We start from the raw sequence: 114,778 nt of genomic DNA, 5'->3' as shown, positions 1-114,778 counted from the left end.
GTGTCCCGTCGTCTGCGGATCGCTCCGGACACGGTCCGCACCTGGCGGCGGCGCTTCCTGGAGAACGGCTTGGACGGCCTGTGTGACGAGCCCAGGCCGGGTGTCCCGCGGAAGATTACCGACGCGGATGTGGAACGAGTGATCGTCAGGACGCTCGAGGAGACGCCGAAGAACGCAACGCACTGGTCGACCCGTTCCATGGCCGCAGCCACGGGCATGTCGCAGTCGACGGTCTCAAGGATCTGGCGGGCGTTCGCCCTGGCCCCGCACCGCTCGCAGACCTTCAAGCTTTCGACGGACCCGTTCTTCATCGACAAGGTCCGCGATGTCGTCGGCCTCTATCTCGATCCGCCGGAGAAGGCCCTGGTCCTCTGCGTGGACGAGAAGTCGCAGATCCAGGCCCTGGACCGGTCACAACCGGTGCTGCCGATGATGCCCGGCGTTCCAGAACGCCGCAGCCACGACTACATTCGCGCCGGCACCACGACGCTCTTCGCGGCACTCGAGGTCGCGACCGGCAAGGTGATCGGATCACTGCACCGCCGCCACCGGGCCATCGAGTTCAAGAAGTTCCTGGCCAAGCTCGACAAGGAAGTCCCGGCCGGGCTCCAGGTGCATCTGATCCTCGACAACTACGCGACCCACAAAACACCCGAGATCAAGAAGTGGCTGCTGGCCCACCCGCGCTTCCACCTGCACTTCACACCCACAAGTGCGTCGTGGCTGAACCTGGTCGAGCGGTGGTTCGCCGAGCTCACACAGAAGAAACTCAAGCGCGGAGTCCACCGCTCCGTCCAGGCCCTCGAACGCGACGTCCGAACCTGGCTGGCCGACTGGAACGACCAACCCCGGCCCTTCATTTGGACGAAGACCGCTGACGAGATCCTCGACAAGGTCGCCGCCTACTGCCACCGAATCTCTGACTCAGGTCACTAGCGGGACATCGTGGTATGCCAAGACCGGCCGCACTCTCACCCCAGCACAAGGGCCCGCGCCACACCGGGCGGGGGAGGCGCCGCCCGTCCGGGCGTTCATCGACTCGCTACGGCCGTACACATCGGCGGAACCAGGCCGCCCGGATTCGGGATGGCAGCGATCCGCCACCATACGAGGGCGGCCTGGCCGCCCACCCATGCCAGCACGCACGCCTCCGTGCTCGACCGCCTGGTGTACGCGCTGGACCGGGCCATCACCGGTGGCTGCCGGCCATGGTGCGCGCGTACGGGAAGGTGCCGCCCGAGGTGCGCCGATCGGCGCAGTAGTGGCTCGACCGGCCCCCCATCACAGCTGCCGACGTGGTCCCTTGACGGCGTGGTGGCCCGTCCACCTCGTTCCCGGCGAGAACGGCCCAGCAGCCCGCCGACCGGGCAGCCGAACCGATGGACGGCAGCGCCGATGGCGCGCGGTCCAGTACGTAGGTGTTCGCGGCGTCGGGGTCGCTGAAGAGGAAGAACAGCTGCACCTGGTGGTGCTGGTCGCGGCGTACGAAGAAGTCCCATGTGTAGCTGGTGGGCACTGCATCGGCAGGGGTCGTCGCGGGCATCCGTCGGTCGACGCGGGTGCGGGCGGTCAGCGCCAGGTGGAGGTCCTGCCCGTCGGGATCGTCGGTCAGTCGCCAGGTTCCCGTACCTGACAGGCGCCAGCCGTCGTCGAAGGCAAAGCCCTCACCGTCGAGGCGCTCGACGAGGGCCGTCCCGTCCGGACGGAGCACGACCCGGGTGCCCTCGGTGCCGTGCCAACTCCCCGCCACGTCAGCGGCCGTGGCGTCGTGCAGCCCGGCCCCCGCGTCGTACCGGCCGGCACACCCCGTCAGCCCGGACACCGCCATCGCCAGGGTCCCCAGGGCGAACCCCCACCCGCGCCACCTGTTCATGCCCGGCACCTGATGCTCCCGCCCTCAGCGGCCGACCGGTACCGGTGGGCCGTGGGCAACACTCTGGCAGATGAATTGAACGCGTTCAACTCTGGGGCGGCAGGGATCGACCTGGTGCTTGCCAGGAGCTACGGCATCGGGGCGGGAAGACCGGGCGGATCCCGCTGCCGGGCGCCGTGCGGGCGTGCCAGGCGAGGGCCTTGCCCGGAGGTCTGCGTACCAACCCAGGGGCGTGCACAGTCGTCTGCACGCCCTTGGGTCGCCAGTCGAGTTCCCCATGGGTGGCCAGTGGGCAGGGATCGAACTGGCCGCGGACGGTCACTCTGCGGCGAGCGTGGCAGCGCGGGGGCGAGCGGGAACCAGCGCGGCACCGGCCGGCCGTGCAGGAACAGCGTCCAGCGCGGGAAGACCTGCCCCCATGGGCGGACCAGGCCCCAGAGCAGGGAGACGCCGAGCCCGGACAGCAGCGCGGTGGAGTCCAGGCCCCAGGACTCCAGGGTGAGGAAGATCCCCGAGGCGCCGTTCCACTGCGAGACAGCGAGCATCTCCTTACCGGTGATCCCCCGCGAACGTGCCGCCCAACGCCCAGACCAGCTTCATCGCCACGTACGGGACAGAAGCCGGCGTTCCTGCCCAGGCGCCGTATTGGGCCAGCTGCGGTGCAGCGGACGGCACCCGTACGGCATCACCGGCGGACGGGCCGGTCGGACCCCGCGCCGTGGCCGCGAGCAGGACCGTCCCGAGCGCCGCCAGAGCCCTATTCGCAGCGGCAGCCCGACTGTCCACTCCCTGACCGAACATCAGCGCGATCACATCGATCAGCAGGCTGAACGAAGTGAGACCGGCCAGCCCGCAGGCCACCCCAAGCAGCACCCGCAACGCCGGCCGCAGCCCGTACCGCACCACCGCCCCGCTGACCAGCGTCGCCAGCACCCCACCGCCATGACCGCCCCAACCAGCTCGGAGGCCCAGCGTCACCGCCGTAGTAAAGCAAGGAGGTCCCCGCTCAGCGCGCACACCAGGCCGAAACCGGCATACACCACCGCCCACAGCATCGTCGCCCAGGCCACCCAGCGCTGCCACCATGCGCTCCGGAGCGCCTTCATCATCCGTTCAGCACTGGTCATGTTCGGAACCTCCCATCGACCGCGGCGGGTGCCTTCAGCCGCCGGACCGATCTCCCTCCCCCAGCCAGGTGAGTGCCCCTGCTGCAAAGGTATGAGTTGCGGGGCGTGACGTCCCAACTGGCCGTCCGTGGACAATCTGGAGGGTCTCGCAAGATCGTCATAACGAGGTGGCCGTGATGAGGTCACGTGAGCAGGATGCGGTGGCGCAGGAGTTGGTATCCGGCGGCGTGTCCGTCGAGGATCGCGGTGCGTTTGTCTGCGGCCCAGCTCTCCGCCGCGCGGCGGCCGAGCCGGGTGGAACCCGTGGGCCGTGGCCTCCAGCTGCGGCACCGGGCCAGGCAGCGAGACCTCACGCACACCAGGAGGGGATGGCCGCCAGGGATCCAAAAGCCCGACGTCGAGAGAGGCCCCGCGCGGCCCGTCGAGGCCGAACGGTCATCCGATCTGGCCGACCAGGTAGACGGTATCGCTGATGCCTTGCGGCTCGATGACGACCGAGAAGCGCAGCGAGGGAGAGGCATCGGCGACACCCCAAAGCCACGTCTGGCCGCTCCGGTCGAAGCGCCAGCCATATCCGCGGGCCATGTCGCCGGTGAAGGCGTAGTCGACGCCCCAATCGGCGGGGCCGCCGCGCTTCAGGTCCGCGCCCATGTGCAGACCGTGAAGGAACCCCGCCAGGTCGCCCACCGGTATCTCGAAGCGCAAGTAGAGCGTGCCTTCACTACCCACGAGGCTCTCATCGTCATGGAAGCGCAGTTCCGCAACATCGTCAGGCAGGCGCACCTGGTAGCGGGTCAACACAGTCTCGAGGGAGCCGTCCCCGTACGTCACCATGGCGAAGCGGTCGTAGTCACGTGTATCCCCCCACCACAGGTACACGGCAAGCACCGCGAGCAGCAGCACGGAGAGGCCAGTCACTGCTGCTATCGCACAACCGGCGCCCCGGAAACTCTTCTTCGACACACTTCCCCCTTGCTTTCCGCATGCGGTCCCGCGGCCTCCAAGTGGAGTGCATGCTGCGTGGGGCACGGCAGAGGCCATGGGCGCGCCTCGCAGCCATCGCCATCCGATGCGCCGCTTGCTCCGCACCCTCGCCCTCTCACGGCAGCCGAGGACCACGACGTCACGTATTTGAACACGTTCAGCTTTCGAGAGTCAATCAGCGATATCCCACCCTGCCGAGGCCCAGGCCCCCGTGAGGCCGGCGCATCGGCCGGAGGTACCTTCCGTGCCAACCCGGTGCTGGACCTGCACGTCGCCGCCGAGCACCAGGAACAGGTGGACGACTGGCTCCGTCAGCTCGGCCTGGACGCTGGCCTGACCGGCATGGAGGCCTTGGTGGAGCGCTACCGAGCCGCCCCGACGGCGTAGGAGACACCGATGCGAGATCCCTGATGCCCGTCAACTCCCCTGGAGGCGGGCACCATCGAGCAGATACGGAACGGGCCTGTCGGTGCTGCGTGACACCGCCTTCGGTTGGACGGCGGCGGGCGCCGGGACCAACTCCAGGGCCGGGCCGGTGAACGAGCAACGGGCATCCCTCCCCCGCATGCATCGGCGACCGCTGGCGCTGACTCCGACTCTCCGCTCATTTCGTGCCCCGGATTCGCCTTTGGGCTCGTAACAAGATCTTGTTGAGGTGTCCTGGTCGAGCGTGGCAGGGGGCTGATGCAGCCGCTCGCGGCCCCTTTTTGCATCCAGTTCACCGGGCAAGACCCCCCGGGGCGTCCTGCCCGGTACCGATCCCACCGGATGAACCAGGCATCATGATCCGGGCTCCTCGCCGTGCTTGGCACACTGCGGAGAGCCTGGAAGGCTCGCCCCTGGCAGGCGATGCCAGGTGTGAATGACGGAGGCAGATCATGGAAGCAGACGCGGACGCGGGTTCGCTGGACTGGGCGAGGGCCTGGATGTGCGCTACTTTCACCCGCGGTCTCGCCCCCGAGGAGGTGTTCGCCCGCTACGGGGCCGATCCGGAGCAGGCGCGCATGCTCGGCTGGGATGCAGCCTCGGACCTACCCTCGGGTGAATCGGGTGACGGGATGGTCTCGCTGCTGCGGGCCGGCAGGATCGGTGAATGGGCTTTCTGCGTCGAGGAGGACGGCGGCATCGGCTTTGGGGAAGAAACGCTCGCGGAGTTGTCTCGGGGAACTGAGACGTACAGCGTGGCGACTACCGAGGGAATCGACGTCTTCCAGTACTGGCGCGACGGCGAGTGCGTCGAGTACTTCGAGCCCGGCATGGAGCACAGCCGGTCCGAACCGCTCGGCCCCTGGTGGGATCGAGTGGAAGAGGCGCTCGCCGCACACGAGGGTGAGGGCGCCGGGATGGCGCCGGTGGTGGCCCTCGTACTCGATCACCTCGGCATCACTCTGGACGATGCAGCCCTCGCCGGGCCTTGGCCCAGCCTGACACTCGCCGAGGACGATGCACCAGCAGCACCGCTGAGCAATACCTACGCGGGTGAGGGACCGGTTCCGCCCGGGACCATCCTGGATTTCGGGCCTTCACGTGGACTGTCCTGAATGGCCGGATCGCCTTTCGCCGCCCTGGGCCACGACCAGCGCCTGGCCAACGTGACGGGTGGCGACCGGAGAAGGACAGCGACACGATGACCGATCTGAGGGCAAGGCCAACGCGTATCAGCCCGGAGAGTTCGTGACGCGATCAGATCTGGCCTTCTTGAGTCGCCTCCAACAGATAGTGCTGCAGGCCAACGCGAGGAAGGCGTCGTGGAGCTCAACTCGCCGTTCCCAGCGCACGGCCAGGCGCCGGTGCACGGGCGGGCTGTGGGGGGAATCGCTGTCTTGACGCAGCAGTCCGCAGGTAAGAATTCTGGCTCAGGCTTGGATCCGCGCGGGTTCGGCCGGGTGCGGGAGCATTGCGCCCGGACATGCCTGCGCCCGGGAAGGGAACCCGATGATCAAAATTTCGCGGACGCTCACGGCGATCGTCCTGGCCAGTACCTTCACCATCGGCGCCGCCTCGGCCGCCTCAGCCGGTCAGCAGACTCCCGCCGGTGCGAGAAGCTGGGCCCAGTGCGAGTCCGGCGGCTGGTGCATGTGGGACAACGACAACGCGGGCGGGGACATCTACGACGACCAGAACGCGGTGAAGTACAACCCGAATCTGGCGGCCCCGGGCTACGGCTGGAACGACCGTGCCAACTCCGTCGCGAACATGAGCACCAGGTACGTCTGCGTCTTCTGGGACAAGAATCTGGGAGGGAACTACGTGCGCATCGCCCCCAACGGCCGGGTGAACCTCCCCGTCTCGTGGAAGAACAAGGCGAGTTCCTACCGGAGCCTGCCCGCCGACATCAGCAGTTGTGTCTTCGACTGACAGCTGCCCATACATCCACTGCTCGGCAGCCACCGACATCCGACGCACACCTCGACACCGCGCCGCCCTTCCCTGCGGCCTGCAGATATCATCCGGCCAAGGGACCCTTGGATCTCAGACCCACGCAAGGGCGCAGCCAAGAGGCCGAGCTGATCCGGCACGAGCAGGACCGACGACGGTGCGCAGAACAAACAGCAACGCAGAACGTGGCCAGCCCACTGCAGCCCTCCGGTGGGTACAGCTCGTACTGCTCGCTGTCGTGGTCGTGCTGGCCGGGCTCCGTGTCTGGGACCGCGACCAACTCGGCGATTGGAATGCCACCGTCTTCGGGGTGATGGCCGCGTCCGCGCTGTCCATCGGAGTTCTGGAACGATACCGGGCACGCGCTGCCAGAGGTCCCCGGTAACGCGCCCCCGGGCAGTACCGCCCCAGGAGGGTGCCGCACCCCTTGCCAGCTGAACGCCGAAGCTCACTCTTCGGCTGTTCCGGGGTCAGTACGGTCCGCCTCACGTGCTCGCCGACGCTTGGTCCTGGGACGGGTGTACCCCACCAGCGCAAGGCCCGCCTGAACCACGATCAGGACGAACACCACGATCGAACCCACCCGCCCCGCGCTGCCACTGCGCAGCGCGTGCACGCCGAACCACACCAACGCACCGCACCACCACAACACCAAACCGGCCCGGCGCACCCACCCAGGCACTCGGCTCACTGCCGGCACCGACCCCGGGCGGGGAGCAGTGCGGTGAAAGTCGCCGTCACCGCCGCCCCGAACAGCAACCCACCCCAGGACAATCCCCCCACAGGCCGGTGCGCGAACAACCCATACGCCACCATGCCCAGACCACCCCCCACGAAGAAGAACCCACCGCTTCGAAGAGCCAACCACCACCGCGGACGAACTATCCCTGACGTCACGACGCACATCATCCACCCCCGGGCAGCCCCGCCATCTCCGACCACAGGACCGGGCACCCTCAGCACCCGGGAACCTGGCATGATCATGCCCCGACATGCACGTCGGTTCAACGCCGGGGAAGGATCGCCATGCGCGGCGCTCTATGGGTTCTCCTCAGCGTGTTGGCACTCCTGGAGTCCAGCTGCGGCATCGCTGCTCTCGCCACCGGCCGCATATGGGTGCCCTGGGCCCGGCACCGAGTACTGCGGCCCAAACCGTGGGGATGGGCCCAACTCCTGGGAGCCGCCATGCTCAGCCTCTCCCCCCTGCACTTCGGCCTGGGAGTGAACATCCCGGTGATGGCCGTCCTGGTCCTCTCAGTGATCCTCATGATCGCCTCCACCGTGCTGAACCACTTCGCCCTCAAAACTCCCCGCACCCCGCCCGGCTGACACCCCGCACCACCACGCATCACCTGACCCAGCTGCTGAGCCCCAGTGTCCTGAGTCGGTAATTCGTCGACAGTATGAGGCGAGGGATTCGAGGATCTGGTCGGCTGTCTTCGTCCAGACGAAGGGCTTGGGGTCCTGGTTCCAGGTGGTGATCCAGGTGCGGATGTCCTTCTCGAGTGCCGGCACGGATTTGTGCACTCCGCGCCGTATCTGTTTGTTCGTCAGCTCTGCGAACCATCGCTCGACGAGGTTCAGCCAGGAGGAGCCGGTGGGCGTGAAGTGCAGGTGGAATCGGGGGTGGGCCAGGAGCCATTTCTTGATGTCTGCGGTCTTGTGGGTCGCGTAGTTGTCGCAGCCGAGATGAACGTCGAGTTCGGCCGGGAGCTCTCTATCGAGCTTGGACAGGAACTTCTTGAACTCTGCGGCGCGGTGGCGTCGGTGGAGGGATCCGATGACCTGGCCGGAGGCGGTGTTGAACGCGGCGAAGAGGGTGGCGGTGCCGGCCCGCACGTAGTCGTGAGTGGCCCGTTCCGGCACTCCGGGCATCATCGGGAGGACCGGCTGGGACCTGTCCAGGGCCTGGATCTGCGACTTCTCATCCACGCACAGCACCAACGCCCGTTCCGGCGGGTCAAGGTACAGACCGACGACGTCGTGGACCTTGTCAACGAAGAACGGATCCGTGGACAGTTAGAACGTCTCCGAGCGGTGCGGCTGCAGCCCGAAAGCACGCCACACACGCGAGACCGTCGACTGGGAAAGGCCCGTCCTTTTCGCCATCGACCGAGTCGACCAATGCGTCGCGTTCTCCGGCGTCGATTCCAGCGTCCGTGCGATCAGATCCGCAACCTGCTCATCGGAAACGGTACGAGGCCTGCCGGGCCGCGGTTCGTCCTCCAGGCCCGCCAGCCGATCCTGCAGGAATCGCCGGCGCCATTTGCCCACCGTTTCCCGCGTCGTCCCCATCCGATCTGCGACCGCGGCGGTCGAAACGGGGAACCCGCCCTCACCCACCGCATCACACGCCAGGACGAGACGGGCTCGAAAGGCCATGTCCTGGGCCCCCTTCCGCCGCCGCACCCACCGCTCCAACTCGCCACGTTCAGCATCAGTCAGGTTCAGCGGCGCAAGCTTCGGACCAGGACGAGTCATACAAGAACACTAGGCCAACTACTGACTCAGGACACTAGTCCTGAGCCCAGTCGAAGGGCATGGGAGCACCCTGCGGGATCACCCACGGGTGGGGATAGCGGGCCTGGCATACGGTACAGCGGGCGATGAACGGGCCAATGCTTGGATTCGTCAGCATGCTGTAGCTCTTGGCGGGTGTCGCCGGCAGCATGTGACCGTTGGCGGTTGTCTCCAGCCCGGGCCACTCGGGAGTGCACTGGCAGGGCTGATCGGAAGCAAACGGAGTGTCGCCGGGGACCTTGCCCGTCCTCTCGAAAAGGCGGGACAAGCTCTTGGGTATGGACACGGCGGGCTCACGTTTCGCTGGTGACTATGGTGCGGCGAGCATACCCACGAGGGTGGTGGAGCGGCTGGCCGGCGCCCTCGCCACTACGCTCCCGGTTCCATCCCGTCTGCCGTCGTCCCACACTCTGTGGAGCGGGCGTGGTTCAGGGCGTCAAAGTGGAGCGCGCCACTGTACGAACGACCTTGACGCCCTGGGCCGCGACTGCTCGGCTCTGCCTGGGACGACGGCAGGCGGCATGGCAGCCCCCACCCCGACCACGTACGACCCGAGGTCGCCGAGTTGCTCCCATCCCAGAGTCGGAGCGCTCCCGCCGGAGGCCGTGCCTTCACGGCTGGCAACCGCGTCACCGCCCCTGACCCAACCCCGACCTTGTGATTCCCCCACTTGTGGGCGCGGACGGCGACCGGCGCGGCCAGCCGGTGGCGCAGACGTGGAGGCGAGGACGCGCCGGGCGACGGCCGGCGCCGCCACGCTGTGCGCGGCCCTTTCGATGCCCGAGAAGACTGCTTTACAGACTCTGAGAAGCCCGAGGCGACGGGCCAGCGGCAAGCGGAGCGAGTCGCCTTGATCTAGTAGAAACTCTGTCCCCAAAGCCAACGGGCCCCCTGTCACCAGCCGTTGAGAGCGTCCAATGGCTTGGATCGCCACGCGATGTTGCCTGCAACGAATCAAGTGAATCCCGCCCCGAAGGGGCCCTGACTTGCGGAAAGACGGCGGCGCAGTGCGCCTCTCACAAGCTCTCACATTTGAAATCCGACAATACAGACACCAGAGACCGCCCCCGCAATGCGGAGACGGCCTCTGACCTGCGTAAGCACCGTCGGGACGACAGGATTTGAACCTGCGACCCCTTGACCCCCAGCGTTCGTCATAGCCTGACGGACTGTGTCTGGTGGTCCGGTGCAGTCCAGATCGCCCAGGTCAGGTCCTGTTGCACGACCGCCGCCATGACGACCATTCCGGCTCCATGACGCCCCGTCCGTGAGACGCCTGTGAGAGACACCTGGATGTGGCGCTCGCCGTAGCCCTTGGCTGGGACTGCGTGGCCGACGTTGCGATGCCGCAGGCGGAGCCGCCGTGTTCGGACCGGCGGCCTGCGATCCAACCGTCTGCCGCCAGGTCGACGCCCTCGCCGCGGGCTGCCCTCGCGCACTCCGGCGATCTGTGGGGCGCGGTCCGAAGTCCGTGAGCTGACCCGACGGTTGACCGGCGAGGAGGCTCCGGACGCGGGCGGCGAGGTAATCGTGGACATCGACGGAGCGCTGGTCCCGGCGCACCAGATGTCTCTTCCCCGGTATCCACCCCGGCCACCTCATCTCCGCTGGCCGTCCTCGGTCGCAAGCTGGCGGCCCATCACATCGCCCACCCGGACGGCTCGCACCACAACCCTCATCGCTGGGGCTGAGCTGGGCCGCTGGATCCAAAATCCGTGCCTCGTCAAGCCGAAGGGTGAGACCGGCAACGCCCAGGCGCGCAGTCCGCGCCGATCTCACCCGTCAGTGGCCGTCCTTGTCGTCCTCCCCGCACCGGAACACCTTGTCGTCACCCTGCTTGTGGGTTGGCGCCTACGGGAACCGGGGTGGTGGGCCGGCCGAGGCCGGGATGGGGAAAGCGTTCGAGAGCGGCGAGGTACGGCAGATGTTCCAGGGGCTCGTCGAGGAGGAATCTGCGGGTCAGGTCGAGGTGTTCGCGGGTCCGGGTGAGGAAGACCCAATGGTCGGCTTCTTGGAGGGTGGCGAACACCGCTTGGGACGACATTGCGGCAAGGGCCCGGCTGTCGGTGGGGCGGATGGCGATGTCGTGTTCGCCGGTGACCACGAGGAGCGCGGCTGACAGTCCGGTGGGCTGGGGTGCCTCGCAGAGCATTTGCAGGCAGCGGATCCACTGGTTGATGTGGCTGTTGTCCGCGCCGTTGAAGAGGTCGTTGAGAGCCCAGTGCATGGTCGCGCGGCCGCGTACGGAACGCCTGGGGTCCAGGCACAGCACCGAGGAGATGATTTCGTCGACGACCTCGTGCCGGGCAGAACTTCTTGCGCGGGTCGCCAGGGCGGCGAGGGAGGTGTCGGGGGGCAGATGAGGGCGGTGTCCGTTGGCGCCTGTGAGGACGAGGTGATCGATGCGGTCGGGGTGACGGACCGCGAAGCGGTAGGCGATCTCTCCTCCGTGGGAGGTCCCCAGGACATGCACCCGCGGCAGGCCGAGTTCGTCCACGACAGCAGCGAGGCCGTCCGCGAGATCGTCGAGGCCGCAGTGCGGGGGTAGCGTCCCGGGGCCGGACACACCGGCGATGCGTACACCCACGATGTCCGCTACGGGCAGCAGCGCCTTGGCCTGAGGGCGGATGGTGGCCTCGCCCTCGGCGGCCGCGCGGACGACGAGAACAGGGGCGGTGCGCGGTGAAGGGCTCGCGCGGCTCTGGACCTGAAGGACCAGCCCTCGGCTACGGATCGCTCGGGTGGTGACATCGCCTTGCTCCATGGGTGCGCTGCTCCTCCAACGGTCGTGCGTGGGGTTCGGTGAGCCGGGAGCACATTCGGGAGAGGTGCTGGTGCCGTTCGAAGGCAACCACGGCGCAGCCCGGTCGCCCTGGACGGTGACACCCGCCATCGAGGCCGGTCGTTGCGGCTCCTTTGTAGCAGGCGGTGTGGTCGCGAATGGGTTGTGCTCATGCAGACGGGTGAGTCCGAAGACGATCGGCGGCCGCCGTGCGACCGCTTCTTGCTTCGCCCGGCCGCGGGCTCACACACGGCATTGCCTGGTCGGCAGTCCGCAGCAGCAGCCAAAAGCGGGAAGCTGTCACCGCCCGTCATTGCAGGTCGTGTTGCGACCGGACTGGGTGCCAGCGCACCGCGTTTTTCTTCCGTCGCCCGTGTCTCTTTGATCATTTCGGAAGTTGCTGTGACGTGACGACGACGTCGCAATGCGCGTGACGGCCTTCATGCCGCCACTTGTCGGAAGGTGAGTGATGACTGGCATGGTCTACGACACCCTGGTCGGCATCCTGGACGAGACGTTTCAGGTCGAGCCGGAGATGATCCGGGCTGACGCCACTTTGGCCGATATGGAGTTGGACTCCCTGGATGTGGCCGAGCTCGCCGCCATCTTGGAGGACCGGTTCGGGGCCAAAGTCACCGGCCGGAACATGGGCAAGGGCTCAACGCTCCGCGAGGTGGCCGAGGTGATCGACGGCGGTATCGACGGTGAGAGGGCGTCGGTGGCTTCGGCATGTCAGTGAGGGGGAAGCAGATCGCGGTCACGGGGCTGGGGATAGTCACCCCTGCCGGGTATTGAGTGGACGCGACGTGGCGCAGGGTGCGCGACACTGACTCCACCGCGGCTGCCACCCACCCCGAACCTACGGGCATCCTGGCGATCCAGCAGTCGATGGTTCCGCGCACGGACAATCTCGGGTACCCCGCCCCCGGCATCGAACTGAACCTCGTGACCAAGACTGCTTCCCGCCGGCCGGTGCGGGCCGCACTGTCGAACTCTTTCGGGTTCGGCGGCCACAACGTCGTCTTGGCCTTCTGTACCGCATAATCCCGTACCGCTCAGGGCACTGCCCCACGACAGGAGCATCCCGCTCATGGACACTGCCACCGCACCCTCGGCCGCCCCGCCCGCTCCGCGTGGCGTCATCCGCCGGCTCCAGTCCCGCCAGGGCCGCGAGGACCCCTTCCCCCTCTTCGAGGAGATCCGCAGCGCCGGGCCGGTCGTAAGCCACGGTCCGCACGCGCTCCTGGTCACCGGCTACACCGAATGCCTCCAAATCCTCACGGACCGGATCTGGCAGGTGCCCGATCACAAGTGGCGCGCCGCACGGGGCCTCGACACCGACGGCCTGAGCGCAAAGGTCCTGATCACCCTTCCACGACTCAACCCTCCTCTGCACGGCCGGATGCGTCGCCTCCAGTCCGGCCCCTTCACCCCCGCCGCGCTGGAACGCATCCGTCCCACCGTCCGCACGCTCGTGCGCATCCACCTCGACCAACTGGACGCCGAGCTCACCCGGTACGGCCAGGCGGACTTCGTCGGCAAGGTCGCCCGCGCGCTGCCCGTTGCCGTCATGTGCGAAATCCTCGGACTGCCCTCCGAGGACCGGGCCCTGGTCGCCCGGTACAGCCTCGATACCGCAGCACTGACCGAACCCTTCGCCACCCCCGCCCAGACCGTGGTCGCCGATGCGGCAGCCGCCGAGTTCCACACCTACGTCATGGCCCTCCTCGACGAACGCGCGCGCACCCCCGGCACCGACCTGATGTCCCAATGGCTCACACACGAACGCCTCGGCACCGAGCGGGTGCCCCGCGACGAGTTGGCCGCCCACATCGTTTTCCTCGTCGGCGCCGGAGCCGAGACCACCTCGTCCCTGTTCGCCACCGCTGTCCAAGCCTTCGAGCAGTACCCCGGCCAGGCACGGTGGCTGGCTGCCCATTCCGAGGCCCTGCCCCAGGCCATCGAGGAACTCACCCGGTGGGACCCATCCGTCCAGAACGCCGTCCGTGTCCCGACCCGGGAGACCACGGTGGCGGGCACCCACGTCCCTGCCGGCACCCTCGTCCACGCCCTCATCGCCGCCGCCAACCGCGACCCCGCACACTTCCCCGACCCCCACACCCTCGACTTCCGGCGCCCCCCGCGCCGCAGCCTCGCCTTCGGCGCCGGGATCCACTACTGCCTCGGCGCGCCCCTCGCCCGCTTGAACGCAGCCGAATTCCTCCCCGAGCTCCTGCGCCGCTTTCCCACCCTGCACACGGACGGACCGGCCACCCGCACGCCCGGACTCAACCTGCGGACCTTCCTGACCCTCCCGGTCAGCCGCCGCCCCCGCCCAGTGCTCACCCACTGACGGCAGGCCCAGGCAGCCATCGCATTCACCGGTGACGCGGCGTGTCCTGGCAGATGCCGGAGCCGTTGAACCCCGGACCCGAACCGAGCGCCACCCAGAGGAAGGAACATCATGCAGGTCAGAGGCTTGTCCCACGCCTACCGCCGACGTGCTGTGCTACACGGCATCGACCTGGACCTACCCCCCGGTGTCCTGGCCGGAATCGTCGGGGAAAACGGCGCGGGAAAGTCGACCCTGCTGAAAATCATCTCCGGCGAACTGCGTCCCACGCGGGGCACGGTGACCCACCGCGGCCGGTTCGGGTACTGCCCCCAGGACGTGGTCCTCAACGACGCGCTGACGGTGCGCCAGCACCTGAAGTTCTTCAAGACTGCCTACGGGCTGGCGGACCTGCGACGCGCCGAGGAAATCATGGCGGCGCTGCGGCTCGACGAGTACGCAGACACCCGCACCGGGGTCCTCAGCGGCGGTACCCGGCAGAAACTGAACCTCACTCTCGCCCTCATGCACGACCCGCAGGTGCTGCTGCTGGACGAGCCCTACCAGGGCTTCGACTGGGACACCTATCAGCGCTTCTGGGACCTCGCCACCCAACTGCGCGACTCAGGCCGCTCCGTGCTCGTGGTCTCCCACCTGGCCTATGACGCCGAACGTCTCGACCTGCTCTATCGCCTGAACGCCGGCCGTCTGCACCCCCACACTCCCACCCTCGCACACACCGCAGAAGGAACAACGGCATGAGCAACGGCGCCAGAAGGCATCTGATCTGGTTCACCACCGCCGTCCGCTACAACGTGATCGAACACTCCCGCAACAAGTTCGCCATGCTCTTGGTCGTGGCCTTCGTCCCCACCTGGACGGTCCTGGCCTACCTCGTCATCCCCAAGACCCCCATCCCCTTCCGCCTGCGCGCCACCGGGCAGCTCCTCGCACCTGCCGGCAACCAGATGACCCAGCTCACGGGTGCCCTCAACGCCGTCGCGCTCATCACCGGGTTCATGATGTTCGCCGCCACCTTCACCGGCGGGCGCTTCGACAAGCGCCTCGCCCTGGCGGGTTACCCCCGCCCCCACCTCGTCCTGGCCAAAGCCGCCACCCTCACCCTGGCCTCGGCCCTCGTCGCCGCCTACGCCACTGCCGTCATCTGCATGGCATGGTCCCCCAAGCAGCCGCTCCAACTCGCGACCGCACTCTTCAGTAGCGCAATGACCTACGGCGCCCTCGGCGTCGTCTTCGGATCCGTGCTCCGCCGCGAGGTCGAGGGCATGTTCGCCGTCGCGATGACCAGCATCGTCGACATCACCCTGCAAAACCCCACCCGCAGCTCCAGCGCGGGGAGTCCCCTTGTGCACTTCCTGCCCTCCCACGGAGCCATCCAGACCGCCACCGCCAGCGGCTTCTCCACTACTCACACCCCCGATTACCTCGCTCTACAGGCCCTCTGGTTCACCGCCACCGCACTGCTGGCCCTGCTCGCCTTCCATCGGCGCACCCGCAACGCCCTCCCCCCGAAGGCCGCCGGCGTAGGGCTCGCTCACGTAGGTACTGAGGCGTCCACAGTTGGTATCGACATCACCACGACACCACCGAAGCAATCATCGGCACCGTCTCTGGCACCCTGACCCGCCCACAACTCCTCGGTCTCGGCCGCCACGACGCCAAGGGCCGCCTGCCAGCAATCGGCGGACCGGACGCACGAGGTGGAGAGATGCCAACCCGGTGGGGGCGGCTATGCCTAGGGTGTCCGCGGCTGGTGGAAATGCAAGAGTGGGAAGAAGACCGCCCACGGCACGAACCTCTGCATGAAGTTCAGCGTGGCGGGGGAAGCCGTACGCAGCGGCACCTCACGGGTACGCCAATCGCCGGAAGGCTGACGGTCATCGACCTGTTGGCTCGCCCCTGGCTTGCGAACGGCCAACGTGCCCGCACCGTACCGCCGTCGAGCTGTTCGACGATTTTGCTGTCAGCCAGGTAGGTCGACCCCCGCCGCTGCACAACCCGTTGCCGCCCACTCGCGCCGACCTCGGCCTGCAGGTCCAGAGCCCGGGCGCCGGCTCGCGGTGTTGGCCACCCGCCCGCGACGCCGCAGGCGCCGTACGCCCAGCACCCGATCGTGGCATCAGCCAATGAGCGTCAGCGCTGAGAAGTTCCGTGATGGTCACTTGCAACGAATCAAGTGAATCTCGACCCTAAGGAGATCTGACCTGCGGAAAGACGGCGGCGCAGTGCGCCTCTCACAAGCTCTCACATGTGAAATCCGACAATACAGACACCAGAGGCCGTCTCCGCAATGCGGAGACAGCCTCTGACCTGTGCAAACACCGTCAGGACGACAGGATTTGAACCTGCGACCCCTTGACCCCCAGAGGGCGAGTCAAGGGTTTTCGCAGGTCAGCGGGTACGTGATGCGCGCTGCTCTGTTCCCATGAGCTGGCACTGTTCGGCTGCGTGCACAGCGCGTGGTCCCAAGTGGTCCCAGGGATCCATCTCTGGAGACCCTGGGCTGATGACGACGAGCAAGCTGGCGCCCATTGAAGAGAGACCAGTTGTTGCGAGTCCTCCAGGGCTGATGACGATGCTGGCGTTCGCGGCTCTGGCAGATGAGTGGGCCGTGTTGCAAGCCCTCCAGGCTGATGGCGTTTCGGAGCCGAGCCGCCTCGCCAGACTGCGCGCCGTGTTGCGAGTGTCGGTGTGAAGTCTCTGGACATGCTTGACAGTTCGTTGCCATGAGACGCTCGACGTACTGGTGTGCGTCTCAGGAGATGCTTGTCTGCTTCTGACTGTCCTCACGCCTGGACACAACCCTCTGATCCGACTGAGCGGTCCGGGGTTCCAGTGGCTCCAGCCTGCTGTCACCCATAGGCCACAGCAGACCGAAGCCGGCCGGCGTCCGTCAGCCGAACCTGTAAACCGGTACGGAAGACGACTCATGTGGTGCTGAACGAACTCCACCAGCTCACTGGCCGACGGGGCGGTGGTGCGCCCGGGACTCGGGCCCTGCGGCGACTACATCGGGCCGCCTGGGAACCGCGGTTGGACTTCGTTGAGTTCGGTGAGGGCATCGGCGATCCGCTGCCGGGGACTGTCCGTGGGGCAGTATTCCTGGAAGCGCGCCCACAGACTCCAGCCCTGGGATCCGTCGAGTCTCCTCAAGGCCCGCTCCACCAGGTAGGGGTCCAGGTCGTGCATGGCCAGCAGACCGGTGTACCCGTAGACACCGGCGAACTGTTCGGCCCACCCGAGTGCCGGGTCCTCCCAGGTACGGAAGAACACATGATGGATGTGCACCGCCTCACCGAGCGTGTCCCACGCTTCGGAGAACGCCGCGTCGGCCGGTCCGATCGCGTCGGCGGCGACGTCGAACGGCGCGGAGAGGGCCTGCTGCCGCTCCGCAAACGCGGCGTCGGACACCAGGCGCAGCGCACGGTCCGCTGTGTCGCTGACCCGCCGGATGTCCACCGCCGCCCGGGCGGCGGCGCGGGCCGCGAGCGCCGGGCCGGTCCACGCCAGGAGCAGTGCGGGGCGGTCGGCGGCTGCGATCCGGGCTTCGAAGGCGTCCGCCTGGGCGATCCGGGCCAGTAGCGGGCCGCACACGGCCGCCAAAGCGGTGACCTTACGGGACCGGAGATCCTCCAGCTGGACCGCGCGGGCGACGAATTCGGCCAACTCCGCATCCACGGCCACAGCCAGCGCGGTCAGATCCTGCCCCACTTCGGTCGCGGCGGCGAGAGCGGCGAGCGCTTCCAGGCCGGCCGCCGTCGGACGGACCAGGTCCTCGCCCGTCAGGCGCGGTTCCCTGCTCCGCAGGATCTCCAGTACCTGGCCGGTCGCCTCGGCGCGACGAGGTGCCGCGGCCTCCGGGAAACGGTGAGTGCGCTGGTCCGCGAACCCCCGCAGCACCTCTGCCCACCACGACCGCCGGGGTCCCTCCGGCACGGCGGCCAGGGCCTGGTCAAGGCCAGGCCGCGCGGTCCACCGGTCGCGCAGTGCCCGGCCGGTCTCGTCGATCCACCGTTTCACCGCACGCTCGGCGGCCTGCCGCAGCTGTGCGTCGGTGGCTGGAAGCGGAACCGGCACGTTGTCTCCCCCAAGCCCGCGTTGTCGGCGTAGACGACCCGTCCTGTGGAGTGTGGCAGCCCGGTGGCTCCGGGGGAACGAGAGTAGGGAAAGTCCGCTCCGCGGGTGTGCGTGGGTTGCGGCCAGCGTTGTTCCGCAGCACCGCCCCGCGCCCTACCCGGTAGCGCCGGCCAGGAGCCACTGCGCGGCCGCGCCGACCATGGTCCTGACGCCACTTCGATCGTCGGGTCCATGACCGGCGCCAACAGCGGTGGTTGCCCGGGGATCACCACGAACCGGGAGTGGTCGTCGATCCCGGTGACCATCTCGCATTCGCGCCCGTCCGCGACCATCACGCCCGGTGCGGGGTTTGCGAACCCTTCAGAGCTGATGACGACGGCGATGCCGACGCAGTCGGGCGGCTGCTAGGCCCTCATTCGCTCGCGGATGATGACACCGACAACGAGAACGGCGACTGGGCCGGCCACAACGGTTACCAGTGCTGACCACTCCCCCACGAGATCGCCTGGGCCGCCGCGGAGAACACCAGCGCGTGCGAGGACAAGACCCCCGCACCACTCTGGTCTCGTGACGTGTCCCCTCTCCGGCGGCCCGGACCCGCCCACTTCCGCCTTTCAGCAGGCCCGATCGCCGTGGAGATCTAGGTACAGCTGCCGGGCCTGACAATCGAGACAACCAGTGCGCCATGCCCGGCGAATTATCCGATCCGAGCAGGAACGACCCCATTTCCCAGCTGTTAAGCGGCTTGGATGAGTTCTGCGCGGCCGAACAAGAGGGCATAACCAGGGGGGAGTTGGGCGAGGATGCGGTCGAGGAGGTTCGTGCCGGCCAGTTCGGCGACGGTGGCGAGGACGGCGCCGGCGTCCCAGCGCGCGGTGGCGGGGCTGCCGCCGGTGAGGGCGGCGAGATTGCTGACGAAGCCCCATCCGTTACAGGGTTCGAGGGTAGGGAGCTGGGCGGTGAGGGTGAGTGCCGCCTCGACGGGGAGGCACGCGGCCAGGTCGACGCGTTCGTCGCCGATGAGCTGTTGCCCGAGGACCGTCAGCACTGCGTGCAGGGTTTCCTCGGCCCGCTGCCGAGTGGCGTACGCGCCTTCGTACCTGATCCGCTCCAGCATCAGGTCGAACGTCGTGCCGGGCATGGCGGGGCCGGCGATGATCCCGGTTCGGGGTGGTGGAACATCGGTGCTTGCCTTTCTCGTCCTGAGACGTTCTCGGGGGTGAATACGGCCTGTCGCTGTGCAGTTCGGCCGTGGCGGCTCAGCAAGGAAGGTGCGGGGCCGCCCTTGGGGCGTCAGGTGTGGTGGGGGCGGCCGAACAGCAGGTTGTAGCCCGGAGGTAGTTGCAGCAGGACACGGGCGGTGAGGTCCTCGCCCGCTGCGTCGGCGCTGACGCTCAGTACCGCGCTGACGTCCCAGGCGGCTGTTTGCTCCGTGGCGCCCTCGATCCAGGCCGCGACGGCCCGCACGAACCGCTCGGGAGACAGCGGTTCGGCTGCCTGCAAGGGATTGAGCAGGATGACGGCGAACGTTTCCGGGAGGCGGGTGGCCAGCTCGGCCCGGACATCACCGACCAGGTGCGCGCCCAGCAGAGCCAGAACAATACGTGCGGCCTGTTCGGCCTCCTGGCGGGTGCGGTACTCGCCGCGGTCCTGGACCTGGTCGAGGAACGCTTCCCATCGCATGACCACCACGGCCCCCTTCGCGTGGGTGCTTCTACGGGTGTAGGTGCAACTGGGCGATTCGGAGGACGGGACGGGAGGGACGAATCGCGTCCCGTCCTCCGCTCGCTGGACTGTCGGGGACGACCGGGTCAGCTGCTGATCTGCTGGTGCGTGGCCTGGATCTGCTGGTGCGTGCTCTGGCCGCCGATGGAGATCTTGCGAGGCTTGGCGCGCTCGGCGATCGGGATGCGCAGGGTCAGGACACCCGCGTCGTAGTCCGCCTGGATGTGCTCGGTGTCCAGGGTGTCGGCGAGCATCACCTGGCGGGAGAAGACGCCCAGGGGACGCTCGGAGAGCTCCATCTGCACGTCGCCCTTCTTCGCCACCGGTCGGCGCTCCGCCCGTACGGTGAGCATGTTCCGTTCGACGTCGATGTCGATCGCGTCCTTCTCCGCACCAGGCAGATCGAAGGCGATGACGTACTCGTCGCCGGCGCGGTAGGCGTCCATCGGCATGGCGGTCGGCTTCGACCAGGTCCCGGTCGTTCCCGTCAGCTGCTGGACGATCCGGTCCATCTCGCGGAACGGGTCAGTGCGCATCAACATCGCGAAACACCTCCAGTTGGTTCAGGCAGAAACTGCCAATGCGCTTCAACGTGCTTCCGTTGTAGCATGTCATCCAAACGATGACAAGCACGATGTCATCAGAAGGGTGACACGTACGAGAGGAACGTCCATGACCGGCCCCGGACACCCCACCGACCCCGCCTCCCTCCTCGCCGCCTCGATCGCCTTGGACGCCATCAATGAAGCCGTCCACACCGCTCAGACTCCTCAGCCCGGACAGCCCCCGCAGACCAAGGACGCCAGTTCCGGGCAAGCGCTGGCGGCCCTGCTGTTGCTGCGTGAGCTGCGCGACCAGCTCGCCGGATGGGAACCGTCCCTCATCGAAGCGGCACGCGACGCAGGTGCGAGCTGGGCCGAACTCGCCCACCCTCTCGGCGTCGCCAGTCGCCAGGCAGCCGAACGCCGCTACCTGCGTGTCCGCTCCGGAGCTCCCGGATCCACCGGCGAACAACGCGTGCAAGCCACCCGCAACCGCCGCGCGGCGGACCGCAACATCACCACCTGGGCCCGGGACAACGCCGCCGACCTGCGCCAGCTCGCCGGACAGATCACCGCGCTCACCGACCTCCCCTCACGCGCCGATACCCCCCTCGCCGCATTGGCCGACGCCCTCGCCCACGACGACGCCACCCACCTCCTCGACCCACTGACGGCAACACGCACCCACCTCCAGGCCGGCCACACCGATCTCGCCACGCGCATCGACACCGTCACCCGCCACACCGACCAACTCCGCCGCGACAGCGGCGACCATTGACCCGCCACGTCCGGCATCAACACAGGTCCACCCGGCTCCGGCGCTGCGGCGGCCCGACCGCTCTCCGAAAGGTGCGAACCATGGACCTCCCCAGTGCTCCTTCACCTGCACGTCATCAAGCACCGCGAAGCCGGGTACGCCGGCAGCGACCATGCGCGATGCAGGCCCCCTACCCGCATAGACCGGTCGTACGGGTTTGAACCAAGGAAGCCGGGCGAGGGTCAGGCACACGGCATGCGGCCTGTCCATCGGGCCACCGCCGTCCGTGGAGCCGACCACCGCAACCGGCACAGAGCGCTCTTGGAGTGCGGCGCGCAGGAATCGAATGTTGCGGGTGTGTGCTCTGGCCATCCGGGTATGTGGCGCTTGCCGAACCGGCCAACAGGATGAGGAGCAGTCATGACGATCACCACGGCAGCACAGACCACCATCACCGCTCCTGCTTCGCCCACCGGGGCGCTGCCGTGGATCGAGGATGCGGGCACAGTCGCCCCAGCCGACGCACGGGAGTTGTCGAGGCTGTTCTTCGACCGGTTGCAGTCGCTGGAGGAGGGCACCCGGGAGTACCAGTACGCCCGCAACACCCTCATCGAGCTGAACATCGCCGTGGTCACGTTCGTCGCGCGGCGCTTCCGCAACCGCCCCGAGCCGCGCGAGGACATCATCCAGGTCGGCACGATCGGCCTGATCAAGGCCATCGACCGGTTCGAGCTGAGCCGTGAGGTCGAGTTCACGACCTTCGCCATCCCCTACATCTCCGGCGAGATCAAGCGGTTCTTCCGCGACACCAGCTGGGCCGTCCACGTACCGCGACGACTCCAGGAACTGCGGCTCGAGCTCGCGAAGGCCACCGAAACACTGTCCGACCGGCTGGAACGGGACCCGACCACCGCGGAGCTCGCGGCCTTCCTGGAGATCACTCCGGAGGAGGTCACCGAGGGCCTGGTCGCATCGAACGGCTACACCGCCGGAACCCTGGACCTGCCCCTCGGCGGCGACGACAGCGGCGACAACGACAGCATCCTGGCCGACCGCATCGGCGACATCGACCCGGCCATCGAGGGGGTGGAGAACCTCCTCGCCCTCAAGCCGCTGATCGCCGCCCTGCCCGAACGCGACCGCCGGATCCTGAACATGCGCTTCGGCCAGGAAATGACCCAGGCCCAGATCGGCGCCGAACTCGGCGTCAGCCAGATGCACGTCTCCCGGCTCCTCAACCGCACCCTCACCCACCTGCGCAACCACCTGACAGCTTCCGCCTGAACGGGCCGGGGAATATGGAACGGTCCCACGCCCACGCCCCCGTCGCGAAACGCGTGCGCGAATCGGCGCCACCAACATCGGCGGGCGCACCGCTGCCAATGGCCGAGCGGGGATGGGGCGGGCTCAGCCGGGCAGCCGGCCGAGGAGTCTGTTTGCACCCTGCTGGTTTGGAGTACCGACCTCACCCGGTCTGCACAACTCCCGCTCCATTGTGCCTGCGCCGGCGGAATGCCTTGAGTTGACGGGCGAGCTCGACTTCCGCACCGCTCCCGTATTGGCCGCCGCACTGGACCAGATTCCGTTCCTGCGGGGAGGGCTACTAGTTCTCGACGTCTCCCGGCTCAACCAGGCCCTCCTCGACCGGCCCGCAAGCCACGGAACCGGATTCGTCACCGTGATCTACGCCCCCCACCGGCGACGGCCTGGACATCACCTTGATGCGAGCCGGCCACACCCTTCCACTTCTCATCGACGCGGAGGGCACACGCACCTTCGTCCACAGCGAGGCACTGGGTGGCTGGATTGCCTGCACCCGCGCGGCTGACCTGCCGTTCCTGCACTCCTTCGCTCACAGCCTCGAACGCGACCGTGCCGCCGTCGATGCAGCCCTGACCCTGCCGCACCACAACGGCCGCACTGAAGGCGTCAACAACAAAATCAAACTCCTCAAGCGCCAGACCTACGGCCGCGACGGCCACCCACTCCTTCGCCAGCGGATCCTGCTCAGCTGACAACCGGACCGAGACGATCAACGCCTACGAAAGTCTTGGAAGAGCCGTCCTTTTACAGTCCCAACAGCCACCGCAGGTGCGAGGTTATGGCGATGGTGAGGCTGGGAGTGTGGTCGCAACCTGTTGGCCGGATAGCCCGGCCGGGTCGGCGGGCCGGCTTGCGCACCGGGAATGTGATGCGGTGCGCAGCAGACGACGTGTGCGGTCGCCGTACTCAGGCGGCGGGATGGTGGGCGTCGGTGCGGAGTTGTTCGTTGAGTGCGAGGGCTTCTTCGAGTTGGTCCTGCAGCGCGACGATGCGGCACGCGTCCTCGATGGCGGTGTCCTGGTCGACGAGTTCGCGGACTCGGGCCGCGATGCGCAGTTGGTAGCGGGAGTAGCGGCGGTGTCCGCCCTCGGAACGTAGCGGGGTGATCAGGCGGGCTTCGCCGATCGCGCGGAGGAAGGCCGGGCTGGCGCCGATCATTTCGGCGGCGCGGCCGATGGTGTAGGCGGGGTAGTCGTCATCATCGAGGCGGGCGAAGGAATCGTCTGCTGTCATCTCACCTCACTGGGAAACACGCGAAGGACGAGTAACGAACGTGTGGAGGGGCCCTGGCGCTGTAGCGCCAGGGCCCCGAAGGACGGAAAACACCACCGGCCGGCCCTAGTACTGCGCCGGCCTACTGTGTCCGCACTGCCGACCGTGGTCGGGGGTGCGGGGATCGCGAATGCGTGACCGGAGACCACCTCACTATCGATGTCCTGCGGTACCCGGGGTTCAACACTCGACCCGGGCGATCCCGATGGCGCTCAACCCCTCCGTTCCCTCTGAACCGAATCACTGACCGAACCGGAACTGCGAACTACTGGTCTGCTCTCACTACGAGTACTGCGAACTGCTGGTGGCCTTGACTGCACCACCGTCCGGCAGCCAGCCCCGTCGCCCGTCCTGCAACTGCCCTGGCTTAGAACCCCACTGCCGAACCTCTCGGCACGCGCGCCCGCAGCCCGACGCCTTCACCGAGAAACCACTGAACCCACTGCTGGTACTGCAACTGCATCCGGTACTGCTGTCCTGCGTGATGCGGTACTGCTGAACTGCGGTTACTGCGTGTCAGACCTGCACATTCCGTACTGCGGTCTTGCGCGGCGGCCCCTCCCGGGGCGGCCCGGCCCGGCAATCAACCCTGCGACCCACCAACACTGCACTGGCCGCCGGATTCCATCACCGTGCCACCTACTCTGCGCGGCAGTTCATGTCTGCCGCGCCCTGCTTCCTTCTTGGCTACGAGAGGAACATTACCCACACCCAGGAGCGAATGTCTACTTCACACGCGATAGATTTTCGGGGCAGCAGCCGACAGGCATCCTGACCCCACCCAGCAGGCACGGGGGCACGACACGGTACGGAAAGGGCAGGAGAACCGCATGCGACCCGACCAGTCACCGCCCCTCCCGCAGATGGACATCTGCGACGTGTGCGCCCGGCATCTCACCGACGGATGCCACCTGGGCGTCGTCCGGGACTCCTCCGCGATCCACGCCCGCGACCCGGCACGCGACGGCCTCCGCCTGACGAATGGTGGTCGGTGGTGACCGTGCAGCCTCCCGATCAGGCGGCGTACGGGGAGCTGACGGTGCGCGTGCAGGCGGCCGGACCGGCGCGGATGGCGGCCCGTGCGTCGAGCGCGGGGTCATGGCCGGTGAGCAGGTGTTCGGTGACGGTTCAGGACGGGGGACTCACGCAACCCAGCGGATGGTGGTGGGAGGTGCGGGGCACAGTGCATACCTCCACCTATCCACAAGATCGGGCCCGGTGGTATCGCTCGTCCGGGTGGGAACCCGCTCCTGCAGTGGGGTAGCTTGCGTCTTCGTGCCTGCCCGGAGTGTCGCTCGGCCGGGTCTGCATTGGGGCAGGTGCGGCAGCGGGGAGAGAGCTCTTATGCGGGACAGCGGAACCGACGGACTGGGTGAGGCGCTGGCCGCAGCGGAGGCCGCGCCGCCGGTGGAGTCCGTCGACGTCATCGCCACAGCACTGCGAAGACAGGTCGGGGCCCGTTCGGTGTCGTTCCTGATCACCGACTTCACCGGCGGCGCCGTCGTGCGCCTGGCGCCGCTGACGACATTGACCTGAACCGTCCCGCTGACCCGATTGCCGTGTCCGGGACCGTGTACCAGCAGGTGATCCGCACCCAGCAACCGCATGTGGAACGTGTCGGGGAGGGTGCGTGGACGCGGGTGATCGCACCGGTGACCAACCGCGGGGACGCCATCGGGCTGCTGGAGCTCTACCTGCCCCACCACTCAGGCCCGAACACCCTGGAGAAGATCCGCCGCAGCGCGCACGCCCTGGGGTAGATCGTCATCGCGAACCGGCCCTTCACCGATCTCTATCAATGGGGTCGCCGCACCGCGCCGCTGAGTTTGGCTGCCGAGATCCAGCATCGGCTGCTGCCCGCTTCCCTGGCATGCGAAGCCGCCCAGTTCGCGGTCGCCGGCGCGCTGGAGCCGGCTGAGTTCGTCGGCGGTGACACCTTCGACTACGTCATAGACCGCGACCACGTCCAGCTGTCCGTCACCGATGCCATGGGCCACGACGTGGACGCCGCCCTGCTGGCCACTCTCCTGGTCGGCGCCCTGCGCCTGCGCGCAGGGAAGGTCGAGCAGATCGTGCCGGCCATCGACATGCCCTTCGGCTTCCTGGCCCCGCACACCTACACCGTCCAGCACCTGGACCTGCGGGCCGGGGACCGGCTGGTCATGCTCACCGACGGCATGCTGGAACGCAGCGCCGCGAACCTCGACCTGCCCGCGCTCATCGAAAGCACCCACCACCTGCACCCGCGCGAGGCCGCCCGCGTCCTGATCGAGCACATCGTCCAAGCCCACGACGGGCAGGACGACGCCACCGTGACGTGCCTGGACTGGTACGGCACCGAAGACACCCGACGCCACGCCGACCATGGCGCCGACCTCACCGAAGCCTCCCCCAGCACCCACGCCTCCCCCACAGCCTAGGTGTATGGACCACGACCGACGCTGAGAGCTGTCCCACCCCCGGCATCGGTGATGGGACGGCTCTCGGCGGCGGCGTGGGCTGTGGTGTTACGCAGCGAGGGTCACGCGGGGGGCCGGGCGTTCGCCTGATCCGGAGCGGCGGGCCTGGGCGAAGCGGCTGCGGCGGCCGCGGGTGGCGGAGGCGCTGCGCTTGGCGCGTTCCACGACCGGTGCGGCGATGACGCACGGGATGCCGCTGGGGGCCTGGGCGCCGGTGATGCGGGTCAGTTCGGCCTCGTCGGGGCGGACCTGTGCGGTCTGCGGGGTGATGCCGGCGTCGCGCATCAGGCGGATCATGTCGCGGCGCTGGTTGGGCAGGACCAGGGTGACGACGCTGCCGGACTCGCCGGCGCGGGCGGTGCGGCCGCCGCGGTGGAGGTAGTCCTTGTGGTCGCTCGGGGGTCGATGTTGACGACCAGGTCGAGGTTGTCGACGTGGATGCCGCGGGCGGCGACGTTCGTGGCGACCAGCACGGTGACGTGTCCGGTCTTGAACTGCTCCAGGGTGCGGGTCCGCTGCGGCTGGGACTTGCCGCCGTGCAGTGCCGCGGCGCGCACTCCGCTGTTCAGCAGGTGGTCGGTGAGCTTGTCCACGGCGTGCTTGGTGTCGAGGAACATGATGACGCGGCCGTCACGGGCGGCGATCTGCGTCGTCACGGCGTTCTTGTCGGCGCCGTGCACGTGCAGCACGTGGTGCTCCATCGTGGTGACCGCGCCGGCCGACGGGTCGACGGAGTGGACGACCGGGTCGTGCAGGTAGCGGCGCACGAGCAGGTCGACGTTGCGGTCCAAGGTGGCGGAGAACAGCATGCGCTGCCCGTCCGGGCGCACCTGGTCCAGCAGCGCGGTGACCTGCGGCATGAAGCCCATGTCGGCCATCTGGTCGGCCTCGTCGAGCACCGTGATGCCGACCTGGTCCAGGCGGCAGGAGCCACGGTCGATGAGGTCCTTGAGCCGGCCCGGCGTGGCGACGACGACTTCGGCGCCACCGCGCAGCAGGTGGATCTGCCGTCCGATGGACATGCCGCCGACGACGGTGGCCATCCGCAGCCGCAGCGAGCGGGCGTACGGGGTCAGGGCGTCGGTGACCTGCTGGGCGAGCTCACGGGTCGGGACCAGGACCAGGGCGAGCGGCTGCAGCGGCTCCGCGCGCTGTCCGGCGGTCCTGGCGAGCAGCGCCAGACCGAAGGCGAGCGTCTTGCCGGAACCGGTGCGCCCGCGGCCCAGGACGTTGCGGCCGGCCAGGGCGTTGGGCAGCGTCGCGCCCTGGATGGGGAACGGCACCGCCATGCCCTCGTGCGCCAGCGTCTGCAGCAGGGCGGCCGGCATGTCCAGCGCGGCGAAAGTCTCCACCGCGGGCAGCGCCGGAGTGAGAGTGACCGGCAGGGCGAACTCACCCTGGACGGACGGGCGCCGGCTCGAACCGCCGGAACGGCCCGACCCCGCATAGCCACCGGAACGGCCGGAGCCACCGGAGCCCGCGTAGCCGCCGGAACGGCTCGGCGCACCGGAACGGCTCGGGGCCGAACGGCCGTAGCCGCCGGCGCTCGAAGCACCACCGCGACCGCTGGAACCTGAGCTGGAACTGGAATACGAGCGGTTGGAACGTACGGGGTTCACAGAGAACCTTCCTGGATACGGCGCGCACCCAGGAGGCCCCAGCAGCGAACACGCCGCGCGAAGGCATCGCAAGAACGAACCGAAAGAATGAGAAGAACGAGGCGGGACCGAAGCGGCGCGGAATCAACCGCGCGAACACACTTCGCCACGAGCGGCACTGCCAAAGATGCAGGCCGGGAGCGGGACCCGCACAGGGCGGGTCCGGGGCAGTGAGCACATCGCGGTCGTGGACCGCGGAGCCGCCTGCCGTGCGGCATGGGCACTGATGTCCGCAGCCGCCCCGATCCGCGATGAGAGGAGCGGGGAGACTTGCGAGCGACGGTCAGGGCCCGCGACCTTGCGGAGCGGGCCCTGACCGTGTGATGCGCGTCAGTGCTTAGGCGGGAACGATGTTCTCCGCCTGCGGGCCCTTCTGGCCCTGCGTGACGTCGAAGGAGACCTTCTGGCCTTCCTGCAGCTCGCGGAAGCCCTGGGCGGCGATGTTCGAGTAGTGGGCGAAGACGTCAGCGCCGCCGCCGTCCTGCTCGATGAAGCCGAAGCCCTTTTCCGCGTTGAACCACTTCACGGTGCCAGTAGCCATGTATGTCTCCTTAAGACAGGGGGCAGAACCGAAAACCGCACTGTGCGGAGTCCGCGTCGCCGCAATGAGCCCATCCGGAGATGACCGGCAAAACAAAAAATGCACCCGCGGGTCACGCCCGTCGAGTGCACACAAAGTTCATGGGTACCACAACTGCAACTGGCAACAACGTAGCACGAATACTGGCCCTCGGGCCGGATTTCCCATCGGCGGGTTGATCTTCCCGCCGGAGGTCCGGATGTGGGACTCTGAGGGATCCGCCATCCCTCTCTCTGCTGAGGTCCTATGCGTTGCATCATCGCCGGCTTCCCGTTCGACCTGGTCAAGAGTGAAGTCCAGGACAGAATGCGGGGCATCAAGCCGGAAGCGGTCACCGGAGAATCTGTGATCATCAGCCGCCGCACCTACCCCGTGAAGCAGGTCGGCCAGATCCTCACCCGACAGGACCGGCGTGACTTCACCGCCGAGCAGATCACCCGGGCCATGACCCGACTCGGCTTCACCTGCCGCCCCGCGCCCACGGTCGCCGCAGTGACTGCCACCGCTGTTCTCAGGCCACTCCAGGCCGCAGTAGCGATGCTGGGCACACCCGCCTACAGCTGACTGGCCACCCCTCACCCCCTTTGTGCCTGCCGGAGAACCGCAGGTCGATCTCCCTCCCATTGGTGTGCAGCGTTCTGGCGGCTACGCGGTCGGTCCGGACCAGGGTTCCGTCGAGCAGGAGCTGGGTGAGGCCCGCCGCCTGGCGCATTCGATCACGGTGCGGATGTCGGAGGCCTGGGCGGCGAGGTCGACGGCTTCGTGCAGGCGGTACCTTGTCGGGACGGGTACGGCGCTGTCACGGTCGAGTTGGGAGATCCGGGTGCGGTCGAGAAACCAGCGTAGAGCCAGTACAGCCTGCTTGAAGCAGCCCGGCGAACGGCGGTCCCGACGGGTGCCCCGGGCCAGGCGCTCGCGGAGCAGGGCAGCCAGGTCCAGTGTCACGTCACGCGGGTGGTCGAGGGCGGCAGAATAGGCGATCAAGTGGAGTCCCTCGGTGTGGTCGAACTGTCGCAAGATCAGTCCTACCAGGGGCTCCAAGCCTATTTGATGCCAGGTCAGGCGCCGCGCATTCAGCCCGCTGGTCGCCACGCCCTGCAGGCGTTGGTCACTCAAAACACTCGCCTGTCCGCACAGCGTCTCCCTGCCTGGAAGGCCTCCGCAGGCTGCGTCCTGAGCCTCATCAGCGCGTGTCCGCCTCAGCGGGGTTGCGGGCCGCGGACGACGAGGACAGGGCAGGTGGCGTGCTGGGTGAGGTGCTGTCCGACGGAGCCGAGCAGGGCTTCGGAGAACCCGCCGTGCCCGCGGTTCCCCACAACCAGCAGCGCGGCGTTCCTGGCTTCGTTCAGCAGCACGGCAGCCGGGTGACCCTGGACAACTCGGGTACGGATCTCGACAGGATGATCGGGCCCAGTGGCTTGATCGATGGCTTCGGTGAGGATCTTGCGGGCGCTGTCCTCCCAGTCGAACGAGGGGTCCCCAGGCGGGGGCCAGCCGGTCCAGTTGCGCGGGAAGTCCCAGGCGATCACCGCCACAACCGCGTCACCGGTCAGTTCAGCCTGCCGGACGGCCCACCGCAGGGCAGCTTTCGAGGGCTCGGAACCATCGACGCCGACCACGATCCGTGCGGCCTCTACGACGGCCACGTCGCTCATCGCGCACCTCCTTGTCCGCTGGGAACGTTCGTCACTTCGTCCTGCGTGCTTTCGACTGCCTCCGGCAGCGGGTGAGACTGCCACTGCACCGGGTGACGCCATCCAGGCAGGTGCACTGCCCGCGATGAGGGCACGCTCGGCGCTCGATCACTCCCCATCCGTGTTGTCCGGCGGACACCGTGCCCAGGCGATCCGCCGCCGATCGCGATGGGGTCGGAGTCACTGCTCGTCCGTCTGTCTCCTGCGCCTTCGCGGCCGTGACGTGCGGTGCCTTTGCCGTCGCTTGGACTCCCGGTCATCGGGAACTTCTCGCTGCAGGCGCTCACGAAGGCAACTCGGTTCCGGCCTGCTCGCGCACCATGTAGTCCGCGTACCAGTCCGGCCAGTTCGGATCCGGCGCACCGGTGCGCGCCTCGTGCTCGCCGTGTGCGGCCGCGGCGCGGCGCAGCGCGGCCGCGAGGTCCGGCGAGGAGGAGAAGGTGGTGGCCGAGGGGTCCATTCGTCCCGGGAGCCGGGTGGTGATCTCCTGCAGGATCCAGCCGTTGCCGTCCGGGTCGCTGAACGACAGGAACGAGCCGTAGCTGCTGCGTCGCGGATCCGGGCCCGGTACCCGGGCGTCCGTTCCTGCGTGGTGGAAGACACCGCCTGCATCGTGGAACACCTCGCTCGGGTCGGCGCCGAGTTGCTTCAGTTGGTCGTGGGCGGCGTCGATCGCGTTGACGATCAGGTGGAGTCCCTGAGCCGAGCCCGGTGCCTGGGACGTGACCGAGGTGCCGAAGATGACCGACGCCGGCGAGCCGGGCGGGGTCACCTGCACCACCCGGAAGTTCTCGTCGGTGGCGAGGTCTGCGTCGAGCCGCCAACCCAGCCCTGTGTAGAAGTCCTTGGCCCGGTCGACATCGGCCACCGGCACCACGACGACTTCGAGTTTCATGTCCATGACCCGCGCCTCCTGCGCTCGTCCGAAACTGCCGACATGGCGAGACTCGCACGGCCCGATAGCCGGGGCACCCCCAGGGAATCGCATGGAGCGATGTGGGCCAGGGAAGGCGAGCCGGCCGCGGTGAGGGGGGACCGGACGGCGTCGCGATCGCAGCCCGCCGAGCGCCGGCCGGGTCTGCAGCGTCGGGCGGTGTGGGTTCGGCGCCAGCCGCACGCCGAGAGCGCGTTCGAGCGCCTTGATCTGCTGGGGCAGGGGACCTACAGGGTGAGCTCGACGAGAAGATCCTGGACACCCTGCCCCTGCGCCCGTGGATGCCCCTCGGTCACTGCCCTCGAGTACTACCTCAAGAGTCACCCGTCCGGCCCATCCGCGGTCGTGGTCACGCACGTGCTGGCGTTCGCTGGTGTGTAGGGACCGGTGCGCCATGCCTCAGAGAGCAGGGCCCGCTGGAGGTCATCGAACGCCGGCCGGGCCGGTCGAGACCCGCGCATGTGTGCGCCCAGCAGGCGTAATGTCGGCTTCGCGCTCGTACGGCGGCCGCGCCCAAGGGGAATGGATATCGTATGGCCACTCTGATCGCCGTGAACGTCGGCATGCCGAAAGACGTTGCCTGGCATGGCAGGACCACGCATACCGGCATCTGGAAGCACCCTGTCGCCGGACCCGTGATGGCGCGGCGGCTCAATCTGGACGGCGACGGGCAAGGCGACCTATCTGGGCATGGCGGCGAGCAGCGTGCCGTACTGGTCTACCAGCTGGACTCCTACCGCCACTGGCAGGAGCACATGAAGCGGGACGACTTCACGTACGGCCAGTTCGGCGAGAACTTCACCGTGGAGGGACTCGCCGACGATGCGGTGTACATCGGCGACCGCTACAGGATCGGCGGTGCGCTCTTCGAGGTCACGCAACCCCGGGTGACGTGCTACCGAGTGGGGTTGCGGCTGGGAGAACCTCAGATGCCCGCCCTGCTCGTGTCCCACCGCCGCCCGGGCTTCTACCTGCGCGTGCTGGCAGAAGGGCAGGTGCAGGCCGGCGACGAGATCGTAAAAGTCGTCTCCGGCCCCGAGGGGATGACGGTCGCGGAGATGGACGCGCTGCTCTACCTGCCCGGTCACGCCCGGCCGCAGCTCGAACGCGCCTTGCGCATCCCAGCACTGAGCCCTGGGTGGAAGACGTCGCTGCGAGCCTTGCTCGACGACGCGGATCGCGGCCCTGGCGCCGTCGGCGGCAACAGTGGGCTCAGTGCCACCAGCCCGCCTCCGGCATGGCCCGGGTTCCGTCCGCTCAAGGTCGTCCGCATCGAACCGGAGAGCGCGAGTATTTTCTCGCTCACCCTGGGCTCAGTTGACGGTGAACCGCTCCCAGCCGCACTGCCGGGGCAGTTCCTCGGAGTCCGTTTGCGGCCGGACCCACAAGCCTCCCCAGTCATCCGGAACTACTCGCTGTCCGGCCGACCGGGCGCCGAGACATACCGCATCAGTGTCAAGCAGGAACCACACGGCCTCGCCAGCACCTACCTTTCCCAGCACGTGAAAGCGGACGATGTTCTCGATGTCGCGGCCCCGCGCGGTACGTTCCTGCTGGCGGACGCGGACAGTCCTGTTCTGCTGCTGTCCGCCGGTGTCGGCGCCACTCCGGTCCTGGCCATGCTGCACGCTCTGGCGGCGAAGCCCTCACGGCGCCCGGTGTGGTGGCTGCAGGCGGCTCGAGACGGCGAGAACCACCCCTTCGCCGACGAAGTGCACGCGCTGCTCTCCCGGCTACCCGCAGGCCGGTCATTCGTCTCCTACAGCCGTCCGCGCAGCGTTGACCGCCCCGGTATCGACTACACGATAGAGGGGCGGCTCGGCGTCGAGCGGATCCGTGCCCTCGAACCGCCTCCGAACGCGGACGCCTACATCTGCGGTCCGGGCGCGTTCATGCAGGACGTGTCAGAAGCCCTGGAGGCCTGCGGCCTGTCGTCCTCGCGGATCCACACCGAGATCTTCGGAGCCGCGTCCGCCGTCACCCCCGGTGTGGTGGCGGGATCCGCCCGGGCACCGCACCAGCCGGCCCATCTCCCCAGCGGACAAAAGGGGCCGTCCGTGTCCTTCGCTCGCAGCGGGCTGACCGTCCCCTGGCACCGCGACTACGGGACGCTGCTCGAACTCGCCGAGGCATGCGACGTGCCCGTGCGCTGGTCCTGCCGCACCGGGGTCTGTCACACCTGCGAGACGGGGCTACTCTCGGGCCACGTCGACTACTCCCCCGAGCCCGTGGACCTTCCCGCCGAGGGAAGCGCCCTCATCTGCTGTTCGACACCGCCTGCCGACCTGGTCCTGGACATGTGACCGGCTTGCGTGCGCGTCCGCGGCCAAGGGCGTCACGCTGCTGCGCAAGTAACCGTTCCCGGCGCGGCACCGTGCTCGTATCAGGGCCGACCCGCGGGCTGCCCCCGCGCCGGCAGTGCCATGCCCGCGCCTCGCTCCAACGCCCAGCCGGCGCCTACCGCAGCTCGGCGGCACCACCGCCGACAGCGACACGCATCCGAGGCAGCCGAGGCTCCTCGCGAGCGCACAACCCTACTGAGTGGCGAATACGACGACGCCCACCAGACGGTCAGCTGCAGCGGAGAGAGCATCCGGGTGCGCATGGTCGCGGGCGTGCTTAGAGTGACACAAGGGGGATATCCGGCGGCGGCGAGTCGGTTTCATGGGTCATCCCACCGAACCCTGGTACGCGGCCGAGAGGAGATCTTTGCCATGGCCAAGGTGCTTTTCATCGTGAGCGGGGCCACCTACTGGGTGTTGAAGGACGGCACGAGGTACCCGACGGGCTACTGGGCCGAGGAGTTCGCGAACCCGTACAAGATCTTGACGGACGCCGGCCACGAAGTCGTCGTCGCGACACCGAACGGCGTGACCCCCAACGTCGACATGATGAGCCTGCGCCCCGAGATGGTCGGCGGAAACGACAGAGCCCTCGAGTTGGAGGCCATCATCCGTTCCGCGGAGGTGATGCGTCGGCCGCTGCAGCTGTCGAACGTCCGCCTCGAGGACTACGACGCGGTGTACCTGCCGGGCGGTCACGGTCCGATGTCGGACCTGGCCTGGGACGCCGATGCCGGACGGCTGCTGACGCAGCAGCTGACCTCGGGCAACCCGCTGTTCATCGTCTGTCACGCCCCCGCCGCGATACTGGCCACCAGAATCCACGGCGAGTCACCGTTCAAGGGCTTCAACATCACCTGCTTCACCGACGAGGAGGAGGAAGGCGTCGGGCTGGCCTCCAGGGCGCCGTGGCTACTGGAGACCGATGTGAAGGAGAAGGTCGGGGTCAACTTCAGCCGCGGCCCGATCTGGAAGCCTTACATGGTCGAGGATCGCAACCTGGTCACCGGGCAGAACCCGGCCTCGGCCGCGGTCCTGGGCGACCGGATGCTGGAGATCCTCAAGTGACACCGTCCCGGAGCGATCCGGCCCCAGCGCGTGCCCGCGCACGCAGGCTGGGTCCGTGAGGTCGCCACCCGCTCCGAATCCGCTGATTCCCGCATTCGCCGGGGCCCCAACTGCACCACTCCGCCCGGCGGGTGCCGGAAACGGTCACCTGTCGGCCGGGCCATGGCTGTGGCCGCACGAGTCCCGGCGGGTGTGCCGGGATCGGTCACCGGCCTGAGCCGTCCCGATCAGGCGAAGGAAGTGAGGGGTGAGCATGAACGACACGACGGCTGCGGACACCGCCCAGAAGGTCGCGCTCATCACCGGCGCCAACGGGGGCATCGGCTCCGCCATCGTCACCGCCTTGTTCTTGCCGACAACCTCATCTGCCCTGGTCAGAGCCAGTGTGTCGTGATCTTCGAGCTGCTGGGTACGGAGGCTGATCCGGGACTCCGGCGGGGATGACGTTCACTTCGGCATGATGATCGTTCGTGCTGTGGAAACTCGCTTACCTGGGCGTGGCGAATGCCTTCGCGCTATTGCGCCTGCTGCCGATGACCGACCGCGACAAGGACGTTGAGATCCTGGCGCTACGCCATCAGATCACCGTGCTGGAACGGCAACTGGGTGGGCAGCGAGTCCAGCTCACACCGGCCGATCCAGCGTTCTTGGCAGCCCTGCTGCACCATCTCCCGAAAGACGTGCTGCGCCGTATGCGGCTGCTGGTGCAACCAGACACGATCCTGCGCCGGCATCGGGACCTGGTAGCCCGACGGCACGCCGCCCAGTCCCGGCCCAGCCGCGGAGGCCGACCGCGCACGATCCACTCCATCCGGGCCCTGGTACTGCGCCTGGCCAGAGAGAATCCCAACGGGGGCCACCGTCGCCTTCACGGCGAACTGCTGGTGCTCGGGGTGAAGGTGGCGGCGTCCACTGTCTGGGAAATCCTGAAGGAAGCCGGCAACCCACCAGCGCCCGAACGAGCGTCGGGAACCTGGGCGGACTTCCTGCGCTCCCAAGCCGACGCACTGCTGGCGTGCGACTTCTTCGAGACGGTCACCCTGTCCCGAACCCGGCTCTACGTATTCGCCGTGATCGAACACGCCAACCGGCGCATCCGGATCCTGGGCGCCACCGCACAACCCACCGCATCCTGGATGACGCAGGCGGCCAAAAAAACTCGTCATGGAACTCGAAGACGCCCAGAGCCGGGCGCAGTTCCTGATCCGGGACCGCGACGGGAAGTTCCCCGCACTCTTCGACGCCATTCTCGCCGACGCCGGGATCGAGGTGGTGCGCAGCGGCGTACGAGTACCGCGCATGAACGCGATCATGGAACGCCGGGTCCGTACCTGCCGCCGCGAACTTCTGGACCGCACCCTCATCTGGAACCACCGGCACCTGCTCCACGCCTTGCGCGAGTTCGAGCAGTTCTACAACGGGCACCGGCCGCACCAGGGCATCGCCAACGCCCGCCCACTGCACCCCCTCCCCGCGCCAATCACCGAACAGGCTCAGCGCTTGGCAGAATGGGCACAAGCGATGGCATCAGATCTGCTCGATGAGTCACATTGTTGGGGACCGACCTCCATATGTCCGAGGGATCCATGCCGCCCTCGGCGGTCGGGTCGGACGCCACCGGATCGGACAGGGCGGGTTCAGCCCGAAGTCACCACGTCCGACAAGCAATCGTCACCTGGCGCAGCCGTCAGCGCGAGGTCCAGCAGCGCCTTGCCCGAATCGTGCACCGCCCGCGGCCTGCGCCACGGCGCCAGCGACGTCGATATCGCCGTGTCAGGGCCGCACTTGCGGATGGTCTCCCTCAGCAGGACCCCACCGGGGATACGACCCAATACACTTGCTCATTGGGAAAGTGCCTTTGCCCGGCAACCAATAGGATCCTGAAACAAGCCCTATCGTCCCAGCTCCGTGGCACTCAAAGGGGGGCATGCCACTCAGTGGTGGATCGGATCGCGCGCCGGATGAGGTCGGTGACGGCCCCCGGGTCGGTCACTGCAGCGGCGTGTGGTGCGCGGATGCTGACGGTGTGGGCGCCGGCTCGCTGGGCCATCCACTGCTGCGCTGCCGGGGGGATGTTGCGGTCCTCGGTGGCCACCAGGTACCAGCTGGGAATGGTCTTCCACGCGGCCTCCTGGGCCGGTTCCTGGAGCGCGCTCAAGGTGATCGGTCGCTGGCCGGCGGCCATCACCCGTGCCGTCTGGGCGGGGACGCCGGCTGCGAACTGGTCGTGGAACAGGTCCTGCTTGATGACCAGTTCCTCCCCCTGTTCTCCGCCAGGCAGGGGGTAGGTCTGCGTCGAGGTGGCCTGGGGCAAGGTCGACCCGGGGAATTTGCCGGTCAGTGCCAGCGCGCTCTCGCCGATGTCCGGGACGAAGGCGGCAATGTAGACCAGAGCCTTGACGTCCGACAGCCCACCTGCGGCCTGGGTGATGACGGAGCCGCCGTAGGAGTGGCCGACCAGGACAATCGGTCCGGTGATGCTCTGCAGGACGCTGCGGATGTACGCAGCGTCACTCGCCAGGCCGCGCAAAGGCAGTGCAGGCGCCAGGATCTGGTGCCCCTGGGCCTGAAGGAGTTCGACGACGCCCTGCCAACTGGAGGCATCGGCGAAAGCGCCGTGGATCAGCACCGTTGTGGGCCGCGGGTGGTGCTGCTGCGGGTCGGTACCAGCTGCGGTCGGCTGCGGGCCGGCGGCAGCCAGTCGGCTGGTGCCCAGGGTGGCCACTCCTGCCGGAAGCGAGGCGGTGACGGTGGGGCGGGAGATATCGGAGCTCACGATGCGCATTCCCTTTCGGTCGGACGGTGTTCGCGGTGGAGGTGATCTGTCAGCTGGTGTCGTCCACCGCATCACGGATGAGGGCAGCGACTGCTGTCGGCCGGGACAACGCGACCGGCTGCAGACCGCCCTGAAGGCGTCTGGGCGGATGGGTTGGATGGAGTGGAAGGAGAAAGCCGGTGCTCAACGGTGAGACCTTGATCGGACAGGGCGCGGCGGAGAATGAGGTGAGCCGGGGTTGCGCTCAGACCGCGGTGGTTGCGGTGAGTGAAGTCTCGGAGAGTGGGGTAGCGCTGCCGATCCGTCAGACTGCCCCGGACGCGCGGCGTTCATCGTCCCTCGGGCAAACGCAGCGCACTGTTCGAGCACCAGGCAGGTCCGGGATGGATACCTGCAGGGCCTACCGCTCCCAGGACGGGGACGTTGCCGCCTTCACCGGCGGGGTGAGCAGAACACAGCGGAGCCGGTCCCGGGCAGGCCGCACTGGTTCGTCGCTGCCGAGATTCCGGAAGCGGGAGGAGGGTATTGGTTGTCACCATTGTCTCCCGTGTGGATCACAGGCGAGCCGAGGGCCCGTTTGCCAGCCCGGCCCCGGCATGCCGGGGGTGTGGCCGTCAGGCGCGGCCGGCCGCTCGCGCGGCGTCGAGGATGACGTTGGTGACCGTGCCGGGGCGGGTGATCAGCGAGAGGTGGCCGGCTTTGACCTTGGTGATGCGGGCGTCGGCGCGGGTGGCCATGGCGAGCTGTTCGGCCGGGGGGATGACGTGGTCGGCGGTGCCGACCACGGCCCAGGAGGGGATGGTCTTCCACGCGGGCACCCCGGAGGCCTCGGAGCCGGCGCTGACTGCGAAGGGACGCTGTCCGGCGGCCAGGAGCTGGGCCTGGGAACGGGGGACGCCGTTGGCGAAGCAGTCGGCGAAACCGGTGTAGGCGCCGTTGGGTGCGGTCTTGAGGTAGGCGTCGACGTCGCCCTGGGGGGAACCTGGGTAAGGCACCAGGTTGAGGAAGATCGAGGGGTCCAGCGTGACGCAGGAGCCGGGCTTGGCAGCGTTGATCTGGAACACGGTCTCGCCCTGAGCCGGAATGTAGGCGTCGTCGTAGACCAGGGCCTTGACGTTGGGGTTGCCCGTGGCGGCGTTGGTGATGACCATACCGCCGTAGGAGTGGCCGACCAGGACGATCGGTCCCTGGATGGTGGCCAGGTAGTTCTTCAGGGTCTGCGCGTCGTAGGCGACTCCGCGCAGCGGGTTGGGGGGTGCGGTGACGGTGTAGCCGTCGCGCTGCAGTCGGCCGATGACCGCGTTCCAGCTGGATGCGTCCGCCCACGCGCCGTGCACCAGCACGATGGTCGGCTTGGGGGCGCCGGACCTGTCGGTACTCGCCTGTGCTGCTCCCTGGGCGGCTGGGACGAGGGCGCCGGTGGCGGCCAGGACGCAGGCGGCGGCCAGCATGCGGGACATGCGCAACCGTATTCCGCGGACGTTCATCGTGGATTGCTCCTTTGCTGACCCTGTGACGGATCGTTGAATGGGCACGTCGGGCGTCACTGCGGCACGCACTTCGGTGAGGCGTCGTGAAATCGCCGGTGGGAAGTGCCTGCCTGCCCGTCAGGACAGGCTGCTGTGTGACACGGGTAGCCGACTGCACTGCGGGGCAGGTCGCCGGCGGGGCAGGCCGTGGTGGCGGGCGGGCGGGAACCCGGGCGGGCGAGGGCTCGGGCAGGGGCCCTGCTCCGTGAATTCAGCCGCGGACGAGCGGGGTGTCGACGAGGTGCTCAGCCAGGAACCAGGTCTGGGCCTCGCCAGTACGGATGACCTGGGAGACGAGAAGGTCGTTGGTGCCGTCGTCGCCGAGGGTGGCGACGCGGGCCGCGGCGTCGTGCGCGTCGACCAGGATCGTCTCGTGGGCCTCCAGCAGCCGTGACAGCATGGCCGGTACTTCCTCGATGCCGTCGGGGGCCGGGGGATGGTGGTGATCTCGGCGGCGTGCCGTGGGTCGCCCACGGCCACGCCGCCCAGGCTCTGCACTCGCTCGGCCAGTGCGTCGACCAGGGCGAGCTGCTGCTCGGCGTGGGCGTCGAGGAGCAGGTGGAGCTGATAGAAGGTGGCTCCGCGCATCAGCCAGTGGTGCTTCTTGTAGAGCGCGTAGAGGAACTGGCTGTCCGCCAGAGCCTGGTTCAGACGCTGGCAGGAGTACATCCGGGCGTCGTGGGACAGCCCGAGCGGGAACTGGTTGAGGGTTCCGAACGCTCGGACCTGGTGGCCCCTTTGGTGCAGCAGTGGCTGACCGCTCATGGAAACTCCTGAAAGAGGTGGGCCGGGGCTGCTGCCGCCCCGCCGGGGCAGGCCGGGCGGCAGCAGTTCGAGTTCGGGACGGCTCTGTGGTCAGTGCGCCACGCTCTGGGCCGCCTCGCAGATGAGCTCGACGACCTTCTTCGGGTGGGCGAGCATGACCAGGTGCGAGGAGTCGACCTCGGTGGTGGTCATCCCGGCGCGCTGGTAGCCGAAGCGCTCGACGTCGGGGTTGATGGTGTGGTCGGCGGCGGCGACCAGTCCCCAAGAGGGCTTGGTCTTCCAGGCCGCGGCCGGAGCCGCGTCAGCGAAGGCTTGAGCGGCCAGCGGGCGCTGGGAGACGGCGAGCACCGCGGCGAGTTCCGGCTCGACGTCGGCAGCGAAGATCGCGGGGAACTTCGCGACGTCCACCGTCACGTCGGTACCGCCCTCGGTGGAGCCCTCGATCGGAAAGGGCGTGTACACCAGGGCCGAGGCCAGGTCGGAGTCCGGGAAGCGACCCTGAAGCTCGCCCAGGCTCTCGCCCTGCTCCAGGGCGTAACCGGCCAGGTACACCAGGGCCTTCACGTTGTCCTCCACGCCGGCAACGGTGATCACCGCGCCGCCGTAGGAATGGCCGACCAGGATCACCGGGCCCGAGATCTGGCGGATGACCGAGGCGGTGTAGGCGGCGTCGCCGATCAGGCTGCGGTTGGGCACGGCCGGGGCGACCACGTTGTAGCCGTGGGCCAGCAGCTCCGGGATGACCCGGGCGTAGCTGGCGGCGTCGGCGAACGCGCCGTGGACCAGGACGATGGTGGGAGTGGTCGGCTGGGTCACGGAGGCTTTCCTTGCTGGGTGAGGGGTGGGGGTGATGGTGAGTCAGGCCGGGTGGAGTGCGGTGCGCAGGGTGTCGGTGGCCAAGGTGATGGCGACCTGGGCTCCGTGGGTGGGGCGCAGGGCGTCGAGCATGACGAAGTCGTGGATGACGCCCTGGACTCGGACGGCGGTCACGGCGACGCCCGCGGTGCGGAGCTTGGCGGCGTAGGCCTCGCCCTCGTCGCGCAGGACGTCGGCCTCGCCGGTGATGATCAGGGCCTGGGGCAGGCCGGTGAGCTGCTCGGTGGTGGCGCGCAGCGGGGAAGCGGTGATCTGCGCCCGCTCTTCCTCGCTGGTGGTGTACTGGTCCCAGAACCATTGCATGCCGTCGCGGCGCAGGAAGTAGCTGGTGGCGAACTGGTGGTAGGAGGCGGTGTCGAAGTTCGCGTCGGTGACCGGGTAGAACAACACCTGCTGGAGCAGGGCCACGTCGGCGCGTTCCTTGGCCATCAGGGTCAGCGCGGCACTCATGTTTCCGCCGACGGAGTCGCCGACTACGGCCAGCCGCGTGCCGTCCAGGTCCTTGGCGGCCCCCTGGGTGACGATCCACTGGGCGACGGCGTAGTTCTGCTCGATCGCCACCGGGTATCGGGCCTCGGGCGACAGGTCGTACTCGGGAAAGACCACCGCGGCGTGTGCGCCGACGGCCAGCTCGCGTACCAGGCGGTCGTGAGTGTGGGCGTTGCCGAAGACCCAGCCGGCGCCGTGGATGTAGAGGATCACCGGGAGCGGGCCGGTGGCGCCGGCGGGCCGCACGATCCGCGCGGGGACGCTGCCCGTTGGACCGCCCGTGACGGTGATCCACTCCTCGTCGATCGCGAGCAATTCGACCCCACTCGTCTGGACCTCGTTCACGGCCTTGCGGCCCTCGGCCGGATCCAGGTCGAACAGGTACGGCGGGTTCGCCGTGGCCTCGGCGAACGCCTGGGCCTCGGGTTCGAGGACGGGTCGGACCAGGTTCGTCGTGTCGGACATCTGAGCTCCTTGCATGGTGGAACTGCTTTCCTGATCACTACGCTATGGGCTGTCGCCGTCGGTCACTTGTCCGTCAGTGCACCGCCGGTGTTCCCGTAGCGTGCTTCGGATCGACCGTGGAGCTGCCACTCGCGGGGCGTGTTGCCGTAGGCCGCGCGAAAGGCCCGGCTGAAGTGACTGGGATTGACGAAACCCCACCGCCGGGCGATCGCAGCCACCCCCACCTCCTGGGCCATGGGCCGCAGGAGATCCCGGCGGCACTGTTCCAATCGCTGCTTCCGAATCCAGCCGCTCACGGTCGCGCCTTCGAGTTGGAACAGCTTGTGGAGGTACCGGACCGACATGAAGTGCGCTTCGGCGATCCTGGACGGCGACAGATCGGGATCGTCGAGGTTGCGCATGACGTGCTCCTTCACGCGATCGAGGGAGACGGCGGTAACCGGCGGCCCCTCGGAGGCCAGGCGGCCGTGCCGTTCGTCTATGAGCAGCACCAGCAGATCGAGCGCGGTAGTGGCGACCCGGCGGCCGACACCCTCGTCGAAGGCCTCGGCTTCGCGCGCCATGCGCGCGAGAAAGGTCGCCACGAGTGCGGCGCTGCCCTCCTCGCCGGTGAACGTGGTGGCGGTCAGTGCCCGCAGATCCTCGTCCCGCACCTGCAGCTCTTCGCGCGGGAAGTGGAATGAGGTGAAGGAGAATTCTTCTTCGATCTTGATTCTGAACAGCCGGGACGAGTCGCTGATGGAGAATTCTCCCGGCTTTATCACGGATTCTCGCCCGTCCTGCTCCTTAATCGTGGTGCCCCGCTGCTGCAGGCTGACGATCAGCGAGTTCCGGTCGTCACGGGAGATATGACGCTTGGAGCGCTTCACCACTTGCGGTCCCGCCTGGACGCGAGAGATCTGCACCGAGCCGAGCCGATTGCTGACGATCGTTCCGGGCGACGGCTCCTCCTCGAGCAGATGCACATCCATCGGCACGAAGGTCCCGGAAACCGCTTCATGCCAGCGCTCCGCCCGGTCGGCAGCGGACAGCGGCGCTGTGGAGAGGACGGTGGGCACAGGCTTCCTCCGTGGACGTCGTGGGCGCTCGGAGGAAGATCTGTGGATGAATCCTCTGCCTGCGCTGCCGAAGTGGATCCCGCTGATCGGGCGCCGGGCAGCACCTCGGATCTGCCGGTGTCTCAACCTGCCCGCACCCGGACGCGGACGCATCAGTCGGTCGACTGGTCCGCCCCCATTGATTCTCCTCGCCGGCTATCGGACGCCTGCCGCACTGCGACGCCTTGGCGTCGCATCGGCGCGTTTAGCTGATCGTTATCAACTGCCGTACAAGGAAGCTGGATTCGAACGCTCAATGCGCAGTAGGTTCATCGTTCATTCCCTCGTCTCCGCACCGTCGACCGGCAGTGAACTTGCTGCGGAACTTCCTGTCCCCATGCAGGCCCGCCCATTTCCGCTGCGCAAGGCGCTACGCGCCGATCGGCCATGCCACATGTCCCGGAAAAGCTGACTGGAGTCCCGTGAGCATGCCTTTCTGCCCTCGATGCGCTGACCTCCTGCGGTGTGCCTGTGCCGCCGCACACGGCGCCGCCACCGCAGACCGGACCACTGCTGCGCAGTTCGACCAGGAGTGGGTCCGTCCGTACCTCTCGCTGCCCGAATCCGCGCCGGGCGAGAAGCCGCCGGCCACCACGGACACGTTGACGTGGGTCGTACCGCGGGTGGGGCGCGAGAGCGACCTGCCGTCAGGACGCCGATCTCCCGGCCCGCCCGTGCGCGCGTCCAGGACGGCAGGGCACCGGGCGCCCAGACGCACAAGGCGACGGCGTCCCCTCCGGATCACCGCGGTCCTCGCCGGTCTGATCGGCTCCGCGGCGATAGCGGGCACGTACGCGCTCTCCCGGGGCCAGGACGCCCGGGACGTGTCGTCGCCGCCTCCCGCGAGTCGGCTCGATGTCCTCCAGGTGGAGGGGACGCCGGAGACGACCGCCCCGCCGGCCCGACCCCGCAGGTCGCTCCCGAGCCGGACGCCAGGGACGGCGTCGCCCACCGTGCGGAAGCCAGTGGGTGCCTCGACACATGCCGGCCACGCTGCGCCGTCCACGACCACAGCTGCCAGTGGCGCTCCGGCCGAGGGGCTGCAGCAGGACGGGCCAGGTACGACTCCATCCCCCGGTACATCGGCGCCCTCCGCCGAGAGGCCGACACTGCGGCGCTACGACACGGGGCCCGAGGTTCAGGAACTGCAGCGTCGGCTCGCGGAGATCGGCCTCTGGAACCTGGTCCAACGCGGCCGATACGACCGGCACCTGCAGGACGCGGTTGCGGAGTTCCAGGCGACGCACCGCGTCCGAATCGACCCGCCCGGGGTCTACGGCCCGGCCACGCGACGGCTGCTGGAGACCCTCACGTCCTCATAGCCACCTGAGTCGGAGGTTCGGTCGTGACCAACTCCGATTCGTCGAGCGGCAGGTCACCGGTGACCTCAACCGCTTCAAGGAGTACATGAGGACCCGTCGACCAACCGTCGCGCCAGGCAATCGAGAACCACGCGACGGGCCGTCCCGGTCGTTTGTCCCTTCCGGGGCCGGCAGTGTCCCACTCAGCTCTCGTCCGTCCCATCTCATCCGAGGCCTCGCTCGATCACGTCCCGCAGCTGATGGCGGCTGCTGATGCCGAGTTTGGGATAGACGTTGTACAGGTGCGTGCCGATGGTACGAGGGGACAGGAAGAGCTGTTCCCCGATCTCACGGTTGGAGAGGCCGTTCGCGGCCAGTCGGACGATCTGCTGCTGCTGAGCGGTCAACTCTGCCAGCGGGGCGGCAGCCTCCCGAGCGGCTGTCTCCGGGGCGACCGCCGCGCCGCTCGCCCGCAGTTCGGCGCCGGCCTGCGCGGCGAGCCGGTGCGCGCCGAGACGGGTGGCGGCTTCGATGACGGTCGCCAACTGCTCGCGTGCCTCGAGGGACCGTCGTTTCCTGCGCAGCCAGATCGCGTAGTTCATGCGGGCCAGGCCCCGTTCCATGGGCCACTGGTCCGCTCCCGGGTTGATCACGGCCAGGCGGAAGTGCTTTTCGGTGTCCGCGTCCTCGTCCATCAGGGCTGCCGCGTGGTGCATCAGCAGCGTGATCCGCGTGGTCGGCCGGCTGCCCTCGGCCTGTCGCACCGCCGCCAGGACGTGTGCTGCTTCCTTCTGTCGGCCGAGCCGCTGGGCGGCTGCGGCGAGGTCGGCGACGGACCGGCTGGAGAGGAGCCTGTGCACGGGCGTGCCGTCGTCCGCGAACAGAGACCGCAGGTGGCGGAAGGCGCTCTCGTGGTCCCCTCGGGCCAGGGCGGCGAGCCCCCTGGCCCGGAGCATCCGGGCGAGCGTCGCACGGTTCTCGTCGAGGCTGACGGAGTGCCAGTTCGGTCCGGTGAGTTCCACTTCCGGCTCGCTGTCCCCTCGCAGCGCGCGCAGGGTCACGTACAGGGCGTCGAGGTCCAACTGGGCGTATGTCATTCCGCGGACGACGGAGAAGCTCCGCGCCTCCTCGATCAGTTCCTCCGCCTCGGACCATCGCCCGGTGGCCAGCAGCACGTCCACCTGCACGGCCAAGACGTGCGCGGTGGGGCCCATGGCGCCCGCCGCCCGCAAAGGCACGAACGCCTGCCGCAACAGATCCACGCACCGGTCCGACTCGTCCGCGTAGTAGGCGACTACTCCGGTCGCGACCATCCGGTGCAGCGTCGCCAGGTCCCGCGGATCGGCCGGCCGGGGCAGCGAGGTCAACGTCTTGAACAGGTCGGAAGCGTATGCGGCGGGGCCGCGCACGGCCTGCACGACGGCGCGAAGAGAGGCGGCGACATCCTCCCGGGCGAGGTGGGGGCATTGCAGTTCCGTCGTCCTGGTACTGGGTTCCCGCGCCCGTTCGGTCCGGGTGACCTGGTCAAGCATCCCCGGCAGCACCCGCAAGTGCTCCTCGAGCCCCGACTGGTGCGCGATTCCCCCGGCGATCGCGACCATGGCGGTGGCGGTGGTCCCGTCGAGTGGATGATGGTGCTCCCACGCGTCGGCCAGCAGGGAGAAGGCCTCGCGCTGGAACGAGAACAACGACAGTGCCCAGCCGGTGGCGCAAACGGCGACGCCCAGCAGTTCCGGGTCACGGTTCACCGCAGCGAAGCTCGCGTACAGTTCGCGGACCCAGGCCGGGTCTCCGAAGTCGTTCGCGGCTGTCAGAGCCTTGGCGAGGCGGCGGGCTCGGTCGTCGTCGCAGGGGCTGAAGCGCGCAGCCTGCTCCAAAGCCTTCACCGTGGCGTACAGGCCACCACGTCGCTGGGCCAGCAGGGCGGTGGCTTCCAGCGCCGCGGCCACCGACTCGTCCGGGCCGATCGCCGCGCCGGCCAAGTGCCAGGCCTGACGCGACGGTTGCTCGCCGAGCGCCGCCACCAGGTCCCGGTGGGCCTGCTGCCGTGCCCGTACCGGCTCACGGTGGAACGCGGCGGTGCGGATCAACGGGTGCCGGAAGACCACGTGTCTGTCCGTGACGGCGATCAGGCCCGCGCGCTCCGCCGGGGACCACACGGACAGGTCGCCCCCGGCATCCAGGGCGTCCATGAGCGTGGTGAGTTCCTCGTGCGTCGATGCGGCGGCGGCGTACAGCAGCGCGCGCTGTGTCGCCGCCGGCAGCGCGTCCAGCTGGGCGGCGAACATCTGCTGGATGCGCGACGTCTGCGGCCGGCCGTCGTCCGACGGTGGCTGCGCGCCATCGGTGCGCAGAGCGCGGCACAGCTCGATCACGGCCAGCGGATTGCCCTCCGCCCGCTGGAGCAGGTCCAGCCGGGCGCCTCCGGTGGGCGCGCCCGGCTGCACGTCCAGGAGCTGGGCCGCCGCCTGCGGTGCCAGCGGCCCGAGCAGCAGCACCGCCAGATCTGCGGGGACGCCCGGCGGGGGAACCTCACCGCGCGCCGCGAGCAGCACCGTCACGGGTTCGCTGCTCAGGCGCCGGGCCACGAAGAGCAGGACGTCCAGGGAGTCCCGATCGCAGCTCTGGATGTCGTCGACGGCCAGCAGTACCGGGCTCGTCCGCGTGGCCTGCCTGAGCAGAGTCAGCACCGCGACGCGGAAGGCCATCGGGTCGGCCGGCTGGATGGCCGGCGCGAGTCCGAAGGCCCCTCGGAGCGCGTCACGCTGGCGCTTCGGCATCCACGCGAGCTCGTCCAGCAACGGGAGCACTAGTTGGTGCAGCGCCGCGAAGGATTGCTGCATCTCCGTCTCACAACCCTGGGCAAGCAGCACACGCGTGCCGGACCGACTCGCCCGCTCCACCGCAACCCCTACCAGCTGGGTCTTGCCGGTACCGGTTTCTCCCAGCACGACCAGGGACTGGGGCCGGTCGCGACCACGCTCGACGCATTGCAGGATCCGGCCGATCTCCGCCTCCCGGCCGACGGGGAGCGTGTCACCCGGCGCTGGGCCGCTGAGCCTGGCGACAGTCGTGCCGGGAGCGGCTTTGTCGATCACGGAGATCCTCACCTTGTCGCGGCCGAAGGGGGGCCAACTTCGGCACGGGTTCCGACCTTCTCCGCCCCCTGGCTCGCAAGAGCTTCGGGGCCGGTCGGCCATCGTGGACGTATGTACACATGTTCGAAGATGTTTATATCCGCGAAGGCTGAAGCGTCAACAATTACTGCCGCGTAGTTGTCGCAGGCGCTGCGGAGCAACGTCTACGGGGCCGACGCCCTGTGCCCCGGGATCGCGGCCGCTCTGTGCGGCAGCTGGGTCCCGCCGCACGCGCATCCGGGTCGGCACTCGGAACTGCTGAACCAGGCCCCCGAATCCACCTACGTCAACCACAGTCGACACCGCTCCTGGGCCCGAGCGGTGGCCTACCTCCTCACCGTCGCACGGGTCGACCGTTACGCTGTTGACGCGCGCCGAGGCTGTGCCCGTACGCGATGCGTCGGCAGCGTGCCGTCAGGCACCGACCGTGGAGATGCATGCCCAACTGCGCGTTCCGTGCGGGTCATGATGGCAGCCGGAGGACATCGAGAGAGCCTCTATCAGGAACAGCCCCCGGCCGTTGTCGGCCATGCCGTCCACCGCGGGATCGGCTGAAGCCTTTCAAGTCCCCGTATCGACGACCTCGGCCCGAAGGTGCCGTTCATGAAGGGTGACCCGAACAGTCATGCCGGGGCTCCCGCTGTGGAGTACGGAATTTGTCGCCATCTCGCCGATGACCAAGCAGGCCACTTCGGCGATTTCGGATGCGAGCTTCCAGCGGCCAGCCAGCTCTCGCATCAGCCGCCTCGCCTCGGCCACAGTAAAGAGCAGGCACGGCAGCATGCGCTCGGCTGCCCTGTGCTCTCGCTGCACGTTGCCAGCGAGACCGGGTTGCAGGACGAACGAAGGAACAAGGGAGGTGGTTTGCATGGCGGTACTCCGGCTGTTGCCAGGGATTCCGGTGAGGTGATCGCGACGAGTAGTACATCGAACAAGAACCCACACGAACAAACGATTGGGAACATTATTACATCGCTAGAAGAAGCAGGTCTAGTACCAACCAGGGAGGATTCCGACCATTCTTCGCGCGTATCTGGACAACTACTTCGAGTAGCGCTGAGCGACCGTGTCGACCACCTGGGGCTGGACACTTGAGGAGATCGATACGTCGGCCCCGGCCCCGAGCCTCACGTGTGCTCTCGAGGTGCTGAGCTCTGCCGCAGCCTTGTAGTTGAAGGGAACGTACTCACCCCGCACGAAGTGCTTCCGTAGGAGACATTCGAGCCGCCCGCAGCGCCGGGTACAGCCCTGCCAAGGTGCCCACCACCACGGCAACCGAAGGACCCGCTACTACCCAGGCCGCGGGGACTGCGGCAGGCCATCCCTGCACGGCCGCATACACGTACACCACAGAGGCTCCCGCAGCCGCGCCGGCCAAACCGCCGAACAGGCCGAGCAAGACCGCCTCGATCAAGAACTGCACGGTGATCTGCCCCTGTCGCGCCCCCAGCGCGCGCCGCAGCCCCACCTCCCCACGCCGCTCCATGACACCGACAACCATGGTGTTCGCGATCCCGACGCCTCCGACGATCAACGCGACCCCCGCGAGGGAGAGTACGAGACCGGTAAGGGCGGTGCTCGTTTCCTTGCGTACCTTGAGCAGATCTGACGGACGGGATACGGCAACCACAGAAGGCTGGGCCGGGTTGGCCGTGGCCGCCGCCACCTCCTGAACATCGCTGACCCGTTCCGGGTGGACGCGGAGGTAAACGGTGGACGGCGTGCGTCCGCCCCCCAGCGAGGCGATCGCTTGTGGCGCGCCCACGAATACGGAGTCATCGATCGCCGGCACGAGTTCGTTCGGCTTCAATGTGCCGATCACTCCGTACCAGGCACCGGCCAGCCCCTCGCCATCCAGCCAGACCTTCTTCCCCGGAGCCGTCACCCCCAGCCGCTCGGCAGCGCTGTGGCCCAGGACGACGACGGGGAGATGCTCGGTGGCCCGGTCCAGCCAGCGTCCGGTGTCGAGCTCGCCTCGCAGAGTGTCGAGCAGGTCACTCTGAGCTGACAGTACGCGAAGGCTGTTGGTCTGATTCGCCGGGACGAGATCACTGCGGTAGATGCGCGCCTTGGTATCACCGGTACTGCTGACCTGCTGGACAGGTGCGATGTTGCCGAGCATCGCGACTGCTGTCTCAGGTAGATCGGCCGGTGTGCCGTCGATGTTCTGCCCCGGCGACACCATGATCAGGTTGCTTCCGAGGTTGTCCAGGCGCTCCAGCAGGTGAGCTTGGTTGGACGCCGAAATTCCGGTAACGGCCACCACAGCCGCTATTCCCAACGCGATGCCGAGGGCGGACAATGCCGAGCGCAGGCGCCGGGTCCGAGGGCCGATCAATCCGAGCCTGAGCAGGTCGACGGGCCGTAGGCGTGCTGGTCGTGGCAGAAGGTCGGTCATGACGGGCTCCCCTGCACGACGTTCCCTGCGGCGTGGACGTCCGAGTCGCTCATGTCGAAGGCGATTCGCCCGTCGTGCAGACCGATGCGACGGGGCAAGGACGCCGCCAGGTCCCGGTCGTGGGTAATGACGACAACAGTCGTGCCCTGTGCGTTCAGTTCCAGCAACAGATCGATGACGCCCTTGCCCGAGACGGCGTCCAACGCGCCTGTTGGTTCATCCGCCAGAAGGAGTCCCGGCCTGCCGACCAATGCCCGGGCGATGGCGACCCGCTGCTTCTCTCCGCCGGAAAGCTGGTCGGGACGATGGCCGAGCCGGTGGGCGAGGCCGACGTCGCGCAGAGCACTCTCCGCCCGTTCCCGCCTTTGTCCGGCGGCCACCCCGGTGTACAGGAGGCCGGTAGCGACGTTCTCCACGGTGGTGAGGCCGGGCAGCAAGAAGAACTGTTGAAAGACGAACCCGATCCTTCGGGCACGCAGTGCCACGACCTGTCGGTCACTCAGTCCTGTCAGGTCGTGGCCTTCCAGGTGAATTCGTCCTGACGTCGGGCGGTCCAGGGTCCCGACGAGTGACAGAAGGGTGCTCTTGCCCGACCCGGAAGGACCGACCACGGCGATGAGTTCTCCCTGGCTCACCGTCAAGTCGATGTCATGAAGGACTCGCACCGGCGGGCGACCCTCGTACAACTTGGTCACCTTCTCCAGCAGCAGGACCGGCGTTCGCTGTTGACCGTGATCGCTCATTGGGGAACCACCACCTTGTCGCCCTCTTTGAGCTGCCCCCTGACCTCGGCCTGGTTGGCGACGATGAGTCCCACCTCTACACGGACCAGCTTCGGGTCGGTGGCTCCTGGCTCGACGACTTCGACGCCATAACCGTCCCCGGACATGGCGAGCAACGCAGTAACCGGGACGACCAGCACGTCGGCCGCCTTCTTCTCCGGCACGGTGACCGTAGCGCCGCTTCGTCCGCTGTTCAGAGCGGCAGCAGCACTCTTCTGATCCATGAGAAGGATCAACACGGCCGGCTTGGCGCTGCCATCTGGCGTCTTCGACTTTTCGCCAAGCCCGTCCGGGCCGGTGTCACGGATGATGGAGGTGATCTTGCCAGGGATACTGCCTCCGACATCCAGGGAAACAGAGACTTTGCTTCCCGGAGCCAACTGGGGAAGCTCCTCCTCGTTGGGCTTGATGGTGGCGTACACGTCGGGTGGCGTCACCTTCAGCACGGGTCCCCCGGAACCTACCGCCGTGCCGAGTTTGGCACCGACTTCCTCGACCCGCGCCTCTCCGTACGGGAGCACTGCGACTCGCCCCATCTCCACCCTGCCGGTCTGCGGCACGCCGAGTGTCTTCTGCCACCGTTTGACGGCCTCGGCGGTTGCATCGGTGAAGTGGTCATCGACGGCCAGATCAGCTGCCTTCGCGTGTCCGAGATCAGTGAGGTTGCGCTCCAGAATCCTGACATCCGGCCCGTCACTCATGCCCTTCCCCACTACGCGCCAGAAGGGGCGTGAACCACGGAAGAGCACAACTGGTTGCGCATCGACTTCGTACAACGGCTTGCCGGTCCTCACCTGATCACCGATCTTCGGCAGGTCCGTGAAGGTGCCTGCGCCCTGTGCCGCAATCTCATCGGCCGCCGCATGTCCCAACTTGCCGTTGCTCTTCAGCCCGGAAGCCAAGGTGGTGCGCTGCACAGTCGCCGTCGAGTAGCGTCTGGGCTCTGCTGAGGGATTCCCTCCGCCGGCCGGCCACTGGCTGAAGGCGAGTGCTCCACCGGCTACCACGAGGACGCCGGCGACGACACCGTCGGAGACCCTCCGACGCGTGCGCTGTGCCCTAGGGCGGGGTGTTGGCCGAGAGGCAACTGCCGCTCGTTCTTCATCCGGTTCGCCGGTGCGAAATGTCACTGGGACCCTGCCGTGTCAAGAGGGACGTTGGGGAACTTCTTGCCGCACATACCCATGGCCTTGTTCCACGCATCGCCCGCGTCCGCGGGGATGGAAAGTCCTCCATCCTTCGGGTCGGGGTCGGACACGTTGGGAATCCCGTTCTCGCGAAGGCACTTGGCCAGGCCACGAGCTTGTTCCAGGCCCTCCTTGTCATCCTTCTCCATGACCTGCTTCATGCCGGGCACCTTCGCACGACACGCATTGGCGGCCGCCGGCAGCCCTTTTTGTATCAACAGATTTGGATTGTCCGGACCTGGGTCCTTGAACCGGCCTGATTCATCGATCGAGACGATGAAACCCTGCTCATGCAGACACTTCTCGTAGGCCTGAACTATCTCCTTCTGGCTCGCCGGCTTGTCCTGCTCCTGCTCGTCCTTGGCTCCCGCAACTCTGGGGGCATCGTCCTTGGTCGACGCACAGGCTGTCACCGACAGGGCGGCTCCCAGCGTCATCACTGTCATCGCCGCCCAAGGCATGAACCTTCTTCGCATGCTTCCTCCTACCGGTCCTACGACGCTGTCCGGCGCCGCCGAAACAGGTGTACGGGGTTGCTGGTTAGCCGCCGGTCAGGTTTGGCTAACCGCCGCTTAACCATCAGTCCGTCAAAATGCCGAAAGACGAGCGAGCGGTGGAAAGGGAACAGACATGCGTGTGCTGGTTGTCGAGGACGAGGAGGAACTGGCGGGTATGATCGCCGCGGGATTGCGTTCGTCGGGCATCGTCGCCGACGTGGCCCTGGACGGCGGCCAGGCCATGGAGATGACCGCGGCAGCCGACTACGACGTCCTGGTCCTCGACCGTGACCTGCCCGGCATCCACGGTGACGCGGTGTGCCGCATGCTCACCGGAGCCGGATACCCGGCGCGCATCCTGATGTTGACCGCGGCCGGATCACTGCGCGACCTCGTCGACGGCCTCGGCAAGGGCGCCGATGACTACCTCGCCAAGCCCTTCTCGTACGTCGAACTGGTGGCCCGTCTGCAGGCCCTGGCTCGGCGTGGGCCGAGTGGCACCCCGACCGTGTTGGAGCATCAAGGGCTACGGCTGGACACCCTCCGTCGTATGGCCGAGCGCGATGGGAGCCTGCTACGGCTCACTCCGAAGGAGTTCGGCGTCCTGGAGGCACTGATGACCGCTGATGGGGCCCCGCTACAGCCGGCAGACCTACTGGAGATGGTTTGGGACTGCCACACGCCCCCCGAGAGCACCACCGTCAAGGTCACCGTTCACCAACTGCGCCGCAAGCTCGGCCCGCCGCCCCTGATCACGACGGTGCCCGGGTTTGGATACAGGTTGTGACAGGACTCCTCGGACGGCTGACGATCCGGACGCAGCTGGCCCTGCTGAATGCGGCTGTGCTGGCCGTCGGGGGGTCGGTTCTCCTCGCCTACGTCTGGGCGAGTGTCAGGGACATCATCGAACACAATGGCCCAACAGTGGCGCCGTCGAACACGGTGCCGTCAGTTGACGCCGCATCGGACGGGACGGTCTATCACTACGGAATCGACAGCGACGCAGGCCTGACTCACGCCCAGCGTTTCGCGGCTTTCGAACAGGAGGTCATGGATGAGCTCATGAAACGGTGCCTCATCCTCTTCGCCCTTGTCTGCCTTTCTTCCCTTCTCGCGAGCTGGTGGATGGCCCGAGGTGGACTGTCCCGGATCAGCCGGGTAACTGCAGCGGCCCGGGACATCGGTGACCGCAACCTGGATGCACGGCTTGCTTTGATCGGGCCGAACGACGAGGTCAAGGAGCTGGCAGACACGTTCGACGCCATGCTCGACCGCCTTGAGCGCAGTTTCGCCGACCAGAGGCGTTTCACTGCTCACGCCTCCCACGAGCTGCGTACCCCCCTGACGCTCCAGCGGACCGCCCTGGAGATCCCGCTGTCGCAGGGACGGATACCGTCGGATCTGCTGCCCGACATCAGTCGCGCCTTGGCGGCCACTGAGCGGAGCGAGCGTTTGATAGCCGCTCTGCTGGCGTTGGCCAAGGGCGAGAGCGGCGTGCTCCTGCCTGTTGCGACCGATCTGGCCGATGAGGCACGAAGGGCGATCACCAATGCGCTGGTCGAGGCACGAGAAGCAGAAGTGTCCGTGGACGCCCAACTGCAGACCGCTCGCGTATGGGGAGACTCGTCTCTCCTCAGTCAACTTGTGGGGAACCTGGTGACGAATGCCGTGCGGCACAACAGACGGCATGGATCGGTCCGCATCGAGACCGGGCCGACCGATGAGGGAGGAGGTTTCGTCGACGTGGTCAACAGCGGTCCTGTCATCCAGGAGTCCGACCTGCCCATGCTCTTCGAGCCCTTCCAGCGGGGCAGCGGGCGCCGCAAGGGTGCAGGCCTCGGCTTGTCGGTAATCCGCGCAGTCACCGCCGCGCACCGTGGAACGCTGGAGGCCCGAGCCAACCCAACTGGCGGGCTTCGCATCCGAGTGAAATTGCCACCCCAGCATCTGCCGGCGCCCGACACGCCATCTCAAGAAACTCCGAATTAGCAGCTCAAGGCGAAGGCCCTATGGGGCCTTCGCCTGAGACCGTGCAGGCCACGCACCCCGCGACTTCCGGCCTCATCGAGAACCAGACCGCCCTTCCTCCCGCGCCGCCGGCGGTCACCGCGCTCGCCGACCTGTGGCTCCGCACTGCGGAAGGGGTGTCCGGCACGATGGCGCCGGCGAGTGGCGCCGGCGCATCCTGGCTCGCATCCACCGCCACCGCGACGCCTTCCTCACCCAGATCAGCCACGGTCGCAAGCGGACCCTGCCCAGCGCAGAGGAGTACCCGGGCCTGCGACGAGAGGCTAACGGCATGCCAACCCGTCGACCGGTTCGAAGACCTGGCCGTCAATCCCCTGCGGTCACCCCAACTGCGCAAACGCCTACACACACGCGCGCCGATCAGGGCTTCCCCGGGCCGGGCGCACGCCACAGGCCCGCCCGCCCAGCACCCGCTCGCGACGTCGACCAAGTAGCGCCGGCGCTTCGAAGCACTCGCTACATGCAGCGGGTCAAATACAACCTTCCCGAAGGAGGCCATGACCTGCGGAAAGACGGCGGTGCGGCGCGCCTCTCACAAGCTCTCACATTTGCAATCGGACAATACAGACACCAGAGGCCGCCCTCGCAATGCGGAGACGGCCTCTGAACTGCGTAAACACCGTCGGGACGACAGGATTTGAACCTGCGAGCCCTTGACCCCCAGCGGTCGAACAGGCTTGACGGCCCGTCATTACTGGTCCGCTGCAGTCCCGAGAGCCCAGGTCGGGTCCCCGTTCTACGGCCATCACCATGACGACGTGTCCCGCTCCGACTACGAAGTCCCGTATGTCGTTCCGGACTTCGTCGGCATCCCAGCGGGCCCGGCTGAGAAAGTGCTGCATGCCGGCCGGACTGGCGTCACCGGCGTGCTCGGCGATCGCCCAGCAGTTCTTCCTCGGCAGGTCCGCGAGCAGCCCCAGCACGAACGCCCTCGCCCGGCGGCGCGGTTCCACCCGGGCGAACCGGCCCGCCACCTTGCCCATCAGGCCATCGAATACAGATTGTCACCGGGCAAGGTTTACGCTGTGGCCCACGGCCACCGGCTGATCTTCGTTTGTCGGCACAACTCAAGATGATCAACGGTGGCTGCCTCAGAGGAGACCGACCTCACTCAGCACGATCAACGCCAGCGTCGGACCGGCTGTCCGCTGTCACAGGGTGGCAGCACGCAGCACGATCAGGGCGACGGAGGCCATGGTGAGGACCACCGCCGGAGACGCGCCCTTGCGGTCGCCGACGCGCAGGTGGAAGGCGACCGCCCCGGCGAAATAGAGCGTCAGGCCGATCGCGGCGGCGATTCCGATGGGTCCCCACCAGAGTCCGGTGATCGCACCGGCCGCGCCCGCGATCTGAGCGCCGATCAGGAAAGCCATCATGCTCTGCGGCACTCCGAGTGTGGACATCTGCTCGGTGATGTGCCGCGTCCGCAGAGACTTTGCCCCAGCCGATACCAGGAGAAGCGCCGACATGAACACGGTGACGACGACAAGGGAGACGAACATGGCTGAAACCTCAATCATGCGAGATGCGAGTAAGGGGGGTGCGCACCTCGACGACGATAGGCGGCCACCAGGTACCTCCAGGTAACCTTCGGGGCATGAGCCTGCGACCCGGAATTGCCTTCCTCGCCGACTGTCCCGCTCTCCTGGCCATGGAGATCATCGCCAGCAAGTGGTCCATGGTTACGCTCTTCGCGCTGACCGACGGCCCGGTGCGCCACGGCGAGCTGGTCGAGCTGAGCGGTGGCATTTCGCGCAAGGTACTGACCCAGACGTTGCGCCGGCTCCAAGCCAACGGGCTCGTCGAGCGGCACGCTTACGCCGAGGCGCCGCCGCGCGTGGAGTACGGCCTGACCGATCTCGGGCGAACCCTGGAGGAGCCCATCAGGATGCTCACCACATGGGCGCGGGAGAACGGCGAGGCGGTCGTCACCTTCCGGGAAGCAGCCGAGGCGGCCAGGACCATCGAGGCGGATCAGGCGACCCCGGTGAAGACCCCACCGGTTGATGAGAACCCGAGCCGTTTCTGATCAATGGAAGAGGCTGAACCTGTAAGACCCTGCCGTCGCCAGAGACCTGGCCATCCTCGTGATCGGGGCCCTCCTGCAAGAGGCCAACGACGACCGTCACCTCAGGGTCAAGCCCCTGGTCCTGAAGGAGCTCCCGCAACCGAACCCAGAGGGCGCTCGTACCAGTCCGCAGATACTCGGTGTACTGGACGACGATGCTCGAAGCCATGAGCTCAGCCTTCCAGTCCGCCTGGCGCAGCGGAACAGCTGAGGCCACCCACGATCGACGACGGGCGGCGGCAACGACAGGTCGCTCCGCAACAGTGATCAAGAACGACAGCTGGAGTACTAGTCCGGGGGCTCGGCGTGAAGACGTTGATCGTCCCCCAGGGCACCGCAAACGAGCTCCTGCCTCGGCACCCAACGTTGGGTCGTGGAGCGCGCCTTCGCCCACTTTCGCTGGTTCCGCCGCCTAGGGATCCGCTGAGAGATACGCGACGACATCCACGAAGCTCTCCTCAGTCTGAGCTGTTGGCTGATCTGCTGGCGTCGACTGGTCCGTTCACTGCCAGTAGCTCCCTGACCGCGGCGCCACGGCGGTTGCGGGCCGTCCAGCGCCAGCACCCTCCGGGCCCTGTGTGGATTTGACGCCATCCACATGTGAGTGGTTAATTACTTCCATGGAAATGAGGGCACGGCAGCGTTCTACGGCCGAGGAGCGCCGGGCGACGGTGATGCGCACGGCGATCAAGGCGTTCGCTGAGCGTGGGTACTACGGGACCTCGACGATGGACGTGGCCAAGGCCGCCGGCATCTCGCAGGGGTATTTGTACCGGTTGTTCAAAGACAAGCAGAACCTGTTCGCGGCCCTGGTCGACCACTGCTCGGATCTCCTGAGGGAGGCGGCCGCCTCGGCGGCGGCGTCGGTGCGCAGCACCGATCCGCAAGCAGTCCTGGACGCGATGACGACCTCCTACGGCGACGTCATCGCGGACAGGGACGTCCTCATGATCCTCATGCATGCCCAATGCAGCGCGAGCGAGCCGGTCATCGGCGAGGCGGTGCGCACCTGCTACGCCAAGCAGGTCGAGTATATCCGCGCCGTCTCCGGCGCTTCCGACGAGCAGATCCGGCGCTACTTCGCGGAAGGCCTGCTCGGCCAGGTCATGGTGGCGATCGACGCCGCCTCGGCTGATGCTCCCTGGGTCCGCGCGCTGCGCGCCTAAGCGAAAGTGCCGAACCGGGCCGCCTTGTACGGCCCTTTTCTTTGACCCAACTTGTAAGCGGTCAACCGCTTACTTCTGAGAGGCTAACGCTTCATGTCATCCCCCACCACGCGCCGCGGGACCGGGCTGCTGCTTGCCCTGCTGGCCTTTGCCCAGTTCATCAGCGCCATCGACTACAACATCGTCTACGTCGCACTGCCGGAGATCGGCCGCGAGGTCGGCTTCGACGCGCACAGTCTGCAGTGGGTCGTCAGCGGCTATGCCGTGGCCTTCGGCGGCTTCCTGCTGCTGGGCGGCCGTGCCGCCGACATCCTCGGGCAGCGCCGCATTTTTGCCACTGCCCTGACCCTCTACGGCCTGTCCTCGCTGGCTGGCGGACTCGCCACCGACCCTGGACTGCTCGTGGCCGCCCGCGCCGTCCAGGGCCTCGGCGGCGCGCTTCTGCTCCCTGCCACGCTCTCCCTCATCGCCACCACCTTCACCGAAGGTGCCGCACGTAACCGGGCCCTCGCGGTCTGGGGCGGTGCGGGCGCCGTCGGCCTGGCGCTCGGCTCCCTGCTGGGTGGCGTCCTGACCAGCTACTTCGGCTGGGAAGCCGTCTTCTACGTCAACGTCCCCCTCGCCTTGGGCGCCGCCGCCGTTTCCTTCGCCGTCATCGCCAAGGACGCACCGCGCGAGCGGGGCCGCAGCTTCGACCTGGCCGGTTCCCTGACCGCAACGGTCGGCCTCACCGCTCTCGTCTTCGGCGTCGTACAGGGCCCTGATGCCGGCTGGACCTCCGCTGAGACTCTCTGCGCGCTGCTGGGCGGAGCCCTGTTCATCGGGCTGTTCCTCCTCATCGAGGCTCGAACCGCGCACCCGCTGATGCCGCTCCGCCTGTTCCGCAACCGCAGTCTGGTTGCCGCGATGGGCATCACCTTCGTCTTCATGGGCACCTTCGGCGCCCAGTACTACTTCTTCACCGTCTACCTGCAGAACGTCCGCGGCTACGGCGCCCTGGCCACCGGCCTGGCGTTCCTGCCCTCGGCCCTGGTGGGCATGGTCGGAACCCAGCTCAGCGAGAAGCTGCTCGGCAGGGTCGGCACCCGTACCACCATCATCGCCGGCCTCATTCTGGGCGCCGCCGGCATGGCGGTCCTGGCCCTGGCGATGTCCCCGGGCGGCAGTTACCCGGCCCTGCTTCCCGGAATCGTCCTGCTCAGCCTCGGCCAGGGCCTCGCCTGGACCGCCATGTTCGTCGCCGCCGGAACGGGAGTAGACCCCCACCACCAGGGCATCGCCTCGGCCATGGCCTCCACCACCCAGCAGATCGGCTCCGCCGTCGGCCTGGCGATCCTGGTGGCCATCGCCAACTCCGGCCTTCGGACCTCCACCGGGCCCGACCTCATCCCCGGTCTGCGCACCGCGGGCCTCACTGCCGCTGCCCTCACCCTGCTCGGCGTCGGCATAGCCCTCACCCTGCGCCGCCCCGCTGCCACCCAGTCGGCGCCTGTCGCGGGCAACGCGAAGCAACGGACGGAATCCAACATCGCGGCCTGAGCCACGACATCGCCGATCGCCCGCGCACCTCGCCCGGGCGAGCGGCGATCTCCGTCGTGGGCACCCCACGTCGAGGCGGCTTCACACGGGGCCGACACATAGCCGTCCGCACTCCGTAAGGTTTCACCGCCACCCACGCAGGCCTGGTCGGAGGTGAGATGGAGTCATGGCACCCACTCCTCCTTCAAGCCCTCCGGGTCCCCGAACGGAACAAGGTCGCGACCGCATGCCATCTGCACAGCCGATACGTCGACCCGTACCCGTGCCGATCGGCAGAGAGCGCGAACTCGACGCCGTCAAGGCCCTGCTCGGCGCACAGGCCTCGTCCGGCAAGTCCGTCCTCGTCCACGGGGACGCGGGCAGCGGCAAGAGCGCCCTGTTGCGGGCAGCCGTGGAGGAGATCCGCGAAGAGGGCGACACCATCCTGCCTGCCTCGGGGGATGCGATGGAGAGCCGCTTCGCCTTCGGCGTGGTCCGTCAGTTGTTCGGACGCATCGTCCGGGCCGCGGGAGACGGGCCGGACTCGCCGCTCTCCGGGCACGCCTCAGTAGCAGCAACACTGCTGGTCGGCCCCGCGCCGGGACAATACATCGGTGCCCCGCCCGTCTCCGGGCACGACGAGGAACTCTTGCACGGCCTGTACTGGCTGGCAGTCAATCTCACCGCGAACGGGAGACTGCTACTGGTCATCGACGACCTGCAGTGGGCCGACACCCACTCACTGCGCTGGTTGCACTTTCTGCTGCGGCGCGCGGACAACCTTCCCCTGGTCCTCCTCGCCTCGCTCACACCGGAACCCGTTTCCGACGACGCGGACACGACCGGCGCCGTGGCCCGGTTGTTCCGGCGCCGGCTCGCCCTGCAACCCCTCGACGAAGACGCCGTCGCCTCCGCCGTCGAGCACGCGTTGGGCGCGGGGATGAACACGTCCTTCCTGACCGCCTGCCGGGCCGCGACAGGCGGGAACCTGTTCCTACTGAATGCCTTGCTGCGTACGCTGCACGCGTCAGGACCGCCCTTCGAGGACCGTGCCGCGGCCGAACTCACCCACCTCATGCCCCCGGGAGTGAGGCGGGCCGTACACGGTCTGATCAAGAACTGCGGGCCCGACTCCCTCGCCGTGGCCCACGCACTGGTGGTGCTCGACGGATCGGCGGACGTCGCCCTCCTCGCTGGTGTCGCCGAACTCGTCGAGGGCAGGGCCCTGGACGCCGTACACGGACTCGTACGAGCTGGCCTGATGACCCGTACCGACGAGACCGTGGTCTTCGCGAGTCCGCTCGCGGCCGCAGCCTTCGCCAAGGAGATCGTCCCCAGTCGGCGCCAGCAGTTGCACGCTCGCGCGGCGCTTCTGCAGCTCGCACAGGACGCCCCGCTCGAGGTCACGGCCGCACACTTCCGCCAGGCGCCTCTCGGAGTGCCCGGCGCGGCCGAGGTCCTTTACGCCGCCGCGTCGCAGGCCAGGCAGAAATCCCGTCCCGAGGACGCCATCGCCCTCTTCCAGCGCGCTGTGCGCGAAGGGCCCGACGACGACCACCGGGCCACCTCGCTGATCGGCCTCGGCAGAGCAGAGCTCACCACCAGCCTGCCTGACGCAGTGCGCCACCTCCAGCGGGGACTGAAGCTGTCCCGCGACACGACGGAGCAGACCGCCGCCGCGCGCGCTCTGTCGCGGGCGCTGTGCACACTCGACCGTTATGCGGAGGCGCTGGCCGTACTCCGCGACACCAGCGCCGCCTTGTGCACAGTGAACCCCGTGGACGCACTCCGCCTGGAAGTCGACTTCCTGTACGGCGGCGTCTGCCTGCCCGGTTCAGCCGCGTCCGTGATGCCCCGTCTCCACGAACTCCGGCTCTCTGACGCCCACGACAGCAGCGCGAAGCGACCGCTGGCCGCATTGCTGAGTCTGCGGGCCGTGATGATCGGTGAGGACCCTCAGGACGTCGTCTCCCTGGCCCGATCGGCATGGGATCAGGGTCTGTGCCCCGACGAGGAGTCCACCGTGTACCTGGGCGCGATCATCGCCCTCGGGGCCACCGGGCAGGCGGAGTTGGGCCTCTCCTACGCGAACACCGCCGTGCACGAGGCCCGTAGGCGGGGGTCTGCGCTCGCCTACGCTTACGCCGTCAGCGCCCGAGCAGCCATGCGGATCCGGCTGGGCCAAGTGCAGGAGTGCCGGGCCGACGCGCAGGCCGCGCTGGAAGCGCTCGGGGAGATAGGCGTAGGCCGCGATAGCGCCCGCAGTGTCGCCGCCGCCGGTGCTCTCCTGGACTCCTTGACGAAACAAGGGGAACTCGACGAGGCCTCAGTGCTGGCACAAGGCCGGCTCGCCGGCGACCTCGACGGTCACTGGATCAACGACCATGTCCTGCTGTCGCGTGGACGGCTACGGATGGCCCAGGGCCGCACACGCGAGGCTCTGGCCGACTTCCTGCTCTGCGGCCACCGGGCCGGTGCTCGCGGGCTAACGGGTGCGGGTGTTCTGGCCTGGCGCTCGGAGGCGGCCCTGGCGCACGCGGAACTCGACGAGCCGGAGCCAGCCCTGGCCTTGGCCCAAGAGGAACTCTCGCTCGCCCGCCACTGGGGTGTTCCCGAATTCGAGGGCATCGCACTGCGGGCGCTGGGCCTGGTCACCGGCGGCGCCGAAGGACTCGCCATGCTGCACTCCGCCGTGGAGATCCTCGAGGGCACGACCGCGCGGTACAACTACGCTCAGGCGACAGCCGATTACGGCGCCCAGGCCCGCGCGACCGGGGACCTCGCGCAGGCACGTCCCCACCTCCAGCTGGCCGTCAGCGTCGCGCACCAGATCGGCGCGACCGTGGTGGCCGAAGCAGCACTGGCCGAGCTCCGGGCCATGGGCGACCGTCCGCGCACCCATTCCTTCCGAGGCGTGGATGCATTGACACCCACCGAACGGCGTGTGACGGATCTGGCCGCCCAAGGCATGACCAACCGGGCCATCGCCGGTCACTTGTTCGTCGGTCTGCGCACGGTGGAGGAGCACCTCACCAACGCTTACCGAAAGCTCGACATCGACGGCCGACCGGAGCTCGCAGAGGCGCTGGCCCGGCCGGTCTGACTCTGTGGGTCCGGTACTTCCGGTGGAGGCCCGGCGTCGGCCCGCCGCCTGTCGAGGAGTGCCGGTCCCGGGCCCAACCCGCCTTCCACCCGGCCGCGGTATTCCACTCCGCCGGCCGGAAACTGGGGCCGATGCGAGGTGGCGTGCCACGCCTGGATTTCGGGAACGTCCTCACGGAACACGGAATGCTGCCCCCAGCGGTGGTTCTGGGGCCAGCATTCCGTGTTGTGGGAGTTAGACCAGGCCTTCCCTGTCCAGCGCGGTGCAGCAGGTGTCGACGATGAGGCGGGTGACGATGTAGGGGTCGACGTTCGCGTTGGGGCGACGGTCCTCGATGTAGCCCTTGCCGTCCCTGTACACCTGCCACGGAATGCGGACCGAGGCCCCGCGGTCGGAGACCCCGTAGCTGTACGCGTCCCACCGCGCGGTCTCATGGGAACCTGTCAGACGGCCATCGATGCCCGCACCGTAGTTCTTCACGTGGTCGAGCGGCTTGGAGCCCTCCCCAGCGACTCGCACGCCGCGACGATCGCGCCGTAGTTCTCACGCATCGCCTTCGTCGAGAAATTGGTGTGCGCGCCCGCACCGTTCCAGTCACCCTTGACCGGCTTCGGGTCCAGAGTGACCGACACACCGAACTCCTCCGCCGTGCGATACAGCAGCCAACGCGCGATCCACAACTGGTCGGAGACCTCCAGCGGACTGACCGGCCCGATCTGGAACTCCCACTGCCCCGGCATCACCTCGGCATTGATCCCGCAGATGTCCAGACCAGCCGCCATACAACGGTCCAGGTGCTTCTCGACGATCTCACGCCCGAAGATCTCATCCGCACCGACACCGCAGTAGTAACCGCCCTGCGGCGCCGGGAACCCGCTCTCGGGGAAACCGAGCGGCCGGGCACCATCGAAGAAGGTGTACTCCTGCTCGATACCGAAGAGCGAATAATGCTGCGCGAACTCCTCGGCGACCGGACGCAGCGCAGCCCGGGTGTTGGAATCGTGGGCGGTGCCATCGGTGTTGAGCACCTCGCAGAGCACCAGCACGTTGTCACCGCCGCGGATCGGATCCGGGCACATGAACACCGGCTCCAGCACCCGGTCCGATGCAAAACCCTCCGCCTGATTGGTACTGGAACCATCAAAGCCCCAGGTCGGCGGAGTAGCACCCACCTCCACGACCTTCGTCTTCGAACGCAGCTTCGCGGTCGGAGACGTACCGTCGATCCAGATGTACTCAGCGCGGAAACTCATTGCGTGTCCTTCTATTCGTGACCGGACGGGGAGAACCCGTTCCGGTGATGGTGGGTCGATGACCGGCCCGGGTCGCCGGCACCGTTGGTGCGGCGCATCGTCCGGGGCGCGGTGGGTCGGTGATGTGGATGGGGCGTGCGGCTGCCCGTGGTCGGACGGCGTGCGGCAGGGGATGGCCGGCCGGGCCTGACGTCAGGCCCCCTTCTTCCCTGCGTCAGGCACCGATACGAGGCCTCCGGTCAGCGGCTTCAGGGCTTCGACGACGGCGGTGTGGCCCGCATGCTCCGCATCGGAGAGGGGAGTCCCGCCCCAGCGGTCGGTGGCACGGACGTCGACGCCGTGTTCCAACAAGTGGGAGACGACCGCGAGATGTCCCTCGGACGCCGCCAGGTGGAGCGCGGTGCGCCCGTCGTAGTCAGCGGACGAAGCGGCGACTCCGGACGCCAAGACGGTGCGTACGCCGTCGACGTCGCCCTTGCTCGCCGACCACAGGAGCCGCATCGTTCCCTCGATCGCCGTCTGGTTCCTCTTCAACCTCGGGTCGCGCTTACCCTCCTGCTCACTGGCCACGAGCGAGTCGTACACGTGGAAGTTGTACTTCTTGACCAGTTCCTTGCAGAACTCGATGCCGCGAACGGAGTTGCCCAGCGCATCCAGGCGGGGCGACCAGATGGAGATTCCCATGACCTGCGGAATGACCAGCATCAGAGCGCCCGAGACCCCGCTCTTCGCCGGCAGGCCGATGCTGAAGGCGAACTCGCCCGAGTAGTCGTACATCCCGCACGAGGACATGAGCGAAAGGCATTTCTGCACAGAATCCGTGGAGAAGACACGTTCGCCCGAGAGCGGCACCGTTCCGCCGTTGGCCAGTGTGGAGGCGACCGATGCCAGGCCTGAGGCGTCCAGTTCGACCGAGCAGCACTGGAAGTAGAACTCCACCGTCTCGATCAGTTCGGTGTCCTTCGGGAAGGCCCCATGTTCGCGCATGAAGTATCCGAGCGCGAAATTGCGGTCGGCCGTGTGCCGCTCCGAGAGGTAGACGGAATTGTTGAACCCCACGGGACTGCCGGCCGCCAGCCGTCGCCACGTCTCCGCGACGTAGTCGAATCGGTCGGCCACGTCGAGGGACGGCTGGATGAGCGCACAACTCATGATGGCACCAGAGTTGATCATCGGGTTGTGCGGAAGGCCCTTGCCATTGACCGTCAGTTCGTTGAATCCGAGTCCGCTCGGTTCCCGGCCTACATGACGGTGGACGACATCGGCACCATGCTCCTCCAGCGTGAGGCAGTAGTTGATCGGCTTGCAGACCGACTGCACGCAGAAGCCCACTCCGGTGTCACCGATGGAGAAGCGCTGGCCGTCCACCGTGCATACCGAGATGGCCAACTGGTCCGGCGGTACCCGCTTCAACTGCGGTATGTAGTCGGCGACCGCACCGCCCCTCTCGGGCAGCAGCCGCTCGTAGATCTCGGTGATGTCAGCGATCAGGGAAGGAAAGTCCGGGATGATGAGCTCACCGGTGATCGCGCGGGCCATCAGCCGCCCGTTCCGCTCGCATAGGCTCGCGAACTGGGTGAGGCTCACTCGTCCGCTGTCAACCTCGGGGCCCTCGATCGACGCCCAGGCGTCCCTGATGCGCGGGTCGTCGGGAGTGATGCCGGCCTGCTGGAGCCGCGCCGCGATCTCCACTCGCGAGATGCACCCTTCGGCGTCCTTCTTGAACGAGTCGAACAGGTCCCGGACCCCACTCATACCGCCGACCGGCCCAGCCACGCTGCTCCGCACGGTTCCAGTAGCGGTGCGGGTCACGTTTCGCTCCGCCCCTCCGCTCCCCGTTTTGGCCATGGCGGTACCTGCTTTCGTGTGCATTCGGTGGTTGCTCCCCGGAAAGGCAGCGACGGATGGTCGAACCCGGTGGCAGCAGAAGGACCAGGCAGATCGCTCGCAGTCCCCCGGTTGGCGGGCCTCCGTCGAAACGCGGGCGGTGGAGCCCGGCTGAGGTCCCGGCAAGCCCCCAGGGGGGACGCTGCCTTGGGTCCAACTCCATCAATTCCGCCAGGTCGTTTCAAGCTGGGAGGTCTGATCTCACCAAACCCTTGGGTACCCCGACGGCTGCCCCCCGGTGGGCACTTCGGTGCTACGGGCACTCCTTACGGCGAACGGCCCCACAGCGCCTGCCGGACCCTTCGGGACCGCCGCTTGGCCACATCGCTGAACAGTCTCCGGGGCACATCGTCGCCCGTGTCAGCTGCTCTTCCGTGCCGGGGCAGTGGGCGTATGGCGCGGAGCCGGCCGCGGCCCGACGACAGAGCGCCTGGGGAGGACGGACCGGTGCCCCTCCCGGCACTCGCCCAGCTTCTTCCACCGGGACATCGCGGGCCCGTCGTCCGGACCTGACGGTGCGGACCCGGTGCAGCTTTTCCGCTGCCCGTTCACCCACGGCCCCTACCTGGAGCGCTGTTACCGGCTGCGGTAGCGACGGGCTGTGGAGAAGACCCTGCAAGCGGGACGTGTCGGCTGGGCATGGCCGTACCTGTGGAAGCCTCAGCGGCCGCGAGGCGGCTCGCCGGCATCGGTCACCCCATCGGCGAGCCCGACTGCGCCCGAGGTCAGACGCGCGATCCTGCACGCTGTGCGACCTTCAGGGTGGAAGGCAGTAGGAACGGCGCGGGGTTGCCGACCGCGCCCAGATGCCACTCGGGTCCCATCCCCCACCACCGGCTTCTCCCCGGCGCTGTTCACCACGCGATCGATGGCTTGTCAAAGGCGGCGGACAGGGCGACCTGTCCGTCTCAATGGCGGATCAGGCCTGCCGAACGGAACAGGCAGTACTGGGAAGGCGAGTGACGGTCTCCAGGAGTGGCCGGCTGGACGTCGGGCCCACCCTCCTGGGGTCAGTCCGTCCGGGACAGTGCTTCCGCCAGGGCCGGACGGCCATCGATGTCGAGTTTGCGGTAGGCGTTGGTGAGGTGCACTTCCACCGTGCGCAGACCGACGAACAGGTGCTGGGCGATGGCCTTGTTGGTCAGGCCTTGGGCAGCGAGGTCTGCCACACGCCGTTCGGTGGGCGTGAGGGAGTCCACGCCGCAGAAGGCTCGCGTGCGGGGGCGGTCCCCCAGAGCCCGGAGTTCGGCCAGTGCCGCTTCGGCCACCGCCGTCGCGCCGATCTGGTGCGCGATACTGACGGCGTGCTGGAGGTGGATCCGCGCCTCCGGCAGATCTCCGGCCTCTCGGGCTCGGGCGCCGAAGTCACCTGTCGCCTGAGCCAGTTGGTACTTCGCCGCCGTGCCCTTCAGGATCTCCACGGCTTCGCGCAGCAGAGCAAGTCCTTCTGTCCCACCGGTGACCAGCCCCAGGGCGCGCAGGGCGCCGCCCTCGATCTCCGGGACGCCCCAGCGGCGGGCGTGCGCCAGCTCGTCCTGGGCCAGTGCCAGAGCTGCGTCCCGCTCGCCGAGTGCCGCGTGCGCCAGGGCCGCTTCCGAGCGCCAGGGCAGTACGCCGGCCCCGGGCAGTTTGCGGGCGCAGGTCCGGTGGCCGCTCATGAGGAAGTCGGCCAGGGCCTCTCGCGTCCGCCCTTGGGCCATCCGTAGCCGTCCGCGTGACAGAAGGACGTAGTCGTTGATCCAGTGGCCGTTCAGGTCGCCGTCGAGCCAGCCCTTCTCCAGCAGCACGGCTGCCTCGTCGAGCTCCCCTTGTTTCGTCAGCGCGTCCATGAGGGCGGCCGTGGCGGCGAGGCTGCGGGTGCAGTTCCGCTCGACGCCGATCTCTCCGAGCACCTCCAGCGTGAGCTGTGCGTCGGCCTGACTCTCCAACACCTGGCCCAGTCGGGTCCGCATTGCTGCGCGGGCGCTGAGGGCGTAGGCGTAGGCGAGCGCCGATCCCTGCGTGCGGGCCTCGTCCACAGCGGCGTCGACGTAGGTGAAGGCCAGCTCGGACTGCCCGGCAGCTCCGAGGGCGATGACGGCGCCCAGGTACACCAGGGATTCGTCGTCGCCGGGGTGCAAGCCGTTGCTGAGTGCCCGCTGGGCCATGCAGACGACCTCCTGGGGATCCCTGTTGTCCATCAGGGCTCGCAGGCTGAGCAGCGCGGCCAGCGGTCGCTCCGCGCTGGTGCCTTGGGCGTCGGAGAGCTGGAGCTCCCTTAGGCGGGGCATCACGGCCGAGGCCGAGCCGGGATGGCACACGCTGCCGTACAGGAAATCCACTTCCAGACGGAGAGCGTTCGCGCTGTCCGTGGGCCGGAGAGCGGCACTGGTGCTCCGGAGCACCGCCAGCCCCTCGGGGTAACGGTCGAGGGTGAAGAGCGCTCGCGACAGGGCGCGTGCGGTGGCGGTCCGCTCGGTCGTGTCCTGGGACAGCTCCAGCCCCCGCTGTAGGTGACGAATGGCGTCCGGGATGTGGGTGGCGAGTTCCACCCTGCCGAGGCTGATCAGCAGCGTCGCCCGGCACTCATCGCTCACCATCTCGCGCAAGGCGCGCCGGATCAGGACGATGGCGTCCTCGGGACGGGACTTCTGCGCGGCCTGTGCCGCGGCGGCGCGCAAGGTCTCGGCGGCACCGGGCACTCCCAGCGGCGCCTGCTGGAAGTGTGCGGCGACATTCTCCAGAGGGGCATCCTGAGCGAGCAGCAAACGCGCCGCCCGTGCGTGCAGTTCCTGGCGCCGGCTGGGGACGACTTCCTCGGCGAAGGAAGCGGATACGAGCGGGCTCGCGAACGCCACGATGTCATCGGTACGAGTCATCAGCCCGATCCGTACGAGCCCGTGCACGGCGTCCTGCAGGGCGCCTTCGGCGAGTCCGGCCACCCCGGCGAGCAGGACGACGTCAGCCGACCCATCGAGCACGGTCAAGGCCTGGGCCACGGCGAGGGCATGAGGACCCGAGTTCTTGATCAGACCGTGCGCGGCCCGTCCCACTCCCGCGGGCGCGTAACGGGTGAGTTCGCTCGCGGTACGGGCATCGGGAGTCGCCCCCGACCTGCGGAGCGTCCGCAGCAGGGCCTGCAGCAGGAACAGATTGCCGCCTGTCGCAGAGCGGCAGGCGGCGGAGAATGCGGCGTCTGCGGTGGGGCCCAGGGTGTGCTCGACGACGTCGGCAACGGTGTCGCACTCGAGCGGGCGCAGGACGAGTTCATGGCGGAACAGCTGCAGCTCGGCGCCCGTCGTCTCCGTGCCGTCGGGGATCGGTTCCATTCCGAGTGAGGCGAGGACGACCAGGGGGAGGTTGCTCGCGCGTCGCAGCATGAAGTGCAGCCAGCGCAGAGAGTGACTGTCGGCCCACTGCAGATCGTCGATGACCACGATCAGCCTGCCGTTTGTGGTGAGGTTCGACGCCAGCCAGTACAGGCTGCGGAGGAGTTCCTCTTCCTGCCCTTGGAGCAGCGGACCACCGCAGTGCTGGTGCCCGGGGGGGCCGAGGAGCAGTGGCACGACCCCGGCCGCGTGCCCGGAAAGCGGCGAGTCCGGCCCTTCTCCCGCGGCTCGGGCGAGGTGCTCGAACAGCTGGCGGACCACGCCGAAGGCGAAGCCGCTCTCCATCGCGTCCCCTGAGGCCGACACGACGATGTCGGCCTCCCCGCGGATCTCCTCAACGGCTGCCCGCAGCAGGGCGCTCTTCCCGCTGCCTGCATCTCCCTGGACGAGGACGGAAGTGCTGATCGCGGGGCGTGCAGAGAACAGATCCTTGATGGCGTCGAGTTCGCGCTCCCTGCCGATCAGCCGAGGAACAATCCGGCTTTTCGGCTGCCCAGCGGGCAGAGTGTCCGCATTTCGAACATTTTGCCGGAGGGGTGCACGTCTTGGGGTAGCGTGCTCGACATCGCGCCCAGTGGAGCGGTGACCGCCGGGGCGGCGCGGCGCCGGCGCGAGCGAGGGAACGAATTTCGGGGCTATATGCGACAAGGTCACTCAGAGATGTGAGAGCGGACGGTTGGCTTCGGCGCACCTCCGACTGCGATCCACCGCACTCGACATTCATCCGAGCGGAACGGCGTCATGGAGAGACCATGACCCCGCCACGGCGCACTGCAGGCGTCAGGACACTGCACGCGGTGCGACGCCGACTTGGTTCGAGTGTCCGGCCGGGATCGTTACTCGCGTAGATTGAATCTCCCACGTCGGCCGCAAAACGCCCGTAACTTCGCCGTAAGTCACGTTCTGTACAAATTACGTCACGCTGTGGGGCCCGAGGTCGCAGTGTCAGGGACAGGAGTAGCAGGAACGTGGATGGACTGAGGATCTCGGTGCTGGGTCCGCTGCGGGCATGGCGAGCCGATCGCGAGTTGGATATCGGTCCCGCGCAGCAACGAGCGGTACTGGCTGCCCTGGCGTTGCGCGGAGGCCGGGTGGCGCTGGTCCAGGAACTCCTCGACGACATCTGGGGATGGGACCCGCCCGCCAGCGCCGCGGTGGCACTGCGTAACCACGTCTCCCGACTGCGGACCGTGCTGGAGCTCGATCCGCGTGCGCCGACAGTCCTGGTCTCGGTCGCCGGCGGCTACGCACTACGCCTGGACGAAGCGGCCCTGGACCTCAGCCGTTGCGGACGGTTCTCCACCGACGCAGTACGTGCCGCGGAGGCGGGGGACCCGGAGCGAGCCGTCCGGCTTCTGAACGAGGCTTTGGCCTTGCGAAACGGCACACCGCTCGCAGGTGTGCCCGGAAAGTACGCCGAGCGGGAGCGAAGCAGGATCACAGAGGTCAAGCTGATTCTGCTCGAGAAGCGGCTGGGCCTGGAGCTGCAGCTGGGACGGCACGCCGATATAGCGGCGGAACTCTCCGCCCTGGCGGATGAGCACCCCGTGCGCGAGGGACTCCGCGCACTGCAGATGCTCGCCCTGTACCGCTGCGGACGACAGGGCGACGCGCTCGCCGGATACAGCAAGACACGCCGCTTCCTGTCCGAGGAGCTCGGAATTGAGCCGGGCCCCGACCTGGCCCGCCTGCACCAGCGCATCCTGCAGTCCGACCCGGAGCTGGCGCAGCCCTTCGAGGCCGCACCTACGACCGCGCAAGGCGTACCCCACGAGGAGGGCACTCCTGCACCGATCTGGATATCCCCGGCCCAGCTCCCCCCGGACGCACCCGACTTCACCGGCCGCCACGAGACTGTCGCCCACCTGCGCCGCATCCTCGCCGGAGCCTCGAGCCAGCCTGAGATGGCCGCGACCGTGTGCGTCGTCCACGGCATGGGCGGCGTCGGCAAGACCACCGTCGCCGTCCACGCCGCGCACGCGGCGCGTGAGCACTTCCCCGACGGCCAGTTGTACGTCGACCTCCGCGGAGCCAGCCGGGATCCGGCGAATCCGGACGCCGTCCAGCAGTCGTTCCTGCTGGCTCTTGGCGTCTCCCCCAGGAACATCCCAGCCGATTCCGTCGAGCGCACGGCGCTGTATCGGTCCCGGCTGGCGGGCCGACGTCTCCTACTTCTCCTAGACAACGCTGTCAACGGCAAGCAGGTGCTGTCCCTTCTGCCGGGGACGGCCGGTTGTGCCGCCCTGGTCACCAGCCGCACCCCGATGGCCTGCCTGCCGGTCACCAGCCGCACCGGGCTGGAGCCCTTCCGCGAGGACGAAGCGCTCGCCCTGCTCGAGCGGATCGCAGGTCCAGAACGGCTGCCGAAGGAGCCCGAGGCGGCACGCCTCCTGGTACGCGCCTGCGGTCTCCTCCCACTCGCCGTCCGTATCGCCGCGTCACGATTGGCTGCTCGGCCCCGTTGGACGATTTCCTCACTGGTGACCCGGCTGAGCGACAGCTCGCGCACGCTCGACGAGCTCCAGGCAGGCGGGCTGGCCGTGGAAGCCGCCTTCGAACTCGGCTACGACTCCCTGAGCAGCGCCGAGGCCCGGGCCTTCCGGTTGCTGGCCATACCGGAGATTGCGGAGCTCTCGCCGGGCTCCGCAGCGGCCCTCCTGGACACCAGCGAGGACGCTGCTGAGACCGTCTTGGAGTCCCTGGCCACCGCAGGCCTTTTGGAATCGTTCGACCCGGGGCGCTATCGGTACCACGACCTGCTGAGGTTGTTCGCCCGCCACCGGACGGTGAAGAGCGACCCGGCACCCGCCCGCAAGGCCGCCCTCAGCCGCCTGGCGCGCTTCTATCTCGCCGGCATGAGCGCCGCGCTGCGTACCATCCGGCCGGACAGCCTCCTGGCCGCGGCACTGGACCCGGACTTCCCGGGCGCCCCGCGCTTCGCGGACCGCGCCAAGGCCCAGGAGTGGGTGATCAGCGAACTTCCTGCCATCCTGGGCGTCGCCGTGCAGATCGCACACCACCCGACGCGTGCGATCTCCGCCGACGACGCAAGGGACCTCGGGCGCATGCTGGTGCTCCTCATGCCCTTCACCATGCCCTTCTCCGACCTCTACGTGGCCTGGGGTTCCATGGTGTCACTCGGACAAGTGCTGCTCGACGAGGCAGAGGAGGACGATGACGCCCCCGCCATCGTCAACGCGTGTGCGGTGCTCGCGATCGCCCACGCCTGCATCGGACAGCACGAACAGGCACGGGGTTTCGCCCGGCGTGGGTACCTGACCACCGAGCCCGACGACCGGGTCTTCCGGCACCGCCTCGCCTACGTCAGGGGGACGGTCGCCGCCCTGGACCCCGATTCCCTCGACGAGGCGGTCACCCACTTCACCGACGCCGCGGCGCTCTGCCAGGTGTTGGGGGAAGCCCGCTTCGAGGCGCAGTGCTTTTTGGGGCTGGCCACGACCCACCTGGCCCGCAAGGAACCCGGACTGGCGCTGCGCTACTCCCGCGAAGCGTTCACCCTCAGTCAGGCGGCCGGGGGCGCCCTGGACAGGGTCCTCGCATTGCGCCGGCTCGGCCAGGCCCTCCATGACCTCGGCCGCCACGCCGACGCCGTGGAGCACTACACCGAGGCCTTGGTGGTCTGTGACGCCCATGACCTGCCGAACCAGCGGGCCCATACGATGCTGGGCCTTGCTCGGACTCACTTCGCGCAGGGCCATTTCGCCGAGGCCCGTACCTCGTCCAACGAGGCGCTCCCCATGCTTGCCCTGCTCGGCGACGCCGCGGGCCAGCGGCTGGCCACGGAACTCCTCCAGAGCATCGAGGCCCGCGAAGGCCTCGTGCAGGGAGCGCATTGAACCGGGAACCATCAGCACGGCGGCGGGCCCAGGCGGCCGGCGCCACCGCCCCTGACCGAGTCCGGTGCTTTCGTCGTGCCGTGGTAAGCCGTGGCCCTCGTCTGGAAGCCGACGGGACCGCAGCTACCGGCGGCTGAGTACCATCGGGGCCGTCGCACCTTCAACTGCCCAACGGGGGCGGCAGCACGATGAGCCTGAGGTCTGCCGTGTGAGCACCTCACCCTGAGACGCCGATGCCCGGTGCAAACACTCCGCACCGGGCATCCCTCCAGGTCATTGCACAGTCGAGGACGACCCCAGGGTCAGGCGCGCCAGCGCCTCACACGGGGACCTTACGGTCGTGCGACGAGCCATCCGCGTTGCCGTCCGTGCCCGAAGCGAGAGCCGCGCCGAGTCCGGCCGCCGAGCCGTCCAGGACGCTGAAGTCGTAAGCGGTCTCGGCGTGGAAGGCCTGGTCGACTCCAGAGGTCTCGTCGCGCGCAACCGCACGGAACCCAACCGTCACATCGACGAACTTCGCGAGGATCCAGGACACGACGAACGAGAACACCATCACCGAGAACGCACCGATGGCCTGCTTGCCGAGCTGTTCCATCCCGCCGACGCCGTTCACGGCCAGCACTCCGACCAGCAGCGTGCCGACGACACCGCCCACGAGGTGGACGCCGACAACATCCAGCGAGTCGTCGAATCCCAGCTTGTACTTCAGGTCGACGGCCCAGGAGCAGAGCACACCCGCGACGACGCCGATGAGGATCGCGCCGAGAGCGTTCACGTTCGCCCCGGAGGGCGTGATGGCCACGAGACCCGCCACCGCTCCAGAGGCGGCGCCCATCGCAGTGAACGTCCCGCGCCGGATCCGCTCGAAGGCCAGCCAGCCGAGCATGGCCGCGCCTGCGGCGACCTGGGTGTTCAGCGCCATGCTTGCGGCCGTGCCGTTGGCTGCGAGAGCCGAACCGGCGTTGAACCCGAACCAGCCGAACCACAGCAGGCCGGCACCCAGCATCACCAGCGGCACACTGTGCGGGCGCATGGTCTCCTGGCGGAAGCCGATGCGCTTGCCGACTACCAAGACCGCGGCCAGGGCACCGACCCCGGCGTTGATGTGGACCGCCGTGCCGCCGGCGAAGTCGATGACCCCGAGCTTGAACAGCCAGCCGTCGGACTGCCACACCCAGTGCGCGACGGGGAAGTAGACCAGCGAGACCCACAAGGTGATGAAGAGCGCCCAGGCACTGAACTTGACGCGGTCGGCGAGGGCGCCGCTCATCAACGCAGGCGTGATGATGGCGAACGCCAGCTGGAACAGGGCGAAGGCGAAGACCGGAATGGTCCCATTGCCCCCCAGCGTCTCCGGGGTGATGTCCTTGAGGCCGATGTGGTCGAAGTTGCCCAGCAGTCCGCCTCCGAGATCGTCACCGAAGGTGAGCGAGTACCCGTAGAGCACCCACAGCACGCTGACGATGCCGAGCGAGACGAAAGACATCATGAGCATGTTGAGGGCGCTCTTCACCCGCACCATGCCGCCGTAGAACAATGCCAGGCCGGGCGTCATCAGCATGACGAGCGCGGCACTGATCAAGACGAACGCGGTATCTGCGCCGTTCACAGCGGGTTTCTCCTAGTGGATCCGACCGCCCCGGACTTCCGGGACGGTGATGTGCAGCTTGCGTGCGGTCCGATAGGACCAAGGCGGACGTGAGAGCCCGCCTCGTGCACAACTGGTGAGGGCAGTCGCCTCACGGCCTGTGAGGACCTGCTTGGAGCACGTGTGGCGGCGCATGCGCGCCGGCCGAAGACGATGCTCGAACAGCCATGTGACCAAGGGCGGGCGGGACTCGACAACCCCTGGCCGCCGACCAGGACAAAGCCTTCGGTCGGACACACGTAAGCCTTCGGCCTGCTGCCCGTTTCGGAGCGAGGTCCGCAGCCGCCGATGACAGATGATGTAGGCCAGTTCCAGTAGGTCCTCACGAAGGTCGGACCGGCTCCGCAGCTGACCCGAGTCATTCGGACTGATGAAGCCGGGCAAACGAGCGCTCTGGGCAGCGTCAGCCCCGGATCAGTCTGCAGCGACGGTGCGGACCAGCCAACCGCACCGGGATTGCTAAACGGACCCACGGTCCGTATGCTCTAAATTATGCGGACTGTCGGTCCGTTTTCATGGTGGGGCGCACTGCCGTGCCGAGCCGTGCTCGCGGAGATCGACCTTCTTGTGACGAACAGCCGCATCCGATGGCCAGGGCCGCTGCGATGTCGAGCAGAACGGACTCCTTGATCATGTCAATCCCGATCACACCCGCAGAGCTCTACCGCCACAGCCTGCGACTGCTGCGCCAGAAGGACCTGCCCGCCTGGCTGGACCTGTGGGATGACGATGGCGTCCTCGAATTCCCCTTCACACCCGAGGGCTGGCCTCATCGCCTCGAAGGCAAGGCCGCGGTCAGCGACTACACACGCCGCTACCCCGACCACGTCCACATGCACGACTTCCCTGACGTGAGGATCCACCAAGGCGCCGACCCCGAAACGATCGTGGTGGATATGCGAGGTGACGGCGGACTGGCGAAAGCCGACAACAGTCCCTTCGGCGTGCCCTATATCGCCGTGGTCAAGGTCAAGGACGGGCTCATCACCTGCTACCGCGCCTACTGGAACCCCCTCGTCGTATCGCAGCCCGGTGTCGACTACGTACAAGAGCCGGGATGACCGCCACCGGCGCCCTCGCCGCTGTGGCCGTACCCACTCTCACCGGCGAACACGTCCTCACTCCCACCGGGCCGAGACCTCCCGACGTTCGCCACCGTGCCGGCCGGCACGAACCACGCCGTCGATCACAGCGCCGGGAACCGCACCCCGGACACCGTCGAGCGCCTCACCGAGCGCCCCGGAGCACATTCCGTGCCTGAGCCGAATGAGAGATGTCATGAAGCAGCTGATGTTCCACGATGATCCGGCATTCTGGTTCGAGACGCTACGGAACCTCGGCCTCGCCGCGTACGGCGGCTCGGACGTCGGCGAAGTCATCGCCACCGTCTCCCGAGTCACTCCCGGCGACTACGACGGCTGGCACGACGCCTGGCTGTCCACTGCCAAGCGCCTGGAGACCGAGGCACGAGCGGCCCACCCCGTCAGCGCACACGACGGGCTGCTGCGGGCCTCCAGTTACTACCGGGCGGCCGAGTTCTTCCTCCACGGGAACCCCGACGACCCGCGCATCGACCACGCCTACGAGCAGAGCGTCGCTTGCTTCCACGACGCCATATCGCACCTTCCTGACGTCACCCCCGTCAAGATCCCCTACGAGGGCGCGATGCTGCGCGGCTATTTCTACCGGGCAGCGGGCGAAGGTCCGAGGCCGGCGTTGGTGATGCACAACGGATTCGACGGCGCCGCAGAGGAGCTTCACTTCGTCGGCGCGCTCGGCGGGCAGGAACGCGGCTACCACGTCCTCACGTTCGACGGCCCTGGACAGCCCGCCGCAATCCATCGGGATGGGCTGGTATTCCGGCCGGACTGGGAGAACGTGATCGGGCCGGTCCTGGACTTCCTCACCCGGGACCCGGGCGTCGACCCCGCTCGCATCGCACTGCTCGGGGTCAGCCTCGGCGGCTACCTCGCGCCCCGCGCGGCCGCCTACGAGTCACGCCTGGCCGCCGTCGTCGCCCTCGACGGAGTCTTCGACGCCGCCTCCGCCCTGACCGCGCACCTCCCGCTGCCACACGAGGAAGCCGTCCGGCGCGCCGCCGCAGAGCACGACGAAGAACTGGATCGCATGCTTGCCCATGCCCGCACGCGGAGCCCGATCCTGCGCTGGGCTTTCGACCACGGCCGCTACGTCACCAGGACCGCGACCGACCGGGAGTTCCTCGCGGAGTACGCCCGCTACACCTTGAGCGACGGCAGTGCGAAGAAGATCACCTGCCCGGTGCTGGTATGCGAGGCGACCGACGACCTTTACTACTCCGCGGCCGTGGAATCCGACCCGCGCAAGCTCTACCGGAACCTCACGGCGCCCAAGACACTCCTGAGTTTCACTGAGGACGAAGGCGCCGACGCCCACTGCCACCCGGGCGCCTTCCGCCTGGCGGTAGCGCGAGTCTTCGACTGGCTCGACGACACGATCTGACCTTGCCGTTCAACGTCCGGTGATCGCCAGGATGTTGAAGGACGAGCCCACCGATCCGCCCACGCGAAGACCACGACCAGGGGTTCCACTGGTCGTGGTCTTCCTCGCCTCCGGATTCCGTCCTGGTAGGCGGCCCTGGGTTCAGGTGCGGGCGGTGCGGGCGGTGACGTTCTCGGTGAGCTGTCGGAGGGTGGCACGGGTGCGCTCGAACGCCTCGGGTTCCAGGCCCATGGCGTCGCCGATCGCGGCGGGGATGGCGCGGGCTCGCTCGCGCAGGGCCGTTCCTGCGTCGGTGAGGGCGATGCGGACCGTGCGCTCGTCATCGGGGCGGCGTTCGCGGCGCAGAAGCCCGTTCGTCTCCAGGCGCTTGAGCAGGGGCGTCAGAGTGCCGTAGTCGAGGTGGAGCGCGGCACCGAGTTCCTTGACCGAGACCTCGTCCTGGTTCCAGAGCACCAGCAGCACGAGGTACTGGGGGTAAGTGAGCCCGAGTTCCTCCAGTAGCGGCCTGTAGAGCCCGGTGACGGCGCGGGAGGCGGCATAGAGGGCGAAGCACATCTGGTCGTCGAGGAGCACGGAGAACCCCGGCTCGGACTGTTGGTCGGGATCATGGCTGGTCACCGGATGAGGGTAGCTCCAAGTGTGGGCGATGTCCACGTGCACATTTAACTTGTGCACGATCTAATCGTAGGCTAGGTTTCGGGCCATCGAGCTGGACCCTGAGCCTCATCCGAAGGAGACACCATGTCCGAGCACGTCACTGCGCCGGTCCTAGAGCCCGCGGCCGCCGCGTTCGCCGAGGCCACCGCCCAGCCCCCGTACCTGTTCGAGATCCCGCCTGCAGACGGCCGCGCGGCGGTGGACGACGTCCAGTCCGGTGAGGTCACCCAGCCGTCGGTGGACGAGGAGTGGATCACTGTCCCCGGCGGTCCGACCGGCAGCGTCAGGGCCCGCATCGTCCGCCCGGCCGGCATCGCCGGAACCCTGCCCGTCGTCCTCTACATCCACGGCGCGGGCTGGGTCTTCGGCAACGCCCATACCCACGACCGCCTGGTGCGCGAACTGGTCGTCGGCGCACGCGCCGCGGTGGTCTTCCCCGAGTACGACCTCTCCCCGGAAGCCCGTTACCCCGTCGCCATCGAGCAGAACTACGCGGTCGCCCAGTGGGTGACCACCCACGGCGCCACCAAGGACCTGGACGGCACCCGTATCGCGGTGGCCGGCGACTCGGTCGGCGGCAACATGAGTGCCGCGCTGACCCTGATGGCGAAGGAGCGCGGCGACGTCAAGCTCCTCCACCAGGTGCTCTTCTACCCGGTGACCGACGCCAGCTTCGACACCCCGTCCTACCGGCAGTTCGCCGAGGGCTACTTCCTGCGCCGAGACGGTATGCAGTGGTTCTGGGACCAGTACACGACCGATGAGACCGAGCGGGCCCAGATCACCGCATCCCCGCTGCGCGCCACGACCGAGCAGCTCACCGGCCTGCCCCCGGCACTGGTCATCACCGGTGAGGCCGACGTGCTGCGCGACGAGGGCGAGGCCTACGCCAACAAGCTCCGCACCGCCGGGGTTGCGGTCACCGCAGTCCGCTACCAGGGCATCATCCACGACTTCGTCATGCTCAACGCACTGCGCGAGACCCATGCCGCCGAGTCCGCCATCAACCTCGCCACCGCCACCCTGCGCCAAGCCCTCGGCGCCAACTGACCATCCGCCGGCCGGCCCGGGCAGCAGCGGGGGCCGCGCGTCGCGGTTGAGGGGCTCGATCTGCCGCATGGGGCCCGTCAACGCCGCCTGCTGATCGCTGAGCTGGGCTTGCCGTTTGGCGGTTCTACCCGCAGGCCACGGCGGCTGGTGCCGCGGCCGGGCCCGGGCGTCCGGGGTTTACGGCCTGTCGCGCAAGTGGATGGGGCCCCTCCAGACCAGTGCCCGCAGACCGGGTCCGCAACCCGGAGAACCGCGGTTCGCGGGGCGGAGGGCCGCCGAAGTTCGACGGAGACGACTACAAGCAGCTGCACGCGGTCGAGTGCGGGATCAACCGGCTCAACAGACACCGGGGCGTCGCTACCCGATAGGCCAAGATCGCCGTCGGCTACGAGGCGACCGTGCTGGTCGCAGCCATCAACGAGTGGCTGCGACCAGCACGGTCGCAAAAGGCCCTAGCCAGGAGCCCTGGGCAAGCCGCCCGCGCGGGTGGCTTGCCCAATCAGGTCGTGCGGGTGGTCAGAAGCCGAACTTCCAGTGCTGGAATCCGCCCCCGTTGAACTCGCGCGCGTAGGCGCCCCCCTGGCGGTTGCTGTCGAGGGCATACAAGCTGTCCGCGCCCGCGAATCGCTTCTCGAGGCTGATGTTCTCCCAGCCGCTGCCAGACGCCTCCCATTGCTGGTAATAGTCCGAGCTGTTGCACGGTTCTGTGTGAACGCCGGAGCGCGATCGGTCCATGGTGAGGCAGCGGTCGGTGCCGACGTTCCTGACGAGGACAATGTCGGAGAAAAACGCATGGCCGAGCCGTTGCGGCTCCCACAGCTGGTTCTTGTTGCTCTTCACAGGAAGGTTGCAGGGCAGGGTGTAGACCGAGCCGCCGGCGTTGCTGTCCAAACAGCGCCCGGTCTCCCAGTTCCGCAGGTAGTTGTTGCCGATGTAGCCGGTGGCGGCGTTCGCGGCCGGGGCCTGGAAGACCGCCACCGCACACAGGGCGGCGGGCACAGCGGCGAGGGCCGCTATGCGGCGAAGCGGACGACGCCCGGTTCCACCCCCGATCCGTCCCGGCGTGCCGGCAGCGGCTTGCGTGTCCGAACCCATGACCTTGTCCACCCTTGACCATCCTTCCGAAGGCGGGCCGCGTGCAACGGCCCGTTCTTTCATGTGCTTGAGGCGCGAGCCCGCCGAGCCTCATCACTGATCAGCGGCGGCGCCAGAGGAGTCATGCAACAAGCGCGGGAGCGCCCCGACAACCCAATGACTGCTGACCGGAGCAAGTCCTTCGGCAAGGCACCTTCAGCCCTTCGGCTGCGGGCGGGGAATGCCGCGGTCCGTCCCCGTCGGAGCCTTCCGGAGCACGCCCAAGCCACACCCGCGTCCACAAAAACGGCTGACAGCGTGTCAAGTACGATGCCATGTTTGAATTCGGAGGATAAAAGACAAGCTGCCACCTTGTGCGTCACGTGGACCCGGCCGCGCCTGCCTTCGCGAGGCGCGGCCGGACGCGGGCCGCCACCCCTGGGAAGCGGCTGCAAATGAGTTCCGGGGCCGCGACCGGCCGAAGACCAAGGAGGACCTGTGGCCAAGCGCCCAGAGCGCGCGGATGCCCTGCGCAACCGAGAAGCCGTCCTGGCTGCCGCCGACGCCCTTTTCGCCACCAGCAGCAGCCCCCACAGCGTGTCGATGGACGACATCGCGACGGCCGCGGGCGTGGGCAAGGGCACCCTCTTCCGCGGCTTCGGCGACCGCGCCGGCCTGATCGGCTCCGTGATCGCCTCCCGCCTCGAACCCCTGCACGAAGCCGTACGGGAAGCACAGGACGCGGCCGGGTCCTCGCCCGAGCAGCGGGTCCTGGAGCTCCTCGATGCCTCGCTGCGCTTCAAGATCGAAAATCGGAACCTGATGGCCCTCGCGGAGGACGTCGGGCTCAGCAGCCCTTACCAGGCCGAGCACTACGGCTGGTGGCACGGGACGCTGCGCACAGAGCTGGATCAGGTACCCGGCGTCCGCGACGCGTCTTTCACGGCGCACGCATTGCTGGCAGCCATCCGCGCCGACCTCGTGACACACCTGATCGACGACGAGAAGATGACACCTGACGGCCTGCGCTCCGCACTCGCGTCCTACATCGACAAAATCCTCGGCTCCGGCTCCGGCTCCGCTTCGCCCGGTGCGCGCAAGGAGGAATGAGGGTCCGGCAGGCGATAGCGCGGCGGGAGCTTGCCGCGTTCGTCCTCGTCGAGGATGGCGAGCATGTCCGCCAAAGGCTGTGCAAGGTCGATGGCCGCCTGCGGTTCAAGAGACAGCAGCCGACCCCAGCAGGCATAGGCATTGCGGGCGGTGCGCAACACGTCAGCTTCGGGGAGGTATTGGGCGGCATGGCAGCGCAACGTCGTCGTGATCAGCAGCTGTGTGGTCTCGCGCAAGTCAGTGCACTGGCAAAGGGTGAGCCACGCTCGGGCAGTGAGGACCGTGACAGCAGCCGGGTGACTTTCCCCGAGCTGCTCTGTCACCGCCGTCTCCAGCCGGTGAGCACGGGCGACAGCGATGGTCAGGTCCCCCGCAGCGCGTGAGGCCCACACCGCCGCCCACGCTTTCCGGTAGGACTCGGGGAGGCAGGCGGGAGCCGGGGGCAGGTGGGCCGGGTCCGGGACTGCGGACGTCTCTGCCAGTGGGTCGGGTTCGGCAGGCAGTGCAGGGCGCTCGGGCACATCGAGCATCGTCCCGTCGGGGTAAATGATCATGTTGAACGGTGCAGATGGCGAGGGCTCGATTCTGAGGGCGCGTAGGGGCCGTCCAGCGAGGGCCGCCCGGATGCGCAGCTCGTCTCGTCCAGCCTCGCGCAACTCGTCCAGGTCCGAGCCGACGGTGATGCGCTTCCCGTCCAGGGTGAGAGCGAGGTGGCCCTCATCGCCGGTATGGATCACCAGGAGACAACACGGTACGGCGGGGGCATGTGCGGGGTCGTACATCCTGCTCCTTTCGGAAGGAAGGCGGCGCTCCAGCGTTCCAGCGGGCGAACTGGCGGGCCTCGGACGGAAACAGGCCTGGTCCCCAGGTGTCGGTTCCAGCGGGAAGCCACAGATGTCGAGTCGCGAACCGCACTGTTACGACGCAGCCAGTCCAGCCGGCCCGCCGTGTCGCACTCGGCACCTCAGACCGTGGCCAGCGCCTCGGTGGCACGTGGTTTGGCAGTGCATAGTGTCGGGGCCCGTACTTCCGGGAAGCAGATCCCTCCGGGCCGTACGCCAGAGCCGTCCCCGCGGCACGCCGACCACCGGCAAGGCAACGCCTTCCCCGTGCTCCCCGGCCGTGTACCGCCGCATGGGCAGCTCGCCCGATGGATGGCGGCCTTCGATCCGGCCATGGTCGTGTGAGCGACTGCAGTTGAGCCACGTGGCTACGGCTGCATCACCGTCGCATCGGCAGTGCCGGTCGCCACCGAGGCGGACGGCGTGGGTGCGGGCATGGGCGGATACGGGGTGTCCGGCTTCACGTGATGAGGCTCAGGCTTTGGCCAACTCGGCCGCTCCGAAAGAGACATTGAAGCGGTCGCACCAGATGGTGACGCTGGTGTAGTCAGCGAGGTTCACATCCGCGGGAATCGTGTAGTTCTGGTCGCCTTTGTTGCCCTTGAGCTTGCCCAGGCTGACGTACTTGCCGTCGTCAAAGACGCTCCAGCCCTCCGCGCCCTTCTTCACGGGCGCATCGGTGAGCCAAACACGAAGTTCAGGACCATTGCTGGTGTCGAGGTTCTCCAGCCGCAGGATCCGGGAGCCATCAGGGAGCCGGATCAGCTTCACCGTGCCCGTGGTGTTGTGCTCGTGACTGATCAGATCGCCTCGCGCCAGCGTCTGCGGTCCCGAAGGCGCTGAAGGCGGATTCGTGGACGCCTGTGTCGGCGAGGAGCCTTTGGGCAGGCCGACCTGGACCGTCGGCAACGCCTCGCTGACTCGCACGTCCAGCCAGAGCTTCCACGGCTGGAACCAGTACAGTCCGACACCCAGCACCACTGCAGCCGTGATCAGCACCCCGGCGACCAGCCGTTTGCGTCTCGCTCTGGCCCTCACTGCTGCTCCGTTTCCGCGATCACTGTTCACCGTCTCATCGCCATTCAATGGGGTACAAAGGCATCCCAGCAGCTTTGCCGGGATGACGGATTCCTTACGAGTGGCTCAGAGGTAGCAGGCCGGACCCACATCGCAACGGTGGCGGCAGGCGCCGTGGGGTCCGACGACTTGCGCAACCGCGCCCGCGTTCAGGGAGCAGGCCTCGCCGGCTCTTTGGCCCCCGGACCCGGTCAGCGGGCGAGATGCGTCGACTCGTCCATCTCGGCCGGTGCCAGTGCGAAGCCGCGCCTGGTCGCCGCCGCGGGCTTCTTGCCGCAGAACGCCGCCTCCAGCGTGCCGCCGAGCGCAGTGTTGGCGACACCGCGGTTCGAGGTATTCGCCAGGGCAGTGAGGGTGCGTCCGCCGTCACGGGTAGAGAACGCATACGTGTAGAACCCCTGCACCGTGCCCGTGTGTCCGTAGACGGAGGTCCCGCACGACAGGTCGTAGCGGCGCAGGCCCAGCCCGTAGAAACGGGTGTTCGTCGCATCGACGGAGGCCATCGTGAGCATCTGGTCCAGTATCGGCCCGGGCACCAGCTTGCCGGTCATCAGCGCGGAGGTGAACGTGTTGAGGTCGGCGGCATTCGAGATCATCGCCCCAGCCGACTGCGCCCAGGACACCGTCTGATCGGTGGAGTCGACCAGCGGCAGCCCGGCCTGGTCGGGGGTCAGGTAGCCACGGACCTGCAGGCCTTCGATCTGCGTGCCCGGGTGCACGTACGAGGTGTTATCGAGCTTCAGAGGCGTGATGATGCGGCGCTCGTACTCCTTGGCCACCGGGTTCCCCGTGACCTTCTCGATGAGCATGCCGACAATCACGAAGTTCGCGTTCGAGTACTGGTAGGAGCCGCCCGGCACAGTCGTACGGGGCTCACTCAGCGAGAGCTTCACCAGCTCGTCGTACGTGAACACCTTGTTCCGGACGGCCTCGAAGCCGGGAACGGTGTCGTGGAACATCGTGTTGGTGTAGTCCGCGAGCCCACTGCGGTGGGTCAGCAGGTGCCGCACGGTGATCCGGTCATCCGGCAGCAGCCCTGGAAGGTAGCGGTTGACTGAAGTGTCCAACTCCATCTTCTTCTCGGCCACCAACTGAAGCAGCACGACCGCCGAGAAGGTCTTCGTGACACTGCCCATACGGAAACGGGCCTTGGTGTCCATGGCCGCGCCCGAAGCAGTGTCCCGGACACCGACCGATGCGTTCCACACGCCGTCACGGCCGCTGATCTGGGCCATCGCACCCGGCGCTCCTGCGGCCCGCGTGTCTTCCAGGGCCTTGGTGAGGGTATCGAGATCAGGCGCGGGAAGGATCGTCGCCGCCTGAGCTCCGGTGGCCGGCACGACGCCCGCCACTGAGATCAAGAGGGCAACGCCGATGGCCCGGCCACGGGTAGAGAATGGAATCACGGGGGAAGTTCCTTGGCTCAGAAGGTGCGGTAACAGAATTTCGCGCAGGGCAGTCGCCCGCCCCAGGGGACCATCGACGGCGAAGGCTCGCTACGACAGCGAACCTGTGCAAGCTCATCTGATGTCGTGCCAGCCCGGACCCAGTACTGGTGACGAGGGCCAGCAATCGGTGGTGCTGGGTGAGACCAGACCGGCCGTGTCCAGCGCGGTGCAGCAGGTGTCGACGATGAGGCGGGTGACGATGTAGGGGTCGGCGTTGGCGTTGGGGCGACGGTCCTCGATGTAGCCGTTGCCGTCCCGGTGAACCTGCCACGGGATGCGGACCGAGGCCCCGCGGTCGGACACCCCGTAGCTGTACGCGTCCCACCGCGCGGTCTCATGCGAACCCGTCAGACGGCCATCGATGCCCGCACCGTAGTTCTTGACGTGGTCCAGCGGCTTGGAACCCTCCCCCAGCGACTCGCACGCCGCGACGATCGCGCCGAAGCCGTAGTTCTCACGCATCGCCCTCGTCGAGAAATTGGTGTGCGCGCCCGCACCGTTCCAATCACCCTTGACCGGCTTCGGGTCCAGAGTGACCGACACACCGAACTCCTCCGCCGTGCGATACAGCAGCCAACGCGCGATCCACAACTGGTCGGAGACCTCCAGCGGGCTGACCGGCCCGATCTGGAACTCCCACTGCCCCGGCATCACCTCGGCATTGATCCCGCAGATGTCCAGACCAGCCGCCATACAACGGTCCAGGTGCTTCTCGACGATCTCACGGCCGAAGATCTCATCCGCACCGACACCGCAGTAGTAACCACCCTGCGGCGCCGGGAACCCGCTCTCGGGGAAACCGAGCGGCCGGGCACCATCGAAGAAGGTGTACTCCTGCTCGATACCGAAGAGCGAATAATGCTTCGCGAACTCCTCGGCGACCGCACGCAGCGCAGCCCGGGTGTTGGAATCGTGCGCGGTGCCATCGGTGTTGAGCACCTCGCAGAGCACCAGCACGTTGTCACCGCCCCGGATCGGATCCGGGCACATGAACACCGGCTCCAGCACCCGGTCCGATGCAAAACCCTCCGCCTGATTGGTACTGGAACCATCAAAGCCCCAGGTCGGCGGAGTAGCACCCACCTCCACGACCTTCGTCTTCGAACGCAGCTTCGCGGTCGGAGACGTACCGTCGATCCAGATGTACTCAGCGCGGAAACTCATGACATGTCCTTCTGGCGATAGCTGGAATGGCGAGGTCCCGATCGCGATGTTGGCGTCCGCTCCAGTGGCCCCCTCGGTGCTGTCAACAGCACGAACGAAATCATCGCCATGCTCTGCTCCCCAATTCGGCCATGGCGGTACCTGCTTTCCCGTGCATTCGAAGACTGGTCCCCTGGAGCGGCAGCTCTGAATGGTCGAGCCCAGCGGCAGCGGAAGGGCGCTTACGAAGTACCCGCGTCCTTCCGATGAAAGACCTCAGCCGAGGCACGCCGTGAAGCCCGGGTCGAGGCACGCCGTGCAGCCCGGCTGAGGTCTTAGGGAGTGTGGGGGACACTCCCCGTGGATCCGACTCCATCAATTTCCGCAGGTCGTTTCAAGCTGCGTGACCTCATCCCGGCAAATCCCTGGGTGCCCTAGCCGATACTCCCCGGTCCGCGTTTCGGTAGCTCCCACACCACCTGGGTCTGGATGCGTCCGTCGATGGCGACGAAGAAGATGTGTTCGCCGGCGGTGAACCCGCCCTTGTGCCCTCGGCCTCCGGCGGGACACCGGCGGGAGCGTCCGGCCCGTGGACCGGTGGGATCGCCGACGGTGCACCCGGGCCGAACTCTGGGCGGACGGGATGCCACTGAACGGTCGGACCCCGCGATGCCAGGTGTCACGCGAAGCCGGTACTCCCGCTGCCCGGCCCGGGTGTATCGGACGCCTCCGCCGTGACGGGCAGGCCGACGCGGCGGAGGCGGGATGTCGGCCGGGCGCGACGGGAGCGTGACGAGGACCGACAACAGGCCCTCCCATGACTCGGGATGACCCGCGTCAACGGCGTGCCGGTAGGCCTCCCGCGCCTCGGCCATGCGTCCGAAGCCGGCCCGAAGCGGTCCCAGCGCCGCGAGCGCGGCCGTGTCACCGGCCGGCGCCCCGCGCAGGTAGCAGCGCTCAGCACCCGCAGTGTGGCCGCCGTCCTCGCGCACCCGGCCCAACGCCGTCCAAGCCTCGACCGCACCCAGGTCCACTGCGCGCCGCACGGCCCGTCCGGAGCCTGAACGGTCCCCGGAGCGTTCACGCATCCACGACAGAGTGCCCCGGGCCAACGGCGATCCGTACTCGGCGGCACGGTCGGCGGCCGCCTCGAGTGGCGCGGCGGCGGACCCCCCGTCTGGCGCCCCGAACCCGGCCAGGCCTGAAGCACAGCAGGCCCGGCCGGCGCGAGCCGCCACCCTAGAGTCGAAGGAAAGCCTCTTCCTCCCGGCTATCGCGGGAGAACGGGCTCCGCGGGAGGACGAGGCATTCCGCTTCTGCCCTCCCGCGCGCCGCGACCTCTAGGTCAGGTCGTGCGGGCTGGTCAGTAGCCGAACTTCCACCTCTGGAATCCGCTCCCGTTGTACTCGCTCGCGTAGGCGTTCCCCTGGCGGTTGCTGTCGAGATCAACCGAGATGAACCCGCCGCGGCCGCGCGCGTATGTAATTTCGAGGTTGATCTTGTCCCAGCCGCTGCCCTTCGCCGACCATTTCTGGTCGGAGTGGCCCGAGTCGCACGATTCCGTGTGAACGCCGGCGAGCGATCCGTTCAGAGTGAGGCAGCGCTGGGTGGCGACGTTCTTGACGATCACAACGTCAGAGGACCCGCGGAAGACCAGTTGCGGCTCCCACAGCTGGTACTGGTTGCTCTTCACGGGCAGGCTGCAGGGCATCGTGTAGACCGCGCCGCTCGCGTTGCTGTCCAGGCAGCGCCCGGTCTCGATGTTCCGCAGGATGTTGTCGCCGATGTAGCCGGTGGCGGCGTTCGCGGGGACCTGGAAGGCCCCCAGCGCGCAGAGGGCTGCGGGCAGAACGGCGAGGGCTGCTATGCGGCGAAGCGGACGACGCCCGGTTCCACCGCCGATCAGTCCCGGCGTTCCAGTGGCGGCTTGCATGTCCGCACCCTTAACCTTGTTCATCCTTGAATACCCTTCCGAAGGCGGGCCGCGTTCAACGGCCCGTTCTTTCATGTGCTTGAGGCGCGAGCTCGCCGAGCCTCATCACCGATCAGCACCGGTGCCAGCAGAGTTATGCAACAAGCGCGGGAGCGCCCTGACAACCCAATGACGGCTGACCGGAGCAAGTCCTTCGGTAAGGCACATTTAGCCCCTCGGCTGCCGCCAGATCGCCCGTGCGGTCCGGAGGCCGGAGAGGTCGAGCGCGAGCCTGACGAACACGATGAGTGCGATCGCAGGCATCATGAAAGGGTCTCCGTGCTCGGTGGTCAGCGCACTGAGGAAGTTTCATCGTGATTCGTGCAGGTCGCCGGCCCCGGCGTGACGAGTGGTTGGGGTGCTCGCGCAGCTCATCACGGTGATCGTCTCGGGGAGATCGTCCGTCATCGCGCCACCTGGTGGTGCGTCAGTACCAGCAGGGCGCGCCCCAGCGTGGTCGCGTGCCGCGGGTGCATGCGCATCTTGGTCTGGATCCGAAAGGTCTTCAGGCTCGCGAAGCCGTGCTCGACCGGTGCCCGCAGGCTGCTGATCAGCCGGTTCACGATCCCCTTTGGTGCCGACAGGCGTTTACCGCCGGTCGCCTTGTACCCGGTGATGACCGCCGGCTGCTCCCCGGCCTCATCATCCGCCAGCTCGGCCGCTCCGCCCACCCACGTGAGGTCGCGAGCCGCTGGATCGATCGGAGCGGTCGGCCATGACTGGTTTCGTTCATGCCGACAGAGGGTCAGATCTGGGACTGACCACCGTCGATCACGAGGTCGATGCCGGTGGTGAAGCTGGAGTCGTCGCCAGCCAGGAACAGTACGGCGGAAGCCACTTCCTCCGCATGCCCCAGACGATTCAGCGGGACCATGCTCCGCATCTGTGCGCGGAGGGCATCAGCGGCCTCCCCAGCTTGTGTCTCAAAGATGGGAGTGTCGATCGAGCCTGGGCTGACCGAGTTGACCCGGATACCGCGCTCCTTGAGTTCCGCCGCCCAACTGCGGGCGAATGACCGGATGGCGGCCTTGGCCGCCGAGTAGGCGGTGTACGGCGGAGCGCCGAGCAGGTGCGCGATGGAGGCCACCAGCACGACCGATCCGCCGTCGTTCAGCAGCGGAAGCGCTTTCTGCACGGTGAAGAACGTGCCCCGGGCGTTGGTGTTGAAGGTGGTGTCGAAGTGTTCGGGGGTGGCTTCGGCCAGGGTGGCCAGCTCGACGAAGGCGGCATTCGCCACGATCACGTCGACCGAGCCCCGTTCCTGACGGACGTGCTTCCAGAGCCGGTCGAGGTCATCAAGGTTGGACGCATCGCCTTGTACGGCGGTGACGTTCGCGCCGATCTCCGCCACGGCTTCGGCCAGGGCATCGGGGCGCCGGCCGGTGATGAAGACGTGCGCACCCTCTGCCGTCAGCCGCTTCGCCGTAGCCAGCCCAATACCACTGGTGCCGCCGGTGACGACCGCAGTCTTTCCATTCAGCTTGCCCATGATCAGTTCCTCGTTTCTCAGGTGATCGAATTCATGTTGCGATCGCTGAAGCGCGCGCGTTCGCCGGTCGCCGATCTCGCGTCCGGCGATCCGCGCGCACCTCCGCATGAAATGCCAGGGGAGGCGGTCAGCCCGCCTCCCCTGGAGCCGATATGGGATCAGTCGTTGGCGACGATGGTGGAGAAGACCCCGTCGTCCTCGCTACCGCGCATCGATTCAGCCGCTACCTGCGGGTTCCAGAAGTCGACGTAGCGGCTGATCTTGCCGTCAGGGGTCTCCACGACCGAGATGTACTTCTGGTTGTAGGGGCGCCCTCGGAAGCCCAGACCCAACTGGTGCACCTGAGCGAGGGGTTCGACTTCCTGGGGTTCCACATCCAGTGGCGCCGCAAGCGCGGTACGGACAAGTGGTACGTCTACACCTTCATCGCTGACCGGCCCGTCCGGTCGGTGAAGGCGAAGATCCGTACTCTCACCCACAGAACGTCGCAGCAGGACCTGGCCGTGGTGCTGATCAATCTGAACAGGGTCACCCACGGATGGGCCAACTACTTCAGGCATGCCGTCGCGAAGCGCACCTTCAGCAACCTGGACAACCTCGTCTGGTGGCGAGTCATCCGGCTGCTGCAAGAGCGGCATCACTGGAACTGGTCGGACGTCCGCAGACGGCTCACCACCCCCACCGGGCGGTGGCTGCCGATCAGCGCGGGCGAGATCGAGTTGCGGAAGATCAGCGCGATCCCGGTCACCCGGTATCGCTACCGCGGCAACACGATTCCCAACCCCTGGGCCACTGCAACCACCTGACGGCAGAGACCGTGGAGAGCCCGTTGCGTCGAGAGGCGCGCGGCGGGTTCGGCGAGAGGTCCGGGGAAACGGGCAGGGAGCAATCTCGGCACCGCGCCCCGGGCCTACTCAGCGACGAAGCCGGATTCTCCATGACGCCGCCGCACGCGAAGACCTGGTCACAGCGCGGTCGGACCCCGGTGGTGCGGGTCCGCGGCCGCTCCCGCAGGCGGATTTCCATCGCCACGCTGACCTGCTACAAACCCGGTCACCGCTCCAGGCTCATCTACCGGCCCCGCCATGACGACGGCCGTCGCGATGGGCGCAAGAGCTTCTCCTGGCGCGACTCCCGGGACCTGTTGATCGCAGCACACCAGCAGCTCGGTGGCCCGATCGTGCTCGTCTGGGACAACCTCAACGTTCACAAGGCTGCCGACCTGCAAAGTTCGCCGAGGCCCGGGACTGGCTGACCATCTACTATCTGCCGCCCTACGCACCCGACCTCAACCCCGTCGAGGGGATATGGTCCCTCCTGCGACGCGGCTGGCTCTCCAATGTCGCCTTCAGCACCCCCGAACACCTCGTCCAGCGCATCCGGCGGGGCCTACGGCACATCCAGTACCGCAGCGAACTCATAGACGGCTGCCTTGCCGAGACCGGCCTGACAATCAGACCCACCTGAGCAACCCGGCTACATGACGAGTTCAACCTCATTAACGCAGGGCGACCGCGAGGGCTTCGGCCAGGGACACGGGCGGGCGGCCGATCAGGCGGCGCAAGTCGCCCGAGTCGGTGTACATCTCGCCGCGGTTCATACCGCGGTCAGCGTCAGCGAGGACCTCTGCCAGCTCGGCGGGCAGGCCTGCGGCGGCCAGTACCTGGGCGAAGTCGGCGACCGGGAGGTCAGAGTAGGTAACCTGCTTTCCGGCCGCATCGGTGATCGCAGCAGCGAGCTCGGTCAGGGTGAAGGATTTGTCGCCGCCGAGCTCGTACACGGCGCCGGTGTGGCCTTCAGCGGTGAGGACGACCGCTGCGGCCTCGGCGTAGTCGGCGCGGGACGCGGCGCTGATCCGCCCCTCGCCTGCGGCGCCTACGACCGCGCCGTTCTGCAGGATCTGCGGCAGTTGGCTGGTGTAGTTCTCCAGGTACCAGCCGTTGCGCAGCATCACGCTGGGGATTCCGCGGGCCCGCAGATACTTTTCGGTCTCGCCGTGCGTGGCACCGATGACGGTGGTGACCGTGTCCGCGTGCGTCGTGCTCGTGTACGCCACCAGCGACACGCCTGCGGACGCCGCCGCGTCGATCACGCGGCGGTGGTTGGCGACCCGCTCGCCCACGGGGACCGAGGCCGAGATCAGCAGCAGCCTGTCTGCCCCCGCGAATGCCTCGGCCAGGCCGTCGGTGTCCGAGAAGTCGGCGCGGCGTACCGTGATGCCGCGGTCGGCCAGGTCCTTGATCCTGGCGATGTCTCGGCCGGTCGCGATGATGTCCGCGGCCGGGATCCCGCGCCGCAGCAGTGCCTCGATGGTGAGCCTGCCCAGATGGCCGGTGGCTCCAGTGACGACGATCGACATGTTGGTCATTCCTTCCTTCCACGCGTGCCTCGCACGCTTGCTGCGGTCCGTCCGCGGCGGGTGGAACACAGAATGACCTGGACACTCTCTGTCGGGAAGTAGCCACTTCTTAGTACGGTACTTACCAGACCGAAAGCATTGAGGTGAGCCGCATGGCTGCTGTCGAGAACGTGACCGGGCCCATACCGTCATTCGATCCGTACGAGCGCGGCTGCCCGTCGCGGGACCTGCTCGACCAGATCGGCAGCAAGTGGGCGGTCCTCGTGCTGGGCGAACTCGGCCGGAACGGGACCTCCCGGTTCGGCCAGCTCCGGCAGGCTCTGGCGGGCGTGAGCGAGAAGATGCTCACCCAGACGCTGCGCACCCTCGAACGCGACGGGCTGGTCAGCCGTACCGTCTACCCAGAGGTTCCGCCGCACGTGGAGTATGAGCTGACCGCGCTCGGCCAGACGCTGCGGGAACCGCTGAAGGCGCTCACGGAGTGGTCCGTGCTGCACATCGAAGAAGTCATCAGCGCCCGCGAAAAGTACGACGACCGCACGGAGCGCACCCGGTAATCGGCGGCGGCCGACGGTCTGGTCACAAACGGCTGCCTCGCCGAGACCGGCCCGACAATCAGACCCACCTGAGCAACCCGGCGACATCACGAGTTCAACCTCAGTAACAGAGCAATGAGACACGGCCGTGTGCGACCAGCGTCAGGACCTGCCGGACGGCGACGCATGAGGCCGGTTCACCCTGGCTGGCAGGCACAGGGTGAAGACGGTGCCGCTGCCGGGCGTGCTGGCCACTGACACGGTCCCGCCGTGGGCCTCGACGAGCTTGCGGACGATGGACAGTCCCAGACCACTGCCGCCCGTCTGACGGCTGCGGGACTTCTCGGCCCGCCAGAACCGGTCGAAGACGTGGGGCAGGTCGGCCGGGTCGATCCCGGTCCCGGTGTCGGCGACCTCGATCAGCAGACCGTCTTCGCCGCGCCGGACCCGCAGGGTGATCCGATCGCCAGCGCAGGTGTGGCGTGTGGCATTGGACACCAAGTTGCTCACCGCCTGGCGCAGCCGCAGTGGGTCCGCGGACAACTTCGTACTGCCCTCGGCGTGCACTTCGAGGACGATTCCGGCTGCCTCGGCGTGGGCACGGTGGCCGGCGGCCACTTGGTGCAGGAGGTCTTCTGCGTGGAGGGGCTCGGGATGCAGGCGCAGGGTGCCCGCGTCCGCGGCGGCGAGGTCCTGGAGGTCATCGATGATGTGCTGGAGCAACAGGGTCTCCTCCAGCAGGGAGGTGTTCAGGCGCTCATCGGCGGGGATGATGCCGTCCTGCGCGGCTTCGAGGGTGCTGCGGATGTTGGTCAGCGGGGTCCGCAGTTCATGGGCGATGTCGCTGACCATGACCCTGCGCTCTTCCTCGGTGTGTGCGCGGTGCTCGGAGAGGTCGTTGAATGCCGCAGTGAGGAGACCGATCTCGTCCCGGCTGATGACGGGGACGCGGATTTCGGGTCGTGTGGGTTGGCGGGCGGCGCGGGTAAGGGCCCGCAGCGGTCGGACGAGGCGGAGCCCGACCAGGACGGTGACGCCGATGGTGAGCAGCAGGACGAGGGCCGTGACGGTGACGATGCGGCTGGTGTTCGCGGGGGAAAGGTCGAAGCCGGGGATTGCGGAGTTGGCTTCCGTGCTGACGTAGAGCAACGCCGCTGGTGCGACCGAGGAGGTGAGTTGTTCGCGTCGGCTGGTCTCGACACATTTCTGAGTGGCGGCGGCCACGCTGCCTTCCCGATTCGGCGGGAGGAAGTCGAGTCCGACTGCGACGGGTGGCAGGTGCAGGCGTTCGAGACAGGCCCCGACCAGCGTGTTCAGACCGGCCAGAGCATTGCGTTCGCTTGAGGTGGGGGTGTCCAACGCTGCCAGGCCGCAGGACTCATATGCGCCCGGCATATATGCGCCATTTGGTAGCTTTTCAGACCGACTGTCCTGGATTTTCTTTGTGAGTGATTCCCCCGGTCCCGTGACTTCTATGCGGGGGCGACCGGCTGGGGAGACGGATGAGCGGTGGCCGAAGCCGAATCGGGTGAGGCACTCGGTGGCCCGCGCTGTGGCGGCAGCCAGCTGGCGGCGATCGGTTTCGGACAGCCGGTACGGGCCGACGGCCTGCGGATCGATACGGTCGGTGCCCGATGAGGGGTCGAGGGCCGGGTCCACCCACAGAGGATCGATGACCGCGAAGGCCCGCTCAGGAAGGGAGCCGGTGTCAGGGTCGGAATCCGCCAGCGGGCGGCGGTCACGGCCCTGCGGGGTGAGGGTGATGCGCCGGTGGGTGCGGTCGCCGAGATCCCGGACGGTCTCCTCCACGTTCTCCCAGCCCGGATGCGAGGCGGCGTAGGTCATCAGGGTGCGGTAGACGACCGTGTCGTCGGCGAGCACTTGGCCCTGCTGTTGGTGGATGGCCACGGTGGTGGTGCGTACGGCCAGCCAGGCGGTGGCCGTGACAGCGCAGCCGGCGATGAGCAGGGTGGCGGCGAGAAGCCGGAACATCAGGCTTCTGCGCAGCGGGAACCTGGGTCCGGCGGGATCAGCGCGCATGACCGTCTGCTTCCCGACGGCCTGACGCCGTGCCGGGGTCGTCCTCCCAGGTGCTGTCGGAGAGCTTGTAGCCGACGCCGTACACCGTCAGCAGGTGCACCGGATTCCGGGGGTCACGTTCGATCTTCTTGCGCAGATTCAGCACGTGGACGTCGATGGTGCGTTCGGTGATGTACCGGTGGGTGCCGCGGGTGACTGCGAGCAGCTGGTTTCGGGTGAAGACCCGGTCGGGCTGGGCGGCCATCGCTGCGAGGACCTCGAACTCGGCGGCCGTGCACTCGTCCACCCGTCGTCCATCGACGAGCACGGTGCGGCGCAGCGGGTCCACCGCGATGCGTCCCGCCCGCAGGACGGGCGACTCCGTCGTGTGCGACGAGTGCTCCGCACGTCTGAGCAGACTGCGTATCCGGGCCATCAGCTCGCGTGGGCTGTAGGGCTTGGTCAGGTAGTCATCGGCACCGAGGCCGAGCGCCAGCAGCAGATCGTCCTCAGCGGACCGCGCGGTCAGCATCAGCACGGGGAGGCCGGACTCGCGGCGCAGGATCCGGCACACGTCCAGACCATCGATGACAGGCATCATCAGGTCCAGGACCAGCAGGTCCGGTGGTCTGCGCCGGACTTCGTCCAGTGCCGCCTGCCCGTCGTGAACGAGACGCGGGACGTGCCCCTCGTGCTCGAGGTACTGGCCGATGATTCCGGCCTGTTTGATGTCGTCCTCGGCCACCAGGACATACGCGCACATGGAAGGACCTTAAACGCGATCGGAGCGCGCGCAATAGGACCCTGTTATCAGCCTGACAAGACCTTAATATTCGTTGACCAGTGTGGACGCCATGCCGAACCACACATTGCGACCCTCCCCGCGCCGCGGCCGGCCAGTCGCCGCCGTCGCCCTGGGGACCGTGACCCTCATCCTTCTCACCGCATGCGGCGGTACCGACGGCAAGACCGAAAAGGACGTCGGCATCGCCTCGATCGACAGCCCGGCCGCCTCGGGCGCGACCGACAAGGGCGGTTCCGGGACGCCGGCCGCCTCCGATGCCGGCCGCCCCCAGCTCCGGCTGGACTCCTCGAAGGAGGAGGTGACGCGGTTGTGGAACGCCTGGGCGGCATGCCTGGAGCAGAAGGGGTTCCACCACTTCCAGGACGTCATCAAGGACGGGCGGCGCGTTCCCGTACAGGAGGATCCCGCCTATCCCGCCGCACGCCAGAAGTGCGAGTCCAAAGCGCCGCTCGGTCCGCCGGAGCTGGACAAGGACCGCAATCCGAAGTATGCGGACGACTGGCGCGAGTGGATCGACTGTATGCACCGGCGGAAATACATGGTGATCCCACTGCCCAACGAAGGCGGCTACAACTTCCCGGACGGCCCGATCCCGCCCAACGCTCGCCAGATCGAGGACGAGTGTCAGATGGAGGCGTTCGGTGGCAAGAAGAAGTAGGCGCAGCATCGCCGATCCGGAAAGCGCCGACGCTCCGCGCGGAGGCAGTCGTCGTCGCCGGGTGGTCGTGGCGGCCACGGTCGTGTCGGTCCTGGCCGCCGGCGGCGTCACGGTGCGGCTCGTCTTCGCCGACGACGCGAAACACGCGGCGGCAAGCGACACGGCCGCGGTGCGGACCGCGTCCGTGGCCCGGATGGATCTCTCCACCGCGGTGACCCTGAGCGGCACCCTGGGCTACGGAACGCCGTGGACGCTCAAGGGCACCGCAGGGGGAAGAGTGACCCTGCTGCCGGCGAGCGGCACCACGATCAAGCGAGGACAGCAGCTCTACCGCGTGAACGACCACCCCTCCACGATCTTCTACGGCGTGACTCCGCTGTTCCGGCGACTGGACACCGTTGGCACCGTCGGCCGCGACGTTCGGGTGGTCGCCGACAACCTGCGGGCACTCGGCTACGACATCGGTGCCCAACCCTCCGTCGGGACCTTGGTGAAGCCGACGACTCCCGGACCCACCACCGCCCCCCGGCCCACCACTGCGGCGAGCGCCGCAGCGCCGGCCACGGGCGGTCCCAAGGACACGAAGGGCGCAGAAGAGCAGGGGGCGGCGGTACCTAGCGCCACACCGCAGGGCCCGACCCGGGTCCGTGAGGGCGACGCTGTGCTCACGACCACTCTGGTCGCGGCCGTCAAACGCTGGCAGCAGACCGCGGGCATGACCGCGAACGGTGTGCTGGATGTCGGGGACGCAGTCGTGACGCCAGGGCCGGTCCGTGTCGGCGACATCAAAGCGCAGCCCGGTGACGACGCCGCAGGTGACCTGATGTCGGTCACCGGCACCGAGAAGTGCGTGACCATCCCCGTCACCGCGCAGGACTCCGTCTCCTTCCACAAGGGGAACGAGGTGAGAGTGACCCTGCCCGACGGCACCGCCGCGTCCGGCAAGATCAGCGCAGTCAGCACCATCATCCGCGCTGGTGACAGCGCGGAGGGTGACAACGCTGCACCGAAGCGCACGGTGACGGTCCAGCTGGACGACGCGGGCAAGCTCGACCGTATCGACGCCGCGCCCGTGCAGGTGCAGTTCGCCGGCCAGACCAAAAAGGGCGTGCTCACCGTTCCCGTAGGCGCCCTGATCGCGCTGAGCGAGGGCGGCTATGCCGTCCAGCCGCCCGACGGCCGGTTGATCAAGGTCACCACCGGGCTGTTCGCCATGGGCTTGGTGGAGGTCAGCGGCGGCGGGCTCACCGCGGGCCTGAAAGTGGTGACCACCTCATGACCCCCGAACCCGGTACGCCAGTGCTCGCGGTCGACCACGCGAGCATGACCTACAGCGGCGGCGTCACGGCACTGGACGACGTCTCGATCACCATCCACCGGGGCGAACTCCTGGCCATCGTCGGCCCCTCCGGCTCCGGAAAGTCCACCCTCCTCAACATCATGGGCACCCTGGACCGGCCGACCAGCGGAACGGTGCAGTGCGGCGGCCAGGACGTGGCGTCGCTCTCCGACCGCCGCCTGTCGGCTCTGCGCGGGCGCTGGCTGGGTTTCGTCTTCCAACAGTTCCACCTCACCGAGGGGCTCACCGCCGCGGAGAACGTGGCGACCGGCCTGCTGTACGCAGGAGTACCCCGCGCCCGGCGCCGTCAGCTGGCCCTGGAGGCACTGCAACGCGTCGGCCTGGCCCTCCGCAGTGGCCACCTGCCACACCAGCTCTCCGGCGGCGAGCGCCAACGGGTGGCCATCGCGCGGGCCTTGGTCCACCGCCCCGCCCTGGTACTCGCCGACGAGCCCACCGGGGCGCTCGACACCGCCAACGGCCGGGCCGTGCTCGACCTGCTCACCGAGCTCAACGACGAAGGGACCACCATCGCCGTCATCACCCATGACCGTGACATCGCAAGGAGGCTGCCCCGACGCATCGAGATCCTCGACGGAAGGCTGGTCTCCGACACCCGCGGGGAAGACCTGATATGACCGCCAACACCTCGCCGCAGGCGACCGCGCAGGCGTCACGGGGCTACGAGCCGGACACCAGACCCGTTCGCCTGGCCCCGCTCGACGTCCTGGCACTGGGATTGCTGGGCATCCACACCCGCAGGATCCGGGCAGCCCTGTCCGCCCTGGGCATCTCCCTCGGCATCGCCACCATGATCGTGGTGACCGCCGTCCCGGCGTCCAGCCAGAAGGCCCTGCTGGCGCAATTGACCGCGCTGGGTACGAACATGCTCCAAGCGGAGCCCGTGCCCAATCAGAAGCCGCCAGTCCTGCTGCCCGAGGAGTCCGTCGGCATGGTCCGGCGCATCGCTCCGGTCACCGAGGTCAGCGCTGTCGCCAACACCCAGGCCGTGGTGCACCGTTCCGACCACGTCGACGCCGCCGACTACGCCGGCCTGAGTGTCCTGGCCGCCAAGAACGACCTGCTGCCCGTCATCAACGCAAAGGTCCGCACCGGCACGTTCCTCAGCCCGGCGAACGACAAGTTCCCCACCGCGGTCCTCGGGTCGGTCGCCGCCACCCGGCTCGGCATCCCGGACTTGCCGCCGGGCGCACCGGGGCCGCAGATCTTCATCAACGACCGCTGGTTCACCGTCATCGGAATCCTCTCCTCCACACCGTTGTCTCCCGACATCGACCGCTCGGTCCTGGTCCCCTGGGAAGCCGCCCGCGCCGAGCTGCACTTCGACGGGCACCCCACCGTCATCTACGTCAAGGCCAGGGAGCCGGCCATCGAGGGAGTCCGATCGGTGCTCGCCGCCACCATCAATCCACAGATGCCCGGCATGGTCCAGATCAGCCGCCCATCGGACGCCCTGGCCGCCAAGCGTGCCACCCAGGCCAACTTCTCGGCACTCTTCCTCGGCCTGGCCGCGGTCGCCCTCCTCGTCGGCGGCATCGGTGTGGCCAACACCATGGTCATCTCCGTCCTGGAGCGACGTCGTGAGATCGGGCTGCGCCGGGCCCTGGGAGCCAACCGCGGACAGATCCGCGCACAGTTCCTCACCGAATCCGTCGCCCTTTCCGGACTCGGCGGCCTCAGCGGCACGCTGATCGGCGTACTGGCAACCCTCGGCTACACCACCTACCAGGGCTGGCCCCCGGTCATCCCGTGGGTTTCGGTCGTCGGAGGGGTGGCGGGCGCCATCCTGGTGGGCATGGCGGCGGGGGTGTACCCCTCGATCAGGGCCTCCCGTCTCACCCCCACGGAGGCGCTGGCCACGGTGTGACACGCCGGGGCGGGAGCGGCAGCCGCCCTGGCTGGTGGGTGGATGCGGGTGCATCGAGCCCGGGATGCGAGATGTGGCTCGCCAGGGTCCAGGATCCGCACGCACTCCACGTGCTGGGTCACCTCCACCGAGCCGAGGTCCTGGCGGTGGCCCTCCGCCACGCCCGCGAGGGCCTCGGTCAGAGTTGGCATGCATCGGCGCAGGGAGGACGCCTCAGGGCCGAAGTCGTCATCGACGGCGTCAACGCCTGAGTACCGAGTGATGTCGCCGGCCACGCAGATCAGCCTCAGTGAGCTCCACAGCAACGGGGCCCGGGCGCGGTCCGCGAGCCGGTCACGGACCAGGTGCCGGAACGTGGCCCCGTGGCCGATCAGCCAGGCCATGCAGAGCAGCCCCTGATTGATGAAGACGCCGGCAACGACCCTCGCTTGTACCCGATTTTCCAACCCTTCTGGAGGCAGCGAGCCCCCGATCTGGGCGTTGACGTCGCACGGGATGGGATGCTGGCACGCGGGGAGATGGTGAGGGGTTGTTGATGAGCACGCAGGACGTTGTGACGATCGCTGTCGCAGTGTTGGTCCCAGTGGTGACCGCGGCTGCCGGCGTAGCAAGCATGCTGATACAGGACCGCAGGGTGCGCAGGTCGCGCGAAGGCCGTCGCCGAATCGTCTTCGACGACGCGACCCGGCAGGTCGCCTTCGCAGCCGAGTGGTGGAAAGCGAAGCAACTGACCGCTGCCACCCCGGAAGCGCTCCAGGAACCGACCGCGGTGGTCAACGGCTGGCTGGACGAGGCGTCCGCGCGGGTGACCGCAGCCGAACTGCCAAGTATGGGCGAGGATCCGCATGTGTCGTTCAGCCGACTCCTGCTGCTCTACCGGTTCCGGCGCCGTTCGGCCACGGCTATCCGGACCGGCTTCTACGCGGTGCTGGGTCTGATGTCCTTCACCGTGCTGTCCATCCTTTTCGACCGGTCGACGCGCGAAGACACGGCCACCTGGGCGTCCATCCTGGTCCTTTGCGGAGTGGTCGCGCTGCTCCTGCGCTTCTGGGCCGTCTCCGCGGACAATGAAGAGCACTGACCTCATCCCTACCTTTCAAGAACTGACGTAGATCGTTAGTCGGCTGCGGGACAAGCGGAGGCGCGCCCAAGCCCGCAACCCCTCACCGGCGGAAGGGCTGCGCCGCACCAGGGCACCCAGAGCCCCGAAACGCCGACCGGGGGGTACCGATGGGGATACCCAAGGGTTTGCCGATATCGGGTTTCGTCGCTTGATACCACCGGCCGAAATTGATGAGGTCGGATCCGCGACGAGCCATTCCCCAAGGCTCCTCGGGGCCTCGGCCGGGCCGACTCCGGCCACCAGCGCGCCACTCCAGCCGGCGACCGGGGAAGACAGAAAGAGAACCGCAGTGGCTACACGAACACCCTCCGACGCTCGCGAAGCCGTACAGATACCACCGCGTGAGCGGCGCCGTGCGAGGCCGCTGGTCCTTGGGGGATGCCTTCTGGGCCTCGCGCTCGCCGGCGGTTTCGCGATCGTCCAGCAGGTGCGCTACGGGGACCATCAGCCTTCTGATCCGCACGGTGCCATCGCCGTGCCCGCATCGGGACCCGGCACCTTCACCACGGCGCAGGCCACCGGTCAGACGGTCGGCACCTCCGGACCGGTGCGCCGGTATCAAGTGCAGGTGGAGGACGGAGCGGGGGTTCCCGCAGAGCAGGCGGCCGCCGAGATCCAGGTGATCATCGCGGACCCGAGAAGCTGGGCCGCACACGGCAAGGGCCGGTTCCAGCTGGTCGCCGCCGATACGGTTCCCGATGTCACGGTCAAGATCGCCACCCCGAAGACCACCGACCGGCTCTGTGCCTCCGTCGGCGACACCCATGGCGAGCTGAACTGTGAGGTCACCGGTGGCATCGTCGTCAACCTCAAGCGGTGGCTGCTCGGTTCCCCGCAGTACCACGGGCCGGCCACCGAGTACCGGCACCTCATCATCAACCATGAGATGGGACACCTGATCGGCTATCAGCAGCACATGGCCTGTCCCGGAGCGGGCAAGCCTGCACCCGTGATGCAGCAGCAGATCAAGGGCCTTGACGGCTGTACGTCCAACGCCTGGCCCTATACCCGGGAGGGCGCCTTCATCGCAGGCCCACCCGCACCCTGACGGGATATCGGTCCACCCGCGCAGGCGCGCAGCACCCCCGTCGGCACCGGCCGCCGGGGGCACACTGCCCCCATGACGGGGGTCACGCCTGTATGGATCTGACCAGATGGAACACCTCGCGGGCGGCAGAGCATTTGAGGCACTGGACGATTTCGCGCCGGGTCTTGCCCTCCTTGGTGCAGCGCTCGTAGTAGTCCCGGATGCAAGGGCCTCAGCGCAGGCGGGTCCGGGCCGATGAGACATCCATCGCCGTTACCCGCGCACATCCGATGGCTTTGACGGCTACGGGGCTTACAGAACGATGACCCCAGGCCGCACCGACTCGGGCCTGCGGCCGACTGTCCTAGAATCCACGGGGACGTGGCGCCTTGGCGCCATGCCAACTAAGCAGAAATTGGGGCAATTTGTGGGACTCACAGGGGTTCCGCCTGACGAGCTGCTGATAGCGCGTCTCCAAGCGGGTGACGAGGAAGCCTTCGGACTGGTACTGGACGCCTGGTCCGCGGGCATGGCGCGGCTGGCCATGTCCTTTGTCTCGACGCGAGCCACCGCCGAGGAAGTCGTCCAGGAGACGTGGCTCGCGGTGATCCGCGGGATCGACGGCTTCGAGGGCAGGTCGATGCTGAAAACGTGGGTCTACCGGATCCTGGTCAACATCGCCCGGACCCGCGGGGCCCAGGAGCATCGCACGGTGCCGTTCACGAGTCTGCTGCCGGAGGACGAGGGGCCGGCCGTCGATCCGTCGAGGTTCCAGGCGGCCGACGATCCGCACCCGAGGCACTGGACGTCCAGCGGGAAACCGAAGCCGTGGGAGACTCCTGAGGGGCACGCGCTGCGCGGGGAGGCCCGGGTGGTGATCACGGCGGCCCTGGCCGAGCTCCCGGCCCGGTTGCGGACTGTCATCACCCTGCGCGACGTCGAGGGATACGATTCGCAAGAGGTGTGCACGTTGCTGGGGATCTCGCCCGGAAACCAGCGGGTGCTGCTGCACCGGGCGCGGGCCGCTGTCCGTGCCCGCCTGGAGGAGTACTTCGCGTCCTCACAGCCGTTGGCGCTGCGCAGCGGCAGGAGCGGGAGGACCCTGAGCTCATGAAATGCGACGAATTCGTGGACCTGGTCACGGCGTTCCTCGACGGCGCGCTCTCCGCGGAGGAAGAGACCCGCTTCGTCGAGCACCTCGCTCTGTGCGACGGGTGCGAGACATACCTCGCCCAGTTCCGTCGGACCATCGCCACGCTGGGCGAACTTCCCGCCGAGTCGATCTCGGGAGAAGCGCGGAGCAAGCTGCTGACCGCGTTCAAGGACTGGCAGCAGCAGAGCTGAGCCGCCCACCGGGCCGCCTCCCCTCGTCGGCCGAGGCGGTCCCGGCGGGGCCGGAGGTGGGAGCCGCCTAGCGGACGACCGCCAGACCGGACGTGCTGGCCGGGAGGTCGGAGATCAGAGCGGTCGGACTGCCGAGTCGACCGCCGTCCTTGAGCGGAATGGCGTTGACGCGACCCTGGCTCCTGTCCAGGACGAACAGGCTGCGGCCGCCGACCGCAGAGTCGAGCGGGGCGCCACCCGGAGTCGCCGCGGCGCCGTCCACCAGCTTCAGCTTGCCGTCCGCCGTTACAGCGAAGGACGAGACGGTGCCCGAGCCGGCGTTGGACACGTAGGCGTACCGTCCGGCCCCGTCCACGGCCACCCAGCAGGCAGCGCTCTGCCCGGTCGGGATCGCGGGAGTGGTGTTGCGTATGGCGTGCCGAGCCACCTTGTACCCGGTCACGGTGCTGCCGCCCGACTGTCCTCCCTCGGCGTTCGACACCACCGCGACTCCACCGCGTCCGAAGGCGAAGCCATAGGGTGTGGTGCCGGTGGCCGCGGTGGACTTGGCCGGGCCGGGGCGGCCGTGGGCATCCAGCGGCAGGACGTCGATGGTGTTGGTATTGCGTTCGGTCACCACGAGCGCCCGGCCGTCGGGGGTGACGGCGACCTGCGCGGGACTGGAGCCCTGGGACGACAGCGGACGGCTGCCCATCGAGGTCAGGTTGCCGTTCCGCAGCCGGTACGCCGTGACCGTGTCGTCGCCCACGACGTACACGGCGCTGCCGCGGGAGGCCACGCTGATCGGGTTCGCCCCGGTCCTGGCGGTGCCGAGCAGGCGCAACCGACCGTCCGGGCGGACCGCGAAGGCCGACACGCTCGCAGAGCCCCGGTTGACGGCGAACAGTTCGTCGCCGTCGGCGTCGGTGGTCACCGCTCCCTGGGAACCGAGCCCCGCGCCGCTGCCCGTACCGCCCGTGGCGAACGATCCGAGCGGCGATCCGTCGGACCGGAATCCGAGAACGGCATTGCCGTGGGCCGCGTTGCTCTGCACATAGATGTTCGCTGTGCCGTTCCCGTAACGCTCATGGCCCTGACCTCGCTCGGCTGCAGGTGCCGTGAACGCGGTCGCTCCGACGACCGAGGCGGCCGCCGCCGCGGTGCCGATCAGTGTGCGCAACGTTTTTCTACTGGACATCACTGTGCTCCTCAGACTGTTGGCCATGGACCGGCCGTTATGGTGCCGACAACTCGCTGGTGCGCGGACCGCGCCTGATGCGGCGCCGCTCGGCGCACCCCTTGCGACATCAGCTCAGTGTCCGAAGACGGCAAGGCGTTACAGCGCCCGCCGAGTCGTACGCGCCGGCCCCCGCCCGGGAGTGGCCACGGACCGGCGTGGACAGCGGGCGGTGCCCGGTCCGACCGGCGCCGGGCGCGAACGGTTTGAGAGTCGCTTGTAACGCTTGGCTCGCCGGCCGCACTGAGGGGCATGAGCCATGACGACCTGCGTGCGCTGTTCCTGAACTGCACGCTGAAGAAAAGCCCAGAACGCAGCCACACACAGGGCCTGATCGACCTCAGCTCGCAGATCATGAAGAAGCAGGGCGTTGAGGTCGAGCACGTACGAGCAATCGATCACGAGATTGCGACCGGGGTGTGGCCGGACATGACCGAGCACGGCTGGGAGCGCGACGCGTGGCCGTCGCTCTACCAGCGGGTGATGGCCGCCGACATCCTCGTCATCGCCGGGCCGATCTGGCTGGGCGACAACAGCTCCGTCACCAAGCTGGTCATCGAGCGGCTCTACGCCTCCTCGGGCGTGCTCAACGATGCCGGTCAGTACGCCTACTACGGGCGCGTGGGCGGCTGCCTGATCACTGGCAACGAGGACGGCGTCAAACACTGCGCCATGAACGTCCTGTACAGCCTCCAGCACCTGGGATACACGATCCCTCCGCAGGCGGATGCGGGCTGGATCGGAGAGGCCGGGCCAGGCCCCTCCTATCTCGATCCGGACTCCGGCGGTCCCACCAACGACTTCACCAACAGGAACACCACGTTCATGACGTGGAACCTGCTGCATCTGGCGCGGCTGCTCAAGGACGCCGGTGGCATTCCGGCACACGGGAACCAGCGGTCGCAGTGGGACGCCGGGTGCCGGTTCGACTTCGAGAATCCCGAATATCGCTGAGTCAGCAACGAAAGGCTGAACATGACCACCGCGCCTGTCCCCACCTGTGCCTATCCGGACTGCACCAATCCGCCCGAGCCGCCCGCACCCGACGCCCAGGGTCCGGCGCCCCGCTATTGCCGGCACCCCGACCACAACGCGCTCGGCGCGTTCAGGAAGTTCCGTGCCAAGCGGACACAGCGCAAGGAGGACAAGCACGCGGCAGCCACGGCCAAGAAGGCGGCCAAGGAGGAGGCGAAGGGCGGCCGGGCGCCGGTCGTCGAGCTTTCGTCGCACGCCGCTTTCGAGCAGGTCGCCGCTCCCGGTGCGGCGCCGAGTGCGCTCGGGCAGATGCCCGCCGCCGAGGCGTTCGACCAGGCGCCGATGGCAGCCGTAGCCGACGAGCTTTCCATGATGGGAGTCGACGGGACCCCTGCCGCGCAGTCACGCGACGCCCTCGTCGCGCTCATCAACCAGCTCGCCACCGACCTGCCCGCCTACATCGAAGAGCTCGCGATCATCACGGACTCCGCGGCAGCCGAGGCCCGAATCGAGACCGTCACCCGCGCCTGTGCGCAGCGCATCCTGTCCGCCGAGCAGCGCGCCACGCTCGCCGAGGAGGCGGGCGACATGGCCGTCGCCGAACTCGATGCCGCAGAGCGGAAGTTCACCGAGGAAGCCACTGCGATCCGCACGGCGACGGACCGCCAGATGGCAGACGCCGAGTTCGACCGGGCCGAGTTGGAGCGCCACCGCGAGCGTGTCGGCAAGCTCGAGATCAGGCTCGACGCCATCCGCGACGAGGCCGATGAGTTGCGTCGTGAGAATTCCACGCTCTCCATCGAAATCGAGCGCCTGCGCCCCGCGAAGCAGGACTGACGTCGGCGAAGTGCTCCTGCTGGATCCGGCCTCCGCCTCGACCACGACGCGAAAGCAGTCAAGGTCGAAGCGGAGGTCGACGGTGTGCGAGGTGTCGTCAGATAGCAGCTCCGGAGTGCTGGAACCGACCTCTGTAGGGGGCTAATGTCTGCTGGTCCTGAGGTAAGGAGCCGTCCCACACCGGTGTTGGGCTGCTGGGGGGCGAAGCAAGCTGACAAGAGGTGGGCATGTCGCGGGGATGGAAGATCACGGTGCTGGTGGCCGCGGTGGTGGGCATCGCATCGACAGACCCTTGACCTGCCTCCTGGCTTGCCCATCTCCACCATCCGCACTGACGGCGGGAAGAACCAGCCATCGGCGATGTCCGCCTTCACCCGCCGACGGCCCTCCGCTGGTAGGACATGTGGGGCTGTGCCGGACCGAGTTGCAGGTAGAAGGGGTCGCGAGTCCCGCCCATGGGTCTGGATCAATGTCGAGGAGTGCGGCCCGGCCGGGCGAGGGCGACCCGCGGAAGTCCCGCGTATGGGAGGGCCGGCATGCCCCAGTGCGATGAAGGGCTCGCCAACCCGGCTGCCCCACAACGGAACTGGCAGCCGATCGTGCAGCCATCCGATCCGTTTCCCGTCGCCAATCCGGACAAAGCCTTACAGTCGTCTGCATGGGGGCGAACGGTCCGGACGGACTGGAGGGAAAGTCGGGCATTCTTGCCTGCTGGCCGGATCCCGATGCATTCGTGCTAATTGAGGGCGTACTGCTGCGATTCCCTGTGGCGGCGCTCTTCGGCACGCTGTCAGCGCCGGGAACACCGGTCGAATTGAGAGCCGACGCGGAGCGGGGGCGGCTTACCGCCGTAGTCCTGGCGGCCGCGGACGACGGCCCGAGAGGACGGATGGAGCGGCCATGAGCATGGATCATGCCCAGGGTTCGGCGCAGTCGGCAGGCCTCGGCGCCGGACTCGACGAGCGGCAGCCCGTTCTCATCGTGCTGGACACCTCCGGCTCCATGGGCCGACCGGCGGAGCACCCCCGCATCGATGACCTCAACCGGGCACTGGGCACCATCTTCCGGGACATCGCCGCCGATCCAAGGCTGCGGTCACGAGTGGAGATCTGCCTGCTCTCCTTCGGCACCGACACCCAGGTGTACGACGTCGCCGGCGCCCGGATGGTGCCCGCCGACACCGCGGTGACGTCCCGCGCCTTCGCGGGGGTGGACGCGCTGGTCCCACCAACCCTGACCGCGGACGGCTACACCCGGATGGTGGACGCACTGGAGTTCGCGCTCGAGCTCGGCCGGTGCCGCCACGAGGAGCTCACGGCCCAGTGCGTCCCGGTGCTGCGCCCGCTCATCTGGCTGGTGACCGACGGCGCCCCCAGTGACGAGCACGGCCGGCCCCTCCAGGCAACGGAACTGGCACCGTTCGCGACGCGAATGCGACGGAGCGAGGCGAGTGAGGTCGGCGGCGTCCTCTTCACCGTCGGGGTGCGCGGCGCCGACCGGGACATGCTGGCCGTACTGGCGCCCCGTGGAACGGTCATGCTGGAAGGGCTGGACTTCAAACAGATCCTCAGCTGGGCCCTCGTCAGCTCGGACAGGGTCGGGGGGCAGGAGTCGGCTGAGGACATCCACAGCATGGTCGCTGAGCAGGCGGCGATGCGTGCCGAGCTGGAGGCCCTCGAGGAGGAACGGCGCTAGTGCCCGGGTCCGAACAGCAGCGCCGCAGCAGAATCGTGGTGGCGGGAGCGATGGTGCAGGGAACAGCGCACCTGGCGAACGCAACCGCCTGTCAGGATGCTTTCCGGTCGTTCCGGGTCGACGCCCGCACCGTCGTCCTCGCTGTCGCCGACGGTGCGGGGAGCAGGTCGCGGGGAGCTCTCGGCGCCCATCTCGCCGTCGACCTGGCCTGCGATCTGCTCCGGTCCGGCATCCCGGCGGCCGAGGCCGACGGATCCAGCTGGACCGGCTGGGTCAGCGAGCGCGCTCGAGCCGTGGTGGACGCCTGGAACGAGGCCGTGGACGCTCTGGGCGCGCCACTTCTGACGGACTGCCAGGAGGGTCCCGAAGCGGCGCGGTCGCCCGTAGCACACCGCTCCGCGCGCGACCAGTGCGCGAGCACGGTCGCCGCCGCGCTGCTGCGTCCGCCCTGGGTGGCCTTCCTGTCCCTGGGCGACTCATTCGGTGTCGTGCTGACGCGCGATCAGCTCGACCCGCGGGCTGTGGAACGCTGCCACCTGGTACTGCCCCCGCAGGCGTCGCCGGACCGCAGCACGGTGTTCCTGTCCTCGCCCACCGCACGGGCGCGGGTCCGATCGTTCGCCCTGCGGGACGACGAACTGAGCGGGGTGGTACTGGCCACCGACGGCTGTCTACCGCTGGCCCTCGACCATCCTTCGGTACGCGGGCTCCCCCCCGGAGCCGGACCGCTGCCCGCACCGGGCTTCTACCATTCGCTCTCCACCATGCTCCGGGCCAACGGCGGCCACGGGGAACCCCTGCGCGCACTGCTGTCAGGACCTGGGGCCGCGCGCAGCGGCGACGACCTGACGGTCCTGGGCGCGGTCCTGACAGCCGAGCCGGCGGAACCGCTCCGGTGACCTGGATCAGCACGCCCGACGGCCGCCGACTGCGGCTGGGCACACTGGTGGGCAGCGGCTCGTCGGGGCTGGTGTACCCGGTGGAGGAGCAGCCGGGCCTGGTCGCCAAACTCGTGCCGTGCTGCGGGGATCAGGTGCACTACCGGCGCCGGATCGAACGCCTGGTACGGCGTCGGCAGGAGCCCCGAACCGCACTGCTGCTGGGCCGGCCGCCGAACCGGTTCTCCTGGCCGCTGGCCCTGGTGACCACTGATCGCGGCGTGCCCGGCTATGTGATGCGGGACATGAGGGTGCACTACCGGCCCATGGACCAGCTGCTCAGGCCCGCGGCCCGGAGCGAGAGCCTGCCGGAGGCGACCTGGGCCACCGGTCTCGCCGCTGCGGCATCGCTGGCCGGACTGCTCGCCGACCTGCATCGGTGCGGCTATGTGGTGGGCGACCTCAAGCCGGACAACCTGTGGGTCGACGAGCGTGGCGCGGTGGGTCTCTCCGATGTCGACTCGCTGCAGTTCACCGACCGGGGAGAGCTGTTCCGCTGTGAGGCCCGCACCCCCGGCTACACCGCGCCGGAGGGACTCGCGGCCGTCCAGCCCGGGCCGCCTTCATCGCCGCCGACGCCCCGGTCCGACTGCTTCGTGCTGGCCGTGCTGGTGCACCAGCTGCTCTGCAACGGTCTGCATCCCTTCCACGGGTACCCGGCGGACCAGGAGCGCTATGTCTCGTTGGACGACAATCTGCGACACCGTCGCTGCCGACTGCTGGACCCGGCGTCGCTCCTGCTGTCGAGCCGGACTCCTCCGCTCGACGTGCTGCCGAGGGCGACCGCCGCCCTGATGCGGTGCGCCTTCGCCGACACGGGCCGCGGCGGATCCGCCGGGCGTCCCGACGCCGCCGCCTGGGCAAGGCACTTGAGGGAGCAGGCGGCTCCGGAGCGGATCAGGGTGTGCCCATCCTTCGACAACCACCTCTTCACCGTCGAGCGGCCCTGGTGCCCGTGGTGCGACCTGGACCAACGCCGAGGCGTGGGCTATCCCGCTCCGCGACCGACGCCGGAACCGAACGGGAGCCGAGTGCTGTGATCTTCGAGGACGAGTCCGTCTACCCCGACCTCCGGGTGAGTCGAACGCTTGAACAGTGCGGCGTGCTGGGCCCGGGGCAGCGTGCCGTGGTGTGGGTTCAGGGCTGCCCGTTGCGCTGCCCCGGCTGCCTCGCCCAGGAGACACTCGCCTTCTCCGGCGGAGAGGTGCGCTCCGTACCCGAACTCGCCGACTGGCTGGTCGGACTGGCATCGGTGCAGGGCGTCACCTTCTCGGGCGGCGAACCATTCAGTCAGGCCCGTGGTCTGGCTGATCTGCTGGACTCCGTCAGGGCCCGCCGTCCGGACTTCTCCGCGATGGCCTACTCCGGATTCCGCCTTGAGGCGCTGCGCCGCGGCACCGAGGGCCAGCGCTCGCTGCTCGAACGGCTCGACCTGCTGGTGGATGGCTCCTACCAGGCCGCGAGGCAGGGGAACATCCGCTGGCGCGGATCCGCCAATCAACGTCTCCTTGCGCTTACGGAGCGCTACGCTGAGTGGACCCGGCTGCCGGACATCGGCGCGGGCATCGAAGCGTCCCTGGACAGGGACGGAACTCTCACTTGGTCAGGGGTGCCGCCCACAGCCGGTTTTCGGGAGCAGATCGAAACTTCGTTGGCGGAAAGCGGATACGTCGTGGGGACCGTGTCCGGGGAGCCGTCCGTCGACGAACAGGGGGAGCAATGAGTGGTTCGCCGAAGTACAGCACCGTCGTGGTCGACGCGAGCATCCGACTGGCCGAGGCTGCCAGACGGGCCGAGCAGGAAGCGCTGCGCCGTCGCCGGGAGCAGGAGCGGGCGGCGCAGCGAGCCCGCGCTGCGGCGGCGCGTGCGGCCGAGCGGAGCAGACGCGACGCAGAACGCGCAGCGGCACGACAGCTCCAGGACCAGTCACGCCGCGGACAGGCGCTGCGTGAGCGCACCCGCGTGGGCGCCGCCGAATTAGCCGAGGTGACCGACCTGATCACCGGCCTGCGCGGAGTCGTGGACCCCGGCGTCGTCAGCGAACTGGAGTCGGAGGCTGCAGGCCTCGCCGAACACCTGCGCGTCGGCGGCGTTCGGACCGTCGACGGGGCGACGGCCTCACTCCGGACCCGGGTGCTGCGGCATCAGGAGGCCATGCGGGCCCGGCTCGCCCCTCAGGAGGGACCAGAGCTGATCGCCGGCCTCGAAGCACGGCTGGCCGCGGCGCGAGCGCGCGCGGCCGTCCTCGACCCGGGCGGCCACGCCGACTGCGGAAGGCTGCTCGCGGAGCTGCGGGCCGCCTTCGAGCAGGGCGCCACCGTGCGCTTCCAAGCGCTGCGGGGCACAGTGGAGCACGCCCTGCGACGTCATGCCGACGCCGTCGCACGGGCGGAGGCCGCGGAACGCGCGGAAGCCGAACGTGCGGAGGATAGGCGGGAGCGCGGCCTGGCCCAAGAGGCACTGCGGGCCGAAGCCGCCGAGCAAGCCGAGCAACACCGTGCGGAGGCGCTGGCGGAGGCGGCCGAGCGTGCGGAACTGTCGCGCCCGGCGGTCATCGCCGCCATCGCGGATGCGACCGAGGCCGGAGACCGTTCCCTGGCAGTGGAGTTGACCCAGGCCATCCGCGCCGTCGACACGGCCGCGGCGGCCGGCGACCTCGGCCAGGCGCTCGATGCCGTGGCCGGACTCGAACAGCTACTTCCCCGGGCCGAGGCTCGCCTGGACGAGCTGCAGCTCGAGCACGACCGGCGGATCCGTCTGGCCCGAGCCCTGCAGGTGGCCATGGCGAATGCCGGTCTTGAGCACATGGGGCAGCCGGACCTGGGCAATGAGCTGGTGCTGCGGTTCCAACGGAAGGGGGGCGCCGTCTACACCACCACGATCGGCAGTCGCCCCGACGGCTCCCCGCTGCTGACCTACCGCATCGAGGGCGAGACGGACGTCCCCGTTACGCAGTCGGCCGCCGAGTCCTCCTGCGACAGCACCGAGAAGCTGCTCGACCGGGTACACGCGGCCGTGGCCGACAGCGGCTTCCGCCCCGGTGAGGTGGTCTGGCGCGGCAAGCCGTTAGGGCGCGGCCCGCAGCGCCCTGTCACGACCGAGGTCCGGACCCGGAGGTCGCAGTGAGCACTCCTGGAGTACAACGTCCCTCCGTCGCACCGGACTTCATGCCCGACTGGGCACTCGGCCTGGTGTGGGAGATGCGCCGGGGCCGCCAGGTGATCATCAGCGGCCAGGTGCGGGACCGGTGGTGGCTGCGGCGGCGCCCGGCGGCGCTGCAGGAACTGCTCTGCGGCGTGCTGGCAGCCAGTGGCGCCGAGGCGGTGGGCTGGTGGACCCCGGTGGACGGCCTGACCTTTCCGGTACCGCAGCACCGCAGCCGCTTCGACGAGTTGGTGGCGTCACTACCCCCGCTCGACCACACGGACGCAGCCCCGGCCAACGCGGACGAGGAGCAGGACCTGTTCAGTGAGGGTCCGTCAGGCCAGGATCCGTTCGCCCCTGAGCCTTTCGGTCAGGACCCATTCCCGCAGGCGGGTGGAGCACCTGCGCTGCCCGGGGACGGTGCCCCGACCCGCCGCGGAGAGGCCCGTCGGGCAGCCAGGGCCGGTCTGCTCGCTGCCGCCCGTGCACCCAAACTGACCTTGCTGGAGGACGTCACCGCGGTGGTGCGCCGGCTGGCGGCCAGCCCGGACAGTGCGACGGCCTTCGTCTTCCAGGATGTCGACCTGGCCCTTCCGCCCCATGACCCCGGATACGACCTGGGCTTCCTCAGGCTCCGCGCCGCGATGGACGGGGCGGTCGTGCCGCACGCGGTCGAGGCGAAGCCCTCGGCGCCGCAGCCGCGCAACCCGGTCCTCGTGGTCACCGGCGACCTGTCCCGGCTACCCGACTGGTTCAGCAAGGAGGATCCACGCATCGCGACACTGGCAGTCGGGCGACCCGACCAGACCGAGCGCAGGCTCTGGCTGTCGATCCTCGGCCAGAGCTTCAACGGCATCGAGACGGCCACCACGGCCGAGATCGAGGCCATCGTCGGCGCGACGGACGGGATGGCGGCCTGGGACCTGGACGCACTGGCAAAGTCCTCCTACCTGCGCCGGACGCCGATCCAGGAACCCGTGAAGCTGTTGGAGTCGCACCGCCTCAATGTGAGCGTCGACCCCTGGAGCCAGCTCGACCGCGACCGGGTGGTGAAGGCGGGGGAACGGCTGAGCGAGTCGGTGCTGGGCCAGCAGTGCGCGGTGGCCCAGGTCGCCGACGCCCTGCAGTCGGCCTATGTCGGCGTCGGATTCGGTGAGTCAGGGGCGGCACGCCCCCGGGGCGCGCTCTTCTTCGTCGGACCGACCGGCGTCGGCAAGACCGAACTGGCCAAGGGCGTGGCCAAGCTGATCTTCGGCGATCCCAGCGCCTACGCCAGGTTCGACATGAGCGAGTACCAGCAGGAGCACTCGGCGGAGCGCCTGGCCGGGGCCCCGCCCGGCTTCACGGGCCACGACCAGGGCGGCGAGTTGACCCGTCGGATGCAGGAACGGCCTTTCAGCGTCCTGTTGTTCGACGAGATCGAGAAGGCCCACCCGACCGTGCTCGACAAGTTCCTGCAGATCCTGGAGGACGGCAGGCTCACGGACGGCCGCGGCCAGACGGCGTACTTCTCCCACTCTCTGATCATCTTCACCTCCAACACCGGGGCGGACCGGCTCGCCGATCTGCTGGCCTTCGAGGAGGAGGGCGGCGAGCCCTCGTACGAGACGCTGGAGACGCACTTCACCGAAGCGGTGGAAGCGAAATTCAGCGCCATCGAGCGGCCTGAGCTCTTCGGTCGGCTGCGCCCCGGCGTGGTGGTCTTCGACATGCTGCGCCCCGAGTACATCTGCGAGATCGCCGACCGGCTGCTCGCCCAGCTCGCCGCCTCCGTCCTGGAGCGGCAGCAGGTCACGGTCGGCTACGACCGCAGCAGCATCCACGCGTGGATCCTCAAGCGGATGCAGGCCCCGGAGCGGCGCGCCTACGGCGGACGGCAGATCCGCAACGAGTTGGAACTGATCAAGGGCGAGATCGTGCGGCACTTCGTTGGCTCGCCCGCTGTACCCGGAGCGCGGATCGATGTGAGCATGGTCGACGGCGCCGTCCAGGTGTCCCTGTCCGGCACCGACTCCCCTTCAGGCCACAGCTGGGGGGTCGAGTAGGCGTGCACGGCATCGATCTGGGCGGAAGCCACGGGCGGATCGCCTGGCAGGCGGACCACGAGGTGGTGGTCGCGGATCCGGCCGACAGCCGCTCGGGATGGGTCTCGGCGCGGTTCACGGCGGCCGAGAACGCGGCAGCGAGGCTGGACCGGCTGCTCAGGCTCGCTGAAAGCTACGGCAGCGAGCCGCCCCGGGACGTGGTCCTGCCCACTTCCCTCCTCGCACCCCGGGACCGGGCGCTCCGCAGAGCTGTGGAGGAGCGCGGCCTGAGGGTGGCACTGAGCCTGCCCGAACCCGTGGCCGTGGTCGTGCACTACGGCGCCGTGGTGGACGGCGGCCGGAGTGTGCTCATCGTCTGCGACCAGGGCGCCACCAGGACCGAGCTCACCCTGGTCCGGGTCGGCGCCGAACGCACCGTGTGGATCGAGGAGACGGTCGTCGTCCCGGTCGGCGGCGATACCTGGGACGCCGCGATCGCCCGGCAACTGTCGGCCCAGCTGAACCCAGGCCTGCTGGGCGCCCAGCGCGACCAGCAGATCGAGCTCGCGCCGTTGGCGGGGACCCTTCGGCGGGAGGTCGACCGCAGCGGCACGGCCGTACGCAGGGAGATCCGGCAGGGTGGTTCGGACGCGGTCGTCGAGCTCGACCCCGCGTCCCTCAGCCGTCTGCTCGACCCCTTGCGCCGCCAGACCGTCGACGCCGCCCTGGCCCTCCGGGACCGGGCCAGAGCCCGTTCCGGCGAGGAGCCGACAGCGCTGCTCCTGGCCGGAGGGCTCTCGGAGACGCCGGGTACGGCCGAGTTGTTCGAGGAGCGGCTCGGCATCTACGTGAGGACGCAGGATCCCCGTTCCGCGGCGGCTCGCGGACTGGTCCTCGCTCCCGGCCTCGGGCTGCTGCGGGTCCGTCAGGCCGACCAGGACCAGGACCGACCGTCCGGCCCGGGGCCCACCAGGGCTCAGGACCCGGAGCCGCCGGCCCCCACCGTCCCCGATCCCGAACCACCGGGGCCTGCGGCCACGCATCCGCCACGGAGAGCGCAGCCGCCGCAGCCGTCCGAACGGCCCGTGACGCCTGAGCCGCCACGGCCGGCCCCTCAGCCCCAGCCTCAGGATCTACCGCCCCGTCCTGAACGGGAGACCCCGCCGCAGCCGTGCGGGCAGGCACCGCCGCCCGTTGCCGAACCGGCTCCTGACTCGCGCGACGACGGCCGTTCCGGACTCGTCGGCTGCCCGGTGGGCGATCTCCAGGCGGTGCGCCGCGGAAACCACCTCCTCGTGCTCTGGGTCTGGCCCCAGGAGAGCCTGAGCGCGACGGTGCGCTGGCATCTCGACTCGTCGCCGTCCGCCCCGGCGCAGCCGGGATCCGGTGAGGCTGTCTGCTCGCGCCGCGTCTACGAGTACGACGGCGGATTCGAACTGGCGCTCGGCCCCGGCGCCGTGACGCTGACGGTGGAAGCGCTGGCACCTGCGCAGGACCCGGACTGGTCTCAGGAACCCTCCAGCGTGCACCTGCCCGCGGAACTGCCGCTGGTGAGCTACGAGCCCCGGGTCCGGCGCTGGGGACGGCTCGCATCCGTGTCGTTCAGCAGCGACTCCCCGTGCCGCCTGCCGGCGCTGAACGTCGTGCACGCCGTCGGCGGCTACCGCCCGACCAGCCCGAGCGACGGGACGGTGCTGATGGAGGTCCCCGCGCAGCCCTTGCGCCCCGGTCTGCCCCTGGTCGTCGAGTTCCCCTTCCCACCCACCCGTTCGACGTCCTGGCTGGTCTGCTTTCCGGTCCATGAGGAGGTCGAGGACGTCGACCTGCGCCCGACGGCGCTGTCACGTCTGAGAGTGACCTGAATGGCCAAGTTGATCGCCTGCCCATACTGCTACGAGACCTTCTCACCCCGGAAGATCAAGTTTCGCTGCAACAGCCGGTTGAGCCGCAGCAACAAGCGCTGTGCACGCGAGCACGACCCGGTACTGGCGGCGCGCCGCAGCGGGGCCACGGGCGAGACCGGCATCGTCTTCGAGGCCGACGGCCGCAGATCGACGGCTCTGTGTCCGACCTGCGACAACGAGACCACCTACCGAATCTGTCCGATCTGCCACAACACCCTGCCGGCCCAGTTCGGCATGGTGGAGAACAAACTGATAGCGATGGTGGGCGCGCGGAACTCGGGCAAGACGGTGTTCATGACCGTGCTGCTGCACGAGCTGATGAACCGGGTCGGCGAGAACTTCGGCTCCGCGCTGATGCCGGCCGACGACGAGACCACGAAGCGTTTCGGCACCGACTACGAGAACACTCTGTACCGCGAGGGCCGGCTGATGGGCGGGACCAGTTCGGCCGCAGCGGTTGGGGCGGTCGACCTGTCCGGCAGCCACGGCGCCGACCTGGACAGCAGGGTCGATCCGCTGGTCTTCCGGTTCGGGCTGACCAGGCAGACCCTCCTCGGCCCCCGGCCGCAGAACGTGGTGCTCTCCTTCTTCGACACTGCCGGCGAGGACTTCAACTCCTTGGAGAAGGTGCAGGTCCACACCCGTTACCTGGCCAACGCCGACGGCATCATCCTGGTGATGGACCCGCTGCAGATGCCGGGCGCCAGGGCACAGGCCCTCCCCGGCACGCTGCTGCCGGGCGCCGAGAACACCGAGGCGGCCGAGAACGTCCTCAATCGAGTCACCGAAATGCTGCTCGCCCGCAGCAGAAAGAACGCTCTGATCAGCACTCCGGTGGCGGTGGTCTTCTCCAAGATGGACGCGCTGTGGCACACCTTGGAGCGCGGTAGTCGACTGGCCGCCCAACCGTCCAGGACCGGGCGCTTCGACGTGGCCGACAGCCGGGACGTCCACGAGGAG

General features: G+C 68.2%; 95 protein-coding genes and 12 pseudogenes (2 of these 107 running past the window's edge). 57 read left to right on the top strand and 50 right to left on the bottom strand.

What is annotated here, in order from left to right; all coding sequences use genetic code 11:
* Nucleotides 1-936 carry the 3' portion of an IS630 family transposase gene (locus LNW72_RS32595; protein ID WP_250973875.1) on the top strand. 156 nt of this gene lie to the left of the window's left edge, so the window shows 936 of its 1,092 coding nt (coding positions 157-1,092); its start codon lies beyond the left edge, outside the window; it ends in the stop codon at nucleotides 934-936.
* A gap of 253 nt (nucleotides 937-1,189) precedes the next feature.
* On the opposite strand, the gene LNW72_RS32590 is transcribed toward LNW72_RS32595, so the two are convergent.
* The 5 genes from LNW72_RS32590 to LNW72_RS32570 form a co-directional block, all read right to left on the bottom strand.
* Nucleotides 1,190-1,873 carry a hypothetical protein gene (locus tag LNW72_RS32590; RefSeq protein WP_250978646.1) on the bottom strand — a complete coding sequence of 228 codons (684 nt, stop codon included), beginning with the start codon at nucleotides 1,871-1,873 and terminating at the stop codon, nucleotides 1,190-1,192.
* Nucleotides 1,874-2,001: 128 nt separating this feature from the next.
* Complete coding sequence (locus LNW72_RS32585) at nucleotides 2,002-2,418, bottom strand: hypothetical protein (RefSeq protein ID WP_250978645.1); 417 nt, start codon at nucleotides 2,416-2,418, stop codon at nucleotides 2,002-2,004.
* A gap of 4 nt (nucleotides 2,419-2,422) precedes the next feature.
* Nucleotides 2,423-2,806: a hypothetical protein gene (locus tag LNW72_RS32580; protein ID WP_250978644.1), complete on the bottom strand. Its 384-nt coding sequence runs from the start codon at nucleotides 2,804-2,806 to the stop codon at nucleotides 2,423-2,425.
* 41 nt (nucleotides 2,807-2,847) lie between these two features.
* Nucleotides 2,848-3,000, bottom strand: a complete 153-nt coding sequence (locus LNW72_RS32575) for a hypothetical protein (protein WP_250978643.1) — start codon at nucleotides 2,998-3,000, stop codon at nucleotides 2,848-2,850.
* A gap of 435 nt (nucleotides 3,001-3,435) precedes the next feature.
* Nucleotides 3,436-3,963: a hypothetical protein gene (locus LNW72_RS32570; RefSeq protein ID WP_250978642.1), complete on the bottom strand. Its 528-nt coding sequence runs from the start codon at nucleotides 3,961-3,963 to the stop codon at nucleotides 3,436-3,438.
* Between the two features lie 276 nt (nucleotides 3,964-4,239).
* Here LNW72_RS32570 and LNW72_RS41325 point away from each other — a divergent pair, with 276 nt between their 5' ends.
* From LNW72_RS41325 to LNW72_RS32555, 4 genes are all read left to right on the top strand, one after another.
* The gene (locus LNW72_RS41325; RefSeq protein WP_285369849.1) at nucleotides 4,240-4,371 is read left to right on the top strand and encodes a hypothetical protein; all 132 of its coding nucleotides are present in this window, start codon (nucleotides 4,240-4,242) and stop codon (nucleotides 4,369-4,371) included.
* A 491-nt stretch (nucleotides 4,372-4,862) separates the two neighbouring features.
* The gene (locus tag LNW72_RS32565; RefSeq protein ID WP_250978641.1) at nucleotides 4,863-5,525 is read left to right on the top strand and encodes a DUF6461 domain-containing protein; all 663 of its coding nucleotides are present in this window, start codon (nucleotides 4,863-4,865) and stop codon (nucleotides 5,523-5,525) included.
* Between the two features lie 394 nt (nucleotides 5,526-5,919).
* A complete protein-coding gene (locus tag LNW72_RS32560) occupies nucleotides 5,920-6,342 on the top strand; it encodes a peptidase inhibitor family I36 protein (protein ID WP_250978640.1) in 423 nt (140 codons plus the stop codon).
* A 1,047-nt stretch (nucleotides 6,343-7,389) separates the two neighbouring features.
* A complete protein-coding gene (locus LNW72_RS32555; RefSeq protein ID WP_250978639.1) occupies nucleotides 7,390-7,692 on the top strand; it encodes a hypothetical protein in 303 nt (100 codons plus the stop codon).
* A gap of 63 nt (nucleotides 7,693-7,755) precedes the next feature.
* Here LNW72_RS32555 and LNW72_RS32550 read toward each other — a convergent pair.
* Nucleotides 7,756-8,844: pseudogene (locus LNW72_RS32550) on the bottom strand (IS630 family transposase); the annotation flags it as partial.
* A gap of 1,328 nt (nucleotides 8,845-10,172) precedes the next feature.
* Between LNW72_RS32550 and LNW72_RS32545 the strand changes: the two are divergent.
* Nucleotides 10,173-10,446: pseudogene (locus LNW72_RS32545) on the top strand (IS1380 family transposase); the annotation flags it as partial.
* Nucleotides 10,447-10,711: 265 nt separating this feature from the next.
* Here the strand turns inward: LNW72_RS32545 and LNW72_RS32540 are convergent.
* On the bottom strand, nucleotides 10,712-11,647 hold the full coding sequence (locus LNW72_RS32540) for an alpha/beta fold hydrolase (RefSeq protein WP_250978638.1): 936 nt from the start codon (nucleotides 11,645-11,647) through the stop codon (nucleotides 10,712-10,714).
* A 496-nt stretch (nucleotides 11,648-12,143) separates the two neighbouring features.
* Between LNW72_RS32540 and LNW72_RS32535 the strand changes: the two genes are divergently transcribed.
* The 6 genes from LNW72_RS32535 to LNW72_RS32510 all read left to right on the top strand — a co-directional run bounded on the left by LNW72_RS32535 (nucleotide 12,144) and on the right by LNW72_RS32510 (nucleotide 16,713).
* Nucleotides 12,144-12,404 (top strand): acyl carrier protein, encoded by a 261-nt coding sequence (locus LNW72_RS32535; RefSeq protein ID WP_250978637.1) that lies wholly within the window; start codon nucleotides 12,144-12,146, stop codon nucleotides 12,402-12,404.
* 77 nt (nucleotides 12,405-12,481) lie between these two features.
* On the top strand, nucleotides 12,482-12,709 hold the full coding sequence (locus LNW72_RS32530; RefSeq protein WP_250978636.1) for a hypothetical protein: 228 nt from the start codon (nucleotides 12,482-12,484) through the stop codon (nucleotides 12,707-12,709).
* A gap of 46 nt (nucleotides 12,710-12,755) precedes the next feature.
* On the top strand, nucleotides 12,756-14,018 hold the full coding sequence (locus LNW72_RS32525; RefSeq protein ID WP_250978635.1) for a cytochrome P450: 1,263 nt from the start codon (nucleotides 12,756-12,758) through the stop codon (nucleotides 14,016-14,018).
* A gap of 111 nt (nucleotides 14,019-14,129) precedes the next feature.
* The gene (locus LNW72_RS32520) at nucleotides 14,130-14,759 is read left to right on the top strand and encodes an ABC transporter ATP-binding protein (RefSeq protein WP_250978634.1); all 630 of its coding nucleotides are present in this window, start codon (nucleotides 14,130-14,132) and stop codon (nucleotides 14,757-14,759) included.
* Nucleotides 14,756-15,640 carry an ABC transporter permease gene (locus tag LNW72_RS32515; protein ID WP_250978633.1) on the top strand — a complete coding sequence of 295 codons (885 nt, stop codon included), beginning with the start codon at nucleotides 14,756-14,758 and terminating at the stop codon, nucleotides 15,638-15,640. The genes LNW72_RS32520 and LNW72_RS32515 overlap by 4 nt, the downstream gene beginning before the upstream one ends.
* A gap of 884 nt (nucleotides 15,641-16,524) precedes the next feature.
* On the top strand, nucleotides 16,525-16,713 hold the full coding sequence (locus LNW72_RS32510; protein WP_250978632.1) for a hypothetical protein: 189 nt from the start codon (nucleotides 16,525-16,527) through the stop codon (nucleotides 16,711-16,713).
* A 311-nt stretch (nucleotides 16,714-17,024) separates the two neighbouring features.
* Here the strand turns inward: LNW72_RS32510 and LNW72_RS32505 are convergent, their stop codons facing one another.
* Nucleotides 17,025-18,095, bottom strand: coding sequence for a hypothetical protein (locus LNW72_RS32505; RefSeq protein WP_250978631.1), 1,071 nt, complete (start codon nucleotides 18,093-18,095; stop codon nucleotides 17,025-17,027).
* A gap of 231 nt (nucleotides 18,096-18,326) precedes the next feature.
* Here LNW72_RS32505 and LNW72_RS32500 point away from each other — a divergent pair, with 231 nt between their 5' ends.
* Nucleotides 18,327-18,503, top strand: a complete 177-nt coding sequence (locus tag LNW72_RS32500) for a hypothetical protein (RefSeq protein WP_250978630.1) — start codon at nucleotides 18,327-18,329, stop codon at nucleotides 18,501-18,503.
* A 328-nt stretch (nucleotides 18,504-18,831) separates the two neighbouring features.
* Here the strand turns inward: LNW72_RS32500 and LNW72_RS32495 are convergent, their stop codons facing one another.
* From LNW72_RS32495 to LNW72_RS32485, 3 genes are all read right to left on the bottom strand, one after another.
* Nucleotides 18,832-19,236: a DUF2267 domain-containing protein gene (locus tag LNW72_RS32495; RefSeq protein WP_250978629.1), complete on the bottom strand. Its 405-nt coding sequence runs from the start codon at nucleotides 19,234-19,236 to the stop codon at nucleotides 18,832-18,834.
* 152 nt (nucleotides 19,237-19,388) lie between these two features.
* Entirely contained in the window at nucleotides 19,389-19,778 is a 390-nt protein-coding gene (locus LNW72_RS32490) for a DUF2267 domain-containing protein (RefSeq protein WP_250978628.1), read from the bottom strand.
* A gap of 128 nt (nucleotides 19,779-19,906) precedes the next feature.
* Nucleotides 19,907-20,362 carry an Hsp20/alpha crystallin family protein gene (locus LNW72_RS32485; protein WP_250978627.1) on the bottom strand — a complete coding sequence of 152 codons (456 nt, stop codon included), beginning with the start codon at nucleotides 20,360-20,362 and terminating at the stop codon, nucleotides 19,907-19,909.
* A gap of 130 nt (nucleotides 20,363-20,492) precedes the next feature.
* Here LNW72_RS32485 and LNW72_RS32480 point away from each other — a divergent pair, with 130 nt between their 5' ends.
* From LNW72_RS32480 to LNW72_RS32470, 3 genes and pseudogenes are all read left to right on the top strand, one after another.
* A complete protein-coding gene (locus LNW72_RS32480) occupies nucleotides 20,493-21,140 on the top strand; it encodes a type III effector protein (protein ID WP_250978626.1) in 648 nt (215 codons plus the stop codon).
* A 399-nt stretch (nucleotides 21,141-21,539) separates the two neighbouring features.
* Nucleotides 21,540-22,403, top strand: a complete 864-nt coding sequence (locus tag LNW72_RS32475; protein ID WP_250978625.1) for an RNA polymerase sigma factor SigF — start codon at nucleotides 21,540-21,542, stop codon at nucleotides 22,401-22,403.
* 509 nt (nucleotides 22,404-22,912) lie between these two features.
* A pseudogene (locus LNW72_RS32470) lies at nucleotides 22,913-23,134 on the top strand (transposase); the annotation flags it as partial.
* Between the two features lie 214 nt (nucleotides 23,135-23,348).
* On the opposite strand, the gene LNW72_RS32465 reads toward LNW72_RS32470, so the two are convergent.
* Complete coding sequence (locus tag LNW72_RS32465) at nucleotides 23,349-23,675, bottom strand: MerR family transcriptional regulator (RefSeq protein ID WP_250978624.1); 327 nt, start codon at nucleotides 23,673-23,675, stop codon at nucleotides 23,349-23,351.
* Nucleotides 23,676-24,544: 869 nt separating this feature from the next.
* Between LNW72_RS32465 and LNW72_RS32460 the strand changes: the two genes are divergently transcribed.
* Nucleotides 24,545-24,712 carry a hypothetical protein gene (locus LNW72_RS32460; protein WP_250978623.1) on the top strand — a complete coding sequence of 56 codons (168 nt, stop codon included), beginning with the start codon at nucleotides 24,545-24,547 and terminating at the stop codon, nucleotides 24,710-24,712.
* A 346-nt stretch (nucleotides 24,713-25,058) separates the two neighbouring features.
* A pseudogene (locus tag LNW72_RS32455) lies at nucleotides 25,059-26,134 on the top strand (PP2C family protein-serine/threonine phosphatase).
* 87 nt (nucleotides 26,135-26,221) lie between these two features.
* Here the strand turns inward: LNW72_RS32455 and LNW72_RS32450 are convergent.
* Together LNW72_RS32450 and LNW72_RS32445 are read right to left on the bottom strand one after the other, a co-directional pair.
* Nucleotides 26,222-27,792, bottom strand: a pseudogene (locus LNW72_RS32450) (DEAD/DEAH box helicase).
* Nucleotides 27,793-28,168: 376 nt separating this feature from the next.
* Nucleotides 28,169-28,372, bottom strand: coding sequence for a cold-shock protein (locus LNW72_RS32445; protein ID WP_034275260.1), 204 nt, complete (start codon nucleotides 28,370-28,372; stop codon nucleotides 28,169-28,171).
* 285 nt (nucleotides 28,373-28,657) lie between these two features.
* Here LNW72_RS32445 and LNW72_RS32440 point away from each other — a divergent pair, with 285 nt between their 5' ends.
* A complete protein-coding gene (locus tag LNW72_RS32440; protein WP_250978622.1) occupies nucleotides 28,658-28,975 on the top strand; it encodes an SCO5918 family protein in 318 nt (105 codons plus the stop codon).
* Nucleotides 28,976-29,056: 81 nt separating this feature from the next.
* Here LNW72_RS32440 and LNW72_RS32435 read toward each other — a convergent pair whose 3' ends face one another.
* From LNW72_RS32435 to LNW72_RS32425, 3 genes are all read right to left on the bottom strand, one after another.
* Entirely contained in the window at nucleotides 29,057-29,428 is a 372-nt protein-coding gene (locus tag LNW72_RS32435) for a hypothetical protein (RefSeq protein WP_374117366.1), read from the bottom strand.
* 182 nt (nucleotides 29,429-29,610) lie between these two features.
* Nucleotides 29,611-30,066, bottom strand: a complete 456-nt coding sequence (locus LNW72_RS32430; RefSeq protein ID WP_250978621.1) for a universal stress protein — start codon at nucleotides 30,064-30,066, stop codon at nucleotides 29,611-29,613.
* A gap of 322 nt (nucleotides 30,067-30,388) precedes the next feature.
* Nucleotides 30,389-31,006: a VOC family protein gene (locus LNW72_RS32425; RefSeq protein WP_308402062.1), complete on the bottom strand. Its 618-nt coding sequence runs from the start codon at nucleotides 31,004-31,006 to the stop codon at nucleotides 30,389-30,391.
* A 566-nt stretch (nucleotides 31,007-31,572) separates the two neighbouring features.
* Between LNW72_RS32425 and LNW72_RS32420 the strand changes: the two genes are divergently transcribed.
* The 4 genes and pseudogenes from LNW72_RS32420 to LNW72_RS32405 all read left to right on the top strand — a co-directional run.
* Complete coding sequence (locus LNW72_RS32420; protein WP_250978620.1) at nucleotides 31,573-33,342, top strand: MOSC and FAD-binding oxidoreductase domain-containing protein; 1,770 nt, start codon at nucleotides 31,573-31,575, stop codon at nucleotides 33,340-33,342.
* Between the two features lie 411 nt (nucleotides 33,343-33,753).
* The gene (locus LNW72_RS32415) at nucleotides 33,754-34,449 is read left to right on the top strand and encodes a type 1 glutamine amidotransferase domain-containing protein (protein ID WP_250978619.1); all 696 of its coding nucleotides are present in this window, start codon (nucleotides 33,754-33,756) and stop codon (nucleotides 34,447-34,449) included.
* Nucleotides 34,450-34,702: 253 nt separating this feature from the next.
* Nucleotides 34,703-34,843, top strand: coding sequence for a hypothetical protein (locus LNW72_RS32410; protein WP_250978618.1), 141 nt, complete (start codon nucleotides 34,703-34,705; stop codon nucleotides 34,841-34,843).
* 76 nt (nucleotides 34,844-34,919) lie between these two features.
* Nucleotides 34,920-35,937, top strand: a pseudogene (locus LNW72_RS32405) (integrase core domain-containing protein); the annotation flags it as partial.
* 94 nt (nucleotides 35,938-36,031) lie between these two features.
* Here the strand turns inward: LNW72_RS32405 and LNW72_RS32400 are convergent.
* The 7 genes and pseudogenes from LNW72_RS32400 to LNW72_RS32370 all read right to left on the bottom strand — a co-directional run.
* Nucleotides 36,032-36,281 (bottom strand): annotated as a pseudogene (locus LNW72_RS32400) (IS1380 family transposase); the annotation flags it as partial.
* Nucleotides 36,282-36,364: 83 nt separating this feature from the next.
* Nucleotides 36,365-37,234, bottom strand: coding sequence for an alpha/beta hydrolase (locus LNW72_RS32395; RefSeq protein WP_250978617.1), 870 nt, complete (start codon nucleotides 37,232-37,234; stop codon nucleotides 36,365-36,367).
* Between the two features lie 605 nt (nucleotides 37,235-37,839).
* Nucleotides 37,840-38,712 (bottom strand): alpha/beta fold hydrolase, encoded by an 873-nt coding sequence (locus LNW72_RS32390; RefSeq protein WP_250978616.1) that lies wholly within the window; start codon nucleotides 38,710-38,712, stop codon nucleotides 37,840-37,842.
* 253 nt (nucleotides 38,713-38,965) lie between these two features.
* Nucleotides 38,966-39,519 (bottom strand): annotated as a pseudogene (locus LNW72_RS32385) (Dps family protein).
* 90 nt (nucleotides 39,520-39,609) lie between these two features.
* Entirely contained in the window at nucleotides 39,610-40,335 is a 726-nt protein-coding gene (locus LNW72_RS32380) for an alpha/beta hydrolase (RefSeq protein WP_250978615.1), read from the bottom strand.
* Nucleotides 40,336-40,377: 42 nt separating this feature from the next.
* A complete protein-coding gene (locus tag LNW72_RS32375; RefSeq protein WP_250978614.1) occupies nucleotides 40,378-41,349 on the bottom strand; it encodes an alpha/beta hydrolase in 972 nt (323 codons plus the stop codon).
* 62 nt (nucleotides 41,350-41,411) lie between these two features.
* Nucleotides 41,412-42,407: a helix-turn-helix domain-containing protein gene (locus tag LNW72_RS32370; RefSeq protein WP_250978613.1), complete on the bottom strand. Its 996-nt coding sequence runs from the start codon at nucleotides 42,405-42,407 to the stop codon at nucleotides 41,412-41,414.
* Nucleotides 42,408-42,874: 467 nt separating this feature from the next.
* Here LNW72_RS32370 and LNW72_RS42155 point away from each other — a divergent pair, with 467 nt between their 5' ends.
* On the top strand, nucleotides 42,875-43,768 hold the full coding sequence (locus tag LNW72_RS42155; protein ID WP_374117365.1) for a peptidoglycan-binding protein: 894 nt from the start codon (nucleotides 42,875-42,877) through the stop codon (nucleotides 43,766-43,768).
* 203 nt (nucleotides 43,769-43,971) lie between these two features.
* On the opposite strand, the gene LNW72_RS32365 is transcribed toward LNW72_RS42155, so the two are convergent.
* From LNW72_RS32365 to LNW72_RS32340, 6 genes are all read right to left on the bottom strand, one after another.
* Entirely contained in the window at nucleotides 43,972-46,947 is a 2,976-nt protein-coding gene (locus LNW72_RS32365) for an AAA family ATPase (RefSeq protein ID WP_285369847.1), read from the bottom strand.
* A gap of 498 nt (nucleotides 46,948-47,445) precedes the next feature.
* Nucleotides 47,446-47,754, bottom strand: coding sequence for an ATP-binding protein (locus LNW72_RS32360; protein ID WP_250978612.1), 309 nt, complete (start codon nucleotides 47,752-47,754; stop codon nucleotides 47,446-47,448).
* 316 nt (nucleotides 47,755-48,070) lie between these two features.
* Entirely contained in the window at nucleotides 48,071-49,282 is a 1,212-nt protein-coding gene (locus LNW72_RS32355; RefSeq protein WP_250978611.1) for an ABC transporter permease, read from the bottom strand.
* On the bottom strand, nucleotides 49,279-50,025 hold the full coding sequence (locus LNW72_RS32350; protein ID WP_250978610.1) for an ABC transporter ATP-binding protein: 747 nt from the start codon (nucleotides 50,023-50,025) through the stop codon (nucleotides 49,279-49,281). The genes LNW72_RS32355 and LNW72_RS32350 overlap by 4 nt, the downstream gene beginning before the upstream one ends.
* On the bottom strand, nucleotides 50,022-50,981 hold the full coding sequence (locus tag LNW72_RS32345) for a peptidoglycan-binding protein (RefSeq protein ID WP_250978609.1): 960 nt from the start codon (nucleotides 50,979-50,981) through the stop codon (nucleotides 50,022-50,024). The genes LNW72_RS32350 and LNW72_RS32345 overlap by 4 nt, the downstream gene beginning before the upstream one ends.
* Before the next feature lie 209 nt (nucleotides 50,982-51,190).
* Nucleotides 51,191-51,727: a hypothetical protein gene (locus LNW72_RS32340; RefSeq protein ID WP_250978608.1), complete on the bottom strand. Its 537-nt coding sequence runs from the start codon at nucleotides 51,725-51,727 to the stop codon at nucleotides 51,191-51,193.
* A gap of 154 nt (nucleotides 51,728-51,881) precedes the next feature.
* On the opposite strand from LNW72_RS32340, the gene LNW72_RS32335 reads away from it, so the two are divergent.
* Together LNW72_RS32335 and LNW72_RS32330 are read left to right on the top strand one after the other, a co-directional pair.
* Complete coding sequence (locus LNW72_RS32335; protein ID WP_250978607.1) at nucleotides 51,882-52,535, top strand: response regulator transcription factor; 654 nt, start codon at nucleotides 51,882-51,884, stop codon at nucleotides 52,533-52,535.
* Nucleotides 52,532-53,737 (top strand): ATP-binding protein, encoded by a 1,206-nt coding sequence (locus tag LNW72_RS32330; protein ID WP_250978606.1) that lies wholly within the window; start codon nucleotides 52,532-52,534, stop codon nucleotides 53,735-53,737. The genes LNW72_RS32335 and LNW72_RS32330 overlap by 4 nt, the downstream gene beginning before the upstream one ends.
* An 832-nt stretch (nucleotides 53,738-54,569) precedes the next feature.
* On the opposite strand, the pseudogene LNW72_RS32325 reads toward LNW72_RS32330, so the two are convergent.
* Both LNW72_RS32325 and LNW72_RS32320 read right to left on the bottom strand, forming a co-directional pair.
* A pseudogene (locus LNW72_RS32325) lies at nucleotides 54,570-54,759 on the bottom strand (transposase); the annotation flags it as partial.
* A 168-nt stretch (nucleotides 54,760-54,927) separates the two neighbouring features.
* Nucleotides 54,928-55,278, bottom strand: coding sequence for a DoxX family protein (locus LNW72_RS32320; protein WP_250978605.1), 351 nt, complete (start codon nucleotides 55,276-55,278; stop codon nucleotides 54,928-54,930).
* A 95-nt stretch (nucleotides 55,279-55,373) separates the two neighbouring features.
* On the opposite strand from LNW72_RS32320, the gene LNW72_RS32315 reads away from it, so the two are divergent.
* From LNW72_RS32315 to LNW72_RS32300, 4 genes are all read left to right on the top strand, one after another.
* Nucleotides 55,374-55,805, top strand: coding sequence for a helix-turn-helix domain-containing protein (locus LNW72_RS32315; protein ID WP_250978604.1), 432 nt, complete (start codon nucleotides 55,374-55,376; stop codon nucleotides 55,803-55,805).
* Between the two features lie 659 nt (nucleotides 55,806-56,464).
* Entirely contained in the window at nucleotides 56,465-57,010 is a 546-nt protein-coding gene (locus LNW72_RS32310) for a TetR/AcrR family transcriptional regulator (RefSeq protein WP_250978603.1), read from the top strand.
* A gap of 93 nt (nucleotides 57,011-57,103) precedes the next feature.
* The gene (locus LNW72_RS32305; protein WP_250978602.1) at nucleotides 57,104-58,549 is read left to right on the top strand and encodes an MFS transporter; all 1,446 of its coding nucleotides are present in this window, start codon (nucleotides 57,104-57,106) and stop codon (nucleotides 58,547-58,549) included.
* A gap of 262 nt (nucleotides 58,550-58,811) precedes the next feature.
* On the top strand, nucleotides 58,812-61,631 hold the full coding sequence (locus LNW72_RS32300) for a LuxR family transcriptional regulator (RefSeq protein ID WP_250978601.1): 2,820 nt from the start codon (nucleotides 58,812-58,814) through the stop codon (nucleotides 61,629-61,631).
* A gap of 234 nt (nucleotides 61,632-61,865) precedes the next feature.
* Here the strand turns inward: LNW72_RS32300 and glnII (LNW72_RS32295) are convergent.
* The 3 genes and pseudogenes from glnII (LNW72_RS32295) to LNW72_RS32285 all read right to left on the bottom strand — a co-directional run bounded on the left by glnII (LNW72_RS32295) (nucleotide 61,866) and on the right by LNW72_RS32285 (nucleotide 68,793).
* Nucleotides 61,866-62,884: pseudogene (gene glnII / locus LNW72_RS32295) on the bottom strand (glutamine synthetase).
* A gap of 192 nt (nucleotides 62,885-63,076) precedes the next feature.
* Nucleotides 63,077-64,639, bottom strand: a complete 1,563-nt coding sequence (gene glsA, locus LNW72_RS32290; protein ID WP_250978600.1) for a glutaminase A — start codon at nucleotides 64,637-64,639, stop codon at nucleotides 63,077-63,079.
* Between the two features lie 1,142 nt (nucleotides 64,640-65,781).
* Nucleotides 65,782-68,793, bottom strand: coding sequence for a LuxR family transcriptional regulator (locus LNW72_RS32285; protein WP_250978599.1), 3,012 nt, complete (start codon nucleotides 68,791-68,793; stop codon nucleotides 65,782-65,784).
* 314 nt (nucleotides 68,794-69,107) lie between these two features.
* Here LNW72_RS32285 and LNW72_RS32280 point away from each other — a divergent pair, with 314 nt between their 5' ends.
* Entirely contained in the window at nucleotides 69,108-71,996 is a 2,889-nt protein-coding gene (locus LNW72_RS32280; protein WP_250978598.1) for a BTAD domain-containing putative transcriptional regulator, read from the top strand.
* Between the two features lie 319 nt (nucleotides 71,997-72,315).
* Here the strand turns inward: LNW72_RS32280 and LNW72_RS32275 are convergent, their stop codons facing one another.
* Nucleotides 72,316-73,605: an ammonium transporter gene (locus LNW72_RS32275; RefSeq protein ID WP_250978597.1), complete on the bottom strand. Its 1,290-nt coding sequence runs from the start codon at nucleotides 73,603-73,605 to the stop codon at nucleotides 72,316-72,318.
* 671 nt (nucleotides 73,606-74,276) lie between these two features.
* Between LNW72_RS32275 and LNW72_RS32270 the strand changes: the two genes are divergently transcribed.
* On the top strand, nucleotides 74,277-74,705 hold the full coding sequence (locus tag LNW72_RS32270; RefSeq protein WP_250978596.1) for a nuclear transport factor 2 family protein: 429 nt from the start codon (nucleotides 74,277-74,279) through the stop codon (nucleotides 74,703-74,705).
* A gap of 217 nt (nucleotides 74,706-74,922) precedes the next feature.
* Nucleotides 74,923-76,125: an alpha/beta hydrolase gene (locus LNW72_RS32265; RefSeq protein WP_250978595.1), complete on the top strand. Its 1,203-nt coding sequence runs from the start codon at nucleotides 74,923-74,925 to the stop codon at nucleotides 76,123-76,125.
* A gap of 141 nt (nucleotides 76,126-76,266) precedes the next feature.
* On the opposite strand, the gene LNW72_RS32260 is transcribed toward LNW72_RS32265, so the two are convergent.
* Entirely contained in the window at nucleotides 76,267-76,680 is a 414-nt protein-coding gene (locus LNW72_RS32260; RefSeq protein ID WP_250980402.1) for a MarR family transcriptional regulator, read from the bottom strand.
* A gap of 186 nt (nucleotides 76,681-76,866) precedes the next feature.
* On the opposite strand from LNW72_RS32260, the gene LNW72_RS32255 reads away from it, so the two are divergent.
* On the top strand, nucleotides 76,867-77,832 hold the full coding sequence (locus LNW72_RS32255; protein WP_250978594.1) for an alpha/beta hydrolase: 966 nt from the start codon (nucleotides 76,867-76,869) through the stop codon (nucleotides 77,830-77,832).
* A gap of 516 nt (nucleotides 77,833-78,348) precedes the next feature.
* Here LNW72_RS32255 and LNW72_RS32250 read toward each other — a convergent pair.
* A complete protein-coding gene (locus tag LNW72_RS32250; protein ID WP_250978593.1) occupies nucleotides 78,349-78,939 on the bottom strand; it encodes a ricin-type beta-trefoil lectin domain protein in 591 nt (196 codons plus the stop codon).
* A gap of 465 nt (nucleotides 78,940-79,404) precedes the next feature.
* Here LNW72_RS32250 and LNW72_RS32245 point away from each other — a divergent pair, with 465 nt between their 5' ends.
* Entirely contained in the window at nucleotides 79,405-80,016 is a 612-nt protein-coding gene (locus LNW72_RS32245; protein ID WP_250978592.1) for a TetR/AcrR family transcriptional regulator, read from the top strand.
* On the opposite strand, the gene LNW72_RS32240 is transcribed toward LNW72_RS32245, so the two are convergent.
* The 4 genes and pseudogenes from LNW72_RS32240 to glnII (LNW72_RS32225) all read right to left on the bottom strand — a co-directional run.
* The gene (locus LNW72_RS32240; RefSeq protein WP_250978591.1) at nucleotides 79,950-80,798 is read right to left on the bottom strand and encodes a hypothetical protein; all 849 of its coding nucleotides are present in this window, start codon (nucleotides 80,796-80,798) and stop codon (nucleotides 79,950-79,952) included. The genes LNW72_RS32245 and LNW72_RS32240 overlap by 67 nt on opposite strands.
* Nucleotides 80,799-81,332: 534 nt before the next feature.
* The gene (locus LNW72_RS32235) at nucleotides 81,333-81,854 is read right to left on the bottom strand and encodes a DM13 domain-containing protein (RefSeq protein ID WP_285370937.1); all 522 of its coding nucleotides are present in this window, start codon (nucleotides 81,852-81,854) and stop codon (nucleotides 81,333-81,335) included.
* 272 nt (nucleotides 81,855-82,126) lie between these two features.
* A complete protein-coding gene (locus tag LNW72_RS32230) occupies nucleotides 82,127-83,338 on the bottom strand; it encodes a serine hydrolase domain-containing protein (RefSeq protein WP_308402151.1) in 1,212 nt (403 codons plus the stop codon).
* 186 nt (nucleotides 83,339-83,524) lie between these two features.
* Nucleotides 83,525-84,547 (bottom strand): annotated as a pseudogene (glnII, locus tag LNW72_RS32225) (glutamine synthetase); the annotation flags it as partial.
* An 806-nt stretch (nucleotides 84,548-85,353) separates the two neighbouring features.
* Here glnII (LNW72_RS32225) and LNW72_RS32220 point away from each other — a divergent pair.
* Nucleotides 85,354-85,590 (top strand): hypothetical protein, encoded by a 237-nt coding sequence (locus LNW72_RS32220; protein WP_250978588.1) that lies wholly within the window; start codon nucleotides 85,354-85,356, stop codon nucleotides 85,588-85,590.
* Nucleotides 85,591-85,889: 299 nt separating this feature from the next.
* On the opposite strand, the gene LNW72_RS32215 is transcribed toward LNW72_RS32220, so the two are convergent.
* The 4 genes from LNW72_RS32215 to LNW72_RS32200 all read right to left on the bottom strand — a co-directional run bounded on the left by LNW72_RS32215 (nucleotide 85,890) and on the right by LNW72_RS32200 (nucleotide 88,319).
* A complete protein-coding gene (locus tag LNW72_RS32215; protein WP_250978587.1) occupies nucleotides 85,890-86,459 on the bottom strand; it encodes an RICIN domain-containing protein in 570 nt (189 codons plus the stop codon).
* A 443-nt stretch (nucleotides 86,460-86,902) separates the two neighbouring features.
* Nucleotides 86,903-87,169, bottom strand: a complete 267-nt coding sequence (locus LNW72_RS32210) for a transposase family protein (protein ID WP_250978586.1) — start codon at nucleotides 87,167-87,169, stop codon at nucleotides 86,903-86,905.
* Between the two features lie 74 nt (nucleotides 87,170-87,243).
* Nucleotides 87,244-87,987, bottom strand: a complete 744-nt coding sequence (locus tag LNW72_RS32205) for a glucose 1-dehydrogenase (protein WP_250978585.1) — start codon at nucleotides 87,985-87,987, stop codon at nucleotides 87,244-87,246.
* Between the two features lie 158 nt (nucleotides 87,988-88,145).
* A complete protein-coding gene (locus tag LNW72_RS32200; protein WP_250978584.1) occupies nucleotides 88,146-88,319 on the bottom strand; it encodes a hypothetical protein in 174 nt (57 codons plus the stop codon).
* A 3-nt stretch (nucleotides 88,320-88,322) separates the two neighbouring features.
* Here LNW72_RS32200 and LNW72_RS32195 point away from each other — a divergent pair, with 3 nt between their 5' ends.
* Both LNW72_RS32195 and LNW72_RS32190 read left to right on the top strand, forming a co-directional pair.
* Nucleotides 88,323-88,793, top strand: a complete 471-nt coding sequence (locus LNW72_RS32195) for a group II intron maturase-specific domain-containing protein (protein ID WP_250978583.1) — start codon at nucleotides 88,323-88,325, stop codon at nucleotides 88,791-88,793.
* Nucleotides 88,794-88,924: 131 nt separating this feature from the next.
* Nucleotides 88,925-89,454: pseudogene (locus LNW72_RS32190) on the top strand (transposase).
* 31 nt (nucleotides 89,455-89,485) lie between these two features.
* On the opposite strand, the gene LNW72_RS32185 reads toward LNW72_RS32190, so the two are convergent.
* The gene (locus LNW72_RS32185) at nucleotides 89,486-90,355 is read right to left on the bottom strand and encodes an SDR family oxidoreductase (RefSeq protein WP_250978582.1); all 870 of its coding nucleotides are present in this window, start codon (nucleotides 90,353-90,355) and stop codon (nucleotides 89,486-89,488) included.
* 143 nt (nucleotides 90,356-90,498) lie between these two features.
* On the opposite strand from LNW72_RS32185, the gene LNW72_RS32180 reads away from it, so the two are divergent.
* Entirely contained in the window at nucleotides 90,499-90,903 is a 405-nt protein-coding gene (locus LNW72_RS32180; protein ID WP_250978581.1) for a helix-turn-helix domain-containing protein, read from the top strand.
* Between the two features lie 141 nt (nucleotides 90,904-91,044).
* On the opposite strand, the gene LNW72_RS32175 is transcribed toward LNW72_RS32180, so the two are convergent.
* Together LNW72_RS32175 and LNW72_RS32170 are read right to left on the bottom strand one after the other, a co-directional pair.
* Nucleotides 91,045-92,922 carry a HAMP domain-containing sensor histidine kinase gene (locus tag LNW72_RS32175; protein ID WP_250978580.1) on the bottom strand — a complete coding sequence of 626 codons (1,878 nt, stop codon included), beginning with the start codon at nucleotides 92,920-92,922 and terminating at the stop codon, nucleotides 91,045-91,047.
* Nucleotides 92,912-93,664, bottom strand: coding sequence for a response regulator transcription factor (locus tag LNW72_RS32170; RefSeq protein ID WP_250978579.1), 753 nt, complete (start codon nucleotides 93,662-93,664; stop codon nucleotides 92,912-92,914). The genes LNW72_RS32175 and LNW72_RS32170 overlap by 11 nt, the downstream gene beginning before the upstream one ends.
* A 160-nt stretch (nucleotides 93,665-93,824) precedes the next feature.
* Here LNW72_RS32170 and LNW72_RS32165 point away from each other — a divergent pair, with 160 nt between their 5' ends.
* The 8 genes from LNW72_RS32165 (at nucleotide 93,825) to LNW72_RS32125 (ending at nucleotide 101,085) form a co-directional block, all read left to right on the top strand.
* Entirely contained in the window at nucleotides 93,825-94,364 is a 540-nt protein-coding gene (locus tag LNW72_RS32165) for a hypothetical protein (protein WP_250978578.1), read from the top strand.
* On the top strand, nucleotides 94,348-95,643 hold the full coding sequence (locus LNW72_RS32160; RefSeq protein WP_250978577.1) for a hypothetical protein: 1,296 nt from the start codon (nucleotides 94,348-94,350) through the stop codon (nucleotides 95,641-95,643). Before LNW72_RS32165 ends, LNW72_RS32160 begins: the two co-directional genes overlap by 17 nt.
* A complete protein-coding gene (locus LNW72_RS32155; RefSeq protein ID WP_250978576.1) occupies nucleotides 95,640-96,341 on the top strand; it encodes an ABC transporter ATP-binding protein in 702 nt (233 codons plus the stop codon). The genes LNW72_RS32160 and LNW72_RS32155 overlap by 4 nt, the downstream gene beginning before the upstream one ends.
* Nucleotides 96,338-97,591, top strand: coding sequence for an ABC transporter permease (locus tag LNW72_RS32150; protein ID WP_250978575.1), 1,254 nt, complete (start codon nucleotides 96,338-96,340; stop codon nucleotides 97,589-97,591). Before LNW72_RS32155 ends, LNW72_RS32150 begins: the two co-directional genes overlap by 4 nt.
* 535 nt (nucleotides 97,592-98,126) lie before the next feature.
* Complete coding sequence (locus tag LNW72_RS32140; protein ID WP_250978574.1) at nucleotides 98,127-98,672, top strand: hypothetical protein; 546 nt, start codon at nucleotides 98,127-98,129, stop codon at nucleotides 98,670-98,672.
* Nucleotides 98,673-99,189: 517 nt separating this feature from the next.
* The gene (locus tag LNW72_RS41760; RefSeq protein WP_250978573.1) at nucleotides 99,190-99,762 is read left to right on the top strand and encodes a DUF3152 domain-containing protein; all 573 of its coding nucleotides are present in this window, start codon (nucleotides 99,190-99,192) and stop codon (nucleotides 99,760-99,762) included.
* Nucleotides 99,763-100,168: 406 nt separating this feature from the next.
* The gene (locus tag LNW72_RS32130) at nucleotides 100,169-100,855 is read left to right on the top strand and encodes an RNA polymerase sigma factor (RefSeq protein ID WP_250978572.1); all 687 of its coding nucleotides are present in this window, start codon (nucleotides 100,169-100,171) and stop codon (nucleotides 100,853-100,855) included.
* Nucleotides 100,852-101,085 carry a zf-HC2 domain-containing protein gene (locus LNW72_RS32125; RefSeq protein WP_250978571.1) on the top strand — a complete coding sequence of 78 codons (234 nt, stop codon included), beginning with the start codon at nucleotides 100,852-100,854 and terminating at the stop codon, nucleotides 101,083-101,085. Before LNW72_RS32130 ends, LNW72_RS32125 begins: the two co-directional genes overlap by 4 nt.
* 67 nt (nucleotides 101,086-101,152) lie before the next feature.
* On the opposite strand, the gene LNW72_RS32120 is transcribed toward LNW72_RS32125, so the two are convergent.
* Nucleotides 101,153-102,262 (bottom strand): beta-propeller fold lactonase family protein, encoded by a 1,110-nt coding sequence (locus LNW72_RS32120; protein ID WP_250978570.1) that lies wholly within the window; start codon nucleotides 102,260-102,262, stop codon nucleotides 101,153-101,155.
* Nucleotides 102,263-102,553: 291 nt separating this feature from the next.
* Between LNW72_RS32120 and LNW72_RS32115 the strand changes: the two genes are divergently transcribed.
* The 10 genes from LNW72_RS32115 to LNW72_RS32070 form a co-directional block, all read left to right on the top strand.
* On the top strand, nucleotides 102,554-103,255 hold the full coding sequence (locus LNW72_RS32115) for a flavodoxin family protein (protein ID WP_250978569.1): 702 nt from the start codon (nucleotides 102,554-102,556) through the stop codon (nucleotides 103,253-103,255).
* Nucleotides 103,256-103,276: 21 nt separating this feature from the next.
* Complete coding sequence (locus tag LNW72_RS32110; RefSeq protein ID WP_250978568.1) at nucleotides 103,277-104,113, top strand: hypothetical protein; 837 nt, start codon at nucleotides 103,277-103,279, stop codon at nucleotides 104,111-104,113.
* Between the two features lie 900 nt (nucleotides 104,114-105,013).
* The gene (locus LNW72_RS32105; RefSeq protein ID WP_250978567.1) at nucleotides 105,014-105,808 is read left to right on the top strand and encodes a hypothetical protein; all 795 of its coding nucleotides are present in this window, start codon (nucleotides 105,014-105,016) and stop codon (nucleotides 105,806-105,808) included.
* Nucleotides 105,808-106,707 carry a protein phosphatase 2C domain-containing protein gene (locus LNW72_RS32100; RefSeq protein WP_250978566.1) on the top strand — a complete coding sequence of 300 codons (900 nt, stop codon included), beginning with the start codon at nucleotides 105,808-105,810 and terminating at the stop codon, nucleotides 106,705-106,707. The genes LNW72_RS32105 and LNW72_RS32100 overlap by 1 nt, the downstream gene beginning before the upstream one ends.
* Nucleotides 106,704-107,786, top strand: coding sequence for a hypothetical protein (locus LNW72_RS32095; protein WP_250978565.1), 1,083 nt, complete (start codon nucleotides 106,704-106,706; stop codon nucleotides 107,784-107,786). The genes LNW72_RS32100 and LNW72_RS32095 overlap by 4 nt, the downstream gene beginning before the upstream one ends.
* Nucleotides 107,783-108,469 (top strand): 4Fe-4S single cluster domain-containing protein, encoded by a 687-nt coding sequence (locus tag LNW72_RS32090; protein WP_250978564.1) that lies wholly within the window; start codon nucleotides 107,783-107,785, stop codon nucleotides 108,467-108,469. The genes LNW72_RS32095 and LNW72_RS32090 overlap by 4 nt, the downstream gene beginning before the upstream one ends.
* The gene (locus LNW72_RS32085; protein ID WP_250978563.1) at nucleotides 108,466-109,872 is read left to right on the top strand and encodes a hypothetical protein; all 1,407 of its coding nucleotides are present in this window, start codon (nucleotides 108,466-108,468) and stop codon (nucleotides 109,870-109,872) included. The genes LNW72_RS32090 and LNW72_RS32085 overlap by 4 nt, the downstream gene beginning before the upstream one ends.
* Nucleotides 109,873-109,913: 41 nt before the next feature.
* Complete coding sequence (locus LNW72_RS32080) at nucleotides 109,914-111,935, top strand: AAA family ATPase (RefSeq protein ID WP_250978562.1); 2,022 nt, start codon at nucleotides 109,914-109,916, stop codon at nucleotides 111,933-111,935.
* 2 nt (nucleotides 111,936-111,937) lie between these two features.
* The gene (locus tag LNW72_RS32075; protein ID WP_250978561.1) at nucleotides 111,938-113,776 is read left to right on the top strand and encodes a hypothetical protein; all 1,839 of its coding nucleotides are present in this window, start codon (nucleotides 111,938-111,940) and stop codon (nucleotides 113,774-113,776) included.
* Nucleotides 113,777-114,778: the 5' portion of a hypothetical protein gene (locus tag LNW72_RS32070; protein ID WP_250978560.1), read on the top strand. It continues 219 nt past the right edge of the window; the window shows 1,002 of its 1,221 coding nt (coding positions 1-1,002); the start codon lies at nucleotides 113,777-113,779; its stop codon lies beyond the right edge, outside the window. It begins immediately after the preceding gene.

It is taken from the genome of Streptomyces sp. RKAG293, assembly GCF_023701745.1.
In the GTDB taxonomy this organism is placed as follows: domain Bacteria; phylum Actinomycetota; class Actinomycetes; order Streptomycetales; family Streptomycetaceae; genus Actinacidiphila.
This window is presented reverse-complemented; position numbering and strand designations above follow the sequence as displayed.

What these genes read in the sequence shown, in the direction of transcription:
- LNW72_RS32590 (WP_250978646.1), bottom strand. Translation starts at nt 1,873, where the DNA reads ATGAACAGGTGGCGCGGGTGGGGGTTCGCCCTGGGGACCCTGGCGATG.
- LNW72_RS32585 (WP_250978645.1), bottom strand. Translation starts at nt 2,418, where the DNA reads ATGCTCGCTGTCTCGCAGTGGAACGGCGCCTCGGGGATCTTCCTCACC.
- LNW72_RS32575 (WP_250978643.1), bottom strand. Translation starts at nt 3,000, where the DNA reads ATGACCAGTGCTGAACGGATGATGAAGGCGCTCCGGAGCGCATGGTGG.
- LNW72_RS32565 (WP_250978641.1), top strand. Translation starts at nt 4,863, where the DNA reads ATGGAAGCAGACGCGGACGCGGGTTCGCTGGACTGGGCGAGGGCCTGG.
- LNW72_RS32560 (WP_250978640.1), top strand. Translation starts at nt 5,920, where the DNA reads ATGATCAAAATTTCGCGGACGCTCACGGCGATCGTCCTGGCCAGTACC.
- LNW72_RS32555 (WP_250978639.1), top strand. Translation starts at nt 7,390, where the DNA reads ATGCGCGGCGCTCTATGGGTTCTCCTCAGCGTGTTGGCACTCCTGGAG.
- LNW72_RS32540 (WP_250978638.1), bottom strand. Translation starts at nt 11,647, where the DNA reads ATGGAGCAAGGCGATGTCACCACCCGAGCGATCCGTAGCCGAGGGCTG.
- LNW72_RS32535 (WP_250978637.1), top strand. Translation starts at nt 12,144, where the DNA reads ATGGTCTACGACACCCTGGTCGGCATCCTGGACGAGACGTTTCAGGTC.
- LNW72_RS32525 (WP_250978635.1), top strand. Translation starts at nt 12,756, where the DNA reads ATGGACACTGCCACCGCACCCTCGGCCGCCCCGCCCGCTCCGCGTGGC.
- LNW72_RS32520 (WP_250978634.1), top strand. Translation starts at nt 14,130, where the DNA reads ATGCAGGTCAGAGGCTTGTCCCACGCCTACCGCCGACGTGCTGTGCTA.
- LNW72_RS32515 (WP_250978633.1), top strand. Translation starts at nt 14,756, where the DNA reads ATGAGCAACGGCGCCAGAAGGCATCTGATCTGGTTCACCACCGCCGTC.
- LNW72_RS32510 (WP_250978632.1), top strand. Translation starts at nt 16,525, where the DNA reads ATGACGACGAGCAAGCTGGCGCCCATTGAAGAGAGACCAGTTGTTGCG.
- LNW72_RS32500 (WP_250978630.1), top strand. Translation starts at nt 18,327, where the DNA reads ATGACCGGCGCCAACAGCGGTGGTTGCCCGGGGATCACCACGAACCGG.
- LNW72_RS32495 (WP_250978629.1), bottom strand. Translation starts at nt 19,236, where the DNA reads ATGCCCGGCACGACGTTCGACCTGATGCTGGAGCGGATCAGGTACGAA.
- LNW72_RS32490 (WP_250978628.1), bottom strand. Translation starts at nt 19,778, where the DNA reads ATGCGATGGGAAGCGTTCCTCGACCAGGTCCAGGACCGCGGCGAGTAC.
- LNW72_RS32485 (WP_250978627.1), bottom strand. Translation starts at nt 20,362, where the DNA reads ATGTTGATGCGCACTGACCCGTTCCGCGAGATGGACCGGATCGTCCAG.
- LNW72_RS32480 (WP_250978626.1), top strand. Translation starts at nt 20,493, where the DNA reads ATGACCGGCCCCGGACACCCCACCGACCCCGCCTCCCTCCTCGCCGCC.
- LNW72_RS32475 (WP_250978625.1), top strand. Translation starts at nt 21,540, where the DNA reads ATGACGATCACCACGGCAGCACAGACCACCATCACCGCTCCTGCTTCG.
- LNW72_RS32465 (WP_250978624.1), bottom strand. Translation starts at nt 23,675, where the DNA reads ATGACAGCAGACGATTCCTTCGCCCGCCTCGATGATGACGACTACCCC.
- LNW72_RS32460 (WP_250978623.1), top strand. Translation starts at nt 24,545, where the DNA reads ATGCGACCCGACCAGTCACCGCCCCTCCCGCAGATGGACATCTGCGAC.
- LNW72_RS32445 (WP_034275260.1), bottom strand. Translation starts at nt 28,372, where the DNA reads ATGGCTACTGGCACCGTGAAGTGGTTCAACGCGGAAAAGGGCTTCGGC.
- LNW72_RS32440 (WP_250978622.1), top strand. Translation starts at nt 28,658, where the DNA reads ATGCGTTGCATCATCGCCGGCTTCCCGTTCGACCTGGTCAAGAGTGAA.
- LNW72_RS32430 (WP_250978621.1), bottom strand. Translation starts at nt 30,066, where the DNA reads ATGAGCGACGTGGCCGTCGTAGAGGCCGCACGGATCGTGGTCGGCGTC.
- LNW72_RS32425 (WP_308402062.1), bottom strand. Translation starts at nt 31,006, where the DNA reads ATGGACATGAAACTCGAAGTCGTCGTGGTGCCGGTGGCCGATGTCGAC.
- LNW72_RS32420 (WP_250978620.1), top strand. Translation starts at nt 31,573, where the DNA reads ATGGCCACTCTGATCGCCGTGAACGTCGGCATGCCGAAAGACGTTGCC.
- LNW72_RS32415 (WP_250978619.1), top strand. Translation starts at nt 33,754, where the DNA reads ATGGCCAAGGTGCTTTTCATCGTGAGCGGGGCCACCTACTGGGTGTTG.
- LNW72_RS32410 (WP_250978618.1), top strand. Translation starts at nt 34,703, where the DNA reads ATGAACGACACGACGGCTGCGGACACCGCCCAGAAGGTCGCGCTCATC.
- LNW72_RS32395 (WP_250978617.1), bottom strand. Translation starts at nt 37,234, where the DNA reads ATGCGCATCGTGAGCTCCGATATCTCCCGCCCCACCGTCACCGCCTCG.
- LNW72_RS32390 (WP_250978616.1), bottom strand. Translation starts at nt 38,712, where the DNA reads ATGAACGTCCGCGGAATACGGTTGCGCATGTCCCGCATGCTGGCCGCC.
- LNW72_RS32375 (WP_250978614.1), bottom strand. Translation starts at nt 41,349, where the DNA reads ATGTCCGACACGACGAACCTGGTCCGACCCGTCCTCGAACCCGAGGCC.
- LNW72_RS42155 (WP_374117365.1), top strand. Translation starts at nt 42,875, where the DNA reads ATGCCTTTCTGCCCTCGATGCGCTGACCTCCTGCGGTGTGCCTGTGCC.
- LNW72_RS32365 (WP_285369847.1), bottom strand. Translation starts at nt 46,947, where the DNA reads ATGGCCGACCGGCCCCGAAGCTCTTGCGAGCCAGGGGGCGGAGAAGGT.
- LNW72_RS32360 (WP_250978612.1), bottom strand. Translation starts at nt 47,754, where the DNA reads ATGCAAACCACCTCCCTTGTTCCTTCGTTCGTCCTGCAACCCGGTCTC.
- LNW72_RS32355 (WP_250978611.1), bottom strand. Translation starts at nt 49,282, where the DNA reads ATGACCGACCTTCTGCCACGACCAGCACGCCTACGGCCCGTCGACCTG.
- LNW72_RS32350 (WP_250978610.1), bottom strand. Translation starts at nt 50,025, where the DNA reads ATGAGCGATCACGGTCAACAGCGAACGCCGGTCCTGCTGCTGGAGAAG.
- LNW72_RS32340 (WP_250978608.1), bottom strand. Translation starts at nt 51,727, where the DNA reads ATGCGAAGAAGGTTCATGCCTTGGGCGGCGATGACAGTGATGACGCTG.
- LNW72_RS32335 (WP_250978607.1), top strand. Translation starts at nt 51,882, where the DNA reads ATGCGTGTGCTGGTTGTCGAGGACGAGGAGGAACTGGCGGGTATGATC.
- LNW72_RS32320 (WP_250978605.1), bottom strand. Translation starts at nt 55,278, where the DNA reads ATGTTCGTCTCCCTTGTCGTCGTCACCGTGTTCATGTCGGCGCTTCTC.
- LNW72_RS32315 (WP_250978604.1), top strand. Translation starts at nt 55,374, where the DNA reads ATGAGCCTGCGACCCGGAATTGCCTTCCTCGCCGACTGTCCCGCTCTC.
- LNW72_RS32310 (WP_250978603.1), top strand. Translation starts at nt 56,465, where the DNA reads ATGGAAATGAGGGCACGGCAGCGTTCTACGGCCGAGGAGCGCCGGGCG.
- LNW72_RS32305 (WP_250978602.1), top strand. Translation starts at nt 57,104, where the DNA reads ATGTCATCCCCCACCACGCGCCGCGGGACCGGGCTGCTGCTTGCCCTG.
- glsA (WP_250978600.1), bottom strand. Translation starts at nt 64,639, where the DNA reads ATGAGTGGGGTCCGGGACCTGTTCGACTCGTTCAAGAAGGACGCCGAA.
- LNW72_RS32270 (WP_250978596.1), top strand. Translation starts at nt 74,277, where the DNA reads ATGTCAATCCCGATCACACCCGCAGAGCTCTACCGCCACAGCCTGCGA.
- LNW72_RS32265 (WP_250978595.1), top strand. Translation starts at nt 74,923, where the DNA reads ATGAAGCAGCTGATGTTCCACGATGATCCGGCATTCTGGTTCGAGACG.
- LNW72_RS32260 (WP_250980402.1), bottom strand. Translation starts at nt 76,680, where the DNA reads ATGTGCTTCGCCCTCTATGCCGCCTCCCGCGCCGTCACCGGGCTCTAC.
- LNW72_RS32255 (WP_250978594.1), top strand. Translation starts at nt 76,867, where the DNA reads ATGTCCGAGCACGTCACTGCGCCGGTCCTAGAGCCCGCGGCCGCCGCG.
- LNW72_RS32240 (WP_250978591.1), bottom strand. Translation starts at nt 80,798, where the DNA reads ATGTACGACCCCGCACATGCCCCCGCCGTACCGTGTTGTCTCCTGGTG.
- LNW72_RS32220 (WP_250978588.1), top strand. Translation starts at nt 85,354, where the DNA reads ATGACCCGCGTCAACGGCGTGCCGGTAGGCCTCCCGCGCCTCGGCCAT.
- LNW72_RS32215 (WP_250978587.1), bottom strand. Translation starts at nt 86,459, where the DNA reads ATGCAAGCCGCCACTGGAACGCCGGGACTGATCGGCGGTGGAACCGGG.
- LNW72_RS32205 (WP_250978585.1), bottom strand. Translation starts at nt 87,987, where the DNA reads ATGGGCAAGCTGAATGGAAAGACTGCGGTCGTCACCGGCGGCACCAGT.
- LNW72_RS32185 (WP_250978582.1), bottom strand. Translation starts at nt 90,355, where the DNA reads ATGACCAACATGTCGATCGTCGTCACTGGAGCCACCGGCCATCTGGGC.
- LNW72_RS32180 (WP_250978581.1), top strand. Translation starts at nt 90,499, where the DNA reads ATGGCTGCTGTCGAGAACGTGACCGGGCCCATACCGTCATTCGATCCG.
- LNW72_RS32175 (WP_250978580.1), bottom strand. Translation starts at nt 92,922, where the DNA reads ATGCGCGCTGATCCCGCCGGACCCAGGTTCCCGCTGCGCAGAAGCCTG.
- LNW72_RS32170 (WP_250978579.1), bottom strand. Translation starts at nt 93,664, where the DNA reads ATGTGCGCGTATGTCCTGGTGGCCGAGGACGACATCAAACAGGCCGGA.
- LNW72_RS32155 (WP_250978576.1), top strand. Translation starts at nt 95,640, where the DNA reads ATGACCCCCGAACCCGGTACGCCAGTGCTCGCGGTCGACCACGCGAGC.
- LNW72_RS32150 (WP_250978575.1), top strand. Translation starts at nt 96,338, where the DNA reads ATGACCGCCAACACCTCGCCGCAGGCGACCGCGCAGGCGTCACGGGGC.
- LNW72_RS32140 (WP_250978574.1), top strand. Translation starts at nt 98,127, where the DNA reads ATGAGCACGCAGGACGTTGTGACGATCGCTGTCGCAGTGTTGGTCCCA.
- LNW72_RS32125 (WP_250978571.1), top strand. Translation starts at nt 100,852, where the DNA reads ATGAAATGCGACGAATTCGTGGACCTGGTCACGGCGTTCCTCGACGGC.
- LNW72_RS32120 (WP_250978570.1), bottom strand. Translation starts at nt 102,262, where the DNA reads ATGTCCAGTAGAAAAACGTTGCGCACACTGATCGGCACCGCGGCGGCG.
- LNW72_RS32115 (WP_250978569.1), top strand. Translation starts at nt 102,554, where the DNA reads ATGAGCCATGACGACCTGCGTGCGCTGTTCCTGAACTGCACGCTGAAG.
- LNW72_RS32110 (WP_250978568.1), top strand. Translation starts at nt 103,277, where the DNA reads ATGACCACCGCGCCTGTCCCCACCTGTGCCTATCCGGACTGCACCAAT.
- LNW72_RS32105 (WP_250978567.1), top strand. Translation starts at nt 105,014, where the DNA reads ATGAGCATGGATCATGCCCAGGGTTCGGCGCAGTCGGCAGGCCTCGGC.
- LNW72_RS32085 (WP_250978563.1), top strand. Translation starts at nt 108,466, where the DNA reads ATGAGTGGTTCGCCGAAGTACAGCACCGTCGTGGTCGACGCGAGCATC.
- LNW72_RS32080 (WP_250978562.1), top strand. Translation starts at nt 109,914, where the DNA reads ATGCCCGACTGGGCACTCGGCCTGGTGTGGGAGATGCGCCGGGGCCGC.